At 74.0% G+C, this 115343-nt stretch carries 99 protein-coding genes and 1 pseudogene (1 of these 100 only partly in view); 34 read left to right on the top strand and 66 right to left on the bottom strand.

Annotation, left to right across the window (positions count from 1 at the left end):
* The 17 genes and pseudogenes from RMN57_RS22730 to RMN57_RS22650 all read right to left on the bottom strand — a co-directional run.
* Positions 1-605 carry the 5' portion of a polyprenyl synthetase family protein gene (locus RMN57_RS22730; protein WP_313765172.1) on the bottom strand. The gene continues 406 nt to the left of window position 1, outside the view, so only the first 605 of its 1011 coding nucleotides appear in the window; its start codon is at positions 603-605; its stop codon lies off the left edge, out of view.
* A 323-nt stretch (positions 606-928) separates the two neighbouring features.
* A complete protein-coding gene (gene nuoN / locus RMN57_RS22725; RefSeq protein WP_313765171.1) occupies positions 929-2566 on the bottom strand; it encodes an NADH-quinone oxidoreductase subunit NuoN in 1638 nt (545 codons plus the stop codon).
* Entirely contained in the window at positions 2563-4215 is a 1653-nt protein-coding gene (locus RMN57_RS22720) for an NADH-quinone oxidoreductase subunit M (RefSeq protein WP_313765170.1), read from the bottom strand. Before RMN57_RS22720 ends, nuoN begins: the two co-directional genes overlap by 4 nt.
* Before the next feature lie 34 nt (positions 4216-4249).
* Positions 4250-6163: an NADH-quinone oxidoreductase subunit L gene (gene nuoL / locus RMN57_RS22715; RefSeq protein WP_313765169.1), complete on the bottom strand. Its 1914-nt coding sequence runs from the start codon at positions 6161-6163 to the stop codon at positions 4250-4252.
* Between the two features lie 14 nt (positions 6164-6177).
* Positions 6178-6477, bottom strand: coding sequence for an NADH-quinone oxidoreductase subunit NuoK (gene nuoK, locus RMN57_RS22710; RefSeq protein ID WP_209412994.1), 300 nt, complete (start codon positions 6475-6477; stop codon positions 6178-6180).
* Complete coding sequence (locus tag RMN57_RS22705) at positions 6474-7427, bottom strand: NADH-quinone oxidoreductase subunit J (RefSeq protein ID WP_380235574.1); 954 nt, start codon at positions 7425-7427, stop codon at positions 6474-6476. The genes nuoK and RMN57_RS22705 overlap by 4 nt, the downstream gene beginning before the upstream one ends.
* Positions 7424-8035: an NADH-quinone oxidoreductase subunit NuoI gene (gene nuoI, locus RMN57_RS22700; protein WP_380235576.1), complete on the bottom strand. Its 612-nt coding sequence runs from the start codon at positions 8033-8035 to the stop codon at positions 7424-7426. The genes RMN57_RS22705 and nuoI overlap by 4 nt, the downstream gene beginning before the upstream one ends.
* A 5-nt stretch (positions 8036-8040) precedes the next feature.
* Positions 8041-9369, bottom strand: a complete 1329-nt coding sequence (nuoH, locus tag RMN57_RS22695) for an NADH-quinone oxidoreductase subunit NuoH (RefSeq protein ID WP_313765168.1) — start codon at positions 9367-9369, stop codon at positions 8041-8043.
* A 155-nt stretch (positions 9370-9524) separates the two neighbouring features.
* Positions 9525-12014, bottom strand: a pseudogene (locus RMN57_RS22690) (NADH-quinone oxidoreductase subunit G); the annotation flags it as partial.
* Positions 12011-13372, bottom strand: coding sequence for an NADH-quinone oxidoreductase subunit NuoF (gene nuoF, locus RMN57_RS22685; protein WP_313765167.1), 1362 nt, complete (start codon positions 13370-13372; stop codon positions 12011-12013). The gene nuoF and the pseudogene RMN57_RS22690, both read right to left, overlap by 4 nt.
* The gene (gene nuoE, locus RMN57_RS22680) at positions 13372-14148 is read right to left on the bottom strand and encodes an NADH-quinone oxidoreductase subunit NuoE (RefSeq protein WP_313765166.1); all 777 of its coding nucleotides are present in this window, start codon (positions 14146-14148) and stop codon (positions 13372-13374) included. The genes nuoF and nuoE overlap by 1 nt, the downstream gene beginning before the upstream one ends.
* The gene (locus RMN57_RS22675; RefSeq protein ID WP_313765165.1) at positions 14145-15491 is read right to left on the bottom strand and encodes an NADH-quinone oxidoreductase subunit D; all 1347 of its coding nucleotides are present in this window, start codon (positions 15489-15491) and stop codon (positions 14145-14147) included. The genes nuoE and RMN57_RS22675 overlap by 4 nt, the downstream gene beginning before the upstream one ends.
* Positions 15491-16204: an NADH-quinone oxidoreductase subunit C gene (locus RMN57_RS22670; protein WP_313765164.1), complete on the bottom strand. Its 714-nt coding sequence runs from the start codon at positions 16202-16204 to the stop codon at positions 15491-15493. Before RMN57_RS22670 ends, RMN57_RS22675 begins: the two co-directional genes overlap by 1 nt.
* Positions 16201-16755, bottom strand: a complete 555-nt coding sequence (locus tag RMN57_RS22665) for an NADH-quinone oxidoreductase subunit B family protein (protein WP_238951215.1) — start codon at positions 16753-16755, stop codon at positions 16201-16203. The genes RMN57_RS22670 and RMN57_RS22665 overlap by 4 nt, the downstream gene beginning before the upstream one ends.
* A 111-nt stretch (positions 16756-16866) precedes the next feature.
* On the bottom strand, positions 16867-17226 hold the full coding sequence (locus tag RMN57_RS22660) for an NADH-quinone oxidoreductase subunit A (protein ID WP_014137597.1): 360 nt from the start codon (positions 17224-17226) through the stop codon (positions 16867-16869).
* A gap of 433 nt (positions 17227-17659) precedes the next feature.
* Positions 17660-18463 carry a response regulator transcription factor gene (locus RMN57_RS22655; RefSeq protein ID WP_313765163.1) on the bottom strand — a complete coding sequence of 268 codons (804 nt, stop codon included), beginning with the start codon at positions 18461-18463 and terminating at the stop codon, positions 17660-17662.
* A 17-nt stretch (positions 18464-18480) separates the two neighbouring features.
* Complete coding sequence (locus tag RMN57_RS22650) at positions 18481-19557, bottom strand: histidine kinase (protein WP_313765162.1); 1077 nt, start codon at positions 19555-19557, stop codon at positions 18481-18483.
* A 190-nt stretch (positions 19558-19747) separates the two neighbouring features.
* On the opposite strand from RMN57_RS22650, the gene RMN57_RS22645 reads away from it, so the two are divergent.
* Positions 19748-20305: a hypothetical protein gene (locus RMN57_RS22645; RefSeq protein WP_313765161.1), complete on the top strand. Its 558-nt coding sequence runs from the start codon at positions 19748-19750 to the stop codon at positions 20303-20305.
* A 25-nt stretch (positions 20306-20330) separates the two neighbouring features.
* Here the strand turns inward: RMN57_RS22645 and RMN57_RS22640 are convergent, their stop codons facing one another.
* Positions 20331-21281: a DMT family transporter gene (locus RMN57_RS22640; RefSeq protein ID WP_313765160.1), complete on the bottom strand. Its 951-nt coding sequence runs from the start codon at positions 21279-21281 to the stop codon at positions 20331-20333.
* 211 nt (positions 21282-21492) lie between these two features.
* A complete protein-coding gene (locus RMN57_RS22635; protein WP_313765159.1) occupies positions 21493-22158 on the bottom strand; it encodes a CatB-related O-acetyltransferase in 666 nt (221 codons plus the stop codon).
* A gap of 165 nt (positions 22159-22323) precedes the next feature.
* Here RMN57_RS22635 and RMN57_RS22630 point away from each other — a divergent pair, with 165 nt between their 5' ends.
* The 3 genes from RMN57_RS22630 (at position 22324) to RMN57_RS22620 (ending at position 24288) form a co-directional block, all read left to right on the top strand.
* Complete coding sequence (locus tag RMN57_RS22630; RefSeq protein ID WP_313765158.1) at positions 22324-22887, top strand: TetR/AcrR family transcriptional regulator; 564 nt, start codon at positions 22324-22326, stop codon at positions 22885-22887.
* A gap of 179 nt (positions 22888-23066) precedes the next feature.
* Complete coding sequence (locus RMN57_RS22625) at positions 23067-23786, top strand: peptidylprolyl isomerase (protein ID WP_313765157.1); 720 nt, start codon at positions 23067-23069, stop codon at positions 23784-23786.
* Between the two features lie 61 nt (positions 23787-23847).
* Complete coding sequence (locus RMN57_RS22620; RefSeq protein WP_313765156.1) at positions 23848-24288, top strand: MazG-like family protein; 441 nt, start codon at positions 23848-23850, stop codon at positions 24286-24288.
* Positions 24289-24331: 43 nt separating this feature from the next.
* Here the strand turns inward: RMN57_RS22620 and RMN57_RS22615 are convergent, their stop codons facing one another.
* The 7 genes from RMN57_RS22615 to RMN57_RS22585 form a co-directional block, all read right to left on the bottom strand.
* On the bottom strand, positions 24332-25621 hold the full coding sequence (locus RMN57_RS22615; RefSeq protein WP_313767921.1) for a geranylgeranyl reductase family protein: 1290 nt from the start codon (positions 25619-25621) through the stop codon (positions 24332-24334).
* 268 nt (positions 25622-25889) lie between these two features.
* Positions 25890-26585 (bottom strand): demethylmenaquinone methyltransferase, encoded by a 696-nt coding sequence (locus tag RMN57_RS22610; protein WP_313765155.1) that lies wholly within the window; start codon positions 26583-26585, stop codon positions 25890-25892.
* A gap of 277 nt (positions 26586-26862) precedes the next feature.
* Positions 26863-27450 carry a hypothetical protein gene (locus RMN57_RS22605; protein WP_313765154.1) on the bottom strand — a complete coding sequence of 196 codons (588 nt, stop codon included), beginning with the start codon at positions 27448-27450 and terminating at the stop codon, positions 26863-26865.
* Positions 27451-27704: 254 nt separating this feature from the next.
* Positions 27705-28481 carry an imidazolonepropionase-like domain-containing protein gene (locus tag RMN57_RS22600; RefSeq protein ID WP_313765153.1) on the bottom strand — a complete coding sequence of 259 codons (777 nt, stop codon included), beginning with the start codon at positions 28479-28481 and terminating at the stop codon, positions 27705-27707.
* A gap of 8 nt (positions 28482-28489) precedes the next feature.
* Entirely contained in the window at positions 28490-29713 is a 1224-nt protein-coding gene (mqnC, locus tag RMN57_RS22595; RefSeq protein WP_313765152.1) for a cyclic dehypoxanthinyl futalosine synthase, read from the bottom strand.
* Positions 29714-29820: 107 nt separating this feature from the next.
* Entirely contained in the window at positions 29821-31674 is a 1854-nt protein-coding gene (locus tag RMN57_RS22590; RefSeq protein ID WP_313765151.1) for a serine/threonine-protein kinase, read from the bottom strand.
* A 175-nt stretch (positions 31675-31849) separates the two neighbouring features.
* On the bottom strand, positions 31850-32767 hold the full coding sequence (locus tag RMN57_RS22585; RefSeq protein ID WP_313765150.1) for a menaquinone biosynthesis protein: 918 nt from the start codon (positions 32765-32767) through the stop codon (positions 31850-31852).
* Positions 32768-33112: 345 nt separating this feature from the next.
* Between RMN57_RS22585 and RMN57_RS22580 the strand changes: the two genes are divergently transcribed.
* A complete protein-coding gene (locus tag RMN57_RS22580) occupies positions 33113-33316 on the top strand; it encodes a cold-shock protein (protein ID WP_238951231.1) in 204 nt (67 codons plus the stop codon).
* A gap of 234 nt (positions 33317-33550) precedes the next feature.
* Here the strand turns inward: RMN57_RS22580 and RMN57_RS22575 are convergent, their stop codons facing one another.
* Positions 33551-36271 (bottom strand): glycoside hydrolase family 3 C-terminal domain-containing protein, encoded by a 2721-nt coding sequence (locus RMN57_RS22575; RefSeq protein ID WP_313765149.1) that lies wholly within the window; start codon positions 36269-36271, stop codon positions 33551-33553.
* A gap of 632 nt (positions 36272-36903) precedes the next feature.
* Positions 36904-38250: a dicarboxylate/amino acid:cation symporter gene (locus tag RMN57_RS22570; protein WP_313765148.1), complete on the bottom strand. Its 1347-nt coding sequence runs from the start codon at positions 38248-38250 to the stop codon at positions 36904-36906.
* Positions 38251-38680: 430 nt separating this feature from the next.
* On the opposite strand from RMN57_RS22570, the gene RMN57_RS22565 reads away from it, so the two are divergent.
* Positions 38681-39916: an MFS transporter gene (locus RMN57_RS22565; RefSeq protein WP_313765147.1), complete on the top strand. Its 1236-nt coding sequence runs from the start codon at positions 38681-38683 to the stop codon at positions 39914-39916.
* 177 nt (positions 39917-40093) lie between these two features.
* On the opposite strand, the gene RMN57_RS22560 is transcribed toward RMN57_RS22565, so the two are convergent.
* The 4 genes from RMN57_RS22560 to RMN57_RS22545 form a co-directional block, all read right to left on the bottom strand.
* Positions 40094-41131, bottom strand: coding sequence for a LacI family DNA-binding transcriptional regulator (locus tag RMN57_RS22560; RefSeq protein ID WP_313765146.1), 1038 nt, complete (start codon positions 41129-41131; stop codon positions 40094-40096).
* 188 nt (positions 41132-41319) lie between these two features.
* Positions 41320-41661: a DUF4229 domain-containing protein gene (locus tag RMN57_RS22555; RefSeq protein ID WP_313765145.1), complete on the bottom strand. Its 342-nt coding sequence runs from the start codon at positions 41659-41661 to the stop codon at positions 41320-41322.
* Positions 41662-41831: 170 nt separating this feature from the next.
* Positions 41832-42359: a GNAT family N-acetyltransferase gene (locus tag RMN57_RS22550; RefSeq protein WP_313765144.1), complete on the bottom strand. Its 528-nt coding sequence runs from the start codon at positions 42357-42359 to the stop codon at positions 41832-41834.
* A gap of 74 nt (positions 42360-42433) precedes the next feature.
* Positions 42434-43804, bottom strand: a complete 1371-nt coding sequence (locus tag RMN57_RS22545) for an MFS transporter (protein WP_380235720.1) — start codon at positions 43802-43804, stop codon at positions 42434-42436.
* Positions 43805-43931: 127 nt separating this feature from the next.
* On the opposite strand from RMN57_RS22545, the gene RMN57_RS22540 reads away from it, so the two are divergent.
* A complete protein-coding gene (locus tag RMN57_RS22540; protein WP_313765143.1) occupies positions 43932-44909 on the top strand; it encodes a helix-turn-helix domain-containing protein in 978 nt (325 codons plus the stop codon).
* A 535-nt stretch (positions 44910-45444) separates the two neighbouring features.
* Here the strand turns inward: RMN57_RS22540 and RMN57_RS22535 are convergent.
* Positions 45445-45960, bottom strand: coding sequence for an ATP-binding protein (locus RMN57_RS22535; RefSeq protein ID WP_313765142.1), 516 nt, complete (start codon positions 45958-45960; stop codon positions 45445-45447).
* A gap of 562 nt (positions 45961-46522) precedes the next feature.
* On the opposite strand from RMN57_RS22535, the gene RMN57_RS22530 reads away from it, so the two are divergent.
* The gene (locus RMN57_RS22530) at positions 46523-47299 is read left to right on the top strand and encodes a sigma-70 family RNA polymerase sigma factor (protein WP_313767919.1); all 777 of its coding nucleotides are present in this window, start codon (positions 46523-46525) and stop codon (positions 47297-47299) included.
* On the top strand, positions 47296-48489 hold the full coding sequence (locus RMN57_RS22525; protein ID WP_313765141.1) for a zf-HC2 domain-containing protein: 1194 nt from the start codon (positions 47296-47298) through the stop codon (positions 48487-48489). Before RMN57_RS22530 ends, RMN57_RS22525 begins: the two co-directional genes overlap by 4 nt.
* A gap of 70 nt (positions 48490-48559) precedes the next feature.
* Here the strand turns inward: RMN57_RS22525 and purU are convergent, their stop codons facing one another.
* Positions 48560-49426: a formyltetrahydrofolate deformylase gene (purU, locus tag RMN57_RS22520; RefSeq protein WP_313765140.1), complete on the bottom strand. Its 867-nt coding sequence runs from the start codon at positions 49424-49426 to the stop codon at positions 48560-48562.
* A 124-nt stretch (positions 49427-49550) separates the two neighbouring features.
* Positions 49551-50066, bottom strand: coding sequence for an SCO4402 family protein (locus tag RMN57_RS22515; RefSeq protein WP_313765139.1), 516 nt, complete (start codon positions 50064-50066; stop codon positions 49551-49553).
* Positions 50067-50238: 172 nt separating this feature from the next.
* On the opposite strand from RMN57_RS22515, the gene RMN57_RS22510 reads away from it, so the two are divergent.
* Positions 50239-51540, top strand: coding sequence for an ABC transporter substrate-binding protein (locus RMN57_RS22510; RefSeq protein ID WP_313765138.1), 1302 nt, complete (start codon positions 50239-50241; stop codon positions 51538-51540).
* Between the two features lie 140 nt (positions 51541-51680).
* Here RMN57_RS22510 and RMN57_RS22505 read toward each other — a convergent pair whose 3' ends face one another.
* Together RMN57_RS22505 and RMN57_RS22500 are read right to left on the bottom strand one after the other, a co-directional pair.
* The gene (locus tag RMN57_RS22505; protein WP_313765137.1) at positions 51681-52850 is read right to left on the bottom strand and encodes a hypothetical protein; all 1170 of its coding nucleotides are present in this window, start codon (positions 52848-52850) and stop codon (positions 51681-51683) included.
* Between the two features lie 199 nt (positions 52851-53049).
* The gene (locus RMN57_RS22500) at positions 53050-54426 is read right to left on the bottom strand and encodes a transcriptional regulator (RefSeq protein ID WP_313765136.1); all 1377 of its coding nucleotides are present in this window, start codon (positions 54424-54426) and stop codon (positions 53050-53052) included.
* Positions 54427-54750: 324 nt separating this feature from the next.
* On the opposite strand from RMN57_RS22500, the gene RMN57_RS22495 reads away from it, so the two are divergent.
* Positions 54751-55446 carry a bifunctional DNA primase/polymerase gene (locus tag RMN57_RS22495; protein WP_313767918.1) on the top strand — a complete coding sequence of 232 codons (696 nt, stop codon included), beginning with the start codon at positions 54751-54753 and terminating at the stop codon, positions 55444-55446.
* Positions 55447-56053: 607 nt separating this feature from the next.
* On the opposite strand, the gene RMN57_RS22490 is transcribed toward RMN57_RS22495, so the two are convergent.
* Positions 56054-56746, bottom strand: coding sequence for a metal-dependent transcriptional regulator (locus tag RMN57_RS22490; protein ID WP_238951247.1), 693 nt, complete (start codon positions 56744-56746; stop codon positions 56054-56056).
* A 221-nt stretch (positions 56747-56967) separates the two neighbouring features.
* Here RMN57_RS22490 and RMN57_RS22485 point away from each other — a divergent pair, with 221 nt between their 5' ends.
* From RMN57_RS22485 to RMN57_RS22475, 3 genes are all read left to right on the top strand, one after another.
* The gene (locus RMN57_RS22485) at positions 56968-57732 is read left to right on the top strand and encodes an SIS domain-containing protein (RefSeq protein ID WP_313765135.1); all 765 of its coding nucleotides are present in this window, start codon (positions 56968-56970) and stop codon (positions 57730-57732) included.
* 303 nt (positions 57733-58035) lie between these two features.
* Entirely contained in the window at positions 58036-58953 is a 918-nt protein-coding gene (locus RMN57_RS22480) for a DUF4231 domain-containing protein (RefSeq protein ID WP_313765134.1), read from the top strand.
* A gap of 73 nt (positions 58954-59026) precedes the next feature.
* Positions 59027-59881, top strand: coding sequence for an alpha/beta hydrolase (locus RMN57_RS22475; RefSeq protein WP_313767917.1), 855 nt, complete (start codon positions 59027-59029; stop codon positions 59879-59881).
* Positions 59882-59911: 30 nt separating this feature from the next.
* Here the strand turns inward: RMN57_RS22475 and RMN57_RS22470 are convergent, their stop codons facing one another.
* The 8 genes from RMN57_RS22470 to pdxH all read right to left on the bottom strand — a co-directional run bounded on the left by RMN57_RS22470 (position 59912) and on the right by pdxH (position 71930).
* Positions 59912-60877 carry a D-glycerate dehydrogenase gene (locus tag RMN57_RS22470; protein ID WP_313765133.1) on the bottom strand — a complete coding sequence of 322 codons (966 nt, stop codon included), beginning with the start codon at positions 60875-60877 and terminating at the stop codon, positions 59912-59914.
* Positions 60878-60923: 46 nt separating this feature from the next.
* Positions 60924-64916, bottom strand: a complete 3993-nt coding sequence (gene fxsT, locus RMN57_RS22465; protein ID WP_380235731.1) for an FxSxx-COOH system tetratricopeptide repeat protein — start codon at positions 64914-64916, stop codon at positions 60924-60926.
* Positions 64913-66271, bottom strand: a complete 1359-nt coding sequence (locus RMN57_RS22460) for a TIR-like protein FxsC (protein ID WP_313765132.1) — start codon at positions 66269-66271, stop codon at positions 64913-64915. The genes fxsT and RMN57_RS22460 overlap by 4 nt, the downstream gene beginning before the upstream one ends.
* Before the next feature lie 184 nt (positions 66272-66455).
* On the bottom strand, positions 66456-67172 hold the full coding sequence (locus RMN57_RS22455; RefSeq protein ID WP_313765131.1) for an AAC(3) family N-acetyltransferase: 717 nt from the start codon (positions 67170-67172) through the stop codon (positions 66456-66458).
* A 169-nt stretch (positions 67173-67341) separates the two neighbouring features.
* On the bottom strand, positions 67342-69738 hold the full coding sequence (locus RMN57_RS22450; RefSeq protein ID WP_380235733.1) for an FxsB family cyclophane-forming radical SAM/SPASM peptide maturase: 2397 nt from the start codon (positions 69736-69738) through the stop codon (positions 67342-67344).
* Positions 69739-70228: 490 nt separating this feature from the next.
* Positions 70229-70492, bottom strand: a complete 264-nt coding sequence (locus RMN57_RS22445) for a hypothetical protein (RefSeq protein WP_313765129.1) — start codon at positions 70490-70492, stop codon at positions 70229-70231.
* Between the two features lie 133 nt (positions 70493-70625).
* Complete coding sequence (locus RMN57_RS22440; protein ID WP_313765128.1) at positions 70626-71282, bottom strand: aKG-HExxH-type peptide beta-hydroxylase; 657 nt, start codon at positions 71280-71282, stop codon at positions 70626-70628.
* Between the two features lie 15 nt (positions 71283-71297).
* Positions 71298-71930, bottom strand: a complete 633-nt coding sequence (pdxH, locus tag RMN57_RS22435; RefSeq protein ID WP_313767915.1) for a pyridoxamine 5'-phosphate oxidase — start codon at positions 71928-71930, stop codon at positions 71298-71300.
* Positions 71931-72344: 414 nt separating this feature from the next.
* Here pdxH and RMN57_RS22430 point away from each other — a divergent pair, with 414 nt between their 5' ends.
* Positions 72345-73445, top strand: a complete 1101-nt coding sequence (locus tag RMN57_RS22430) for a citrate synthase 2 (RefSeq protein WP_238861305.1) — start codon at positions 72345-72347, stop codon at positions 73443-73445.
* Positions 73446-73580: 135 nt separating this feature from the next.
* The gene (gene serC / locus RMN57_RS22425) at positions 73581-74699 is read left to right on the top strand and encodes a phosphoserine transaminase (protein WP_313765127.1); all 1119 of its coding nucleotides are present in this window, start codon (positions 73581-73583) and stop codon (positions 74697-74699) included.
* A gap of 235 nt (positions 74700-74934) precedes the next feature.
* On the opposite strand, the gene RMN57_RS22420 is transcribed toward serC, so the two are convergent.
* Positions 74935-75702, bottom strand: coding sequence for an SDR family oxidoreductase (locus tag RMN57_RS22420; protein WP_313765126.1), 768 nt, complete (start codon positions 75700-75702; stop codon positions 74935-74937).
* 84 nt (positions 75703-75786) lie between these two features.
* On the opposite strand from RMN57_RS22420, the gene RMN57_RS22415 reads away from it, so the two are divergent.
* Positions 75787-76509, top strand: a complete 723-nt coding sequence (locus tag RMN57_RS22415; protein ID WP_313765125.1) for a TetR/AcrR family transcriptional regulator — start codon at positions 75787-75789, stop codon at positions 76507-76509.
* 78 nt (positions 76510-76587) lie between these two features.
* Here the strand turns inward: RMN57_RS22415 and thpR are convergent, their stop codons facing one another.
* Entirely contained in the window at positions 76588-77175 is a 588-nt protein-coding gene (gene thpR / locus RMN57_RS22410) for an RNA 2',3'-cyclic phosphodiesterase (protein WP_313765124.1), read from the bottom strand.
* Positions 77176-77257: 82 nt separating this feature from the next.
* Between thpR and RMN57_RS22405 the strand changes: the two genes are divergently transcribed.
* A complete protein-coding gene (locus RMN57_RS22405) occupies positions 77258-77776 on the top strand; it encodes a GNAT family N-acetyltransferase (protein ID WP_313765123.1) in 519 nt (172 codons plus the stop codon).
* 48 nt (positions 77777-77824) lie between these two features.
* On the opposite strand, the gene RMN57_RS22400 is transcribed toward RMN57_RS22405, so the two are convergent.
* The 7 genes from RMN57_RS22400 to RMN57_RS22370 form a co-directional block, all read right to left on the bottom strand.
* Positions 77825-79276: an MFS transporter gene (locus RMN57_RS22400; protein ID WP_380235770.1), complete on the bottom strand. Its 1452-nt coding sequence runs from the start codon at positions 79274-79276 to the stop codon at positions 77825-77827.
* A 236-nt stretch (positions 79277-79512) separates the two neighbouring features.
* On the bottom strand, positions 79513-79947 hold the full coding sequence (locus RMN57_RS22395) for a MarR family transcriptional regulator (RefSeq protein ID WP_313765121.1): 435 nt from the start codon (positions 79945-79947) through the stop codon (positions 79513-79515).
* A 159-nt stretch (positions 79948-80106) separates the two neighbouring features.
* Entirely contained in the window at positions 80107-81903 is a 1797-nt protein-coding gene (locus RMN57_RS22390; RefSeq protein WP_313765120.1) for a hypothetical protein, read from the bottom strand.
* Between the two features lie 119 nt (positions 81904-82022).
* On the bottom strand, positions 82023-82895 hold the full coding sequence (locus tag RMN57_RS22385; protein WP_313765119.1) for a nucleic acid/nucleotide deaminase domain-containing protein: 873 nt from the start codon (positions 82893-82895) through the stop codon (positions 82023-82025).
* Positions 82896-82911: 16 nt separating this feature from the next.
* On the bottom strand, positions 82912-83466 hold the full coding sequence (locus tag RMN57_RS22380) for an SUKH-4 family immunity protein (protein ID WP_313765118.1): 555 nt from the start codon (positions 83464-83466) through the stop codon (positions 82912-82914).
* Positions 83467-83493: 27 nt separating this feature from the next.
* Complete coding sequence (locus RMN57_RS22375) at positions 83494-84486, bottom strand: nucleic acid/nucleotide deaminase domain-containing protein (RefSeq protein ID WP_313765117.1); 993 nt, start codon at positions 84484-84486, stop codon at positions 83494-83496.
* Positions 84483-85205, bottom strand: coding sequence for a WXG100 family type VII secretion target (locus RMN57_RS22370; RefSeq protein ID WP_313765116.1), 723 nt, complete (start codon positions 85203-85205; stop codon positions 84483-84485). The genes RMN57_RS22375 and RMN57_RS22370 overlap by 4 nt, the downstream gene beginning before the upstream one ends.
* A 294-nt stretch (positions 85206-85499) precedes the next feature.
* On the opposite strand from RMN57_RS22370, the gene RMN57_RS22365 reads away from it, so the two are divergent.
* Positions 85500-85904 (top strand): VOC family protein, encoded by a 405-nt coding sequence (locus RMN57_RS22365; protein WP_313765115.1) that lies wholly within the window; start codon positions 85500-85502, stop codon positions 85902-85904.
* 308 nt (positions 85905-86212) lie between these two features.
* Positions 86213-86995, top strand: a complete 783-nt coding sequence (locus RMN57_RS22360; protein WP_313765114.1) for an MHYT domain-containing protein — start codon at positions 86213-86215, stop codon at positions 86993-86995.
* Positions 86996-87113: 118 nt separating this feature from the next.
* Here the strand turns inward: RMN57_RS22360 and RMN57_RS22355 are convergent, their stop codons facing one another.
* Positions 87114-88826 (bottom strand): enoyl-CoA hydratase-related protein, encoded by a 1713-nt coding sequence (locus tag RMN57_RS22355; protein ID WP_313765113.1) that lies wholly within the window; start codon positions 88824-88826, stop codon positions 87114-87116.
* Positions 88827-89134: 308 nt separating this feature from the next.
* Positions 89135-90058, bottom strand: coding sequence for a DUF4231 domain-containing protein (locus RMN57_RS22350; RefSeq protein ID WP_313765112.1), 924 nt, complete (start codon positions 90056-90058; stop codon positions 89135-89137).
* 131 nt (positions 90059-90189) lie between these two features.
* Between RMN57_RS22350 and RMN57_RS22345 the strand changes: the two genes are divergently transcribed.
* A complete protein-coding gene (locus tag RMN57_RS22345; RefSeq protein ID WP_313765111.1) occupies positions 90190-90645 on the top strand; it encodes a VOC family protein in 456 nt (151 codons plus the stop codon).
* A gap of 160 nt (positions 90646-90805) precedes the next feature.
* On the opposite strand, the gene RMN57_RS22340 is transcribed toward RMN57_RS22345, so the two are convergent.
* A complete protein-coding gene (locus RMN57_RS22340; RefSeq protein ID WP_313765110.1) occupies positions 90806-92266 on the bottom strand; it encodes an NCS2 family permease in 1461 nt (486 codons plus the stop codon).
* 247 nt (positions 92267-92513) lie between these two features.
* On the opposite strand from RMN57_RS22340, the gene RMN57_RS22335 reads away from it, so the two are divergent.
* Entirely contained in the window at positions 92514-92837 is a 324-nt protein-coding gene (locus tag RMN57_RS22335; protein ID WP_313765109.1) for a DUF2530 domain-containing protein, read from the top strand.
* 79 nt (positions 92838-92916) lie between these two features.
* Positions 92917-95403 carry an HAD-IC family P-type ATPase gene (locus RMN57_RS22330; RefSeq protein ID WP_313765108.1) on the top strand — a complete coding sequence of 829 codons (2487 nt, stop codon included), beginning with the start codon at positions 92917-92919 and terminating at the stop codon, positions 95401-95403.
* A gap of 72 nt (positions 95404-95475) precedes the next feature.
* Here the strand turns inward: RMN57_RS22330 and RMN57_RS22325 are convergent, their stop codons facing one another.
* A complete protein-coding gene (locus RMN57_RS22325) occupies positions 95476-98817 on the bottom strand; it encodes a sacsin N-terminal ATP-binding-like domain-containing protein (RefSeq protein WP_313765107.1) in 3342 nt (1113 codons plus the stop codon).
* A gap of 213 nt (positions 98818-99030) precedes the next feature.
* The gene (locus RMN57_RS22320; RefSeq protein WP_313767914.1) at positions 99031-99912 is read right to left on the bottom strand and encodes a DUF3027 domain-containing protein; all 882 of its coding nucleotides are present in this window, start codon (positions 99910-99912) and stop codon (positions 99031-99033) included.
* Positions 99913-100555: 643 nt separating this feature from the next.
* On the opposite strand from RMN57_RS22320, the gene RMN57_RS22315 reads away from it, so the two are divergent.
* The 4 genes from RMN57_RS22315 to RMN57_RS22300 all read left to right on the top strand — a co-directional run bounded on the left by RMN57_RS22315 (position 100556) and on the right by RMN57_RS22300 (position 104210).
* Positions 100556-101923, top strand: a complete 1368-nt coding sequence (locus RMN57_RS22315) for an MFS transporter (protein WP_380235772.1) — start codon at positions 100556-100558, stop codon at positions 101921-101923.
* 127 nt (positions 101924-102050) lie between these two features.
* On the top strand, positions 102051-102581 hold the full coding sequence (locus RMN57_RS22310; protein WP_313765106.1) for a hypothetical protein: 531 nt from the start codon (positions 102051-102053) through the stop codon (positions 102579-102581).
* Positions 102582-102592: 11 nt separating this feature from the next.
* Entirely contained in the window at positions 102593-103357 is a 765-nt protein-coding gene (locus RMN57_RS22305; protein ID WP_313765105.1) for a futalosine hydrolase, read from the top strand.
* Complete coding sequence (locus RMN57_RS22300) at positions 103350-104210, top strand: 1,4-dihydroxy-6-naphthoate synthase (RefSeq protein WP_313765104.1); 861 nt, start codon at positions 103350-103352, stop codon at positions 104208-104210. Before RMN57_RS22305 ends, RMN57_RS22300 begins: the two co-directional genes overlap by 8 nt.
* A 105-nt stretch (positions 104211-104315) precedes the next feature.
* Here the strand turns inward: RMN57_RS22300 and RMN57_RS22295 are convergent, their stop codons facing one another.
* A complete protein-coding gene (locus RMN57_RS22295; RefSeq protein WP_305067969.1) occupies positions 104316-104699 on the bottom strand; it encodes a cold-shock protein in 384 nt (127 codons plus the stop codon).
* Positions 104700-105157: 458 nt separating this feature from the next.
* Between RMN57_RS22295 and RMN57_RS22290 the strand changes: the two genes are divergently transcribed.
* On the top strand, positions 105158-105394 hold the full coding sequence (locus RMN57_RS22290) for a hypothetical protein (RefSeq protein ID WP_313765103.1): 237 nt from the start codon (positions 105158-105160) through the stop codon (positions 105392-105394).
* A 60-nt stretch (positions 105395-105454) separates the two neighbouring features.
* On the opposite strand, the gene RMN57_RS22285 is transcribed toward RMN57_RS22290, so the two are convergent.
* Entirely contained in the window at positions 105455-106093 is a 639-nt protein-coding gene (locus RMN57_RS22285) for an HAD family hydrolase (protein WP_313765102.1), read from the bottom strand.
* 112 nt (positions 106094-106205) lie between these two features.
* Here RMN57_RS22285 and RMN57_RS22280 point away from each other — a divergent pair, with 112 nt between their 5' ends.
* From RMN57_RS22280 to RMN57_RS22265, 4 genes are read left to right on the top strand one after another with little or no spacing between them, the layout of a single operon-like run.
* Positions 106206-107258, top strand: a complete 1053-nt coding sequence (locus tag RMN57_RS22280; RefSeq protein ID WP_313765101.1) for an iron ABC transporter permease — start codon at positions 106206-106208, stop codon at positions 107256-107258.
* Entirely contained in the window at positions 107255-108301 is a 1047-nt protein-coding gene (locus RMN57_RS22275) for an iron chelate uptake ABC transporter family permease subunit (protein WP_313765100.1), read from the top strand. Before RMN57_RS22280 ends, RMN57_RS22275 begins: the two co-directional genes overlap by 4 nt.
* Positions 108301-109107, top strand: coding sequence for an ABC transporter ATP-binding protein (locus tag RMN57_RS22270; RefSeq protein ID WP_313765099.1), 807 nt, complete (start codon positions 108301-108303; stop codon positions 109105-109107). The genes RMN57_RS22275 and RMN57_RS22270 overlap by 1 nt, the downstream gene beginning before the upstream one ends.
* A 60-nt stretch (positions 109108-109167) precedes the next feature.
* Positions 109168-110172, top strand: a complete 1005-nt coding sequence (locus RMN57_RS22265) for an iron-siderophore ABC transporter substrate-binding protein (protein ID WP_313765098.1) — start codon at positions 109168-109170, stop codon at positions 110170-110172.
* A gap of 65 nt (positions 110173-110237) precedes the next feature.
* On the opposite strand, the gene RMN57_RS22260 is transcribed toward RMN57_RS22265, so the two are convergent.
* A complete protein-coding gene (locus tag RMN57_RS22260) occupies positions 110238-111092 on the bottom strand; it encodes a helix-turn-helix domain-containing protein (protein ID WP_313765097.1) in 855 nt (284 codons plus the stop codon).
* Between the two features lie 89 nt (positions 111093-111181).
* On the opposite strand from RMN57_RS22260, the gene RMN57_RS22255 reads away from it, so the two are divergent.
* Complete coding sequence (locus tag RMN57_RS22255; protein ID WP_313765096.1) at positions 111182-111808, top strand: TIGR03086 family metal-binding protein; 627 nt, start codon at positions 111182-111184, stop codon at positions 111806-111808.
* Positions 111809-111922: 114 nt separating this feature from the next.
* Here the strand turns inward: RMN57_RS22255 and RMN57_RS22250 are convergent, their stop codons facing one another.
* Together RMN57_RS22250 and RMN57_RS22245 are read right to left on the bottom strand one after the other, a co-directional pair.
* Positions 111923-112522 (bottom strand): TetR/AcrR family transcriptional regulator, encoded by a 600-nt coding sequence (locus RMN57_RS22250; RefSeq protein WP_313765095.1) that lies wholly within the window; start codon positions 112520-112522, stop codon positions 111923-111925.
* 153 nt (positions 112523-112675) lie between these two features.
* Positions 112676-113440, bottom strand: a complete 765-nt coding sequence (locus RMN57_RS22245; protein ID WP_313765094.1) for an SDR family NAD(P)-dependent oxidoreductase — start codon at positions 113438-113440, stop codon at positions 112676-112678.
* Positions 113441-113503: 63 nt separating this feature from the next.
* Between RMN57_RS22245 and RMN57_RS22240 the strand changes: the two genes are divergently transcribed.
* Positions 113504-114175 (top strand): NAD(P)H-binding protein, encoded by a 672-nt coding sequence (locus RMN57_RS22240; RefSeq protein ID WP_313765093.1) that lies wholly within the window; start codon positions 113504-113506, stop codon positions 114173-114175.
* 134 nt (positions 114176-114309) lie between these two features.
* On the opposite strand, the gene RMN57_RS22235 is transcribed toward RMN57_RS22240, so the two are convergent.
* Positions 114310-115041 carry a hypothetical protein gene (locus tag RMN57_RS22235; protein WP_313765092.1) on the bottom strand — a complete coding sequence of 244 codons (732 nt, stop codon included), beginning with the start codon at positions 115039-115041 and terminating at the stop codon, positions 114310-114312.
* Positions 115042-115343 lie beyond the last annotated feature (302 nt).

Below are 115343 nucleotides of genomic sequence, written 5' to 3'. Positions count from 1 at the left end.
ACCACCCAGGGCTCGGCGCCGGCCAGGAGTGCTCCTATCCGGCAGGAGACGGCGATCAGGGAGCCGGTCTTGCCGGCCAGCACGTCGAGGTAGTGGCGCAGCGGGTCGTCGTCCGGGCCGGGGCCGGCGGTCTCCAGGATCTGGCCGGTGACCAGCCGCTCGAAGGCGTCGGCCTGGAGCCGGACGGCGTCCGGGCCGAGGTCGGCGAGCACCTGGGAGGCGCGGGAGAAGAGGAAGTCGCCGGTGAGGATGGCGACCGAGTTGTCCCAGCGCGAATTGGCGCTGGGGGCGCCGCGGCGCACCGGGGCCTCGTCCATGACGTCGTCGTGGTACAGGGTCGCCAGGTGGGTCAGCTCGACCACCACGGCGGCCGGGACCACGCCCGGGGCGTTGGCGTCGCCGAACTGGGCGGAGAGCAGCACCAGCAGCGGGCGGAAGCGCTTGCCGCCGGCCTCCATCAGGTGGCTGGCGGTGAGGGTGATGAACGGGACGTCGCTCTTCACGGCCTCGGTGAGCGCGTTCTCCACCGCGTCCATCCCGTACTGGACATCGCGGGTCAGATCGCGGTCCTGCACGCTGAGCCCAAAGGGTCCCACGACGGTCACGAAGACCACTCCTCTGTCCCTGGTCGATCTAGCGGCCTGGTCCCTGAGTGCCGCCGCTGGCCATACAGGCAGGGTATCCGGTCGCGAGTGGATCACTGCACGGGCGTGCGGGTCCTGTCATGGTCGGGCTGTATCGGCTGGTCAGGCGCGGTGCCGAGACGACTCGTCCGGGCCGCGCGGATAAAGCGCGGCCCGGACGGGAGGGGCCTCCCGGCGAGCCTCCTCCGAGCCTTCCGACGGGGCACCTGACGGGCCCGCGAACCGGCTCCGGACGGGGCCCGGACAGGCCCCTGACGGGCCTGCGACCGGCTCCGGACGGAGCCTCAGCGGACGAAGAGCGAGGCCTTCGACGCGAGGTCCAGGAAGTACTGCGGCAGCAGCCCGAGCCCGAGGGTGACCAGCACGCCCACGCCGATCGCGGTGGCGGTGAAGGCGCTCGGGATGACCACCGTCGGCCCGCCCGGCTGCGGGTCGGAGAAGAACATCAGCACGATGACCCGGATGTAGAAGAACGCGGCCACCGCCGAGCTCAGCACACCCACGATCACCAGCGGGGTCGCGCCACCGGCCGCCGCGGCCTGGAAGACCGCGAACTTCCCGGTGAAGCCCGAGGTGAGCGGGATGCCCGCGAAGGCCAGCAGGAACAGCGCGAAGACCCCGGCGACCAGCGGGGAACGCCGGCCCAGCCCCGCCCAGCTGGACAGGTGGGTGGCCTCGCCCTTGGAGTCGCGGACCAGGGTGACCACGGCGAATGCTCCCAGCGTCACGAAGGAGTACGCCAGCAGGTAGAACAGCACCGAGCTGAGGCCCTGCTTGTTGGTGGCGATCACGCCGGTCAGGATGAACCCGGCGTGCGCGATCGAGGAGTAGGCGAGCAGCCGCTTCACGTCCTGCTGGGTGACGGCGAGGATCGCGCCGACCACCATGGTCAGGATCGCCACGCCCCACATCACCGGTCGCCAGTCCAGCCGGAGGCCGGGGAAGGCGACGTAGAACAGCCGCAGCAGGGCGCCGAAGGCGGCCACCTTGGTCGCGGCCGCCATGAAGCCGGTGACCGGCGTCGGCGCTCCCTGGTAGACGTCCGGGGTCCAGGAGTGGAACGGCACCGCGCCGACCTTGAAGAGCAGGCCGACCGCGAGCATCGCCAGGCCGATCAGCAGCAGCGCGTCGTTCTGGGTGGTGGAGAGCAGCGCCGGGGTGGCCAACGCCTTGCCCGAGATCACGTCGGAGATGTCCCCGAGTCGCACGCTCCCCGCGTACCCGTAGAGCAGGGCGGTGCCGAACAGGAAGAACGCCGAGGCGAAGGCGCCGAGCAGGAAGTACTTGACCGCCGCCTCCTGGGAGAGCAGCCGGCGGCGCCGGGCCAGCGCACAGAGCAGGTAGAGCGGGAGGGAGAGCACCTCCAGCGCCACGAACATGGTCAGCAGGTCGTTGGCGGCGGGGAAGAGCAGCATGCCGCCGACGGCGAACATGGTGAGCGGGAAGACCTCGCTGGTGGTGAGGCCGGCCCGGACGGCCGCCCGCTCCTGCTCGCCGCCGGGGGTGGCGGCGGCCTGCGCGGCGAAGGCGTCGGCCGGCTCGCCGCCGGCCTTGGGCTCCAGCCGCCGCTCGGCGTAGGTCAGCACGGCCACCACGGCGACCAGCAGGATCACGCCCTGGAGGAAGAGCGCGGGGCCGTCCAGCGCGACCGCGCCCATCGCCAGCAGGTCGACCTTGGTCGAGCCGTAGCCCTGGGCGGCGAGCACCACCACGGCGGCGAAGGCGCCGACCAGGCCGATCAGCGCCAGCCAGACCTGCGCCCAGTGCCGGTGCCGGCGGGGCAGGAAGGCCTCCAGCAGGATGCCGGTGACGGCGGCGCCGAACACCACCAGCATCGGGGAGAGCTGGCCGTACTCGACATGCGGCGCCGGGATGCTCGGGCTGTTGCCGCCCGCGGCGGCGAGCCATCCGGTGGTGCTCACTTGTGCTCACCTCCTGAGGGGGCTGCTCCGGGGTGTCCGGCCACCGGGTGGGCCGGTGCCGGGTCGGACTGGTGGACCTGCGTCAGCGTCGCGTCCACCGCCGGGTTGACGATGTCGGTCAGCGGCTTGGGGTAGACGCCGAGCAGGATGGTCAGGGCCACCAGCGGGGCGACGACGGCGAGTTCGCGCGCCTTGAGGTCGGGCATGGCGCTCACCTCGGCCTTGACCGGGCCGGTCATGGTGCGCTGGTAGAGCAGCAACGCGTAGAGCGCGGCGAGCACGATGCCGAAGGTGGCGACGACACCGATCGCCGGGTACCGGGTGAAGGTGCCCACCAGCACCAGGAACTCGCTGACGAACGGCGCGAGGCCGGGCAGCGACAGGGTGGCCAGGCCGCCGATCAGGAACGTCCCGGCGAGCACCGGGGCGACCTTCTGCACGCCGCCGTAGTCGGCGATCAGGCGCGAGCCGCGGCGGGAGATCAGGAAGCCGGCCACCAGCATCCACGCGGCGGTGGAGATGCCGTGGTTGACCATGTAGAGGGTGGCGCCGCTCTGGCCCTGGCTGGTCATCGCGAAGATGCCCATGATGATGAAGCCGAAGTGCGAGATGGAGGCGTACGCCACCAGCCGCTTGATGTCCTTCTGACCGACCGCCAGCAGTGCGCCGTAGATGATCCCGATCAGCGAGAGGACCAGGATCGCCGGGGCGAAGGTCTTCGAGGCGTCCGGGAAGAGGCCCAGGCAGAAGCGGAGCATCGCGAAGGTGCCGACCTTGTCGACCACCGCGGTGATCAGGACGGCCGTCCCGGCGGTGGACTCGCCCATCGCGTTCGGCAGCCAGGTGTGCAGCGGCCAGAGCGGGGCCTTCACCGCGAAGGCGAAGAAGAAGCCGAGGAACAGCGCCTTCTCCGCGGTGCCGCTGAGCACCAGCTTTCCGTCGGCGATCGCCGAGGTGAGGGTGGGCAGGTCGAAGGTGCCGAAGCCCTGGTCCTGCGCGATCACGTAGAAGCCGATCACGGCGGCCAGCATGACCAGGCCGCCGAGCAGGTTGTAGAGCAGGAACTTCACGGCCGCGTACGAGCGCTGGCGCGCCGACTCCGGGCCGCCGGCCCGGTCCCCGAAGCCGCCGATCAGGAAGTACATCGGGATCAGCATGGCTTCGAAGAACACGTAGAAGAGGAAGACGTCGGTGGCGTAGAAGGAGACGATCACCATCGCCTCCACCGCCAGGATCAGGGCGAAGAAGGCCTGGGTCCGCCGCCGGTTCTCGAAGGACCCGTCGGACGGGGCCTGGCCGGGCGGGGCCTGGCCGGGCGGGTCGGCGTCGTGCCAGGAGGCCAGCATCACGATCGGGACCAGGACGGCGGTGAGCAGCGCCAGCACGGTGCCGATGCCGTCCACGCCGAGCGAGAAGCTGATGCCGAAGGAGCGGATCCAGCTGTGGGACTCGGTCAGCTGGTAGCGCGCGCCGTCCGGGTCGAACTGCCCGGCCACGGCGGCCGCCAGGGCCAGGGTGACGGCCGAGGTCCCGAGCGCGACGGCCTTGGTGGTCCGCCGCCGGGCCTCGGTGGACCCGGCGGGCAGCGCCGCGGTGAGCACCGCGCCCGCGGCCGGGACGGCGCAGGTCGCGGTCAGCAGGTGACTCATCGCCGCACCCCCGGAGATGAACTGGGCCTATTCATCAGACGGACCTCATCAGGAGAGTCGTGGCGACCAGCACCAGCGTGCCGCCGAACATGGAGAGCGCGTACGAGCGGACGTAGCCGTTCTGGATCCGGCGCAACCGGCCGGAGATTCCACCGATGGTGGCGGCCAGGCCGTTGACGAAGCCGTCCAGGCCGCGGCTGTCGAAGTAGACCAGCGCGGCGGCCAGCGCCGAGCCGGGGCGGACCAGGACGGCGTGGTTGAAGTCGTCCTGGAGCAGGTCGCGCCGGGCGGCCCGGGTCAGCGGGGAGCCGACCGGCGGCACCACGGGGACGGCCGAGCGCCCGTACATCAGGTACGCGATCCCGACGCCGATCAGCATGCAGACCGTGGCCAGCACGGAGACCGTCAGCGGGGTCAGCGGGGAGTTGCCCTCCTCGTGGCCGGTGACCGGCTCCAGCCAGTTGACGAAGGAGTTGTTCAGGACGAACAGGCCGCCCGCGAAGACCGAGCCGAAGGCGAGCAGGATCATCGGGGTGGTCATGGTCTTCGGCGACTCGTGCGGGTGCGGGTCGTGGCCGTCGGCGTCCGGCTGCCAACGCTTCTCGCCGAAGAAGGTCAGGATCATCACCCGGGTCATGTAGAACGCGGTGATGGCCGCGCCGAGCAGGGTGCAGAGCCCGAGGATCCAGCCCTCGGTCCCGCCCTTGGCGAAGGCCGCGTCGATGATCTTGTCCTTGGAGAAGAAGCCGGACAGACCGGGGAAGCCGATGATGGCCAGGTAGCCGAGGCCGAAGGTGATGAAGGTGATCGGCATGTACTTGCGCAGACCGCCGTAGTGACGCATGTTCACCTCGTCGTTCATGCCGTGCATGACCGACCCGGCGCCGAGGAACAGCCCGGCCTTGAAGAAGCCGTGCGTCACCAGGTGCATGATCGCGAAGGCGTAGCCGATCGGACCGAGGCCGGCGGCCAGGATCATGTAGCCGATCTGCGACATGGTCGAGCCGGCCAGCGCCTTCTTGATGTCGTCCTTGGCGCAACCGACGATCGCACCGAAGAGCAGCGTGACGGCACCGACCACCACCACGGCGGTCTGGGCGTCCGGCGCCAGGTTGAAGACGGGGCCGGAACGGACGATCAGGTAGACGCCGGCGGTCACCATCGTGGCCGCGTGGATCAGGGCCGAGACCGGGGTCGGGCCCTCCATCGCGTCCCCGAGCCAGGACTGCAGCGGCACCTGGGCGGACTTGCCGCAGGCCGCCAGCAGCAGCATCAGTGCGATCGCGGTCAGCTTGCCCTCGCTCGCCTCGCCGGCCACACCGGTCGAGCCCTCCGAACCCAGCAGCGGCCCGAAGTCGAAGGTGCCGAACTCGGCGAACATCAGCATGATCGCGATGGAGAGGCCCATGTCGCCGACCCGGTTGACGATGAACGCCTTCTTGGCGGCCGTCGCGGCGCTCGGCTTGTGCTGCCAGAAGCCGATCAGCAGGTACGAGGCGAGGCCGACGCCCTCCCAACCGAAGTACAGCAGCAGGTAGTTGTCGGCGAGGACCAGCAGCAGCATGGCCGCCAGGAAGAGGTTCAGGTAGGCGAAGAAGCGGCGCCGGCGCTCGTCGTGCGCCATGTAGCCCACCGAGTAGAGGTGGATCAGCGTGCCGACGCCGGTGATCAGTAGGACGAAGGTGATCGAGAGCTGGTCGAGCTGGAACGCGACGTCGGCCTGGAAGCCGTTCACCGGGATCCAGGTGAACAGCCTCTCGGTGACGGCGCGTTCGTCGGCCGACCGACCCAGCATGTCGGAGAAGAGTGCGAGGCCGAAGCCGAAGGAGAGCGCGGCCAGCCCGGTGGCCAGCCAGTGGCCGAACCGGTCGAAGGCGCGGCCCCCGAGCAGGAGCAGGACGGCGCCGGCCAGCGGAGCCGCCACCAGCAGCGGAATGAGAGAGTTCACCGAAGGCCCTCCGCCTACAGCTTCATCAGGTTGCTGTCGTCGACCGAAGCGGAGTGCCTGGTCCTGAAGATGGAGACGATGATGGCGAGGCCCACCACGACCTCGGCCGCCGCGACCACCATGGTGAAGAACGCGATGATCTGCCCGTCCAGGTTGCCGTGCAGCCGGGAGAAGGTGACCAGCGCCAGGTTCGAGGCGTTGAGCATCAGCTCCACGCACATGAACAGGACGATCGCGTTGCGCCGGATCAGCACGCCCGAGGCGCCGATGGTGAACAACAGGGCGGAGAGATAGAGGTAGTTGACCGGATTCACTCCGCGTCCTCCTCGTCCTGGCCGTTCGGCACGGCGTGGTTGTTCGGGGCCACCGGCTCCAGCTCCCGCGGCCCGGGCGCCGCGCCGCCCTCCACCTGCTTGCGCGGGCCCGCCACCGGCGGGCGCTCGGACTGCGGGCGGCCCAGCCAGTCGGCGGTGGTCTCCTCCAGCTCGGCCATCCGCCGCAGCATCTCCTGGCTGACGTCGCGGACCTGGCCGCGCTCGCGCAGGGTCTCCATCACCGAGCTGTCGGCGACGGTGCCGTCCGGCAGCAGGGCGGGGATGTCCACCGCGTTGTGCCGGGCGTAGACGCCGGGCGCGGGCAGCGGCGAGAGCTGGATGTTGTCCTTGACCCGCTGGGCGGCCAGCTCGCGCTGGGTCTTCGGGGCGTTCACGTGCTCGCGGTGGGTCAGGACCATGGCGCCGATCGCGGCCGTGATCAGCAGCGCACCGGTGACCTCGAAGGCCCAGACGTACCTGGTGAAGATCAGCCGGGCCAGGCCCTGCACGTTGCCCTCGGCGTTGGCCTCGGCCAGGCCGGTGAAGGTGTCCAGCTTGGCGTTGGCGATGCCGGCGATCAGCAGGACGCCGAAGCCGAGACCGCAGAGCACCGCGGCGAACCGCTGGCCCTTCAGCTGCTCCTTCAGCGAGTCGGCGGTGGTGACACCGACCAGCATCACCACGAAGAGGAAGAGCATCATGATCGCGCCGGTGTAGACGACGATCTGCACCACGCCCAGGAAGACCGCGCCCTGGGCCATGTAACAGACCGCCAGGGCGAGCATGGTGGCCGCCAGGCAGAGCGCGCTGTGCACGGCCTTCCGCATCAGCAGCATGCCGAGCGCACCGCCGACGGCGATCACCGCGAGCACCCAGAACTGGACGGCCTCGCCGGTGGAGGTCGCGCCGGTGACGGCCGCCTGGGCGGCGGCCAGGTTCAGCGGGGTCACTGCTGCGCCTCCTTCTCCCGCAGGGTGCGCTCCTGCTGGACCGTGCCGGGCGCGGCCGCGGTGATCTCGCCGCGGTAGTACGCGCCCTCGTCCGCACCCGGGAAGATCGCGTGCGGGCTGTCGACCATCCCCTCGGAGAGGCCGACCAGCAGCTGCTCCTTGGTGAAGATGAGGTCCCTGCGCGAGGAGTCGGCCAACTCGTACTCGTTGGTCATGGTGAGCGCGCGGGTCGGACAGGCCTCGATGCAGAGGCCGCAGAGGATGCAGCGGGCGTAGTTGATCTGGTACACCGCGCCGTAGCGCTCGCCCGGCGAGTAACGCTCCTCGTCCCGGTTGTCCGCGCCCTCCACGTAGATCGCGTCGGCCGGGCAGGCCCAGGCGCAGAGCTCGCAGCCGACGCACTTCTCCAGGCCGTCGGGGTGCCGGTTCAGCTGGTGGCGGCCGTGGAAGCGCGGAGCGGTGGGCTTCTTCTCCTCCGGGTACTGCTCGGTCAGCCGCTTCTTGAACATGGCCTTGAAGGTCACGCCGAAACCCGCGGCGGGCCCGAGGATGGAGGGCCTGTCGGGCCGCTCCGGCCGGTCGCCGCTGCCGTTCTGGTCGGACGACATCGCGGTCAGCTCCCTTCGGAATGGTCGGCCCCGTTGAGGGCGTCCTGGAGTTGCTTCGGAGCTCGGCTGCGCCGGCGCGGGACCGGCGGGAGCTCCTGGCCGGGCAGCGGGGGCACCGGGTACCCGCCGGCCATCGGGTCGAACTCGGCGGCCGGCGGCTCGGTCGGCTCCTCGGGCTTGCGCCTGAGGAAGTCGCGCAGCAGGGCGAGCAGCAGGATCGCGCCGACCGGGGCGCCGACGTACAGCACCACCTCGCCGAAGTCGTAGCCCTCGTTGCGCAGCGCCCGGACGGCGGCCACCATGACCAGCCAGACCAGCGAGACCGGGATCAGCACCTTCCAGCCCAGCTTCATGAACTGGTCGTAGCGGAGCCGGGGCAGCGTGCCGCGCAGCCAGATGAAGAAGAAGAGCACCACCTGGATCTTGAGGATGATCCAGAGCATCGGCCACCAGCCGTGGTTCGCGCCCTCCCAGAAGGCCGAGATCGGCCAGGGCGCCCGCCAACCGCCCAGGAAGAGCGTCGAGACGACCGCGGAGACGGTGACCATGTTGACGTACTCGGCCAGCATGAACATCGCGAACTTCAGCGAGGAGTACTCGGTGTTGAAGCCGCCGACCAGCTCGCCCTCGGCCTCCGGGAGGTCGAACGGGGCCCGGTTGGTCTCCCCGACCATCGCGACGACGTAGACGATGAACGACACCGGTAGCAGCACCGCGAACCAGGTCGGCTGTTGCGAGGCGACGATCTCCGAGGTGGACATCGAACCCGAGTAGATGAACACCGCCGCGAAGGACAGGCCCATCGCGATCTCGTAGCTGATCATCTGGGCGGACGAGCGCAGCCCGCCGAGCAGCGGGTAGGTCGAACCGGACGACCAGCCGGCCAGCACGATGCCGTAGATGCCGACCGCGGCGGTGGCCAGGATGTAGAGCAGCGCCACCGGGAAGTCGGTCAGCTGGAGCGGTGTCCGGGTGCCGAAGATCGACACCTCGTTGTCGGCCGGGCCGAACGGGATCACCGCGATGGCCATGAACGCGGGGATCGCGCAGACGATCGGGGCCAGGATGTAGACCGCCTTGTCGGCGCCCTTGACCACCAGGTCTTCCTTGAGCGCCAGCTTCACGCCGTCCGCGAGGGACTGCAGCAGGCCCCAGGGGCCGTGCCGGTTGGGGCCGATCCGCAGCTGCATCCAGGCGACGACCTTGCGCTCCCAGACGATCGCGACCAGGACCGTGCCGACCAGGAAGGCGAAGCAGAAGACGGCCTTGAGCAGCACCAGCCACCAGGGGTCACGGCCGAAGAAGCCCAGGGTCTCGTACGCGGCGAGGTTCACTGCTCCTCCTCCGGGGTGGTGGCGGACTGGTCGGTGGTGCCGGCCGCCTCGGCGGTGGACGCGGTGTCGGCTGCGGCTGTGGTGGCTGCGGCGACGGTGGTCGCCTCGGCGGCGTGGCCGGGTGGCGCGTCGGGTGCGGACCCTGCGGCCTCGCCGGACTCGCCGGGCTCGACGGACCCGGCGGCGACGGCTTCGGGCGCCACGGTGACCAGGTGGCCGACCGTGGTGCCGAGGGTGCGGTGGGCGCCGCCGGGGGTGGAGTTGAGCGGGATCCAGACCGTGCGGTCCGGGAGGTCCTTGGTGATCTCCAGCGGGAGGGTCAGCGAGCCGGCCGGGCCGGTCACCCGGAGCCCCGCCGTGGGCCCCTCGGCCACGCCGATCTCCTCGGCCGTCGCCGGCGAGATCCGGGCGACGGCCCGGTGCCGGGTACCCGCCAGGTGCGGATCGCCCTGCTGGAGCGTGCCGTTGTCCAGCAGCTGGCGCCAGCCGGCGAGCACCGCCTGGCCGGTGGCCGGCCGGGGCAGCAGCCCGGGGTGCGCGGCCGGGTCGGTGACCCGGTCGCCGGCCCACGGGGCGAAGCGGTCCAGCTCCAGTCGGGCCGCCCGGACGTCGGGCAGGCCGAGCCGGTGGCCCATCGCGTCCGCCAGCATGTTCAGCACCCGGACGTCCGGGTGGAGGTGGCGGCTCATCAGCTGGTCCGGCTTGAGCGCGGCCTCGAACATCCGTACCCGACCCTCCCAGTCCAGGAAGGTGCCGGACTTCTCGGCCACCGCGGCGACCGGCAGCACCACGTCGGCGTGCGCGGTGACCGCGGACGGGCGCAGCTCCAGCGAGACCACGAACGGCACGGCGGCCAGGGCCTCGTCGGCGAGCTCCGGGTCCGGGAGGTCGTCCGGGTCGACGCCGCCGACCAGCAGGGCGTCCAGGTCGCCGGAGGCGGCCGCGGCCAGGATCTGGTCGGTGTCCCGGCCCAGCCGCGCCGGGAGCTCGGCCACGCCCCAGGAGGCGGCGGCCTCGGCCCGGGCGGCCGGAGCCGCGACCGGACGGCCGCCCGGCAGCAGCCCCGGGAGCGCGCCGGCCTCGACGGCGCCGCGCTCGCCGGCCCGGCGGGGGATCCAGGCGAGCCGGGCACCGGTCGCGTGCGCCAGGCGCAGCGCCGCGGTGAGCGCGCCGGGGACGGTGGCCAGCCGCTCGCCGGCCAGGATCACGGCGCCGGGGCTGCGCAACAGCTCGGCGGCGCGGCCGGCGTCGTCGTTCAGCGGCTCGTCGGCGGCCAGGGCGGCCAGCCACTCGGGCTCGGTGCCCGGGGCGGCGGGCAGCAGCGCGCCGCGCAGCTTGGTCAGGCCCCGGGAGCCGAACGCGGCGATCGAGAAGACCTTGAGGCCGTGGGCGCGGGCGGCCTTGCGCAGCCGCAGGAAGACGATCGGCGACTCCTCCTCGGGCTCCAGGCCCGCCAGCAGGACGGCCGGCGCCGCTTCGAGGTCCTGGTAGGCGACGCCCGCCCCGTCCAGGTCGACCCCGCGGCCGGCGACGGCGGCGGCCAGGAAGTCCGCCTCCTCGCCGCTGTGCGGGCGGGAGCGGAAGTCCACGTCGTTGGTGCCGAGCACCACCCGGGCGAACTTGGCGTAGGCGTAGGCGTCCTCGACGGTGACCCGGCCGCCGGTCAACACGCCGGTGCGGGAGCCGCGCAGGCCCGCGGCCGCCCTGGCGAGCGCCTCCGGCCAGGAGGCGGTGACGAGTTCACCGGTGCCGGGGTCGCGGACCAGGGGGGTGGTGAGCCGGTCGCGCTGCTGGGCGTAGCGGAAGGCGAACCGCCCCTTGTCGCAGTTCCACTCCTCGTTCACCGCCGGGTCCTCCCCCGCCAGCCGGCGCAGCACCTTGCCGCGGCGGTGGTCGGTGCGCTGGGCGCAGCCGGAGGAGCAGTGCTCGCAGACGCTCGGCGAGGAGACCAGGTCGAACGGCCGGGAGCGGAAACGATAAGCCGCGGAGGTGAGCGCGCCGACCGGGCAGATCTGGATGGTGTTGCCCGAGAAGTAGGACTCGAAGTCGTCGCCCTGCCCGGTGCCGACCTGCTGGAGGGCGCCGCGCTCGACCAGGTCGATGAACGGGTCCCCGGCGATCTGCTGGGAGAAGCGGGTGCAACGGGCGCAGAGCACGCAGCGCTCGCGGTCCAGCAGCACCTGGCTGCTGATCGGGACCGGCTTCTCGTAGGTGCGCTTCATCCCCTCGAACCGGGAGTCGGCGTCGCCGGTGGACATGGCCTGGTTCTGCAGCGGGCACTCGCCGCCCTTGTCGCAGACCGGGCAGTCCAGCGGGTGGTTGATCAGGAGCAGCTCCATCACGCCGCGCTGGGCCTTCTCGGCCACCGGCGAGCTGACCTGGGTGCGCACGACCATGCCCTCGGCGACCGGGATGGTGCAGGAGGCGACCGGCTTGCGCTGACCCTCGATCTCGACGATGCACTGCCGGCAGGCGCCGGCCGGGTCCAGCAGCGGGTGGTCGCAGAAGCGCGGGATCTGGGTGCCGATCTGTTCGGCCGCCCGGATCACCAGCGTCCCCTTGGGGACCTGCACTTCGACGCCGTCGATGGTGAGCGTGACCAGTTCGACCGCCGCCTTGGAGGTGGATGGCTCTGTGATCGTCACGCGTGCACCTCCCTTTCGGTGGCGGACTGGTGGCCGGGGCGGGGGCCGTCGGCCCAGACGGTGGAGGCTGCCGGGTCGAGCGGGCAGCGGCGCTCGGCGATGTGCTGCTCGTACTCGGCCCGGAAGTGCTGGAGCGAGGAGACGATCGGGCTGGCCGCACCGTCGCCGAGGGCGCAGAAGGACTTGCCGTTGATGTTGTCGGCGATGTCGAGCAGCTTCTCCAGGTCGCCGTCGACGCCTTCGCCGGCCTCGATCCGCTTGAGCAGCTGGACCAGCCAGTAGGTGCCCTCACGGCACGGGGTGCACTTGCCGCAGGACTCGTGGGCGTAGAACTCGGTCCAGCGGGTGACGGCCCGGACCACGCAGGTGGTCTCGTCGAAGATCTGGAGGGCCTTGGTCCCGAGCATCGAGCCGGCCGCGCCGACGCCCTCGTAGTCGAGCGGGACGTCGAGGTGCTCGTCGGTGAACATCGGGGTGGACGAGCCGCCCGGGGTCCAGAACTTGAGCCGGTGGCCGGGCCGGATGCCGCCGCTGATGTCCAGCAGCTGGCGCAGCGTGATGCCGAGCGGGGCCTCGTACTGGCCGGGGTTGGTGACGTGGCCGGAGAGCGAGTAGAGCGTGAAGCCGGGCGACTTCTCGGTGCCCAGGCTCTTGAACCACTCCTTGCCGCGGGCCAGGATCGGCGGTACCGAGGCGATCGACTCGACGTTGTTGACCACGGTCGGGCAGGCGTAGAGGCCGGCGATGGCCGGGAACGGCGGGCGCAGCCGGGGCTGGCCGCGGCGCCCCTCCAGCGAGTCCAGCAGGGCCGTCTCCTCGCCGCAGATGTAGGCGCCGGCCCCGGCGTGCACGGTGATGTCGAGGTCGACGCCGGAGCCGAGGATGTCGCGGCCCAGCAGTCCGGCCCCGTACGCCTCGGCCACGGCCGCGTGCAGGCGGCGCAGCACCGGGACTACCTCGCCGCGCAGGTAGATGAAGGCGTGGTCGCAGCGGATCGCGTAGGACGCGATGATCATGCCCTCGATCAGCACGTGCGGGTTGGCGAACAACAGCGGGATGTCTTTGCAGGTGCCCGGCTCGGACTCGTCCGCGTTGACCACCAGGTAGTGCGGCTTGCCGTCGTTCTGCGGGATGAACTGCCACTTCATGCCGGTGGGGAAGCCGGCGCCGCCGCGGCCGCGCAGACCGGCGTCCTTGACCAGGGCGATCACGTCGTCCGGGGGCATGGCCAGGGCCGCTCGGAGGCCCTCGTACCCGGCGTGGCGGCGGTAGGTGTCGAGCGTCCAGGGACGGGTGTCGTCCCAGGGGGCGGAGAGCACGGGGGTGAGCAGCTTCTCGGCCGGCTCGGCGGAGGTCATCACGCTTCGGTCCCTTCGTGGCCGGTTCCGGTGCCCTCGGGGCCGAGCCCCTCGTGGCGGGGGGAGACGACCCTGGTGCCGCCGGTTCCGGGCAGGGCCTCGCCCCGGGCCAGGCGCAGGCCGGCCAGCGAGGGCGCACCGCCGGCGCCGGACTCGTCGACGACGCCCGGGCGCTCGTCGGGGAAGCCGGCCAGGATGCGGGCGGACTCCTTGAAGCTGCAGAGCCGGGCGCCCCGGGTGGGGTGGACCTGCCGGCCCGCCCGCAGGTCGTCGACCAGCCGCTTGGCGCTCTCCGGGGTCTGGTCGTCGAAGAACTCCCAGTTGACCATCACCACGGGGGCGTAGTCGCAGGCCGCGTTGCACTCGATGTGCTCGATCGAGATCTCCCCGTCCTCGGTGGTCTCGTTGTTGCGGATCCCGAGGTGCTGCTGGAGCTCGTCGAAGATCTGGTCGCCGCCGAGCACCGCGCACAGGGTGTTGGTGCAGACCCCGACGTGGTACTTCCCGGCGGGCCGGCGGCGGTACATGGTGTAGAAGGTCGCGACCGCGGTGACCTCGGCGGTGGTGAGGTCCAACTGCTCGGCGCAGAAGCGGATGCCGGACGGGCTGACGAAGCCCTCCTCGGACTGCACCAGGTGCAGCAGCGGCAGCAGCGCGGACCGGGCCTCCGGGTAGCGGCCGATCAGCTCGGCGGCGTCGGCGGCGAGCCGGGCGCGCACCTCCTCGGGGTACGGCTTGGCCGGCAGCGCCGGCATCCCCAACTGGACGTCTGTCACCGGTCCACGCCTCCCATCACCGGGTCGATCCCGGCCACCGCGACGATCACGTCGGCGACCTGGCCGCCCTCGCACATCGCCGACATCGTCTGCAGATTGGTGAACGACGGATCGCGGAAGTGGACCCGGTAGGGGCGCGTGCCGCCGTCGCTGACCACGTGGACGCCCAGCTCGCCCTTGGACGACTCCACCGCCGCGTACGCCTGGCCGACCGGGACCCGGAAGCCCTCGGTGACCAGCTTGAAGTGGTGGATCAGGGCCTCCATCGAGGTGCCCATGATCTTGCGGATGTGGTCGAGCGAGTTGCCCATGCCGTCGGGACCGACGGCGAGTTGCGCGGGCCAGGCGATCTTCTTGTCGGCCACCATGACCGGGCCGGGCCGGAGCCGGTCCAGGCACTGCTCGACGATCCGCAGCGACTGGCGCATCTCCTCCAGGCGGATCATGAACCGGCCGTAGGAGTCGGCGCTGTCCGCGATCGCGACCTCGAAGTCGTAGTCCTCGTAGCCGCAGTACGGGTCGGACTTGCGAAGGTCGTGCGGCAGGCCGGTGGCGCGCAGGACCGGGCCGGTGGCGCCCAGTGCCAGGCAGCCGGACAGGTCGAGGAAGCCGACGTCGACCAGGCGGGCCTTGAACAGCGGGTTGCTTGCGGCCAGCTTGTCGTACTCGTGCATCCGCGAGCGGAGCGTCCTGACCGTCTCGCGGATCCGGTCGACGGCGCCGGGCGGGAGGTCCTGGGCGAGACCACCGGGGCGGATGTACGCGTGGTTCATCCGCAGGCCGGTGACCAGCTCGAAGATGTCCAGGATGAGCTCGCGGTCGCGGAACCCGTAGACCATCAGGGTGGTCGAGCCGATCTCCATCCCGCCGGTGGCCATGCAGACCAGGTGCGAGGAGATCCGGTTGAGCTCCATCATCAGGACCCGGATGACGTTGGCCCGCTCCGGGATGTCGTCGGTGATGCCGAGCAGCTTCTCGACCGCCAGGCAGTAGGCGGCCTCGTTGAACAGTGGAGCCACGTAGTCCATGCGGGTCACGAAGGTGGTGCCCTGGACCCAGTTGCGGAACTCCATGTTCTTCTCGATGCCGGTGTGGAGGTAGCCGATGCCGCAGCGGGCCCCCTTCACCGTCTCGCCGTCGATCTCCAGGATCAGCCGCAGCACGCCGTGGGTGGACGGGTGCTGGGGGCCCATGTTGACGATGATGCGCTCGTCGTCGGCCCGGCCGATGGCCTCGACCACCTCGCCCCAGTCGCCGCCGGTGACGGTGAAGACCCGGCCTTCGGTGGTTTCGCGGGCCTGCGCCTGTTCCGCCGCTGCCTCTTCGAAGTGCTGAGTACTCATCAGCTGTACGACCTCCGCTGGTCGGGCGCCGGGATCTGGGCGCCCTTGTACTCGACGGGGATGCCGCCGAGCGGGTAGTCCTTGCGCTGCGGGTGGCCCACCCAGTCGTCCGGCATCATGATCCGGGTGAGCGCCGGGTGGTCCTCGAAGACCAGGCCGAAGAAGTCGTAGGCCTCGCGCTCGTGCCAGTCGTTGGTCGGGTAGACGCTGACCACGGACGGGATCCGCGGGTCGGCGTCCGGGGCCGTCACCTCCAGCCGGATCAGCCGGCCGTGGGTGATCGAGCGCAGGTGGTAGACCGCGTGCAGCTCGCGCCCCTGGTCGCCCGGGTAGTGCACGCCGCTCACGCCGAGGCAGAGCTCGAAGCGGAGCGCCGGGTCGTCGCGCAGGGTGCGGACGGTCTTCAGCAGGTGCTCGCGGGCGATCTGGAAGGTCAGCTCGGAGCGGTCGACGACGGTCTTCTCGATCACGTCCGCCGGGTCGAGCCCCTGCTCCTCCAGGGCGCCCTCCAGCTCGTCGGCGACCTCGTCGAACCAGCCGCCGTAGGGGCGCGGGCTGGCCGCCGGCAGGACGATCGGGGCGGCGAGGCCGCCGAAGCCGGAGGTGTCGCCGCTGCCCTGGGCGCCGAACATGCCCTGGCGCCGGCCGACCACCTCGACGGGGATCTCGCGGTGCGCCTGCTCGCGGCGGGTCTCGGGTACCTGGTCGTTCATCGCAGCTGCCCCCGCATCTCGCTCACCGGGGTGGCCTTCAGCGCCAGCGCCTCGCCCAGCTCCTCGGCCCGGCGCCGGTTCACGCCCAGCGGCTCGTGCTGGATCTTGTCGTGCAGCTTCAGGATGGCGTCCATCAGCATCTCCGGCCGGGGCGGACAACCGGGCAGGTAGATGTCCACCGGGACGATGTGGTCCACGCCCTGCACGATCGCGTAGTTGTTGAACATCCCGCCCGAAGAGGCGCAGACGCCCATCGAGATGACCCACTTCGGATTGGGCATCTGGTCGTACACCTGGCGCAGCACCGGGGCCATCTTCTGACTGACCCGACCCGCCACGATCATCAGATCGGCCTGCCGGGGGGATCCCCGGAAGACCTCCATGCCGAACCGGGCCAGGTCGTAGCGGCCGGCCCCGGTGGTCATCATCTCGATCGCGCAGCAGGCCAGCCCGAAGGTGGCCGGGAAGACGGACGCCTTGCGCACCCAGCCGGCGGCCGTCTCCACGCTGGTGAGCAGAAAGCCGCTCGGCAGCTTCTCCTCGATTCCCATCAGATCCCTCTCAATGCCCTCAAGTCCTGTGGTTGCTCCGGCCGTTCGGGCTTGTCCACCCGTTCACAAGGTCGGCGGCAGGTCGGCGGCGGGTCGGTGGCCGCGCGGCGCTCAGTCCCACTCCAGGCCGCCGCGGCGCCAGACGTAGGCGTACGCGACGAAGACGGTGGCGATGAACAGGAGCATCTCGACCAGCCCGAAGATCCCCAGGGCGTCGAAGCTCACCGCCCACGGGTAGAGGAAGACGATCTCGATGTCGAAGACGATGAAGAGCATCGCCGTCAGGTAGTACTTGATCGGGAACCGACCGCCGCCCACGGGCTGCGGGGTCGGCTCGATGCCGCACTCGTACGCCTCCAACTTGGCCCGGTTGTAGCGCTTGGGGCCGGTCAGTGAGGCCATCACGACGGAGCCGACCGCGAACGCCGCCGCGATGGCACCGAGTACGAGGATCGGCGCGTAGGCATTCATAGCCCCCGCTCCCTCCGTCCAGTCGTCCTTGACTGCAGATCGGAACCGACGGGTCACTCTGCGGTGAACCCGTGCTCCAGTTCCCGAGATCCACCTCATGTGAGGCAGTTCACAAAGCCTGGAACGAGCGCATCCTATGCCTGTCCGCTTGTGATCTGCGACACGCAGTTCAGGGGGAACTTTGTGATCTACGCCACCTCTTGAATGGTGGCAAAGGTGAACATGCCCAGAGTTGTCAACGCAAAGGAGTCAAATGCTCACAACCAGTCGCATTCATCTGCGAACCGGCTGGTCATGGCCGCACTCCTATATCAACTATGCCTTGCTCCGCGCAAATTTCCGGGCGTCATGTTGACGTGTTATAGCGGCTCACTCGCAGGGGTGGCGGGCCGACGAACGCTCGCTTGACCCTTCGTTCACAAGCCCCCGAGGATCAGGCGCCGGTCTCCCAGACCCAGGCCGCGATGCCGACCCGGTTCCGAGCACCGATCTTGCGCTGGACAGCGGCGAGGTGGTTCTTCACCGTCCCGGCGGTGATGAACAGCTGCGACCCGATCTCAGCGTTGGTCGCACCGTCGGCAACCAGTTGGGCGACCTCCGTCTCGCGGGCGGTGAGCTCCTCGACGAACAACGGTCGCGGCCACCCGATCCGGCTCTGCTCGGCACGCCGACTCCGTCCGGCACGCCCCTCGTCGCCTCCGTCCCTCCTCCGCTCGGCCTGCAACGACCGCTTCTGCTCCTGCCGTCGGTCCTCGTTCTGGTCGCGGCCCTGCTCCGAGCCCGGATTCAGACGCTGCTGCAGCTCCGGGCCCTCGCCCAGCGCCCGCCCGGAGAGCTCCCGCAACAGCCTGACGGTGATCTGCGGGCTGATCAGCGCATCGCCCGCGACCGCCGCCCGAACCGCCTCCGCCAGCAGCGTCGGCCCCGATCGCTTCAGCAGGAAGCCGGCCGCACCGGAACGGATCGCGGTGTGCACGTACTCGTCCAGGTCGAAGGTGGTCACGACAACCACCCGGAACTCCTCACTCAGCTGCCGCGTCAGCTCCAGTCCGTCCATCCTCGGCATGCGGATGTCTGCGAGGATCACGTCCGGCCGGAGCCGGTGGGCCGCCTCCACAGCCGCGACACCGTCCGCGGCCTCACCCACGACCTCGATGTCCGGCTGGGCGTCCAGGATGATCCCGTACGCGCTGCGGATCGCCTCGTCGTCGTCGGCGAGCAGAACCCGGATGCTCATCGCCGCCCCTCCCGTGCTCATCGCGCTTCCAAGGGAATCGTCGCCTTCACCTGCCAGCCGCCGGCCCGCTCCCGTCCCGAGCAGAGGGTCCCGCCCAGCGCCTCGACCCTGGCCCCCAGCCCGGCCAGTCCGCTGCCGCCCCGCAGGGCCTCACCCACGCGTGGGCCGGGCGGCTGCGGCCCGCCTCCGTCGTCCCGCACCACGACCTCCAACCGCCGGCCTTCGCGTCGCACCCGGACATCGATCACGCGTGCCGTGGGTGCATGCCGCCGGACGTTGGTCAGTGCCTCGACCACGATCCGGTACGCCGTCGCCGCCACCTCACGGGGCACCTCCCGGTCCGGCGGGGCGTCCAGCCGCACGGCGGCTCCTCCGGACTCCGCGAACCTCTCCGTCAGGGAGGTGAGCTCGGCCAGGCCCGGCCGCGGGGCGCGCTCGGGCAGGTCCGCCTCGTCGCTGCGCAGCAGGCGGACGGTACGGTCGAGCGAGGTCAGCGCCTGCTGCCCGGCCTCCTCTATCCGCTCGAACAGGGCCGCCGCCCGGACCGGATCGGAGGCGGCGAGGACCATCCCCGCCTGCGCCTGGGCCACCATGCCACTGACGTCGTGCGCCACGAAGTCATGCAGATCGTGGGCGAGTTCGAGTCGCTGAGCGCGACGCGCCGCCGCAACCGAGCGCCGCCGGGCGTCGTCCATCCCCCTCAGGTAGAGCCCGACCAGCACCGCCGGCAGCGCCAGGGTCGAGCCGAAGCCGAAGAGCGTCAGCCAGGACATGGGCCCCGAGATCGCATCGAACCGGGACGGCCAGAGCGCCACCGCAGCGCCGATCGTGTAGGCCACGGCGGCCGAGCGCCGACCGCTTTCGATGCGGAGTGTGAGCACCAGGAGCAGGAGCAGGGAGGCGAGTTCGGCCAGGCCGACCGCGCCCGGCCACCGGTCCTCCTCCGGCCAACGGCCGGCCGCCCAGACGACGACGGTGACCGCCGCCGACACCGATCCGGCCGCCCCGGCCACGGCCACCACCCCGCACCGGGCCCGCACCAGCCACCCGACCAACAGCACCAGCGGGACCGCCAACGCCAACATCTGACTCATCGCCGCCTCCCTTCGTGCGGCAACCATACGAAGGGCCGCTTCGCTCCGCCTCTGCCGATCGGCACATTCCTGCATCCCGTTCCGAGCCCCACAGAACCTGCCGATCGGCACTGCCGAGGGCCACCGTCCCGGCGGCACGCTCGTCCCGTCGGAGCGGCCACCGGGGCCGTCCGGAGAGGAGCAGACCGTGATGACCACGACCGCGCGCCGCGCCACGAGCAGGGCCGAGGCCCGCACCGCCGCCCCCGCACCGCGCTGGGCCGAGCTCGCCGCCAAGGCCACCGTCTGGACGACCGTGCCGTCCGGGCTGTGGCGGATCGTCCTGGGGCTGGGCATCCCGGTCGGCTTCAGCGGCGGGACGGCCGCGGCCTTCGACCGCCACAATCCGGGCTGGGGCACCGTCTACGTCCTGGTGCTGAGCGGTCTGGCCGAGTTCCTCGCCTTCCTCACCCTCGGCCTGGTCCGGCCGTGGGGCGAGGTGGTGCCGCGCCGGATCCCACTGCTGGGCGGCCGGAGGGTCCGCCCGCTCGCCGCGATCGTCCCGGCCGCCGTCGGCTCCGCCGTCCTGACCTGGCTCGGTGCGGCCGCGCTCTTCGGCGGCTGGGCGGCCAACATGAGCAGCCCGGACGCCCCCCACGGCTTCGCAGGGGTGGTCATGACCCTCTGCTACCTCCCGCTGGTCGCCTGGGGCCCCCTGGTCGCCGCAGTGACCTTCTCCTACGCCCGCCGGACCCTGGGACGCCGATGACGGCCGCCCCGACGCCCCCGGCGCCTCACCCGGTCGCGGCGGGCTCCGTGTCCACCGCCCGTTCACCGTCCACCGTCCGCGCCCCACCCGGTCGCGGCAGGGCGGCGGTGCGGCGGCCCCACTCGGTGGCGACCAGCACCAGCGCGCCGCCCAGCAGCCCGACCGGGCCGAGGCGGTTGCCGGCGAGGGTGATGCCGAAGACGGCGGCCCAGAGCGGTTCGGTGCCGAGCAGCAGGCTGACCCGCGAGGGCGAGGTGGTGCGGACGGCCCACATCTGCACGAAGAAGGCGAACAGCGTGCAGAGCAGGGAGAGATGCAGCAGCCAGGCCCACTGGGCCGGCCCGTACGAGGCGGCCACCGTCCACGGAAGCGGCCCGACGAACGGCGCGACCACGGCGAACACCGTGGTCGCGGCGGCGAGTTGGACCCAGGTGAGGGCCAGCGGATCGGTGTCCCCGATCGCCCGCATCCGGGACATCGCCAGCACGTTCACGGTTCGCACGACCGCGGCGCCGAGCACCAGCAGATCCCCTGCCGTCGGGGCCTTCAGCCCGCCGTCCCCGGTGAGCAGGGCCACACCGACCACCGCCAGCCCTGCCGCGGCGAGGAACGCCCGCGGCAACGGCGTCCGCGCGAGGGCGCTCTCCGCGAGAGGAGTGAACACCATGGTGAGGCTGATGATCAGACCCGCGTTGGTGGCGGAGGTGTGCACCGCACCGTACGTCTCCAGGAGGAAGACCCCGCCGAGAATCAGCCCCAGGACCCCACCGCCCAGCCACTCGGCCCGGCCCATCCCGCGCAGTACCGGCCAGGCGACGACCCCCAGCAGCGGCAGCACCAGCCCGAACCGCAGCACCAGCATCGCCACCACCGTCCCCGGCTCGGCCACCTGCTGTACGGCCAGGAAGCTCGACCCCCAGACCACGGCCACCAGCAACACCGGCAGATCACGAAGGAAGGGCGACGAACCGCGCATGAACAGGACCCCTCCGGAGCGAACGGAACCGACGAGGAGACTCCCGTACGACGTCGGACGGATCTCGGGCCACCAGGGGCCGCCCGGCGCGGGGCACCACAACGGCCTTCCAAGGGGCCCGCCATCATTGCGCACCCGCACCGCCGCGATCAACGGCTTTCGGTCGACGGAGCAGGGAGCCGGAGCGCCAGCGGACCGGCGTCCGGCGGGGTCACGGAGCCAACAGCCCGTGGGCCGCGGCGATGGCCTCGATGTCGGCAGGCGTGCCGGACATGATGGCGCGTACGTGTTCGGTGACCAGCTCGACCGGCCAGTCCCACCAGGCCGCGCGCAGCAGCCGGTCGATGTCGGCGTCGTCGAAGCGGCGGCGGATCGGGCGCGCCGGGTTGCCGCCGACGACGGTGTACGGCTCGACGTCGGCCGTGACCACGGCACCGGCCGCGATGATCGCCCCGTCCCCGATCCGCACCCCGGGCAGCACGGTGGCGCCGTACCCGATCCAGACGTCATTGCCGACGACGGTGTCACCCCTGGTGGGGAGGCCGGTGACGATGTCCAGGGTCCGGTCGGTCCAGGTACCGCCGAACATGGTGAACGGGAAGGTGGACACCCCGACGGTCGGGTGGGCGGCGCCGGCCATCAGGAAGCGGGTCCCGGTGGCGAGGGCGCAGTACTTGCCGATCACCAACCGCTCGGGGCCGTAGGCGTAGAGGACGTTGCGCTCCTCGAAGCGGGTGGCACCGTCCGGGTCGTCGAAGTAGGTGTACTCGCCGACCTGGATGCGCGGATCGGTGACCAGCGGACGCAGCAGGACGACGCGGTCGTGGCCGGCGAGGGGGTGGAGGACGGTGGGGTCGGGGATGGCGGCAGCGGTCATGGAACTCCTCGGGCGATCAGGATGAGATGCGAAACGCGACGCGAGTCGCATTAAGATGAGAATGACACGGCGGGGCCGACACGGCAAGCCTTAACGCGACTGGAGTCGACTTTGAGCGAGGAATCCCGAACCCCTTCCCCCCGCCCCGGCGGGCGCAGTGCCCGCGTGCGCACGGAGGTCGTCACCGCCACGCTCGCCGAAGTCACCGAAAAGGGGTACGACGGACTGACGGTCGACGCCGTCGCCGCCCGCTCCGGCGTCCACAAGGCCACCCTGTACCGCCGCTGGGGCGGAGTCGACGGCCTGGTCGCGGAGGCACTGACCGCCTCCGCCGACCAGCCATGGCCACTCCCCGACACCGGCGACCTGGCCGGCGACCTCCGCCTGATCACCCGCGAGGTCTTCGCCGTCTTCACCGATCCCGACCTGGGTCCGACGCCGACCGCACTCATCGCCGCCGCCCAGCGCTCCGACACCGGAGCGACCGCCCTTCGCGCCTTCTTCACCGCCCGCCACCGACAGGCCGCCACCGTCGCCGAGCGCGCGATCGAGCGAGGCGAGCTACCGGCGGGCACCGACGGCGCCGAGGTGGTCCGAGCGGCGACCGCACCGCTCTACTACCGCCTGTTCGTCAGCGGTGAGCCGCTCGACGCCCGCACTGCGGAGCGCGCCGCGGACGCCGCCGCCCTCGCCGCCCGAGCCGGACTGTTCGCCCCCGAGGCCGACTGACCGCCCCGCCGCACCAGCCGCCACCCCCGCCCAGCGCCAGGCGCCCACCGCCCCCCGCCCCCCGCCCACCGTCCACCGCCACCCAGCGACGCACCACTCCGCCCGCATCACGCCACCCGCCCCGCAACGCACGCCACGGACGTCTACCGCATCCACGCCCGGGCATGGATGATGTCGCCATGACAATCCAGCCGTCCACCACCCCACGGAAGGCCCGTCAAGTGAAGCGCAAGCACTGGGCATTGCTCGCCGCTGCCACCACCCTGCCGCTCGTCGCGAGCACCGGCACGGCCGTCGCGGAGACGCCGTCGGCCACCGGCACCGGCGCGGGCACGTCCGCCACCTGCAGCTACACGCCCGCGGTGCCGGCCGACAATTTCAAGGGCATCCCGGTCTTCGACGCGAAGAAGGCGGCCAAGCCGTACAGCGCCACCCTGAAGACCAGCCAGGGTGCGATCACCTTCCAGGCGCTGACCGCCGAGGCGCCCTGCACCACGTTCTCGTTCCGGTTCCTGGCCGAGCACGACTACTTCGACCGCAGCCACTGCCACCGCCTCACCACGCAGCGGATCTTCGTCCTGCAGTGCGGCGACCCGACCGGGACCGGCAGCGGCGGTCCCGGCTACTCCTTCCCGGACGAGAACCTGACCGGCGCCACCTATCCCGCCGGCACCGTGGCCATGGCCAACGCGGGGCCGAACACCAACGGCAGCCAGTTCTTCTTCGTCTGGAAGGACACCAAGCTCTCCCCCGCCTACACCCCGTTCGGGCGGGTCACCGCGGGCCTGGACGTCCTGCAGAAGATCGCTGCCGGTGGCGAGGACGACCAGAACAACCCCGGCGACGGGTTCCCCACGCTCCCGGTGAACATCCGCAACGTGAAGATCAGCTCCCGCTGAGCCCGCACGCCGGCTCCCGTACGGTGGTCTGCGTCAGCGAAGCCGTACGGGAGCCGCACACATGGACAGCAGGATCTGGGAGAGCGTCGACCACGTGGTCGCCTGGCTGGACGACGAGAGCCGGCTCTCGCCCGGGGAGGAGCGCATGCTCCGCATCCTCAAGCTCTCCGAGGAGGTGGGCGAGGTCGGCGCCGCGGTGATCGGAGCCACCGGTCAGAACCCGCGCAAGGGCGTCACCCACACCTGGGAGGACGTCCAGCACGAGCTCTGCGACGTGGTCTTCTCGGCCCTGGTCGCCCTCCGCACGCTGACCCCGGATGCCGCCCGGGTCTTCGCCGACCGTCTCGCCTTCGTCGAACAACGCTCCGCCGCCAGCCGTACCGCGCCGCCGAACCCGGCGGGCCCGGCCGACCACACTAGCCAGACGGGCCCAGCGGGCGCAGCGGCCGACCAGGCCGACCAGGCCGGACCGCCGGAACCTGACGGGCCGGCCGGAACCTGACGGGCCCGGCGGCCCGGGCGCCGCCAGCCCGCTCCGGCTACCGTCAGGCGTTCGGCGCGACCTTCGCGAGGCCGTTGATGATGCGGTCCATGGCGTCGCCGCCCTGCGGGTCCGTCAGGTTGGCGAGCATCTTGAGGACGAACTTCATCAGGATGGGGTGGGTCAGGCCGCGCTGGGTGGCGAGCTGCATGACCTTGGGGTTGCCGATGAGCTTCACGAAGGCGCGGCCGAGCGTGTAGTAGCCGCCGTAGACGTCCTTCAGGATGCGCGGGTAGGCCTGGAGGGCGCGCTCGCGACCGGCCTCCGTCACCCGGGCGTTGGCCTGGACGATGACCCCGGCCGCGATCTGACCGGATTCCATCGCATAGGCGATGCCCTCGCCGTTGAACGGGTTGACCATGCCGCCCGCGTCGCCGACCAGCAGCAGGCCGCGGGTGTAGTGCGGCTGCCGGTTGAAGGCCATCGGCAGGGCGGCGCCGCGGATCGGGTCGGTCATGTTCTCGGGGGTGTAACCCCACTCCTCCGGCATGCTGGCGCACCAGGCCTTGAGGACCTCGCGCCAGTCCAGCTCACCGAAGGCCGGCGAGGAGTTGAGGATGCCGAGGCCCACGTTGGAGGTGCCGTCGCCCATGCCGAAGATCCAGCCGTAACCGGGCAGCAGCTTGCGCTGGCTGCCGCGGGTGTCCCACAGCTCCAGCCAGGACTCCAGGTAGTCGTCGTCGTGGCGCGGCGAGGTGAAGTACGTCCGGTAGGCGACGCCCATCGGGCGGTCCTCGCGGCGGTGCAGGCCCATGGCGAGCGAGAGCCGGGTGGAGTTGCCGTCCGCGGCGACCACCAGCGGGGCGCGGAACGTCACCTCCCGCTTCTCCTCGCCGAGTCGGGCGGTGACGCCGACGATCCGGCCGGTCCGGTCGTCCAGCACCGGGCCGGCGACGTTGCACCGCTCGTAGAGCCGGGCGCCGGCCTTCTCGGCCTGACGGGCGAGCAGCTCGTCGAAGTCGGCCCGCTTGCGCACCAGACCGTAGTCGGGGAAGGCGGACAGCTCCGGCCAGTCCAGCTCCAGCCGAACACCGCCGCCGATGATCCTCAGGCCCTTGTTGTGGAGCCAGCCGTTGTCGGTCGACACGTCGATGCCCATGTCGACCAGCTGCTTGGTGGCGCGCGGCGTCAGACCGTCACCGCAGACCTTCTCCCGCGGGAACGAGGTCTTCTCCAGCAGCAGGACGTCCAGGCCCGCCTGGGCGAGGTAGTACGCCGTGGTGGAGCCGGCCGGGCCCGCGCCGACCACGATGACATCGGCGGTGCTCTCCACGGGGCTGCCCGGCTTCGTCAGATCGGCTGCGGTCTCGGACACGGTGGGCACTCTCCTGGAGCTGCGGCTGGGGGACGGAGGCGTTGACCACGGCAGTCTAGTTGCCACCCCCGGAGCCGGAGCCGAGGGCGGCAGCACCATCTTGCCGCTCACCGGACCGCCGGCAGCCCGAAGCGGGGCCCGACACACGGCCCGCGCACGGCCCCAGGCACAGCCCCGGGCACGGCCCCGCGCACAGCCCCGAACACGGCCCCGGGCAGGGAGTCCGACGGGACCCGAGCGGCGGGCCCTAACCGACCTTGTACGCCCGGTGCATGGCGACGATCCCGCCGGTGAGGTTGCGCCAGGCGACCTTCGACCAGCCGGCCTCCTGCAGCTTCGCGGCCAGCGCGGGCTGGTCGGGCCAGGACCGGATCGACTCGGCGAGGTAGACGTAGGCCTCCGGGTTGCTGCTGACCGCGGTGGCGACCGGCGGCAGCGCCCGCATCAGGTACTCGGTGTAGACGGTCCGGAACGGCGTCCAGGTCGGAGTCGAGAACTCGCAGATCACCAGCTTGCCGCCGGGCTTGGTGACCCGGTACATCTCGCGCAGCGCCGTGTCGGTCTCGTGGACGTTGCGCAGCGCGAAGGAGATCGTCACCGAGTCGAAGGTGCCGTCGGCGAACGGTAGCTTGGTGGCGTCCCCGGCGGTGAGCGCCAGCTCGGGGTGGCGGCTCTTGCCCTCGGCCAGCATGCCGACCGAGAAGTCGCACGGGACGACGTCGGCGCCGGCCTCCACGAAGGGCAGCGAGGAGGTGCCGGTCCCGGCTCCGAGGTCGAGCACCAGGTCGCCCGGCCCGGCGGCCACCGCATCGGCCACCGCCCGGCGCCAGGCGCGGGCCTGGCCGAGGGAGATCACGTCGTTGGTGCGGTCGTACTTTGCCGCGACGTCGTCGAACATGGCGGCGACTTCGTGCGGCTGCTTGTCCAGAGAGGCTCGGGTCACCACCCCATTGTTCACCCTGCCCCGCACCGCCCGGGCAAGGGGGCACACCGGCCGGGCGCGATCGGCCCGGCAGCTCCCCTGCACCTGCGGCCCGACGCCCGTGAACCGCGGCCCGACCCGACCCCACAGGCGCACACCCACAGGCCCGCGCCCACCAGGCCCGCGCCCACCAGGCCCGCGCTCAGCCGGCCCACACCGAGCAGGCCTCAACGGACTCCCAGGCCCAACAGGCCCCAACAGGCCCGCGCCCAGCAGGCCCGCGCCAACAGGCGCGCGCTCAGTGCAGCCCGCGCCGCCCGCCGTTCCGGCGCTTCCGACGGGAGCGCTTGCCCTGCGTTATCGCGGGCATCCCGTCGGGCAGTGCACCCGCCGCGAGCGCGACGGTGCTGGCGAACCTGCCCACGCCCTCCCGCACGGCGACCTCCCTGCGGTGGCGGCGGATCCGCAGCACGCAGGCCAGGAAGAGGATCACGGCCACCGGCACGCTGAACCGGGCCAGACCGACGCCGACCGGCTGCGGGTAGGTGTCACCGCAGATCCGGACCGCGCCCGCATCGTCCGCGGCGTGCTCCAGGCAGACCGCGTCCCCGACCTTGGTACCGTCCGCCAGCGGCAGCGCGGCGGCGGTGTGCGGCTGGCCGGAGGCCCGGTAGCTGACGGTGGAGTACGAACCGCCGCCGGTGTTCAGCTGGGTGACGACGCCCTCCACTCTCACCGGGTGGGCGCCGATCCGGTCGGCCTGATCGGCCTGACGCCAACCGAGCAGGCACATGCCGACGGCCAGCACGGCGCTGAGCACGGCGGTGAGGTACCAGCCACGGCCCAACCGCGGAGCGCGCGGCGGGGGGACGGTCGCGGATCGCATGGTTCCTGTCCTGGCTTGCCTTCGGAGCCTGGGACGAGGCCCCGCCGCCCGCGGTGACGGGCGGAGTGTGGTGAGGGTACGGAGTGAGCTGTCCGGGATCGTATCCGCTGGCGGGCCCTCAGGTCACGGCGAAGGGGGAATCAGACAGGACGGCCGGCAACGGAGTTCGGCGGCACACGAAGGACTTCCCGGGTGCACACGAAGGAAGTCCCAAGCGCAGCACGGGAATGCGGCTACCCACGGGTAGCGGGGCGTCAGCGCCGCCGGTACACCAGCCGTCCGGCCAGTACGGTGGCCAGACAACTCCCGGGACGCACAACCACGGTCCCGACCACGGCGGCCCCACCGGCGACGGGCTCGACCACGACGGCCTCACCTTCAGCGGGCTCGACCACGGCAGCCTCACCGACCGCAGCATCGATCGCGGGCGCCGCGAAGTCCGCGAAGTCCGCGAAGTCCGCGGGCGCCACGTACTCCGCGAACACCGCGAAGTCCGCCCGGCCACCCACCGCCAGCCGCCCGTAAGCCGCCTCGGCGAGCGGCAGCACGGCGAGCGGATCCAACGGGCCCTCGACCTCCGCGGCACCCGGAGGCGCCGCCAGGGTGGTCAACCCCGAGCGGGTCACCGCCGTCCGCACCGAGGCGCGGTCGAACGGCCCGGCCAGCGCCGTCACTCCGCACCCGAGCATCCGCTGCAGCCCGCGCCGGGCGCTCGCACCGCAGCGCGTCTCGTCGGTCGAGCCGGAGAGCGCCCCGGGCAGCGGTGCGTCCCCGACCCCCTCGCGCGGATCCGGGTGGTACGCGTGTTCCAGCAGCCGATGCCCGTACGGGTTGCGCAGGCCCGGTGTGAGCAGCGCCGTGCCCCAGTCGCGCAACCTGGCCCCGGGGTGGGCGGCCGCGAGCTCCTCGCGGGGGCCCAGGGCCGCGATCCGGCCGTCCTGCACCAGCACCGCCCCGTCGGCGACGGACGGGGCGGTGGGGTCGGCCGGGTCGGGCAGCACGAGGGCCGCCCGGTGCAGGGTCAGGACCAAGGAGGCGCTCAGCGGTTGTCGAGGATCTTCAGTTCGGGGTGCGCGGTGCCGCCCTCGATCGCGGTGGAGGCGATGTGCGAGGCGATCCGCGGGTCGACCGGGTCGTTGGCCGGGTCGTCCAGCACCCGCAGGTGCTCGTAGGTGGTCGAGCGCTGGGCCGGGACGCGGTCGGCGGCCCGGATCAGGTGGATCAGCTCGGTGAGGTTCGAGCGGTGCTTCGCGCCGGCCATCGAGACGACGTTCTCCTCCAGCATGACCGAGCCCAGGTCGTCCGCGCCGTAGTGCAGCGACAGCTGGCCGGCCTCCTTGCCGGTGGTCAGCCAGGAGCCCTGGATGTGGGCGACGTTGTCGAGGAAGAGGCGGGCGATCGAGATCATCCGCAGGTACTCGAAGACGGTCGCCTGGGTCGACCCCTTCAGGTGGTTGTTCTGCGGCTGGTAGGTGTACGGGATGAAGGCGCGGAAGCCGCCGGTGCGGTCCTGCACGTCACGGATCATCCGCAGGTGCTCGATGCGCTCGGCGTTGGTCTCCCCGGTGCCCATCAGCATGGTGGAGGTGGACTCCACGCCCAGGCCGTGCGCCGCCTCCATGATCTCCAGCCAGCGCTCGCCGGACTCCTTGAGCGGCGCGATGGCCTTGCGCGGCCGCTCCGGCAGCAGCTCGGCGCCGGCGCCCGCGAAGGAGTCCAGGCCGGCCCGGTGGATCCGGGTGATGGCCTCCTCGATCGACACGCCCGAGATCCGCGACATGTGCTCGACCTCGGAGGCGCCCAACGAGTGGATCACCAGCTGCGGGAACTCCGCCTTGATGGCCGAGAAGGCGCGCTCGTAGTACTCGACGCCGTAGTCCGGGTGGTGGCCGCCCTGGAACATGACCTGGGTACCGCCCAGCTCGACCGTCTCCGCGCAGCGGCGCAGGATCTCGTCGAGGTCGCGGGACCAACCCTTGTCACTCTTCGGCGGCACGTAGAAGGCGCAGAACTTGCACGCCGTCACACACACGTTGGTGTAGTTGATGTTGCGCTCGATGATGTACGTCGCGATGTGCTCGGTACCGGCGTAGCGGCGGCGGCGCACCGCGTCGGCGGCCGAGCCGAGCGCGTGCAGCGGCGCCGAGCGGTACAGCTCCAGCGCCTCCTCCGGGGTGATCCGGCCGCCGGCCGCGGCCCGGTCGAGCACGGCCTGCAGGTCGGTGCTGGGCGCATCGAGGGTGGTCGCTGCGAGCTCGGACACCTGTCGGCCTTCTCTCTCTCGGTACCGCGTTCGCACGGCGGTCTTTGGTGGTTCCTGGTACGGCCGAACCAGCCTACGCCAGCCCCCCGCGCGGCCCGCGCCAGGCCTCACGGCACCTTCCGCATGGTCCCGGAGGGGTTGCCGGCGTCGGGGTCGACGGAGGTGAAACGGATCGTTCCGTCCTTCTGCAGGGTGAGCGTCTCCGAGCTGGATCCGCCGCTGCACGCCCCCGGGAACGAGGAACGGACGAGCCGGGAGGTGAAGACGAGCCTGTCCGGTGACACCGAGTCGAGCCGCCAGGTGCCGTCGCAGCTCACCGAGATCAGGCCGGTGACCTCGTTCCGGCTGGTGACGGCGTCCTGCCCGATCGCGGCCGGGACGATCGCCAGGGTGGTCGTGCCGGCCGGCAGGCCCCTGGCGGTGGTCATCTCGCCGCGCCAGGTGCCGAGGAACGCGGCCGGGACGACGCTCGGGCCCGTGGTCGTCGCGGTGGGGGCGGGCGTCGTCGCCGTGGCGGCGGTGGCGGTGGGCGTCGTCGCCGTCGGCACGTCCGCGCGGGGCGACGGCGGCGGCTGGGTGGTGCCGGCCGGGGAGGTCGACGCGGAGGCGGTCGTGGCGGCCTTCGTGCTCGCCGGATCGGACTTCCCCAGCCACTGGTAGAGGCCGTAGCCACCACCGGCGAGGACCAGCACGGCGGCCACCGCCCCGGCGAGGGCTGCCGCGCCCCGCCGGCCCTGCCGGTCCTGCCCCGGTGTCGGCGCCGGCCCGCTCTCCGGCGACCCACCTCCAGGACCCCCGTTCCCGACCGGCACGCCCTCCCCGAACGTGGGCGTCCGCACCGCCCATCCGTCCGCCGACCCCGGTCTCGCCCCCGACGACGCTCCCAACGACGCCCCCGACGACGCCCCCGCCCCCGACCCCGGCCAGGACCCCGGCCCCGGCACGGGCCCCGGTCCGAACCCCGCACCGCCGCCACCGGCACCGCCAACTCCGCCGACACCGCCGCCGCCGCCGACAGCGGCCGCCCCACGCCCCTCACCGAGCCCCGTGCCCTGCTCCCCCTCCAGGTCCAGCAGCTCGACGGCACTGCGCCCGACCGCCGCCGCCAGCTCGGGCGGCAGCCACCCGCCGCGCCCGAGCCGGAAGGCGGCCGCGCCGTCGGCGTCCAGCCGCTCCCGCAGCTGCTGCGGCGTGGGGCGGGCCGCGGGGTCCTTGGCCAGGCAGGCCAGCACCACCGGGTGGAGCGCCCCGGAGAGCCCGGACAGGTCGGGTTCCTCGTGCAGCACCCGGTAGAGCAGCACCGCGACGCTCACCCCCTCACCGAAGGGGTGCACCCCGGTGGCCGCGAAGGCGAGCACCGCGCCGAGCGAGAACACGTCGCTCGCCGGCCCGGCGGGCATGCCGTTCGCCTGCTCCGGCGACATGAACCCGGGCGAGCCGACCACGTAGCCGGACTGGGTGAGCCCGCTGGTCGCGTCGAGCGCGCGGGCGATCCCGAAGTCGATCAGACGCGGCCCGTCGAGGGTGAGCAGCACGTTGGACGGTTTGACGTCGCGGTGCACCAGCCCGAGCCCGTGCACGTGGCCGAGCGCCTCGGCCAGCCCGACGCCGAGCGTCCGGACGGCGGGCTCGGGCAACGGTCCGAAGTCGCGGACGGCGACGCCGAGTGCGGGGCCGGCGACGTAGCCGGTGGCCACCCAGGGGTGCTCGCCCTCGGTGTCGGCGTCCAGCACCGGCGCGGTCCAGGTGCCGCCGACCCGGCGGGCCGCCTCGACCTCCTGCCGGAACCGGGCCCGGAACTCGGCGTCCTCGGCCAGTTCGCCGCGGACCACCTTGACGGCGACCGTTCGGCCGCCGGCCGTCCGGCCGAGGTAGACCCGGCCCATCCCGCCCGCGCCGAGCCGCCGCAGCAACCGGTAGCCGCCCACCTGGCGCGGGTCGTCCGTCCCCAGTGCCTGCATTCCCGCACGCTCCCCTCGACCGGCCGGCCCGCACCATCCGCGAGCGGACCGCGAGCAGACCGTACCGGGCGGGAAGGCGTCGGAGTGCCACAACCTGCGGCACTCCCCGTGCGGGTCGGCCACCCGGACCAAACCCCGGACCGGACCGGACCCCGGACGGTCCCCGCGCTCCGCCTCAGACCACCACGGACGCCGGCTCCAGCTCCGCCTTCGGCTCCAGCAGCCGGACCCGGACGTCCGGCGCGAAGCCGCTGTCGTGCGCGACCCGGCGGGCGAACTCGGTCATGCCCGCCAGCTGCCGCTCGCCGAGCGAGAAGTCCAGCGCCTCACTGAAGTACCGTTCCAGCACCCCGGCGTCGAACGCCTCCCAGCGGGCGGCCTGTTCGGCCACCTCGCGGGCCTCCACCAGCGAGAGGTCACGGGACTGCAGGAAGGCCCGGTGCACCGCTGCGGTCAGGGCCGGGCGGCGCTCGGCGAAGTCGCGGCGGGCGGCCCAGACGGCGAAGACGAACGGCAGCCCGGTCCACTCCTTCCACATCGCGCCGAGGTCGTGCACCGCGAGGCCCTGCGCGGCCGCCTGCCCGAGGTAGGCGCGCAGCGCCGGGTCCCCGATCAGCACGGCGGCGTCCGCCTCGGCGAGCATCGCGTCCAGGTCGGGCGGGCAGCTGAAGTACTCCGGACGGACGCCCTCGCGCTCCTCCAGCAGCAGGCGCGCCAGCCGGACGGAGGTCCGGCTGGTCGAGCCGAGGGCGACCCGGCGGCCGTCCAGCTCGGACAGCGGAAGCTTGCTGACGATCACGCAGGACATCACCGGGCCGTCGCTGCCGACCGCGATGTCCGGCAGGACGAGCAGTTCGTCCGCGTGCCGCAGGTACTCCACACAGGTGATCGGACCGATGTCGAGAGAACCGCCGACCAGTTGGTCGCTCAGCTTCTCCGGAGTGTCCTTGGTGAGATCAAGATCGAGCAGATTGCCGGTCCTGGCCAGGCCCCAGTAGAGAGGGACGCAGTTCAGGAACTGAATATGCCCTACCCGCGGCCTGACCGGGGTGTTCTCCTCGGGCTCCCGCGTTTCCGCATCCGGTACCGACACTGCGCCGCTCCCTCGCTGTTCGTGCGCGCCTCCCCCGCAGCGTAAGCCCGCTGATCGGGCCGCCCCTCACCGGCCTCACGACACGCCCACGGGCCTTACGACACGCCCTGTCCGCCCCGCAAGCCACCCCTGGTCGTCACAGCGACCGCATGCTAGCGTTGCCCTCAGTTGCAGTTTGATTCCCCTTGCAGTACTTGAAGCCTGCGGAGCATGTAACCGCAGGCTTTTTGTAGTTTTTCAGCAATATCGAAAAACTCCGGACCCGTCCGGAGGCAGGGCGATCAGCGCAGCGGACCGGGCGCCACACGGTGTGGTCCCCAACACGTCCCTCGCAAGGAGAACGGCATGGCTCAGGGAACCGTCAAGTGGTTCAACGCTGAGAAGGGCTTCGGCTTCATCGCCCAGGAGGGCGGCGGCCCCGACGTCTTCGTCCACTACTCCGCCATCAACGCGAACGGTTTCCGCTCGCTGGAGGAGAACCAGGCGGTCACCTTCGACGTCACCCAGGGTCCGAAGGGCCCGCAGGCGGAGAACGTCACCGCTATCTGATCATCCTCTGATGACCTGATCGCTCGGGACCCTCTCGGGTCCGCCGGCGGCCTTGCGGCCGTCACCATGAGCACAAGAGCAGTACCCAAGGGGGCCCGCCGTTCGGTGGGCCCCCTGCCTTTTGCTTCCGCCTTCTGCTTCTGTCGTTTGCTTCCGTCCTCCGCTTCCGTCCTCCGCTTCCGTCCTCCGCTTCCGTCCTCCGCTTCTGCGCGCCCGGGTCGGGGCGCCACCGGGTCAGGCCGGGAGCGTCCAGCGCTGGTTGGCGCCCGCGTGACAGTCCCAGATGATCAGGCGGCTGAAGTCGGCGGTACTCCCGTACTGGACGTCCAGGCAGCGGCCGGAGACCGGGTTGACCAGCGTGCCGTCCGCGCGGGGCTGCCAGCGCTGGGCGCCGGTGCCGTTGCAGGCGTAGAGCTGGACCGGGGTCCCGCCGTCCGTCCAACCGTTCGTCACGTCCAGGCACTTGCCGAAGGCCCGCAGTGTGTCGTCCTGCTGGACGCTCCAGTCCTGGGCCCCGGTGGAGTTGCAGTGGTACAGCTGCACGGCGGTCCCGTCGACCGTCGCCGCCCGGTTGACGTCCACGCACTTCCCGGCCAGTCCGGTGACCGGGCCGCTCGGCCGGGGGGTGTGCCAGCGCTGTTCGGCGGCGCCGCCGCAGTCCCGCAGGCGCAGCCGGCCGGCCGACGGTTGCAGGCAGCGGCCCGAGGCCCGGTGCAGGATCGTGGTGTCCGGCCGGACCGTCCACCCCTGGGCCGCGGTGCCGGTGCAGGGCCGCAGCCGGACGTCGGCGCCGTCGGCCGTGCCGGCTGGCTGCAGGCAGCCGCCCGCCATCCCGATGGAGCCGTCCGAACCGACCGTCGCCTCCTGGACCGCCGTGCCCTCGCAGCCGGCCGTCCGCACCGCCTCGTCGGCGTTCGCCGCGGCGGCGCCGGCGTCCAGGCAGGAGCCGTCGGAGCCGGTGATCCGGCCCGACCAGGTGGAGACGGCGGCCGATGCCGCCACCTCGACGGCGCCGCTCAGCCGTGGTGCCCGGGAGGACGACCCGACCGTGATGCCGTACCGCCCGCCGGGCACCCCCCAGCCGTGCACCTGCGCGTCCCAGGTGGCGAAGGAGGACCGGTCGAGCCGCAGGGTCACGTGCTGGGAGCGGCCGGGGGCGAGGGTGAGCTTGCCGAACGCCTTGAGCTGCTGCGGGGGCTCGCCCGCCGCCGACGGGAAGGCGACGTACAGCTGGGGCACCTCGGTGCCCGTCCGAGTGCCGCGGTTGGCGACGTCGAAGCCGACCTGGACCAGCCCGGCGGCGTCCGGCCCGGTCACGGTGAGGCCGCTGTAGTCGAAGGAGGTGTACGAGAGGCCGTGGCCGAAGGGGAACAGCGGCGCCACCCCGGCCCGGTCGTACCAGCGGTAGCCGACCTCCAGCCGCTCGGTGTAGTGGTAGGCGCCGTCGGTGCCGGGGTACTGGTCGGCACCCTGGATCGGCGTCGCCGCCGCCGAGACCGGGAAGGTCACCGGGAGCCGGCCGCCCGGGTCGGCGTCGCCGAACAGCACGTCGGCGAGCGCGGTGCCGCTCTGTTCGCCGGGGTACCAGGCCTCCAGCACGGCCGGGACGGTGTCCAGCCACGGCATCACCACCGGGCCGCCGGTGTCGAGCACCACCACGGTCCGCGGATTGGCCCGGGCGACGGCCCGGATCAGCGCGTCGTCGGCCGGGGCCAGGTCCAGGGACGGGCGGTCCTCGCCCTCGCGCTCCTCGTCGCCGACCACGACCACCGCGACGTCCGCGGCGGCTGCCACGGCCGCGGCGGCCGCGGGGTCGGCACCGGCGTCGTGGCGGACGGAGACGCCCGACCCGGCCCGCGCGGTGATCCCGCCGAGCGGCGAGACGGTGTACTCGGGGTACGGGGTGACGTGCGAGGAGCCGTAGCCGCCGGTGTAGGCCCGGTCGGCCCAGGGGCCGATGACGGCGATCGACTTCAGCCGGGCCGCGTCCAGCGGCAGCGCGGCCCGGTCGTTCTTCAGCAGCACCGTGCCGGCGACGGCGGCCGCGCGGGCGTCCCGGGCGCCGGCGCCGGGGTCGGCCCCGGCCGTCCCGCCGCCGTCCAGGGCGCCGCTGCGGACCATCAGCCGCAGCACCCGGCGCACCTGGTCGTCTAGGACCGCCGGTGCGAGCCGCCCGTCGGCCACCGCACCGGCCAGCTCCGCGAAGTAGGTGGAGCCGCCGAACTCCTGGTCCAGCCCGGCCGCGGCGGCGTTCACGGCGGAATGGGTGGCGGGGTAGTCGGAGCCCACCGCCCCGTCGAAGCCCCACCGGCCCTTCAGCACGTCCCGCAGCAGTGGGAAGTGCTCGCAGGCCCAGATCCCGTCGACCGGGTTGTAGCCGCACATCGCCGACCAGGCCCGGCCGTCCTGGACGGCCGCCCGGAAGGCCGGCAGCTCGATCTCCTGCAGCGTCCGCTCGTCCACCTCGGAGCTGTACGACTGGCGGTTGGCCTCCTGGTTGTTCGCCGCGTAGTGCTTGACCTGCGCCGCGACGCCCTGCGCCTGGATGCCGCGCACCTCGGCGGCGGCGATCCGCCCGGCGAGGAACGGGTCCTCGCCCAGCGTTTCGAAGTTCCGCCCGCCCTGCGGCACCCGCACGATGTTGACCATCGGCGCGTACAGCACGTGGTAGCCACGGGCCTTGGCCTCGCGGCCCAGCACCGAGCCGTAGCCGGTCGCGAGGTCCGGGTCGAAGGCGGCGGCCAGCGAGACCGGGGCCGGCATCGCGGTGGCCGGCTGCCCGTCCCGGATGCCCGCGGGCCCGTCGGTCAGCAGTAGTGGCGGGATGCCCAGTCGGGGCACGCCCTCGACGTAGCCGACCGAGTGCACGTCCTGCGGGGCCCAGATCCCTTGCAGCAGGGTCGCCTTCTCGTTGGTCGTCAGCTGCCCGAGCAGCGACTCGACCCGTTGTTCCAACGACGCCGCCGATGCCGACCCGGGGCCGGGAACCGCGGCGGACGAGGACGGGGCGGACGCGGAATCGGCGGACGGGGAGGCGATGGACGGGGACGGGGCGGACGGGGATGTGGACGCGCCCGCGGAGGTCACGGCGGGCGTCGGGGTTGCGGTGGGGGCGGAGGAGTCGGCGGACGCAGGGGCGGGGGTCGCGCAGGCGGCCAGCAGGCAACCGCCCAGTCCGGCGACGAGGATTCGCGTACAGGAGGAGATGCGTCGCATGGTGCACCGATCGGCGTGGGGGGCGCGTGGGGGAACGCCGAGATAGCGACCTCACGGTCCGACTATCTGACGGTATGTCATATATAACCGCCCGCCACCTGCCCGAACCGTGCTCCGCCCACTTCGACGGCGTGTCCGCGACGCGTTCCGCCCACCGGCTCCGCGCGTCCGAACCGCCCGCACCACCCGCGCCGGCCGTGCACTCCCGTACCGCACACCCGGGCTCCGCCGCGCCGCCGCGCCGCACTCCCTGCACGCCCGAGCGGCGGGCACGGCGACAACGCGAAAGCCCGCCCCCGCGCCGGACGGCGGCAACGCAGAGGCCCGCCCCCGCGCCGGACGGCGCGGGGGCGGGCCTGCGTGAACCCGGGTCAGGCGGCCGCCGGGGCCGCCTCCTTGCCCGAGGCCTGGGCCGGGATCGAGGCCGAGCCGTCGAGCAGCTCGCCGGTCGGGTTGTTGTACGCGACCAGGTCGAGGGTCTTCTCGCGGGCGGCCACCAGGATCGGCACGACGGCCTGGCCGGCGACGTTGGTCGCGGTGCGCATCATGTCGAGGATCGGGTCGATCGCGAGCAGCAGGCCGACGCCCTCCAGCGGCAGACCGAGCGTCGACAGGGTCAGCGTCAGCATCACGATCGCACCGGTGAGACCGGCCGTGGCGGCCGAGCCGATGACCGAGACGAAGGCGATCAGCAGGTAGTCCTTGATGCCGAGGTCGATGCCGTAGACCTGGGCGACGAAGATCGCGGCCAGCGAGGGGTAGATCGCGGCGCAACCGTCCATCTTGGTCGTCGCGCCGAACGGCACGGCGAACGAGGCGTACTCGCCCGGCACCCCGAGGCGCTCGGTGACGCGGCGGGTGACCGGCAGGGTGCCGACCGAGGAGCGGGATACGAAGGCCAGCTGGATGGCGGGCCAGGCGCCCTTGAAGAAGTTCAGCGGGTTGAGGCCCGCGGCGAACCTCAGCAGCAGGGAGTAGACGCCGAACAGCACCAGCGCGCAGCCGACGTAGATGTCGACGGTCAGGGTCGCGAAGGGCTCCAGCAGGTCCCAGCCGTACTTGGCGACGGACTTGCCGATCAGGCCGAGGGTGCCGAGCGGCGAGAGGCGGATGACCCACCAGAGCGCGGTCTGGATCAGCTCCAGCACGGACTCGCTGAGCTTGAGGACCGGCTCGGCCTTGCTGCCGAGCTTGAGGATCGCCGCGCCGGTCACGATCGCCAGGAAGACGATCTGGAGGACCTCGACCTCGGTGAAGGCCGTCACGATGTTGGTCGGGAAGATGCCGGTCAGGAAGTCGATCCAGCTGCCCGTGGACTTCGGCGCCTTGAGGCCCTCGGTCTTGAGGTCGGTGCCCTCACCCGGGTTGGTCAGCAGGCCCAGGCCCAGACCGATCCCGACCGCGATCAGCGAGGTGATCGCGAACCAGAGCAGGGTGCGGACGGCCAGCCGGGCCGCGTTGGTCACGTTCCGCAGGTTGGCCACGGACACCACGATCGCGGTGAACACCAGCGGCGGGACGGCCAGCTTCAGCAGCTGGACGAAGATCTTGCCGATGGTCTCCAGGGTGGTGGCCAGCCAGGAGATGTCGGCGGTGCGGGCCAGGTAGCCGAGGCCGGCGCCGAGCACGAGGCCGGCGACGATCTGGACCCAGAACGGGGTCTTGCGGATTCGGGCGAGCACGGACGGCGACGTGGTCGCCTCGGGCGCTGTGGGCATGGCAGTGCGGCTCCGGGGGAGGGCGTTGCTGACGGTGGGGTGGGGCGGGGAAGGCGGCACGGCGCGCGGGCCGGGCAGGGAGGAGCCGGGCCCCGGTCAGGGGCGTGCCGCCCGCATACAGCTCATGGCGCGACAACGGCGCGGGCTGTCCACAGCACCGGGCAGGCAGCACGGGCGGGCGGCGGTGGGCGTCGCGCCCAGGCCGTGCATCCGGAGTGCTCCTGAGGTGGTCATGGCCGACACGTTAGCAGTAAAGGTTTGAGATGTTCAAAGTTGTTGTTTGAGATGTGGGTGCACACCGATCAAATCCGGACACGAACGAGGCTGATGCCCCATCAGCTCGACCTCGGCCCTCGATTGACCGGCGCTGGTTATACGTATAACTTGGAGGGCACCCCCGCCCACCCCTGCCCGGAACGGAGAGCCGTCCATGGGCTATCTCGCCCTGCTCCGCGCCCCGCACGTCAGCCGCCTCCTCTTCGGCACCCTGCTCGGCCGCCTCCCGGCCGGCATGACCGCCCTGGTGATCGCGCTGGCCCTGCGCGAGGCCGGTGCGCCGTACAGCCGGATCGGGCTGGCCACCGCGGCCTACGCGATCTCGGCCGCCGTCGGCGGACCGGTGCTGGGGCGGATCGTGGACCGCACCGGGCAGCCGCGGGTGCTGCTCGCCTCCGCCGTGATCGCCGGCGGCGGCTACGCGCTGCTGGCACTCGCACCCGGCTCGGCGGTCGCCGCACCGCTCGGCGCCGCCGTCGCCGGACTGGCCATGCCGCCGCTCGAACCCTGCCTGCGCTCGCTCTGGCCCGACGTCGTCGAGGACGAGCAGCTCGACACCGCGTACGCCTTCGACTCCGCCTCGCAGCAGATCCTCTACGTGGCCGGCCCGCTCGCGGTGGCCGGCATCGCGGGCGCGGTCAGCCCGGTGGCGGCGCTCTGGGTGGCCGCCGCCCTGGGGCTGGCCGGGGCCCTGATCGTGGCCACCGCCGCACCGGCCCGGGCCTGGCAGGCGCCGCCGCGCGCGCACTCCTCCGGTCTGCTCGGACCGCTCCGCTCCCCCGGCCTGGTCCTGCTGCTGATCGGCCTGGCCGGCGCGGGCTGGGCGGTCGGCGCGCAGAACGTGTTGTTCATCGCGTACGCCGAGGCCCACGAGGGCGGCCTGCCCGGCGGTGCCGGGACGCTGCTGGCGCTGGCGGCGCTCGGCGGCCTGCTGGGCGCGCTGGCCTACGGCGCGGTGAAGTGGCGCAGCAGCACCGCCACCCGGACGTGGATCATGGCGCTCGGGATGGCCGTCAGCTACGTCCCGCTGGTGCTGCTGCCCGGTCCGCTCGCGATGGCGGGGCTGGCGTTCCTCTCCGGGATCGGGCTGGCGCCGCTGCTGGCGGCCGCGTTCGTCCTGGTCGCGGAGCTGGCGCCGGTCGGCACGGTGACCGAGGCGTTCGCCTGGCTGGTGACGCTGTTCGCGACCGGCAACTCGCTCGGCTACGCCGTCTCCGGCAACCTCGCCGAGGGGTCGCTGAGCTCGGTGGCGCTCTGCGCGGCCGGCGGCATCGGGCTGGGCGCGCTGCTGCTGTTCGGCGCACGCCGCTGGTTCCGGCCCGCCCCGGCCGACGCCGCGCCCGCCGCGACCGCCGCGACCACGCTGGCCGAACCGGTGCCGGCGGCCTGAGGCCGGAGCACTCCCCGCAGTCGTGACTGCGCCCGTCGGACCGGGTGGTCTGGCCGACGGGCGCAGTCGCTTTCGTGTCGCCCCTGCGGCCGTCCTCCCCGCAGTCCCGGCGATCCCGGCACCCCGACGCTCCCGGCGATCCCGGCACCCCCCGACGCTCCCGGCGGCCCCCCGGGCTCAGGCCGCGGCGGTCGAGGAGCGCAGGACCAGCGAGGTGGCCAGCGGTGGCACCGCCGCGACCGGCTCGCCGCGGAGCAGGTCGGCGAGCGCCGCCACGCCGGCCCGGCCCAGCTCCTCGCCGGGGAGGTCGACGGTGGTGAGCGGCGGGGCGAGCAGCGCGGCGACCGGGACGTTGTCGATGCCGACCACCGAGAGGTCGGCGGGGACGCGCAGCCCGAGTTCGACGGCCGCCTGGTAGACCCCGGAGGCCACCACGTCGTCGTCGCAGATCACCGCGCGCGGGCGGTCCGGGTGCTCCAGCAGCCGGTGGGCGACGCTGTGGGCGGCCGGCTGGCCCTCGTTGAGGCTGACCCCGAACTCGACCACGTCCAGGCCGAGCGCCTCGGCCGCCCGCTCGAACGCGGCCTGACGGACCCGGAAGGTGTACGCGGAGTGGGTGGAGCGCAGCCGGCCGATCCGGCGGTGGCCGAGCGCGGCCAGGTGCTCGACGGCGGCGCGCATGCCGCCGGCCACGTCCAGCTCGATGGTCGGGCGGGCCCGATCCGTCCCGGGATCGGCGTCCAGGAAGACCGCGGGGGTGTCGGCGGGCAACTCGCCGAGCTGGCTGTCGTCCGGGGAGCAGATCAGCAGGCCGTCGAACCGGCTGGTGGTGGCGGCCTCGGCCAGGGTGGCGCTCCCCCAGCCCGAGCTGACCACGACCGCGAGGCCGTGCTTGCCGGCCTCCTCGTGGACGCCCTCCAGCACCCGGCCGAAGAACGGGCCGAGGATGTTCGGCACCGCCAGCAGGATCATGCCGCTGCGGCCGAGGCGCAGCTGCCGGCCGGCGGCCTGCGGGCGGTAGCCGAGGCTGCGGGCAGCCTCCCGGACCCGCTCCCGGGTGGCGTCGGAGACCCGGCGGCCGGCCTCGGAGCCGGAGAACACCAGGGAGACGGTGGCCTGCGAGACCCCGGCGAGCCGGGCGACGTCGCGCCCGGTGGGGCGGCGGACGGGGGCCGGCCAGGTGCCGCTCGCCGGTTCACCCGGCCCCTCGGGCACGCCGGACGCACGCGGCGCGCGCGGGGCGGCTCCGGCGGGAGGCCCGGCGCCCGCGCCATCGGCGTCGAAGCCGTCGGCGCGCGGAGTCCCGGAGCTCGGGGTGTCGGAGCTCGGAGTCCCGGAGCTCGGAGTCCCAGAGCTCGGGGTGTCGGCGGCGGGGTCGGGTGCGGGCACGGCGGCGGCGCGGCTCAGTTCTGCGCGGCGGCCGCACGGGCGGCGTCGTCGGCGGCGTCCTCCTCCGCGTTCTGCGCCGCGATCCGGTCCTTCGTGCGGTTGCGCAGGCCGTCGACCTTGCCGGAGATCTGGGCCGACATCTCGTCGCGCTGCTTGCTCAGCAGGACGTAGCTGAGCGGCGCCGAGACCACCGCGGCCAGCAGGAAGAGGAAGACCACGCCGAGCTCGCCCCGGACCGGGATCAGCTGGAAGTGGCCGAGCAGCAGGGCGACCAGCAGGCAGCCCAGGAAGATGCTGACCCGCAGGGAGGTGTAACGGAGCGTGGCGTGCGACTTGTTGCTCACATTGCTGCTCACCGGGGACACGTCCTTCTCTGCGCGGGGGCTGGGCCGGTCTCCCAGTGAAGCATGCCCGACGCCCCGCGCGGGGAACGGGTGGCCCGTCCCCCGCGACCCACCGTCCTCGGCCCGCCGTGCCCGGGGCCGATCGGCGCGTCCGGCCGTGGCGTCGGCACCGGCCGGGGCGGTCAGCGCAGGTCGAGCCACATGGTGACGTCGTCCCGGTCGTCCCCGGGGGCGACCCGGATGGTGCCGGGCACCCGGCCGACCTCGACGTAGCCGCAGCGCCCGTAGAACCGCTCCAGGCCGAGCCCGCCGCGGACGTAGAGCCGCAGGCCGGCCAGCCCCCAGTCCCGGGCGAGCCGCTCGGCCTCGGCCATCAGCTCCGCGCCGTGGCCCCGCCCCTGCAGCTCGGGGTGGACCATCACCCGGCTGAGCAGCCGCCAGTGGTCCATCGGCGCGAACCGCATCGACTCGAAGAAGAGCATCCCGGCCGCCCGGCCGGTCTCCGCCTCGTGCGCGACCAGCAACCGGTCCGGGCCGGACGGCGCGACCTCCGCAAACTGCTTCTCCGCGGTGACCCAGACCTCGTCCTCCGTCACCGGGGCGACGAAGCCGACGGCGCCGCCCGCGTTGGTGGCGTCGGTCCAGAGCCGGACGAGGTCCTGCCGCAGCTCGGTGTCGAGGTCGGGATCGAGCGTGAAGGTGAGTGCCATGGCCGTCGAGCCTATCCGTGCCCCACGACACCCCACGAGGACCGCCGACCTTCCACGACGCCTTTCGGCGGGTCCTAGGACAGGGCCGGAACGGTGCGGTCGGCCCGGTCCTCGCGGTTCGCCCCCAGGGCCAGGCAGAGCAGGACGGCCACCGCGCAGAGGGCGCCGGCCGCGTACCAGGCGAGGTCGTAGTCGCCGAACGCGTCCCGGGCCAGGCCGGCCAGGCCGGCCACCACCGCGGCGCCGATCTGGTGGCAGGCCAGCACCCAGCCGAAGACGATCGGCGCGTCCTGGCCGAAGTGGCGGCGGCAGAGCGCGACGGTCGGCGGCACGGTGGCCACCCAGTCGAGGCCGTAGAAGATCACGAAGGCCAGGATCGGCGGCTCCAGCGAGCCCGCGAAGAGCTGCGGGAGCAGGAGCAGCGAGAGGCCGCGCAGCGCGTAGTAGACGACCAGCAGCAGCCGGGAGTCGAAGCGGTCGGTGAACCAGCCGCTGGCGATCGTGCCCACCACGTCGAAGACGCCGATCAGCGCGAGCAGGCTCGCCGCGGTGGTGACTGGCAGGCCGTGGTCGTGGGCGGCCGGGATGAAGTGGGTGCCGACCAGGCCGGCCGTGGTCGCGCCGCAGATCGCGAAGGAGCCGGCCAGCAGCCAGAACGCCCTGCTGCGGGCCGCGTCGCGGAGCACCCGCAGCGAACGGGCCAGCGCGCCGCCGCTCGGCACCGGGGCGGGCGGAGCCTCGGTGGCACCGTACGGGAGCAGGCCGAGGTCGGCGGGGCGCTCGCGCATCAGCAGCAGCACCGGGACGGCCACCGCGGTGGCGGCCAGCGAGACGACCACGACCGCGGAGCGCCAGCCGTGCTGCTCCACCAGCCAGGCGCCGACCGGCAGGAAGACCAGGTTGCCGGCGGCACCGGCCGCGGTGAGCACGCCGGTGACCAGGCCCTGCCGGGCCCGGAACCAGCGCCCGGTGACGGTGGTGGCGAAGGCGCCGGCCATCGAGCCGCTGCCGAGGCCGACCAGCACGCCCCAGCAGAGCACCAGTTGCCAGGGTTCGCGCATCAGCATGGTCAGGCCGGCACCGACGGAGATGGTGAGCAGCGCGCAGACCACCACCAGCCGCACGCCGAAGCGGTCCATCAGGGCGGCGGCGAAGGGGGCGGTGAGGCCGTAGAGGGCGAGGTTGACCGAGGTGGCGCTGGAGATCGTCGCCATCGACCAGCCGAACTCGTTGTGCAGCGCGTCCATCATCAGGCCGGGCGTGGAGCGGAAGCCGGCCGAGCCGAGCAGCACCAGCAGGGAGACCGCCGCCACCACCCAGGCGTAGTGCACCCGGGGCCCGCGCGGGCCGGCGGTGGCGGGAGCGGTCGTGGGAGCAGTGGCGGGAGCGGCGGCGTCGTGGAGTGTGGGGGAATCGTCGAGTGCGGGGGCGTTCCGTTCGTTCACGCGGCCGAGTCTCCCGAAGGGGCGGAACCCGGACGAGTGGCCTGACTGCCAGCTTTCGTAAGAATCGGGCCACCGGCCCGGCGTACGCTGGGGCCGACACGACGGCGGTGGACGAAGGGAGAGCGGGGTGGCCCACAAGGTCGCGGTGCTGGCGCTCAACGGGGTGATCGCCTTCGAACTGGGCATCCCGGCAAGGATCTTCGAGTCGGCCAGGGACGCCTCGGGTGCCCCGCTCTACCGGGTGGCCACCTGCACATTGGACGGCCGGCCGGTCGAGACCAGCACCGACTTCCGGGTGGCCGTCGACCACGGGCCCGAACTCCTGGAATGGGCCGACACCGTGGTCGTCCCGGCCTCCAAGGACCCGGGACCGATGCAGGTGGACGCCCGGCTCACCCCCGAGCTCGCCGCCGCACTGGCCCGGATCCGGCCCGGCACCCGGCTGGTGTCGATCTGCACCGGCTCCTTCGTGCTGGCCGCCGCCGGCCTGCTGGACGGCCGCCCGGCCACCACCCACTGGCGCTACACCGAGCGCTTCGCGGCGCTCTTCCCGGCCGTCCGCCTCGACCCGGACGTGCTGTTCACGGACGACGGCGACGTGCTCACCTCCGGCGGGGTGGCGGCCGGCGTCGACCTCTGCCTGCACATCGTCCGCCGCGACCACGGCAGCGCGGTGGCCAACACGGTGGCCCGCCACTGCCTGGTGCCGCCGTGGCGCGAGGGCGGCCAGAAGCAGTACGTCGAGCTTCCCCGCCCCAGTACGGAGCCCGGCAGCGGCACGGCCGCCGTCCGCTCCTGGGCGCTGGAGCACCTCGCGGAGCCACTGTCGCTGCGGCAGCTCGCCGACCGGGCCGGCATGAGCGTGCGGACCTTCACCCGGCGGTTCCGGGAGGAGACGGGCGCCAGCCCCGGCCAGTGGCTCACGGTGCAGCGCACCGAGCGGGCCCGGCAGCTGCTGGAACGCACCGATCTGACGATCGACCAGGTGGCCCGGGAGTCCGGCTTCGGCACCGCCGCCTCGCTCCGACTGCAACTGCGCGGCCGGCTGGACGTGGCGCCGAGCGCGTACCGGCGGACCTTCCGGACGGCCGAACGGGTCGGCTGACGGCCCGGCGGGCGGGGCCGGGGGCGGATCCGCGGGCGGGGCCGGGGCGGGGTCCGTGGCGCGGGGCCGCGGGCGGACCGACCGCGAGCCGCGGACGCGCGCCCTCCGGAAATGGCGCGAAAGTGAGTCCCCGGGCGACGGGAACCACTCCCCGACCGGACGGATTGGATGGCGACAGGCCGCACGCACCCCGAGCACGGCACGGCCGGCCGCCATCCAACCGCAGCGCACGGGCCCTGAACCCGCACGACCGCCCTCCGCACTCGCCAAGGAGCCACCACGCGATCGGCAGCGCACGGCCCCCCTGCTGACATGGTCCCCCTGGACAGCAGCACCGCAGCGGCGTTCGGGTGTTCCCTCGGCGTCCCCTCGCAACGAAGAGCTGCTCCCAAGCGTGATCAGTCGGATACATCACGTCAATGGGTTGTCCGAAATTCGGAATGGTTGCGTCAGGTTTCGGCCCGATGATCGCCGGACGGGCCCGGAGCGGATCGGACGCGCCCGCCGGAGCGGACCGGGTTCGCCTGGCGGACCGTCACTGCGCCAGCGCCGCCCAGTCCACGGCGGCCAGCGGGTCCACCGGGGCGGCGTCCGCGCCGATCTCGCACCAGACCCGCTTGCCCGAGCCGTCCGGGTACCAGCCCCAGCGGTCGCAGAGCAGCTCGACGAGTTCCAGGCCGCGGCCGTTGGTGGCGTCGGTGTCCGGGCCGGCGTGCCGAGGGGCGGGGGCCGCCTGGCTGGCGTCGGCGACCTCGACCCGGAGCGGGCCGACCGTCGCCGACTCGCGCACCCCGTCGGCGGCGCCGACCGGGCCGGGGCCGGCCCCCGGCTCGGCACCGTCCATCGGGAAGCAGAGCCGCAGGACTGCCGGACTACCGGTGTGCACCACGGCGTTGGTCACCAGCTCGGAGACGACCAGCACGACCGTCTCGGCGATCGGGGCGTCCGGGTCCACACCGTGGTTGAGCAGTCGCGAGCGCACCCACCGACGGGCCCGGCCGACCTCGGCGGGGTCCGCCTGCACCGCCAGCTGTACCTGTAGAACCTGCACCGCTCCACCACCCGCACTCGCAGTTCGGCCGCCGTCTCGATCGGGATCGGCCGTCCGACCGGCCCGGGCGCGCGCCGGGCCACCGCCTCCGGGCCTCCGCACGTCGCACCCGGCACGTCCGGCCCGCGCCATCTCGTCCGTCGCTCACCGGCCGCGACACGAATACGCCTCAGGATGAGTCGGCGGGAGGACCGCAGCAAGCGCTTCGGGCATATTCCAGCGATCGGGGGACAGGGCAGGGCATACTGTCCCGTTCACTCTCGCGAGCCTCGCACCGGCGCTCGTCCGACCGGGCCGACCGGCCGGACACGCAGGGCGAACCTACCGTCGGACGCCCCGCGGACCCGGGCCGCCACTCGCGAACCACCCGTGCGACATATGTCCAGGCCCCGTCGAACAGCTGCATCGGCGGCAGATCCCACGATGTGACGGTCCGAAACCCCGGGTCCTCCTCTTTCGCGGAATCCCGCCCACCCGCCGAAGGGCGGAGGATACCGTGGGGCGAGGCCGCGGAACGGCGGCGGTACGCGGCGGAACCCCATGGCAGGAGGGTGGGTTGACGGTGGCCACCCCCGGCGGCGCCCCGCGGTGGGACGAGCAGCTCCAGCGCCGCCTCGCCCGCGGCGAGGAGACGGCCCTCGGCGAGCTCTACGACCAGCTCGCGCCGATGGTGCACGGGCTGGCCGGGCGGATACTGGCCGACCAGGCCGCCGCCGCCCAGCTCACCCGGGAGATATTCGCCCACGTCTGGGAGCACCCCGAGGACTTCGATCCGGCCGAGGGCTCGCTCCGCTCCTGGATCGGCGCCCTGACCCACCGCCGCGCCGTGGACCGGCTCCGGATCCGGCGCGCGGCCGAGGCGGTCCCCGGCCACGGCGGCCTCGACGGCCACGACGGCCGTGACGGCTACGGCAACCGCGGTGACCGCGGCGGCGGTTGGAACGGACGCGCCGCCGGCGACGGCCGCGCCACCGACGACGGCCCCGCCGGCGACGGCGCCCGCCGCGGCGGGCGGCCCGGCGGGGGCGACCGGGTCGAGGAGGAGATCCGCGCCGTCGCCACCGCCGCCCGGATCCAGGTCGCGGTCGACTCCCTGCCGCAGACCCTGCGTGAGACCATCACGGTGACGTACTACGACGGCCGCACCTACCAGGAGACGGCCCGCCGGCTCGGCATCAGCGAACAGACCGCCAAGCAGCGGATGCGGCTCGGCCTGGAGCTGCTGGCCACCGAACTCGCCGCGGAGCGCGCCCGCCAGCGGCGGGCCCGCCCGGACGGCGACGACCGGCGGCAGGGCGGCTGCGGACAGCGGCACGGGAACGAGGACGGGGGCACGTGACGACCACCGAGGAGCAGCACGAGGCCCTGCGCTCGCTGCTCGGCGCCTGGGCCCTGGGCGCCTGCCCGCCGCACGAGGCCGCCGACCTGGAGCGCCACCTGCGGGCCTGTCCCGAGTGCGCCGACGAGGCCGCGCGGCTGCGCGAGGCGGCCGGCTGGCTCGCCGTCGACGAACCGCTCGACCAGCCCGGACCGCTCCGCCAGCAGGTGCTCGACTGGTGCCTGGCCCGGCGCCCCGCCGAGCTGCCCGTCCCGGCCTGGGGCGCACCCTACGCCGCGGAGACGGCGAAGTTGGACGCGCTGCTGCGCGACCTGGGCCCGGAGGAGTGGCAGGAGGTGGCCGAACTCCCGTGGCACGGCGGCACCGAGTACCTGCGCCCGGCCGAGGTGCTCTGCCACCTCGCGGCCGTGGACGGCTTCCTGGCCATCGCGCTCGGCATGCCCGACCCCGTCCCCGGCGGCCCCGCACCGGCCGGCGGGCGCCGGGTGCCGCCGCAGGACCAGGGAACGACCCCGCCGCGGGTGCCCGCCCAGGGCGGGCCGGCGGACGACGGCCTCCCGTGGGCCACGATCACCCGGCGCACCGCCCGGCTCGCCGCCGAGCAGGCCGGGCAGCCGCCGCAGCGGGTCCGTGCCCGGTGGCGCCGGCACTGCCACGAGCTGGTCCGCACCGCCGCGCTGGCCCCGCACGGCAGCACGCCGGTCGACTACGGCTTCGCGACCGTGCCGCTGCGCGACGCCTTCGTCGACCGGGCCTTCGAGACCTTCGTCCACGGCGAGGACGTGGCCCGCGCCGTGGCGTACCCGTACGACCCGCCGGCCCCGCAGCACCTGCGGCAGATGGTCGACCTGGCGGTCCGGATGCTGCCGCTCGCGCTGGCGGGGCTGCGCGCCGCCCGCCCCGAGCACGCCGGGGCGCCCACGGGCGCGCCGGACGGCCGTCGGACCGGGCGGCAGCTCCGGCTGGTGATCGACGGGCCGGCGGCCGGGGAGTGGCTGATACCCCTGGACGGCCCGGACGGCGGGCCGCCCGGCGGCGAGCCGGTGGCCTCGATGGTCCTGGACGGGCTGGAGTTCTGCCAGCTGGCCGCCGCACACCGCGATCCGGACCGGCTGCCGGTGGGCGAGCACGGCGACCGGGCCGCGATCCGCGAGGTGCTGCACGCCGCGCCGCTGCTGTCGCGCCCGTAGCCGCGGAACGCCGCCCCGGGCGCCGGGCATCAGGCCCGAGCGCCGGGCGTCAGGCGTCAGGCGCCGGGCGTCAGGCGAAGACGACCGTGCGGCTGCCGTTGAGCAGCACGCGGTGCTCGCTGTGCCACTTCACCGCGCGGGCCAGCGCCTGGCACTCGACGTCCCGTCCGAGCGCGACCAGCTGGTCCGGGGTGACGTCGTGGGTCACCCGGGCCACCTCCTGCTCGATGATCGGGCCCTCGTCCAGGTCGGCGGTGACGTAGTGCGCCGTGGCACCGATCAGCTTCACGCCGCGGGCGTGCGCCTGGTGGTACGGCTTGGCGCCCTTGAAGCTCGGCAGGAAGGAGTGGTGGATGTTGATCACCCGGCCGGACAGCGCCGTGCAGAGCTCGTCCGAGAGCACCTGCATGTAGCGGGCCAGCACGACCAGCTCGACGTTCTCCTTGGCGACCAGGTCCAGCAGCTGCTGCTCGGCCTCGGCCTTGGTGTCCCGGGTGACCGGGATGTGGTGGAACGGGATCCCGTAGCCCTCGGTGAGGTCCCGGAAGTCGGTGTGGTTGGAGACCACCGCGGCGATCTCCACCGGCAGCGCACCGATCCGGGTGCGGAACAGCAGGTCGTTCAGGCAGTGCCCGAACTTGCTGACCATCAGGACGATCCGCATCCGCTCCTCGGCCGGGTGGATCTGCCAGTCCATCCCGAACGAGGCCCCGATCGCGGCGAAACTGGCCCGCAGCTTGTCGACGGTGACCCCCTCGGCGGCGGAGAAGTGCACCCGCATGAAGAACAGCCCGCTGTCCCCGTCACCGAACTGCTGGCTGTCGATGATGTTGCAGCCGGTCATGAAGAGGTAACTGGAGACCGCGTGGACGATTCCCTGCTTGTCGGGGCAGGACAGCGTGAGGACGTACTGGGCGCTGGCCGTCTGCTGTTCCACGTGGGGGGTATCCCGTCCTGAGGTCGTGCCGTCGGTGAATGGTCCAGCGTGTCACATCCTGGACGGCCGCCGTCCCGCTGCCCGTACTGCGGGACGGCCCGGCCCACCGGGGCCCGGGGGGACCTCAGGACGAGGTCAGGATCCGCAGCACGTCCAGCGAGCGCGGTGGGGCGTCCGGGTCCTCGCCGTCGTTGACCGCGAGCTTGACGTGCGCCTCGCGGGCCGCCCGGACCGCTTCCGGCCAGCCGTGGTGCCCGAGGTAGGCGGAGGCCGGGGCGTCGGCGCCGACCTCGTGCAGGATCCGGACCACCCGGAGCACCGCGACGTCCACCACCGCGGCCTCGGCCGAGTCGCGGAAGATCGTCCCGACGTACTTCTCGGCCGACCAGCGGTCCAGCCAGGTGTCCTCGACCAGGCGGTAGACGGCGTCGGTCACGTCACCGAAGCCCGCACGGCCGGACATCCAGGTCTCCTGCTGGAACCCGGGGTCGGACAGCATGTGGAGCGCCGAGCGGAGTCGGGCTCGCCAGCGCCACCAGGGCAGGTCGTTGAGCGGCATGCCGCCCATCGTGCTGGAGCGGTGGCCCGGACGAGAAGAGTTTCGGGCAGACCGATACGAAGAATCTGTGCTGGCGGACATGGCTGACGATCGTACGTTCCCCCACCGTTCGTACTCCACTCCGCATCTACACGCGTCCGAGCCTGGATTTCTACTTCCGTTGGTGAACCGTTCGCCATCCGGTCCTCTCGGCTTGCGGCACCGGGGCTTGGCTGTTGCCGGTGCGCCGCAGCCGCCTCAGGAGGGAAGACCGATGAGCAGCCGAAGGGGCCCGTCCCAGGATCACAGCACGATCACCGAGCGGCAGCGTCGCCGCCCGATCGCCGCAGTCGCCGCCGCCGCGGCCCTGCTCCCGACCCTCTTCTCGGCCTCCGCGTGCGGCGGACCGGCCGACGCCGCCACCAAGAGCGGCGACCTGACCGTCATGACCTGGGCACCGTCCGGCACGGGCAGCGCCGACCGGCCCGGCATGACCGCCCTCGCCGAGGCGATCGGCAAGGACATCAACACCAAGGGCGGCCTCAACGGCCGCACCATCAGGGTGCTCACCTGCAACGAGCACAACACCGCGGCCGGTGCCACGGCCTGCGCCCAGCAGGCGGTGGACGCCAACGCGGTCGCCGTGATCGGCTCGTACAGCCAGTACGGCGACCGGTTCATGCCGGTCCTGGAGCGGGCCGGCATCCCGCTGATCGGCGGCTACGGGATCTCGCAGCCCGAGTTCAGCAGCCCGCTCTCGTACCCGGTGGCCGGCGGCATGCCGGCGCTGATCGGGGGCAGCGGCCGCCAGCTGGTGGAGGCCGGCTGCAAGAGCGTCTCGCTGGTCCGTCCGGACACCCCGGCCGGGGACAACCTGCTCGGCTACCTGGCCAACGCGCTCAAGCCGGCCGGGATCAAGCTGCTCGACGTCAAGGCGCCGGAGCAGTCCTCCGACTACTCGGCGGTGATCCGCAAGGCGGTCGGCAAGGACGAGGCGGGCAACTGCATGACCTCCGCCCTGGCCGCCGAGCCGACCAGCAACCTGCTGGACTCCTACCGCCGGGTGGGGCCGAAGAACACCAGGATCGCCTCGGTGATCGGCAGCGTGCAGCAGTCGGTGGTCGACTCGACCGGCGGCGACGGCGGCCCGCTCTCCGGCGCCTACGTGACCGGCTGGTTCCCGCCGGAGTCCGCCAGGATCTGGGACTCCCTCCGCGCGGTGGTCCGCAGCGACGCCGCCGGCGGCCGGGCCATCGACGTGGCCGACCCCGGGGTGCAGACCACCTGGGTCGGGTACGAGGTGTTCCGGCAGGTGTCCGACCGGCTGAGCTCGGCCGGCCGGCCGGTCACCGCCAAGACGATCACCGCGCTGCTGGACGGCGGCGAGCAGGTGGACGTGGGCCTCACCCCGCCGCTGAACTGGGGCACCACCAACATGCTGCCGAGCACCGAGTCGCCGCGGCTGGTGAACACCTGGGTCACGTACCAGGTGGTCAAGGGCGGTCGGCTCGCCCTCCAGCAGCCGGGCTTCGTCGACGTGCGCTGGGTGCTCACCGGCGCCCGGCCACCGGCCTGACGCCACCGCCGGAGGGGTCGGCCCGGGTCACCGGTCCGGCCCGTTCGGCGTTCCCGGACCCGGGCGTTCCCGGGCTCTCGACCTTCCCGGCCCCCGGCTTTCCCGGGCCCCCGGCGTTTCCCGGCCTCCCGGGCGGCGACTCAGAGGTCGCCGTCGCCGCGGTTCGGCAGGCCGGTCTGGCCGGCGATCGCGTTCCAGAGGCCGGAGGCCTGCTTCTTCGCGTTGGTGGCCGAACCGCTGGCCTGCACCGCGTTCTTGTAGTGCTGATTGTCGGTCTTCTTGGCGTCGCAGCCGCCCTGCATGTCGCCGGCCCAGGCCGCGTACTCGTCGTCGGCGGTCGCCGAGGCCTGCCAGGCCGCATTGAGCTGCTCGACCAGCTGCGGGCCGCTCGGCAGCTTGTCCGTCTTCAGCGCCGCGAGCTTGGTCTGCAGCTCCCGGCGCTTGCCCGCGGCGTCGGTCAGCGCCTGCTGGGACTCCGGCAGCTTGTCGCACTTCTGCACCGCGCCCACCGCGCCGATCACCGCCTGGCGGCTGTCGTTGGCGGTGCCCAGCAGGTCGGAGAGCGCCTGGGCCTGGGCCTTGACCTCCGGGCTGACGGACGGCGCCGCCGAGCCGGTCGCGGCCGGCGAGCCGGTGGACGTACCGCTGCCGGTGACCGCCGGGCCGGCCTTCTTCTCCGGGCCGGGCGCGTCGTCGCCGCCGCTCATCAGGACGGCGACCAGGACGCCGGCCGCCACGCAGCCCGCCACCACGCCGCCGATGACCAGCTTGTTGGACGAACGGCCGCCGCGCCCGGAGCCGGCCTGGGTCGGGAAGTCCCGGCCCGGGTACTCCGGCGCGGCCGGCTGGCCGTACTGGCCCTGCTGGGCCGGGTGGCCCTGACCGGACTGCTGCGGGAAGCCGGGGACCGGTGCGGCCGGTGCGGCCTGCGGGTAACCGGGCTGGGCCGGGTACCCGCCGGCGGCCGGGTCCCCGGTGGGGTACGGCGGCAGGTACTGGGTGTCCGGGGCCGGCTCGGCCTGCGGGTAACCGGGCTGCGGGGCCCCGCCCCACGGCGCGGCCTGGGCCGGCATGGCCTGGGTCGGCATGGCGTGCGCGCCCTCGCCGAGGTACTCGGGCCGCCCGGACGGCGGTCCGGCCGGGGGCAGGTAGGACTGCCCGACCGACGGCCCGCCCGTCGGCTGCTGCTGGCCGGGCACGGCCTGGCCCTGCGGCTGGCCCGGCTGGCCCTGCGGCTGACCGGGCTCGGGGCGGAACAGGTCGTCCAGGTTGAAGTCACCCGAGTTGGGGTACGAGCGGCGCTGGCTCAACGCGATTCCTCACCTGTGCACGACCGCGCGCTGACGGCGGACCACATCTCGTCGGTTCTTGGGAGCATCACAGTTCCTTGGACGTCACGCCCACGCTACCGGTTCACCGAACCGGGTGACCACGTGGGCGGTCCATCCCTCACCGGCCCCTCACCTGCGCGCCGACGCCCCGCTCGGGCGGACCGCTCGGGCCGCCCGGTCAGGCGGCCTCCGCCTCCGCCCGGGCCTGGAACTCACGGACCACCCGCTGCTCCCGGTAGGGCTCCAGCCGGCGCCGGAACTCGTCGAGGTACTCCACCCCCCGGTTCGACCGCAGCCCGCTGAGCAGCCGGACCGCCTGCGCGCCCGTCTCGCAGGCCCGCTCCAGGTCGCGCTGCTGCAGCTGCGCCGTCGCGAGCAGCACGAGGTCCACCGCGCGGCGGCGCACCCTGGTCGGCGGGTGCAGGTCGAGCGCCCGGCGGGCGTAGTGCTCGGCCGGGCCGGCCTGCTCCAGGTCCCGGTGGCAGTGGGCCAGCTCGTCGGCGAGGTAGGCGTCGTCGAAGTGGACGATCCAGTTCGGATCGTCCTCCGGGCGCCGCCGCTCCATCGCCTCCAGGGCCTTGGCGGCCACCGCCTCGCACGACCGGGCGTCGCCCAGCAGTGCGTGGCCGCGCGCCTCGGCGGCGTAGAACATGGCCATCGCCGTCGGGGTGGCGACCGAGCGGGCGCCCTCCTGGGCGGCCCGGGCGAGTTGGGCGATCTCCCGCGGGTTGCCCAGGGTCGCGGCCAGGTGGCTCATCGAGGCGGCCAGCACGTAGCCGCCGTAGCCGCGGTCGTCGGCGGCCTGGGCGAGCCGCAGCGCCTGGATGTAGTAGCGCTGGGCCAGGCCGGGCTGGCCGGTGTCCACCGCCATGTAGCCCGCCAGCTCGGTCAACCGGGCTACCGCCGCGAAGAGTTGCCGACCGGTCTCCTCCCGGTAGGCGCCGCCGAGCAGTCCGGAGACCACGCTGTTCAGGTAGTGCACCACCACCGGGCGGACGTGGCCACTGCCGAAGCGGTGGTCGAGGTCGACCAGCATGGCCGTGGTCGCCCTGATCGCCGCCACGTCGGTCGGCCCGACCCGCGGACCTCCGGTGCGCGCCACCACCGGGTCGGGCGGGGTGATCAGCCAGTCCCGGCTGGGCTCGACCAGGGCGGAGGCCGCGACCGTCGCCCCGGTGAGGAAGTCCCGCCGGCCGACGTCGCTGCGCCAGAGCTCGCAGACCTGCTCCAGGGCGGCGCTCAGGGTCGGCGCGAACTGCAGCCCGATGCCGGAGCTGAGGTTCTTGCCGTCGGCCATGCCGATCTCCTCGACCGACACGCTCCGGCCGAGCTTGCGGCCCAGCGCCTCCGCGATCACCGCCGGCGCCTGCCCCCGCGGCTGCTGGCCGCGGAGCCAGCGTGCGACGGAGGTCTTGTCGTAGCGCAGGTCCAGACCGTGCTCGGCACCGCAGAGGTTGACTCTCCGCGCCAGGCCGGCGTTGGAGCAGCTGGCCTCCTGGATCAGCTGCTGCAGACGCTCGTTGGGCTGTCGTGCGACAAGTGGTCTCGCGGCCATTGGGCTTCGCCTCCCCACACCCTCCGGTCCGGCCGGCGGGCGACGATTCTGCTGATCTGTTGCCGACTGTCCGACCGTCCAAGGAATCTGACACAAGGTTAGCGATCAGCGACGCCCCCGGGATACCCACGGTGACAATCCCCACCCCCCACGCGCCCTGGGAAATGCTCCCGTGCGCCCCCACTGCGCCCGCCACCGCGCGCCACCCCCCGCACCGGCTCGATCACCTCACCGGTTCGGGTGACATTGCCATCACGCGGCCGACCGGCCCGCACCGGCCCGTAACCAGCCTCACGCACGGTAGTTGAGCAGCGCGTGGAAGACATCCCAGACTCCCCCGACCAGGGCAACGCCGGACCGCCCCCGCTGCTCATCGAAGCCGTCAGCTACGCCGAGAGCCGGCACTGGGAAGTCGCCCCGGGTGCCTGGCTGATCGACGGCGACGGGCCGGCCCGCTGCTCGTGCGGCGACCTGCGCTGCCCGCTGCCCGGCGCGCACCCGATCGACGCGGACTGGGCGCGCAAGGCGAGCGCCGGCCCCGGCGCGGTGCGGCGCTGGTGGACCGAGCGGCCGGAGGCGTCGATCCTGCTGCCCACCGGCCGCTCCTTCGACGTCCTGGACGTCCCTGAGGTGGCCGGCTGCCTGGCGCTGGCGCGGATGGAACGGATGGACCTCCAGCTCGGCCCGGTGGTGGCCGTCCCGGCCGCGCCCGGTCGTCCCGGCCGCCGGCTGCACTTCCTGGTGCTGCCGGGCGTGGCCGCCAAGCTGCCGGAGATGCTGCGCAAGCTCGGCTGGCCGCCCGGCCGGCTGGACCTGGTGGCCCGCGGCGAGGGCGACTGGACGGTGGCCCCGCCGTCCCGGGTCGGCCCGTCCGGCTTCGCCCAGTGGGCCCGCTCGCCGTCGGCGCTGAACCGCTGGCTGCCGGACGCCGCCGAGCTGATCAGCCCGCTCGCCTACGCGTGCGGGCGCGAGGCCCCCTCACCCCGCCCCCAGGCGGCCCAGCCGGCGCCGGTGCACTGACCCGCCCCTGACGGCCCTTCGAGCCTTTCCGGGCCGCCCCCGGGGCCATTCGGGCCCCGCCCCCGGCCGTCCGGCCCCGGGGAGCCGACGGTGATTCACCGTCCCGTGGACAGCCGCCCTGCGCCGATCGGGTGAGGGTGGGCGACGCGCGACACCCCGCGCGCGACTGACGGGCCTTGCCTCCCACCGGAGGCGGGGCCCGTCAGACGCATGTGCGGATAAGGCTTCGGTGTACCCGCTGGTCAACGGCGGAAGCCCCTCGTACGAGTGACAGCGCTCAAGGATTGCCATGATCTGCCGAGGGGAGGAATTCCACCGTGAGGGGACGCCGGAAGGGACGCTCGGACGGGGAAGCCGGGCGGGGCGGTCGGGAGGGAACGGAGGGGACGGGGGAACGGAGGGGCCGTGGCACCGGCCGGGTTCGGGGAGGCCGGTGCCACGGAAGCAGGGAGGGCGGGAGGGACGGGAGGGAACGGGGCGGGAACGGGCAGGGCCCGGTGCGCGGGGACGCACCGGGCCCTGCCCGCTGCCACGGGATCTGCCGCGCGGCCGGTCGGGCGACCGGCGGCCGACTCGACCGCAGGCCGGCTCGACCGGCGCGGGCCGGTCAGGCCTGCGCGACGAAGACGTGCGCGGCGATGTCCTTGCCCAGCTCGGCCGCGTTGTCGCCGGTGCCCACCAGCACCCCGCCGACCCCGGGAGCGACCCGCACCGTCGAACCCGGCCGGACCCCGGCCCGGCGCAGCGTGCGCATCAGCTCGCCGTCGGTCTGGATCGGCTCGCCGATCCGGCGGACCACCACGTCGGCGCCGTCCTCGCCCGGGCTCACCGAGTCCAGCGGGACGAGCGCGGCGTCGAAGCCCTCGCCCTCGGCCTTGGCATCGCCCAGCTCGTCCAGGCCCGGGATCGGGTTGCCGTACGGCGACTGGGTGGGGTGGCCGAGCATGGCGAGCACCTTGCGCTCCACCGTCTCGCTCATCACGTGCTCCCAGCGGCAGGCCTCCTCGTGGACCTGCTCCCACTCCAGGCCGATCACGTCGACCAGCAGGCACTCGGCGATGCGGTGCTTGCGCATCACCCGCACCGCGAGCCGGCGGCCCTCCTCGGTGAGTTCGAGGTGGCGGTCGCCCGCGACCTGGAGCAGCCCGTCGCGCTCCATCCGGCCGACCGTCTGGCTGACCGTGGGGCCGCTCTGTTCCAGGCGCTCGGCGATCCGGGCACGCATCGGAACGATGCCCTCCTCCTCCAGTTCCAGGATGGTGCGAAGGTACATCTCAGTGGTGTCGATCAGCCCAGACATCGCCGCTGGCTCCGTTCTTCGGTGTCCTCACCGCCAATTCTGACCTACCGCACCGACAACCGGGCCCGCCCAGGGGCTTCCGGGAAGGGTTTTCGTTCCTGTTGACAGCGGCACCGGTGAGGCAGCACGGTGCTCGCCGTAGCTTTCTCCATCGGCGGTCTGGACCACCCCGGCCCGCCCCGCGCGGCCGGCTCCCCCACCGGCAGAGAGCGAAGGCACAGATGAGCGACCTGGTCGGCCGGTACTTCGACGCCGCGATCGCCCACCTCCAGCGGGTCCGCGCCGAGGAGGCCGACGCCATCGAGGCCGCGGGCGCGCTGCTGGCCGAGGCGGTCACCCAGGGGCACAGGATCTTCACCTTCGGCTCCGGCCACTCCGCGCTGCCGGCGCAGGACGTGGTCTACCGGGCCGGCGGGCTGGTTCCGGTCAACCTGCTGAACGTCCCGGGGGTGGCCGGGGTGACGGTGATGCCGGCGCCGCTGTCCAGTGCCCTGGAGCGGGTCTCCGGCCTGGCCACCACCACCCTGGACCTCACCCCCGCCACCGCGGGCGACCTGCTCTTCGTCATCTCGCTCTCCGGCCGCCAGGTGATGCCGGTCGAGCTGGCCCGGTACGCCCGCGACCGCGGCCTGAAGGTGATCGGGGTGACCTCACTGGCCTACCCCGGCGAGGTCCCGTCGGCGCACCCGTCGGGCACCTACCTGAAGGACCACTGCGACGTCGTGCTGGACAGCAAGATCGCGGTCGGCGACGGCGAGCTGAGCCACCCGGCGGCCGAGACCTCCTTCGGCCCGGTCTCCACCGTCGTCACCAGCGCCCTGATGCAGGCCGTGGTGGCCTCGGCGGTCGGCCGGCTGGCCGACGCGGCGGCGGCCGGCGACGGCGCCGCCCCGCCGCTGTTCCGCTCCGGCAACGTGCCCGGCGGCACGGAGTGGAACGCCAAGCAGATGACCGACAACGCCGACCGGATCTTCTACACCTACTGATCCGCGCGCGGCCCGGGTGGGGTGCGGCGCCCGCCCGCGCGCCCCGGACCGGCCGCGCCCGCGCCGAGGGCCGCCGCAGGCCCGGCGGGCCCTCCGGCCCGGGGCGTGCGGCGCACGGTCCGCGCCCACCGGTCCGGGCCCGAACGGCCCGAGCACCGCGATATGGGACAACCTGCGGCGGCTTCCCGGCCATTGCGGCCGGTCCGCGGCCGGACCAGGCGTACCGCGGCGGCGGGGCGGGCAGGAGAGCGGTGCGACCGGAGCGACGGGTGGGGGCCGAGGATGGCGTCGGGTGCGGAGCCGATGGGGAGGGTGCGGGAGCGCGAGCTGCTGCCCGCGCTGTTCTGGACGGCCGACTCGGCCTCGCTGCAGGGCCAGCGCCGGTCCGTCCTCCTCTCGGCCTGGGAGCTGGTGCTGCTGGTCGCCGCGGCCGTGTTCGGCTCCGCCGACGGTGAGCCGTGGGCCTGGTCGGCCGCGGTGGCCTACCTCGGCGCGATCGGCCTGGCGGTGGTGATCAGCCGGCAGAACCCGCAGGGCCTCTGGTACGAGGGCCGGGCGGCCGCCGAGTCGGTCAAGACGCTCGCCTGGAAGTTCGCCGTCCGGGCCGACGCCTTCCAGCCGCCGCCGCGCACCCTGCCCGACGCCGAGGGGCTGTACAGCTTCCAGCTCGGCCGGGTGCTGAACGCCTTCCGGGGCAGCCGCGCGGTCGGCGCGGCCGCGGAGCGCCCCGAGGCGCCGATCACCGCGGCGATGCGCGGCCTGCGCGACCAGCCGCTGGCGGTGCGCCGCGAGGTGTACCTGCGGGAGCGGATCCTGGTGCAGCACGACTGGTACCGCGCCAAGGCCCGGTACTGCGCCCGGGCCGGCTTCTGGACCGGCGTGCTCGGCGTGGTGCTGCCGGGGCTCGGCCTGGTGCTCGCGGTGCTGCGGGCGATGGGCGAGTTCGGCTACGACGCGCTCGGCACCGTCTCCGCGGTGGCCGCCTCGGTCACCGCCTGGGCCCAGCTGCGCCAGTACCGCCCGCTGGCCGCCGCCTACGGGCTGGCCGCGGACGAGCTGGAGCTGATCCGCGACCAGCTGGCCCGGCTCGACCTGGGCGCGGCGGACGCCGAGGAGGTCTGGGCCCGGCTGGCCCGGGACGCCGAGGACGCCGTCTCCCGCGAGCACACCACCTGGCAGGCCCGCCGGGAGGTCCGCGGGACCACGGACCGGGACCACTGACGGGGGACCGACCGAACGGGGCCGCCGACCGGAGCACCCCGGAGTACTGAGGAGGCCGCGCGTGACGTTACGGATGGTCAAGGCGGCGGACGGCCGCGCCCTCGCCGTCGAGACGGTGGGCGACCCGCGCGGCCGGCCGGTGTTCCTGCTGCACGGCACGCCCGGCAGCCGGGTCGGCCCGCACCCGCGCACCAGCGTCCTGTACCGCCTGGGCATCCGCCTGGTCTCCTTCGACCGGCCCGGCTACGGCGACTCGGCCCGGCTGCCCGGCCGCCGGGTCAGCGCCGCCGCGGCCGACGTGCGGACCATCGCCGACGAGCTCGGCATCGACCGCTTCGCCGTCCTCGGCCGCTCCGGCGGCGGCCCGCACGCGCTGGCCTGCGCGGCGCTGCTGCCCGAGCGGGTCACCCGGGTCGCCCTGCTGGTCAGCCTGGCCCCCCGGAACGCGGCCGGTCTGGACTGGTACGGCGGGATGACGCCGTCCAACGTCCGGGCCTACCAGGAGGCCGAGCGCGGGCACGACCAGATCGCCGCCTCGATGCGGTTCCGCTCCGAGCAGATCAAGGCCGACCCGGTCCGGCTGCTCAAGGGTCTGCGGCCCGAACTGCCGCCCACCGACCGGGAGGTGGTCGCCGACACCGGGCTGCGCCGGATGCTGCAGAGCAACTACCGCGAGGCGTTCCGGCACGGCGCCGACGGCTGGATCGACGACGTGCTGGCCTTCACCGCCGACTGGGGGTTCAAGGTCCAGGACATCGCCGTGCCGAGCTGGCTCTGGCACGGCGCCGACGACCAGTTCTCACCGGTCGAGCACTCCCGCTGGCTGGCCGACCACATCCCCGGCGCCGCCCTCTACCTGGAGCCCGGCGCCGCGCACTTCGGAGCGTTCCGGATGATGGCCACCGCGCTCAGCTGGGCCGCGGGGTAGGGCCGGCCGCCGTGGACCGGCCCGCGGGTGTCAGGCGCCGACCGGCGTGACCGGATCGCCGCCGGCCAGCACCGCGAGGACGTTGTCCACCGCGAGGCCGCCCATCGCCTGCCGGGTCCGGACGGTGGCGCTGCCCAGGTGCGGGGCCAGCACCGCGCGCTCCTGGGCCAGCAGCGCCGGCGGCACCTCCGGCTCCCGCTCGAAGTTGTCCACGGCCGCGGCGAACAGCGCGCCCGACTCCAGTGCGGCGGCCAGCGCCTCCTCGTCGACCACCCCGGCGGTCATCGCGACCACCACCGCCCCGGGCGGCAGCAGCGCCAGCCGGCGGGCGTCCAGCAGGTGGCGGGTGGCGTCGCTGAGCGGGCAGGTCACCACCAGCACCTCGGAGCGGGCCAGCAGCTCCTCCAGCGGCAGCCACTCGGCCCCCTCGGCCTGCTCGGCCGGCAGTTCGCGGCGGTTGTGGTAGCCGACCGGCATGTCGAAGCCACGGGCCCGGCGGGCCACCGCCCGACCGATCCGGCCCATGCCGAGCACGCCCAGCCGGGTGCCGGCCAGCTCCATGCCGAGCAGGAAGTTCGGCGCCCAGGCCCACGGCCGCCCGGAGCGCAGCCACCGCTCGCCCTCGCCCAGTCGGCGGGTGGCGGCCAGCAGCAGCGCCCAGGCCATGTCGGCGGTGGCGGCGGTCAGCACCCCGGGGGTGTTGCTGACCGCCACACCGCGCTCCGCGCAGGCGGCGAGGTCGACGTTGTGGTGCCCCACCGCGTGGTTGGCGACCAGCCTGAGGCCGGGGCCGGCCGCGTCCAGGAACTCGCCGTCCACCGTGTCGTCCAGTGTGGTGACCACCGCGGACCGGCCGCGGACGGCCGCCAGCAGCTCGGCACGCGGCATCGGCAGGTCCGAGTCGTGCTGCGTCACCGCGTGGTGGGCGGTGAGCCGCTCGATCACCCCGGGCGCGAGGCGGCGGGTGACCAGGACCGGGGGTGGCTGCGGGCTCATGGCCCCGCAGCCTACCCGCCGGCCCCGGCCCCCGGGCGGCCCGCCGTCACACCGGCTGCGGCTCCAGGTCGCGGTTGATCCGCTTCCAGCCGCGGGCCGAGACGGTGTTGGGGTGCTCCTCGCCGAACTGGCGGATCAGCTCGGCGATCGCCCGGGCCCGCAGCTCGGCCGCCTGGGTGTGCCGGCCGGCCGCCCGCAGGGTGACGGCCAGGTTGGCCTCGCAGGCCACCGCGTCCGGGTGCCGCGGCGTGTAGCGCTCGCACAGGCCGGCGTGCGCGGTGCGGCCGAGCTGCTCGGCGAGGTCGATCTGGCCGTCGTCCCCGTACGCGTTGGCCAGGTTGATCAACGCGTTGAGGGTGTACGGGTGCTCCGGCCCCACCGACCGGGTGAGCCCCTCGACGGTGGCCAGTCCGCGCTCGATCGCGCCCCGGACGTCGCCGCTGCCCCGCAGGTAGATGCCGAGGTTGTTGGCGCAGGCCAGGGTGAACGGGTGCTCGTCGCCGAACAGCCGCTTGTGGCCCTCGTAGACCGTCGTGCAGAGGTCGCGGGCGGCCTCCTTGTCGCCGGAGGCGCTGTGGTCGGCGGCCAGGTTGAGCGCGCAGGCCAGCGCGTCCGGCGCGTCGGCGCCGTACCGCTCCAGGTAGCGCTCGTAGGTCTCCTTGGTGATCCGGCGGGCCTCGGCGAGCTGACCGGTCCGGCGCAGCGAGACGGCCAGCGACTTGGCGTTGCGCAGGTTCTCCGGGAGGTCCGGGTCGAGCACGTCGCCGAGGTCTTCGGTGACCTCCTGGAGCAGCTCCACCGAGCCCCGGTAGTCGCCGAGTTCGCGCAGGTCCCGGGCCAGGTTGGACTTGGTGGAGAGGGTGTAGGGGTGCTTGGGGCCGAGCACCGCGGTGCGGCGGTCCAGGGTCTCCTGGTCGAGCTCCCGGGCGGCCTCGCTGTCGCCGACCAGCCGGTAGTCGATCGCCAGGTTGTTGGCCATCGAGAGGGTGCGCGGGTTGTCGTCGCCGAACAGCTCGCGGAACTGGTCCAGGATCTCCCGGTCGAGGTCGAGCGCGGCCTGGAACCGGCCGAGCGCCCGCCGGTCGGCGCCGAGCGAGCCCGCGGTCATCAGGGTGTACGGGTGGTGCTCGCCGAGCAGCGCCCGCTGGCGCTCCAGGGTGGACTCGTCCAGGGCCAGCGCCTCCGCGTAGTTGCCCTGCGAGCGCAGCACGTTGGCGAGCTGGAAGCGGAGCAGCAGGGTCTGCCGGTCGTCCTCGCCGAGCTTGCTGGTCCACTCCGCGTCCAGCGCGTGGCCGAGGTCGCGGGCGCGGTCCAGCTCGCCGCGCTTCCACAGGTAGCGGACGCGGTCGATGAGCAGCTGACGGGTGTCGGCCTCGTCGCAGTTGTGCGCCTTGGACGGCGACAGGTGCGGCCAGATCTCGTCGAACGCGGGCCAGTTGGCCGGGTCGTCGGTGTCGCCGAGGACCGGCCGGGCGCCGGTGAGGATGCGGTGCACCTCGTGGACGGCGACCTCCTGCTCGTCCTCGGTCATCTCGGCCCGGATCACCGCCTGGACCAGCCGGTGCACCTGGAAGCTGTTGGTGCCGGCGTCGACCTTGGCGAGCGCGTACCGGCCGATCGCCTGGATGACCTTGCCGAGCATGAACTTGTCGCTGAGGTCGGCGTCGTACTGCACCAGGGCGCGGATCATCTGGTCGCTGTAGAAGAGGTTCATCGAGATCGGCTCGGGCGCGAAGAACGCGCAGAGCTGGAGCAGCCGCACCGCCGCCGGGGACTGGGTGCGCAGCCGGGCGATCGAGACGTTCCAGGTCGCGCCGACCGGCGTGGGGTAGTCGGCCGGGCGGGCGCCGGCCAGCGCGCGAGCGGCCTCCGCCTGCAGCTGGGCGACGTAGGTGTCGACCGGGGTGCCGGTGGTGTCCAGCCAGGCGGCGGCCACCTCGACCGCCAGCGGCAGGTCGCCGACCGCGTCGGCGACCCGGTCGGCGTCCGCGCGGGAGAGCCCGCGGGCGCGCCGGCACAGGTGCTCCACGCTCTCGCCGCGGGTGAAGACGTCCACCTCCAGCGCCTCCGCGTGCCCGGACCAGGCCTGGTTGCGGGAGGTGACCAGGATGTGGCCGGAGCCGCCGGGGAAGAACCGGCGGATCTCGGCGGGCTCGTCGGCGTTGTCGAAGATCAGCAGCCAGCGCGAGGTGGGCACGCCGCGGCGCAGCGCCTCCCGGGCCGCCTCGGCGGCCTCGGTGACGGAGTCGCCGACCCGCAGGCCGAGCCGGCGGGCCAGGTCGGCCAGTGCTGGGGCGACCAGCTCGGTCTGCTCGGCGTCGATCCACCAGACCAGGTCGTAGTCGGACATGAAGCGGTGCGCGTACTCCAGCGCCACCTGGGTCTTGCCGACGCCGCCGAGTCCGTACAGCGTCTGCGGGGTGGGCAGCACCGCGGCCATGCCGCCGCGCAGCTGGTTGCGCAGCTGCTCCAGCACCGCGGCGCGGCCGGTGAAGGACGGGTTGCGCGGCGGCACGTCCCACACCTGCGGCTTGCTGCCGGGGAAGCGCGGGCCGGTGCCGGTGGTCTCGGCGAGCGGCACGTCGCCGCGGCCGAGGGCGCGCAGCAGGGTCTGCACCGACTGCGCCTCGTCGCGGCCGACCAGGTCGACCGGGTTGCGGTTGCTGAACGGCGCGGTGAGCCGGACGTCGCCGACCCGGACCGGGACCAGCTGGCGGCGGGTGCCGGACGGGTCGGAGCTGACCACCGACTCCCAGAGCGCGCGGGCCTGCGGGGAGCGCTGGTAGGCGGGCGAGAGCACCGCGACGGTCCGGTACGCGGCGTCGATGCCGCGTTCGGTCTCCTGGCGCGGGTCGGAGCCGGCGCTGAGGTCGCGGGGCAGCACCCGGAACCCGGCCCGGGTGAGGACGGACTCGATCCAGTCCGCCCACATCCGGTCCTCGGGGACGTAGGAGAGGTAGAGGTCGGCCGGGACGGACGGGCGGCGCCGGGTGAAGGCGTCCACGTAGCGCAGCCGGAGCTCCTCGTCGACCGGCGGCAGCGAGCCGACCCGGCCCTCGGTGATCACGCCGGTGAGCCGCTCGCAGGCGGCCAGCATCGAGGTCTGGGTGCCGCCCTGGTCGCCGAAGGTCGCCAGGATCTCCTCGTAGGCGTAGAACGGCCGGTACGGGATCTCCACCGAGCCCCAGTAGTGGGCGAGTTCTTCGCCGGCGAGGCCGGCCGGCAGACCGTCGAAGCGGATCCGGGCCAGCGCCCGGCCGGCGTCGGCCTTCTCCTTCTCGCCCTCGTCGATGCGCATCGGCACCGGCAGGATGCGGATGCCGCGCTCCCGGTAGCGGTCGTGGATGTGCTGGGCGATCCGGGAGGCGCCGTCGATCGACTGGTCGCTCAGGGTGAAGCAGACCACCAGGTCGTCGGGCATCTGGACGGTGCAGATCTCGGCGATGTCGGAGAGGCCGGTGCGGGAGTCGATCAGGACGTAGTCGTAGCGCTTGCTCATGTCGGCGCGCAGGGCGTCGAAGAACTGCCCGCCGGCGAAGCGGTCGTAGAAGATGTCCCAGTCCAGGTGGGTGACGGCCTCGGAGTAGTCGCGGTTGAACTGGCCGGCGGAGAGGAAGTCCAGGCTGCCGCCGTCGGGGAACATCGGCCAGGAGAGCGAGAGCGCGTGCGGGTGCACCCGGGCGAAGTCGAGGTGCCAGCCCTCGGCGTGCTCGACCGGCCGCAGCGCCTCCTCGCGGTACTCGGCGATCAGGTCCATCATGCCGGTGGTGCCGGCCAGCACGGTGGGGTCGAGGAACGGGTGGAAGAACTTGGCCAGGCCGGGCGCCTCCAGGTCCCAGTCCACGGTGAGCACCCGGAAGCCGTTGGCCGCGAGGATCCACGCGGTGTTGGCGAGCGCCATGGTGCGCCCGGTACCGCCCTTGTAGGAGTAGAAGGTGATGATCCGGCCCTGCCGGTCCTGCTCCGCCTCCCGCTGGGCCGCCAGCTCGGCGGCGCTCAGGCCGCCGAGGCGGAGGTTCCTGGTGCGGTTCTCACTCATGTGGTTCCTCCCCCAAACGGCGTCCCGTCGTCCGGGCGATCGCCTGCTTCGCGTGGATGGTCGTCGTGGGCGGGGAGGCCGGGCCCGTCCCGGCCGCGGCCGTGCCGGAAGGCGTCCCGCAGGTTGGGCCGGGGCGGAGGCGGTTCCTCCGGCTCGGTCCTGGTCCGGCTCTCGAAGGCGTACTTGGCTTTCATCGCGGCCCGGGGCAGCGCGTCGTCGAACTCCTCCAGGCTGCCCAGCCCTGGCTGCCCCCCGGTGGCGCCGAGGAAGCTGGGCCGGGCCGCCCGGTGGGTGAACCGCAGGGCCTGGTCGCTGAGATCGCCCATCTCGCGGTGCTGCTCGGCGCAGTCCGGGTCGTCCATGTTCCATGGTTCCAGGACGCTCACCCAACCGCAGTCCGCACGGTCGAATCGACGGACGAGTTCACGCCACCGCTCGTCCTTCAGCACCCAGCGGTCGAGCAGCAGGAGGCCGGGGGCGGTGGGCTCGCCGCCCCCGATGATCTCCTCGGCCTCGCCGTCGAACTCGTGCACGGTGGCCTGGAAGCCCAACTGCCTGGCCAGGCGCACCGCGTGCTCGGCGAGCGGGCGGGGGGCGGCCGGCCGGAAGGGGTGCCAGTCGGTGCGCTTCTCGCCGTAGTAGTCGGGGTTGCGCTCCGGCGGCACGTCGCCGCGGTGGTAGGCGAGGACGGAGATCCGCAGCCGCTTGGTGGGCGCGGTGACGTTGAAGGCGCTGGGCTGCGAGTTGAAGTCCAGCCGGCGCCCGACCGGGATGACCGTCTCCTCCGCGACCTCCACGATCCGCCGGGCCAGCCGGTGCACGGCCAGCTCGTAAGCACCGCGGAAGTAGCTCAGCTTCATCAGCGCGTACAGGCCCTCGGTCGCGTAGTCGGGGCCGAAACTGGCGTGGTTGAACTGGAGTTCGCTCGCCACCTCGGGCAGCCGGTAGCGGCTCATCGGCGCCCAGAGCACCGGGACGATGCCGCTGGTCCGCTCCGAGTCGAAGTTGGCCGGGTAGACCGGCCGCCGGGTGAAGGAGTACCACTCCTGGCCGCACGGCACGCTGTTGAAGTACCGGGGCGAGTAGAGCGGCACGAAGACGCGGCAGGTGGCCAGCTCCTCCGCGAGCCGTTCGGCCCACAGCTCCCCCTGGTGCATGGACTCGTCCATGAACCCGACCGGGACGCCCGCCGGAACGGTGGTCAGCTGCAGCACGGCCTCGCAGAGGTCGCGGTACAGCTGCCGCACCCAGTGGTTGGGGTCGCCGGCACCGCGCGCACCGGCCCGCGGGGTGTGCGCGTAGCTGAGGAAGAAGTACGGCCGGGAGGATTCCTCGTCCCCGCCATGGTCGTTCACACGCGCCTCCCCCTGGCCCGCCTGCAACCGCCTTCCCGCGAGTCCCCGCACGCGGGGCTTCAGTGTAGGAACGACTGACGCCCCAATGGAATAGCACATCGGGCCGCACGAATTGACATGACTGAAACGACCGCCCCCGCACGGCCGCCGACGGCGAGATCGACCACCTCGGCCAGCGGGGCGTTCAGGCCCGGGATCTCAGGAGGATCTGCTCTGCCAGGTCCACGGCCTCCCGGACCGGCACGAGGCGGCAGTGGGCGGCGCCGACCCTGCCGGTGGTGACGCCGGTGGCGGCACGCAGGACCTCCTCCCCCAACTCACCGAAGTGGAGGTCGTCCAGGTCCGGGGCCTTGAAGGAGATCCAGCCCTCCGGTCCGACGCAGCGGTACTCGCGCAGCGGCACGTCGGGCATGCGCAGGTCCGCGAGGTGGAAGGCGGTGAACCGGGACATCGGGACGCCGAGCATCAGCACCCTGGCGTCGTGGTGGTAGAGCCGGCCGAGGGGGGACTCCGGGCCCAGGTGCGAGGTGCGCGGGTGGGGTTCCGTGATCTCCCGGGCGAGTCGGCCGACGGCGGCCCACGACGTCTGCGGGTGCGCGCTGCGAAGGGCGCCGCGGTGTGTGCGGATCTGTTCGGAGAGGGCCCCCATGGTCGGGGAGCACCGCGTGGTGGCCGGATCGAAGGGGGGCATCCGGGCGTGGAAGTCGGCCACCTCCGCCGGTGAGAGCCGGGCCGAGGCGGCCGCGTGGATCCGCGAGGTGGCCGAGTTCTCGGGTGTCGCGGTGTAGGCGACCAGCGTGCCCTGCTCGCCCAGGAGGTCGAGCAGCACGTCCGCCACGGCCGCGGCTCCGCCGGCCACGGGGCCGAGGGCCCGCAGCGACGCCTGGACGTGGAGCACCATGCCGGCGCGGACCCCCAGCCGGGTGAAGCTGCGGACCAGGTGGTCCCGGTCGAGGGCGACGACGCTGTCGGCGCGGGGTTCGGTGAGGATGACGGATTCCCGGGGTCGAGGGCTCCGGACGCGGGTGCCCGGGGCGGGGTGGGGTGCGGGGCCAGGATGGGGGGCCGGATCAGCCCCCGATCTCCGCTCTCTGCTGCCGCGCCCGGTCGGCGGCCCGCTCGGCGGCGGCGGGCAGCGGTACGGCGAGCCACGGGGTGACGGTCTCCCGCATGCCGGCGGTGAAGCTCAGGCCGAGGTCGGTCAGCGCGCCGGACTCGGCGAGCCGCTCGACCGCCTCGGCGGTGTACCGGCGCCAGAGCGCGAACTCCGCCCGCGCCCGGTCGGCGGCCTCTCCGGGCAGGCCGTCGTAGGCGAGGCAGCGCGCGCCCCAGTACTCGGTGACGGCCAGGTGGGCGTAGGTGCCCTGGAGCAGGCCTTCGACGGGACGCGGGTCCGGCCGCCAGGGAGCGAAGTAGAGCCCCGCGTCGGCCGGGTCGAACAGGTCCAGCAGGTCCAGCACCGCACCGAGCTTCACGTGCTGGAACTCGTGCGCCAGCAGCAGCGCGAGGGTCGGGGCCGTGGCGGGCCGGGCGATGCCGACCACTCCGAACGCCTGTCGGGCGGCCGAGCTGACCTCCCGGCCGGCCGGGCCGGGACGCAGCGGGGTGACCGCCGCCAGGCCGGCCCCGATTCCTGCCGCGTACCCCGGCAGGTCACGCCCGAGGAGCTCCCAGGCCTCGCGCAACGCGCCCGTCCAGTCGAGCAGTTCGCCGTCGGTCAGCCGTCCGGCCACCGCGTGGTCGTGGCTGTCTCGCAGCGGATCGACGTCCTCCAACGCGACCGTCCAGTCGCTGCCCGGGCGGACCCTCCTCAGCGGCTCCGTCAGGGCGGTGAGCACCGACCCGTCCGCGGCCCGGACGGTGAAGCCGTCCGGCCGTCCCGTCACGACCGCCTCCCCGTCCGGCGCCGCGATCCGCCCCAGCGTCGGCAGGTGCAGCCACCCCCCGCGCACCGGGACCGGGACGGCGTCCCCCCGTCCGGCCCGCACCGCGGCGGCGGCGGCCAGCCCCGCGAGCGGCCCAAGCCCGACGCCGAGGTCGCCCGCCAGCTGCCGGGCCGCCCAGGTGCGGGCGTACGGATGGGCGAGGACGACGTCCACCACGGCCGGCGCGCTGCCGTCCAGCTCGGACAGCAGGGACCACGCCTCCGGGCGACCCTGCCCGGAGGCGTCCCAGGCGGCGGCCAGCATCGCGCGGGTGATGGCGAGTTGCGACCGGGCCAGTGCGCGGACGGTGTCCGCGCCGCCGTACCCGCGGGCGAGTTCGTCGATCTGCGTCGGAGCGAGAGCGGCCGGTACCACCTGCGGCGGGGCGCCTTGGGCGGGTACGGACGTGACCGGACCGTTGCCGGCCGCGGTGATGCCGTTGATGAGCGTCATGAGGTCCCCGCAGTAGACGGAGGGGTTGTCGAAGCCGCCGCCACCATCGTCGCCCCGATAGCGGTGGGCGTACAGGCCGCCTCCGCAGGTGCGGACGACCGGGCAGCTGCGGCAGGTGCTGCTGAGCCCCGCGAGGCCCGACTGCCGGGCGGCCATTCCGGGGTGCCGGGCGACGTCGTCCAGGCTGTGTGCGAACACGTCGAAGCCGGTCGCGGGGGCGCCGTCGAAGGCCGTCTTGAGGCTGTCGACCTGCTCGAACGCACCGTCCGTCTCCAGCACGACCAGGTCGGAGGGTTCCAGGCCCAGCGACTCGGTCAGGCTGGTGAATCCGCGCAGCGTCCGGTGCACCGATTCGAAGGTGCGGACGGCGAACGGCCGGCCGTCCGCCTCCCAGAGGCCGTGGACGGTCAGCAGCCAGTCGGCGTAGGGCGTCGGGCCGTGCCCGGAGGGACGCTTCGGCGGCTCGTCCCAGGTGGCATGGGGGAGCAGGAAGTCCACCGCCGGCGGGTGGAGTTCGGCCACGGCCCGGTAGACGGCCACCGGATCGTTCTCGACGTCGACCGTGCACAGCAGTCCGGCGAAGAGGTGGCGGTACTCCGGTTCCCGCAGCAGCGCGACGGCCCGCAGGACCAGCGGATGGCTGCTGCGTCCGTCGGCGAAGCGGCGGTGGCGGTCGTTGGCGACCTTGTCACCGTCCAGCGAGATTCCGACCTTGATGTCCAACTCGGCGAACAGGTCGCAGAATTCGCGCCCGAGGCGGATGCCGTTGGTATGGATCCGGAGGTCGAGGGCACAGTCGGCCGGGAGCGCCGCCCGGAGCGCCTCGGCGACCCGGCGCAGGCGGTCCGGGCCGGCGAGCAGGGGTTCTCCCCCGTGCAGCACGGCCCGGACGGCGGGCAGCCGGTGCGCGGACGCGTGCTCGCCAATGCGCTCGGCGGTCTTGGCCAGGACGTCGTCGCCGATGACCCTCGGCCGCGCGCGCCAGCTGGTGTCCGCATGCTCGTAGACATAGCAGTGGTCGCAAGCGAGATCACAGCGACTGTGCACCTTGACCACGAATTGCGAGAATGGCAGAGAAATTCGCGTCATCGCAGATCTGAATTCAGTTGGGCTTGGCCTGGTGAATCCCGCCCGGAATTCCCGGGCCGGTCAGATCGATGAGTTGAAGGCCGCGACCGCGACTCGCCCGGCTTCGGCGCCGGGCAGAGCGCGCTGAAGTCGGGCGGCGATTTCCTCTGCACCGAGGGCGGCGAGGTCGGCCAGTGAGGGTCGCTCCGTGACGTCCTGAGGGAGCGTCAGGTTGGCGGCTGGCCTGGTGCTGGTTACCGGTGTCATATTCGTTTCCTTAGGCGCGGTTAGGACCTGCCGGGGGCGGGTAGACCACCCGATTGCGACCAATGTAGTGCCCCCGCGACCCCGGCGCGGCACGTTGCGGTCTCAAGTTGGTCTCCTCCGCCGGTCGATGCCCTGCAGCGGCGCCCGGAACTCCAAGAATTCACCCGTTCAGCGGTCGCGCGCTTTGCCGTGGCGCGCGCCGAACGGGGACGCCGGGCCGAATGCTCGGCCCGGCGGACAGGCTCTACCGCCCGGCGGCGTACCCCCACAGGGCCGCCGTGGCCTGGGCGCTGAGCGCCCCGGCGGTGCCGGCACAGGCCGCGACGACCATCGCGTCGAAGGCCCGCTTCAGCAGCCCGGGGCGGCTCGGCCGGCCCGGGGGCCCGAAGGCGCTGGGGGCGGGTCGTCGTTCTGGGTAGTCTGGTGCATTGGAGTACCCCTCCTTGATCGGGACCGGTGCTCTCGGGGAGTCCCATGACGGCCAGGCGGCCACCTGACCGATCGTCAATGGGGCTCCCCCACTGCGCTTTTGTTTCCATTCCCCAATGTAGTGCCCCGGCGGGCCGTCGACCGCGGAATGCGGGAGTGAATTCCCCGCCGCCCGCCGACCGACCCGGCGCGGGCCGAGGCCCGATCGGACTCTATTCCGGGCCGCCCAATTCGCGGACGGCGCAGACCAGTTCCTCGGTGAACTCGCGGCCGTGCGCCGTGAGCTCCGCGCTGTCCAGCAGCGTACTGCCTGCCGACAGGGCATGGCCTCGCCAGCGGGCGAACTCCCCCTCGGCCCGCCGCCGCTCGCCCCCCGATCCGGTGGCCGGTTCGGCGCGCCAGAAGTCCGCGACGCCCAGGTGTGCGTAGGCGCCCTGGAGCAGGGCGCCGATCGGGCGCAGGTCGGACCGCCAGGGGGCATGGTGGACGGCGGCACCGTTCGGCTGATGCAACGGCACGAGGTCGAGCAGCGCCCCGAGTCGGATGTGCAGGAACTCGTGTACCAGGGCCAGCGCGAGCAGCGTCGTCTCATCTGCCAGGCGGCCGCCAACTCGGACTGCCGGCCGGACAGTTCGCCGCCGGACAGCGGGCCGGCCGGCGGCCGGCCGCAGTCCACCCGGCGCGGCCCGACGTGGTCGATCACCGGCTCCCGGCGCAGCCCGTCGCCCTCCGACCGAAGGGGTTCGCCGCCCCCGGGCCGGACCACGCCGAACAGCCCGGCGAAGAGGTCCCGGTGCTCGGCCGATCCCGGCAGGCGCACCGCCTCGGCGGTCCGCGGGCGCCCGGGCTCCCGCGCTATCCCGCCTCACCGGGCCCGCCCCGCTTCACGGGCAGAGGCGCTCCACCCGCCAGCCGCCCGGCGCCGACGGGTCCGCGAGGTAGCGCAGCCGGTCGTGCAGCCGGTTCTCCCGCCCCTGCCAGAACTCCACGCTCTCCGGGACCACCCGGTAGCCGCCCCAGAACGGCGGCACCGGCACTCCCTCGCCCTCCGGGTACCGGCGTTCCAGCTCCGCGTACCGCTGCTCCAGCACCTCCCGGCCGTCCACCGGGCTGGACTGCTCGCTGGCCCAGGCGCCGAGCTGGGAGCCGTGCGGACGGGTGCGGAAGTAGGCGGCGGTCTCGTCCCGGCCGACCTTCTCCACCCGGCCCTGCACGATCACCTGGCGGGCCAGCGCGATCCACGGGAACAGCAGCCCCGCATACGGGTTCTCGGCCAGCTCGGCGCCCTTGCGCGAGCCGTAGTTGGTGAAGAAGACGAAGCCGCGGCTGTCGAAGCCCTTCAGCAGCACGGTGCGCGAGCTGGGCCGGCCCTCGGCGTCCGCGGTGGAGAGCACCATCGCGTTCGGCTCCACCACCCCGGCGTCGTCGGCCTCGTGGAACCAGCGGGTGAACTGGGCGATCGGCTCGGCGGCGAGCTGCTCCTCGACCAGGCCCTCGTGGGTGTAGTGCTTGCGCATCACGGTGAGGTCCGGCCCGGGCCGGGCCTCCTCGGCCAGGATCCGGGTGGCGGGCTGCGAGGGCGTCGACTGGGCGCGTTCCGGGGTCTGCACATCAACATCATCCCGTACGACAAGCAACCGGCACCGCTACCTGTGGACAAACCCCGGTGGGAGATAAGGTGACTCGCCACCGCTTGACCGCCCGACCTACGGTGAATTGTCCGGAACCTGGCGTTTGGTTCCGGAGATTTCCCGGGCACGACCGGCCATCGAGCGAAAGTCAAGCGGCCCCAGGGGAAACATCACCACGGTGGTGTATGGCGCAATGCACCCCGTGCCTGTCAGGCTGGCACCGAGTGCCAACCACCATCGGTCACTGGTATGCCGCCCCACCATGGCGGCCCGCCGATCGCAGAACTGAAGGAGCCGTCCATGTCCGACTTCGTACCCGGGCTTGAGGGAGTCGTCGCGTTCGAGAGCGAGATCGCCGAACCCGACCGTGAAGGCGGCGCCCTCCGGTACCGCGGTGTCGACATCGACGACCTGGTCGGCCACGTCTCCTTCGGCCACGTCTGGGGCCTGCTGGTGGACGGCAAGTTCAACCCCGGCCTGCCGGCCGCCGAGCCCTTCCCGATCCCGGTCCACTCCGGCGACATCCGCGTCGACGTGCAGTCCGCCCTCGCCATGCTCGCCCCGGTCTGGGGCCTGCGGCCGCTGCTGGACATCTCCGCCGAGCAGGCCCGCGACGACCTCGCCCGCGCCGCCGTGATGGCCCTCTCCTACGTCGCCCAGTCGGCCCGCGGCCAGGGCCTGCCGATGGTCCCGCAGAGCGAGATCGACAAGGCCGAGACCGTCGTCGAGCGCTTCATGATCCGCTGGCGCGGCGAGCCGGACCCGAAGCACGTCAAGGCCATCGACGCCTACTGGACCTCCGCCGCCGAGCACGGCATGAACGCCTCCACCTTCACCGCCCGCGTCATCGCCTCCACCGGCGCCGACGTCGCGGCCGCGCTCTCCGGCGCCGTCGGCGCGATGTCCGGCCCGCTGCACGGCGGTGCGCCGTCCCGCGTGCTCGGCATGATCGAGGAGATCGAGCGCACGGGCGACGCCACCGCCTGGGTCAAGAACGCGCTGGACAAGGGCGAGCGCCTGATGGGCTTCGGCCACCGCGTCTACCGCGCCGAGGACCCGCGCGCCCGCGTGCTGCGCCGCACCGCCAAGGAGCTCGGCGCGCCGCGCTTCGAGGTCGCCGAGGCGCTGGAGAAGGCCGCGCTGGAGGAGCTGCACAACCGCCGCCCCGACCGCGTGCTGGCCACCAACGTCGAGTTCTGGGCCGCCATCATGCTGGACTTCGCCGAGGTCCCGGCGCACATGTTCACCTCGATGTTCACCTGCGCCCGCACCGCCGGCTGGTCGGCCCACATCCTGGAGCAGAAGCGCACCGGCCGCCTGGTCCGCCCGGCCGCCCGCTACATCGGCCCCGGCCCGCGCAGCCCGCGCGACATCGAGGGCTACGACGCGATCGCGCACTGACCCGAAAGAGCTGCGAGCCAGCGGGTCCGGCACCGGCCGGGCCCGCTGTTTCCGCAGCTCGCAGCCGGGTTGGCGACATCTCAGCGATCGGACGGCGGTCACGGCGGACGGCCGGTGACCGGTAGGCTGCGCCCCGTGGCTCAGATCCAGATCCCCGCTGACATCAAGCCCGCCGACGGCCGATTCGGCTGCGGCCCGTCCAAGGTGCGCCCCGAGGCCCTGAGTGCCCTCGCCGCGACCGAGACCTCCCTGCTCGGCACCTCCCACCGCCAGGCCCCGGTGAAGAACCTGGTCAAGCGCGTGCGCGAGGGCGTGAGCAGCCTCTTCTCCCTCCCCGAGGGATACGAGGTCGTACTCGGCAACGGCGGCTCCACCGCCTTCTGGGACATCGCGGCATTCGGCCTGGTGCGGGAGAAGTCCCAGCACCTCGACTTCGGCGAGTTCTCGTCCAAGTTCGCCTCCTCGGTCAAGGCCGCCCCGTGGCTGGCCGAGCCGACCGTGATCAAGACCGCGCCGGGCACCCACCCGCTGCCGGTCGCCGAGGCCGGCGTGGACGCCTACGCGCTCACCCACAACGAGACCTCGACCGGTGTCGCGATGCCGATCGCCCGCCCGGCCGGCGCCGACCAGGGCTCGCTGGTCCTGGTGGACGCCACCTCCGGCGCCGGCGGCCTGCCGGTGGACATCGCCGAGACCGACGTCTACTACTTCGCCCCGCAGAAGTCCTTCGCCGCCGAGGGCGGCCTCTGGCTGGCGACCTTCTCCCCGGCCGCCCTGGAGCGCGCCGCCGAGATCGCCGGCTCCGGCCGCTACATCCCGCCGTTCTTCGACCTGCCGACGGCCATCGACAACTCGTCGAAGGACCAGACGTACAACACCCCGGCGATCTCCACCCTGTTCCTCCTCGCCGACCAGCTCGACTGGCTGAACGGCAACGGCGGGCTCGACTGGGCCGTCGCCCGTACGGCTGATTCCTCGTCCCGGCTGTACGGCTGGGCCGAGAAGTCCGCGTTCGCCAACCCGTTCGTGGCGAACCCGGCCGAGCGCTCGCAGGTGGTCGGCACGATCGACTTCGACGCCTCGGTGGACGCCGCCGCCGTCGCCAAGGCACTGCGTGCCAACGGCATCGTCGACACCGAGCCGTACCGCAAGCTCGGCCGCAACCAGCTGCGCATCGCGATGTTCCCGGCCGTCGACCCGGCGGACGTCGAGGCGCTGACCGCCTGCATCGACTACGTGGTCGAGCAGCTCTGACGCATCGCGGGCAACACGTGAGGGCCACCGCCCGCGGGCGGTGGCCCTTTCACGTCCGCGCCGTCGCGCCGCCGGACGGCCGGCGGGCGGACCGGCCGGAGGGCCCGGAGGGTCTAGCGGTCGACCAGCGAGCTGATCAGCACGACGACGAGCAGCAGCACCAGGGCGCCGGTGACGATACGCATACGAGTCTTGGGATCCACGGTCAACGAGGGTACCTCCGGCCGGTCGGAGCTCAGACGCCGAGGCTGGATCCCCCGCTGGCGTCCACGTTCTGCCCGGTGACCCAGCGGGCGTCGTCCGAGGCCAGGAAGGCCACGATGTCCGCCACGTCGGACGCCTCGCCGACCCGGTCGAAGGCCGAGTAGGCGGCCACCCGGGCCCGCTCCCGCGGATCCGCCAGCCACGGGTTGATGTCGGTGGCGACGACTCCGGGCAGCACGGAGTTGACCGTGATCCCGCGCGGGCCGAGCTCCTCCGCCAGGGTCAGGGTGAGGGTGTTCAGGGCGCCCTTCGTCATCGCGTACGAAACGGCGCCCGGGAAGGCCACCCGGGTGACGCCGGACGACACGTTGACGATGCGGCCGCCGTCCCGCAGCCGGCCCAGCCCGTGCTGGACGACGAAGAACGGCGCCCTGGCGTTCACCGCGAACACCCGGTCGAAGTCGGCCTCGGCCACCTCGTGGATCCGCCCGAACTGGCCGATCCCGGCGTTGTTCACCAGGATGTCGAGGCCCTCGCCGCCGCCGTGCGCCGCCAGCCCCTCGTCGAAGGCCGCCCAGAGCGCCTGCGCGTCGCCGGGCACGCCCAGCTCGGCACCGATCGCGAAGGCCCGCCCGCCGGCCTGCTCGATCGTCTTCACCACCTCGTCGGCGGCCGCCGCGTTGCCGCCGTAGTGCACGGCGACCAGCGCGCCGTCCCGCCCCAGCCGCTCGGCGATGCCCCGCCCGATCCCCCGGCTGCCGCCCGTCACCAGTGCCATCCTGCCCGCAAGCGCGCCCATGGCCACGCCCCCTCATTTATGTAGCGGTCGCTAATGAAAGGAACCGTAGCACGCGTTCTGTAGTGCTCGATATAGAATCTCGGCATGGCGACGACGAAGGGGCCCGGTACGACGGGGGCCGGCACGGAGACCACGACGGCGGGAGCGGCGACGACGGCCGCGCGGGCCACGACGGCCGTGGGGGCCTCAGGAGCCCCGGCCGCCCCGGCCGCCCCGGCGACCGGACACCGGCGCGGGCGACCGCGCTCCTTCGACCGCGACGCCGCCCTGGAGCAGGCCCTGCGGCTGTTCTGGGAGCACGGCTACGAGGCGACCTCGGTCGCCGACCTCACCACCGCCATGGGCATCCGCCCGCCGTCCCTGTACGCAGCCTTCGGCGACAAGCGGGCGCTGTTCGCGGAGGTGGTGGCCCGCTACCGGGAGAGCCACGGCGCGTACGCCACCCGCGCACTGGCCGAGGAGCCCACCGCCCGGGCCGGGGTGGCCCGGATGCTGCGCGAGGCCGCCGCCCAGGCCACCGACCCGGACCACCCCTGGGGCTGCCTGCTGATCACCTCGACGGTGAACTGCACCACCCCGGAGGTCGTCGAGGCCGTCCGGGAGCTGCGCAACGCCAACGTCCGCGCGCTGGAGTCCCGGATCCGCGCCGACGTCGCGGCCGGCCACGAGCCCGCCGGGACCGACCCGGCCGCCCTGGCGCAGTTCACCGCCACGGTGCTGCAGGGCATGTCCCAGCGGGCCCGGGACGGCGCCGGGCGGGCCGCACTGGAGCGCGTCGCCGACGACGCGATGCGGATCTGGCCGTGACGCCGGGCGGGCGCCCCCGGGGCACCCGGACGCCGGGCGGGCGCCCCCGGCCCTCCTGGACGTGGGGCCCCCGGGGCCTCAGCTCCAGTCGGCGAGCGGCCAGGCCCGGACGGTCCGGTAGTGCGGGGCGCCGCCGTCCGACTCGCTCTGCATGAGCCGCAGCTCGGCGGCCTCCCACTCCGGCCCCCGGTAGTCGGCCAGCGCCGCCGCCAGGCCGTCCAGCTCCGCCGCCGCCACCCGCAGCACCGCCCGCCGGTGGCCCCGGTGGGAGCCGGCCCGGGCCAGCGTCAGGTGCGGGTGGAAGTTGTACGCGTCCGTCGCGCCGGCCACCTCCGCGGTGACCTCGCCGACCGCCTCGGCGAGCCGCCGCAGCGCCCAGGTCTGGCCGTCCACGCCGGCCCAGAGCACCCGGTCGCCGAACCGGCCCGCCCCGGAGATCCGCAGCCGGTGCACCGCGTGCACCTCGGCCACCCCGGCCAGGCCGGCCTCCAGCTCGGGCAGCCGCTCGGCCGGCACCTCGCCGAGGAAGGCCAGCGTCAGGTGCCAGCCCTCGACCGTCGTCCAGCGCAGCCGGTCGGCCCCCGGCAGTCCGCGCACCGGCGCGACCGCGTCGGAGAGCCCCTGCAACGCCTCGACCGGCGGGACCACCGCAACGAAGAGCCTCATACAGCCATCCTCCATCCCCGTACGGCCGGCGGGCGGCTCCCCGGACTTCCCGAACCGCGTCGTCCGGGCTAGAACGGTCTCCATGAAGATCCGCAACGGGGGCCCCGAATCCGTCCCCGACATCCTCGCCCTGCTCGACGGCGCCGTCACCTGGCTGGCCTCCCAGGGCCGCACCGGCCAATGGGGTGACCAGTCCTTCAGCGGCACCCCGGCCCGCGTCGAGCTCGTCACGAAGTACGCCTCGGCGCCGTTCCTGATCCGGCTCGCGGTCGACGACGAGGGCCGCACGGTCGGCTCCTGCGTCCTCTCCGAGGAGCGCGGGCAGTACATCCCGGCGGTGGACGAGCGCGAGCTGTACATCCGCAACCTGGTCACCGACCGGTCCCGCAAGGGTGCGGGCATCGGTGCCGCGCTGATCGCCGACGCGCTCGACGAAGCCCGCCGGCGCGGCATCGGCCTGGTCCGGGTGGACTGCTACGCGGGCGCCGACCGCAAGCTGGTCGGCCAGTACCGCGCGCTCGGCTTCACCGAGACCGAGTCCTTCGAGGTCGAGCAGCCGGGCGGGGTCTGGCACGGCCAGGTGCTGGAGATCAGGCTCTGACCGGACGCCCCGGGGGCGGGCGATCCCGCCCCCGGGGCCGGCGGTCCGTCAGCAGGCCGGGGCCAGCTCCGACTTGGCCGGAGCGGTGGCGCGCGGCACGAAGGCCACCACCCGGCCGCCGCGTCCCGGGTGCAGGTCGAACCGCACCCGCAGATCCGCGCTGCGGGCCAGCACCAGGCCGACCACGGCCGCGGCCGCCGCCGACACCAACCCACAGGCCAGCAGGCCGAGTCGGGGGCCGTACGAGGCGGTCACCCAGCCGACGACCGGCGCGCCGATCGGCGTGCCGCCGGTGAAGACCAGCACCAGCAGACCCATCACCCGGCCCCGCATCTCGGGGTCGGTGCCCAGCTGCAGCGCCGAGTTGACCGAGGTGTTGAAGCTCAGCCCGAAGACCCCGATCAGCGTCAGCAGCACCGCGAAGGTCCAGTAGCCGGGCGCGAACGCGGCCACGACCTCCAGCGCGCCGAACGCCAGCGCCGCCCCCACCAGCCGGCGCAGCCGGGGCGCGCCCCGGCGGGCCGCGAGCAGCGCACCGGCCAGCGAGCCGACCGCCATCGCGGTGTTCAGCAGGCCGTACTGCCCGGCGCCCACGTGGAAGGTGTCGTGGGCGAAACCGGAGAGCAGGGTCGGGAAGTTGAAGCCGAAGGTGCCGATGAACCCGGCCAGCACCATCGGCCAGAGCAGCTCGGGCCGCTCTCTCACGTAGCGCAGGCCCTCGCGCAACTGCCCCTTCTGGCGGGCGATCGGCGGGGAAGGCCGCAGCTCGCTCTCCCGCATCGCCAGCAGACCGCCGATCACGGCGGCGAAGGAGAGCGCGTTCACGGCGAACGCCCAGCCGCTGCCGACCGCCGCGATCAGCAGACCCGCCACGGCGGGGCCGACCAGGCGCGCGGTCTGGAAGTTGGCGGCGTTCAGGCTGACCGCGTTCGCGAGGTCCTTCGGCCCGACCATCTCGGAGACGAAGGCCTGGCGGGTCGGGTTGTCCACCACCGTGACCAGGCCCAGCAGCAGCGCGAACGCGTACACGTAGTACGGCGTCACGACGCCGCCGACGGTGAGCACGGCGAGGCCGGCGGCGAGCAGGCCCATGGCGCCCTGGGTGTAGATCAGCAGCCGGCGCTTGGGCATCCGGTCGGCGAGCACCCCGCCGAACAGGCCGAGCAGCAGCATCGGCAGGAACTGCATCGCGGTGGTGATGCCGACGGCGAGCGGGCTGCCGGTGAGGCTGAGCACCAGCCAGTCCTGGGCGATCCGCTGCATCCAGGTACCGGTGTTGGACACCACCTGGCCGGCGAAGTAGTAGCGGTAGTTGCGCACGCGCAGGGAGGAGAACATCCCCCCGGGCCTGGTGAAGCGGTCCCCCGTGGCGGTCGGGAGGGGGCGCGCCGGCGGAGGGCCGTCGACGGGCGACGGGCGGGCCGCGCCGGGGCGGCCTGGAGCGGCGGGGTCGTCCGCCGCGGTGCGTTCGTCGGGGTCGTCGTCGCCGCTGCCGGGCAGCCCCGTCGGGGCGGGTGCCTGGCTCTCGGCGGCCGCGGCGCTCGCCGCGGCGGGGTCGGTGGTCGGGTCGTCGGTACGGAAAGCGGCGGCGCTGGCTGCGGCCGGCGGTGTCACGGTGGTCTCCCCTCGCGGCGCGACGACCCGTCGGGGGGCCGTCGCGCTCCTGGTGTCAGTGGTCGGTCCTGCGGTGATGCGGTTCTCCTTCGTCTTCCGGCGGCTGACCGGAACGGCTGTGCCTAGAGGTGTGCGAGCTTGTAGAGCACCGGCGCGGCCTCCCTCAGGACGGCCCACTCCTCCTCGTCGAGCCCCTCGGCGAGTTCGGCGAGCCAGGCGTTGCGCCGGCGGCGGCTCTCCGTGAGGATCTCCTCCGCCTGCTCGGTACTGCTGACGACCACCTGCCGGCGGTCCTCCGGGTGCGGCTCCCGCCGCACCAGGCCCTTCTCCTCCAGCATCGCGACGATCCTGGTCATCGAGGGCGGCTGTACGTGCTCCTTCCGGGCGAGCTCACCCGGCGTGGCCTTCCCGCAGCGCGCGAGGGTGCCCAGCACCCCCATCTCGGTGGGGCTGAGCGACTCCTCGACCCGCTGGTGACGCAGGCGTCGGGAGAGGCGCATGGTGGACGACCGCAGCTGGTTGACGGCTGCGAGGTCCTGCTCGGACATCTCGGGCATGTTCTTTAGCCTACGTCATTACTCTCGCTAAAGAAAAATTGGTTTCCGGACGCCCGCGGCCCGGCGGTCGGCACCGGGTGCCCTGCGCCTGCGGCAGCCAGTGGCACGGGCGTTCAGCGCTCGGTGGCACGGGTCTGCGGCACCCGGTGGCACGGGCGTTCAGCCCCGGGTGTCCACCGCGGCGAGGCCGTCCGGCATGCCCAGCACCAGCAGCGTCCCGGCCAGGGCGAGCGACCAGACCTCCGAGCCGGTCCGCAGGTCCAGCACCCGGCCGGTCCCGAGGTCGCGGACCCGGACCAGCCCGTCGGACCAGGCCGCGGCCACCACCGGGCCGGCCGCCGTCGTCCCGGCGGCCACCGCCGTCACCGGACAGCCCCGCCGGTCGGACGGCTCGGGCATCGGCCCCGAGCGCGGGCCCCAGAGCCGGACGGCGCCGTCGAAACCGCCGCTCGCCAGCAGCGGGATCTCCGGATCGGACAGCGGCCCGCCGCCCAGCGCGGTACCGGCCAGCGCGGTGACCGGGCCGTGGTGCAGCCGCTCGCTGACCACCTTGCCGTCCTCGTACCAGTGCACGGCGCCGGCCGCGTCGCCGAACGCCGGCGCGGAGTCGGCCAGCCCGCCGATCGCCGCCACCGCGCTCAGGCCACCGCCCGGGCCTTCGGCCGGCGTCGGGCCGCCGGCCGCCGAGCGGACCGCGTCCAGCGCCGTCATCAGCCCGTACGGCTCCAGGCCCGGCCGCGGTTCCGCCGGGGCCACCAGCTCCGCCCGGCCCCAGGCGTCGAGCAGCACGACGGATCCGCCGGCCGTCACCGCCAGCCCCCGCAGCGGGCGCGGGGCCGGCACCACCACGGCTCCGGCGCGGCGGCCGGTGGCGGCGTCGAAGGTCCGGACCGCGCCCGTGGGATCGGCCACCAGCACCTGTGACAGGTACGGTCCCGCCCCGGCGGTGATCGCGACGGCCGGTCCCGGCCAGTCCGGGTCGGCCCCCTCCCACCGCGCCCAGCGCCCGGACCAGGGCGCGGGCAGCTGCGCGAGGACGGCCGCGGCGGCCGCGGCGACGGGGTCCGCACCCAGTAGCCGGGTCCGCAGCACGGCGGCCCGGACGGCCGGGTCGGGCTCGTCGATCACGGCCGGCCCGGCAGCACGCCAGGCCCGGGCCGGCGCGTCGTCCCGTCGCTCGACGGCCGCCGTCACCGGGACGGGGTCGGCCAGCGCGTAGAGCAGCGGGTCGGCGGCCAGCGGGCCGGGGTCGCCACCGGCCGCGGCCGCCGCCCAGAGCGCGGACAGGGCCTCCTCGCCGGCGGCACGCAGGTCGGCACCGGCCGGCGGCAACGGCGCCGGCGGGGCGGCCGGTGCCCCGAGGACCGGGCCGGGCAGCGGGTAGGCGGCCGCGTCGCCGCCCCGGACCGCCGCCCACTGGTCGAACCGCGCCCGGTCCGTCCACTGCGGGTCGCCGAGGTCCAGCACCGCCGGTGCGGGCACCGCGGTGAACGCCCCGGCCGCCGCGCCACCGGTCGCCGCCCCGACCACCAGCCGCACGCCGGGCAACCGGAGCAGCGGGTCGAGCAGCCCGGTCACCAGACCGGCCGGGTCGACGGCCTCGTCCAGCCCGGGTATGCAGATCAGCACCGGCCGGCCGTCGGCCGCGATCGCCTCGACCAGTGGGCCCGGGGCGTGCGCGACCAGGTCGAGCTGGCGCCCCAGCGACCAGACGGCCGTACGGACGGTGGCCCCGGCGGCGGGCAGCACGGCGTGGATCCGCCGGGCGCCCGGCACCGTCTCCGTGGTGCAGCCGCGGACCAGCCAGGCCAGCAGGTGCGACTTGCCGGCCCCGGGCGGCCCCGCCACCCGGCACAGCCGCGGTGCCCGCGGGTCGTCCAGCCAGCCGAGCAGTGCCAGTCCGGCCGGCTTGCGCCCCGCCCCCAGCGGCGGCATCCGTCGCCCGTCCTGCGTCATTCCCTGCTTCCCTCTCCGCGTTCCCGCCGCTGCTCCGGCCCTGCCGTACCCGGCCCCGGCCCTGCCGGCTCACGGCCGTGCCCGGCCCCGGCCCTGCTCGGGCCGAGCCCCGTCCGGGCTCAGCCCTGCCGCTCGGCCAGGCTGATCATCAACGCCTTGATCCCGCTCTCGCGGGACTCGGCCGTCTCCCCGTAGTCGAAGCTGTGGGTGAACTCCGCCTCCGGGAACTCCTGCGCCATCCAGCGGGCGCAGTAGTGCCCGGGCATCATGCACGGCTCCAGCTCGCAGTAGACCCGGACCACCTGCTCGGGCTCGACGCCCTCCGCCCGCAGCCGGTGCCAGAGCGCCTCCTCCGGATGCAGCAGCCCCGGACCGCCCACCTCCGTGACGATCCGCTTCCCGCCCTGCTCGTCGACCACCTCGAAGGCCGCCGACGAATCGACGTTCAACGGGCGCCGCAGGTCGTCCAGCACCCGCGGCCACCAGCCCTCACGGTCCTCGAACGCGGCGGGATCGGCCGCCAGCAGGCCCTGGCGCAGCTCCCGGTAGGCGGCGAACGCCTCCTCCGGCCGGTCCGCCGCGGCGACCGCGGACAGCAGCCGGTCGAACAGCAGCAGTCCGGCCGCGAACTCCGCCACGCCCGAGTTCACCGGCAGGTCCACCGGCTCGGAGCCCAGCAGCACCGCCCGGACCGACCGGTCCGGCGCGAAGTAGAGCTCCGCCCCGCCGTCCGTGCCGATCCGCAGCTGGGCCGCCACCGGTCCCGCGTCCAGCCCGGAGCCGGCCGCGTACTCGCCCAGCGAGAGCGGGTCAGACTCCTCGGCGGCCCGGAAGTACGGCCCCACCTGGAGTGGCAGCCCCGGGTGCCGCAGCGGCCCCGCGGGCGCGACCGGCAGGGCCCGCAGCCCCCGCGGGCCGAAGTGCGCCAGCAGTGCCGCCGTCAGCTCGTCGTCCCCGTCCGCGTTCACATCCGCCTTCACGTCCGCGTTCACGTCCGAACCCGCCCTCTCACAGCATGGGGTAGGAGTCGAGGAACGCCGTCCAGAACTCGCTCTCGAAGGGCCGCGAGTCCCAGCGCTCCATGCCCTCGCGGACGATCTCCTCCACCTCGGCCCAGTCGTACGGGTTCGGGCGCTCGTCCGGCCCCGGCCGCTCCACCTCGAACTTGTAGACCAGGTAACCGAGCGAGGAGACGTCCCCGTGGACCAGCTCGTACTCGATCTCGGAGTCCGGGTCGGAGACCCAGATCGTCCCGTCGCCGAGGTGCACGAAGACGACGGCCTGGTAGAGCATCCCCAGCGGCTGCAGCCTGCCGTGCGGGGTGTCCACCGGCTCCGGGTCCGGCCAGGTCGCGAAGGCCTTCTCCGGGCTCGCCGGATCCCGCTCCGCGAACTCCGCCAGGATCCGGAAGAGCCCGTTGGAGCACGGGATCCCGACCTCCGTCACGAAGCGCGCGCCGTCGCCGTCCGGCCAGATCCGCGCCGCCACGTCGGGCCGGAACCTCAGGAGGTCGCCGGGCTCCGCCTCTTCCATGACCGCGGGCCAGTCAATCCCTACCAGCAACTGTCTTCCATCCTTCGAGCTCGCATGTCAGTGGCCCTTGTGCTTCTTCTTCGCGGCCTGCTTGGCCTCGTGGGCCGCCTTGTCCTGCTGCCCCTGTGCGTCGAAGTCCGTCGGCCCCATCGTGCCACCATGCTGGCCCGCGGCGTGATCCTTCTCCAGCTGGTCCAGATAGGCCCGGTGGCCCCAGTCGCGGTCCGCCGTCTTGACCTTGCTGTCGTAGTCGACGCCGTAGGTGACGTTCAGGTCGGGATTGGCCGGCTCGAAGTGCCGGCCCAGCCAGCGCTCGCAGTTCGGGCCCGCCTGGCAGGGCGCCCGTTCGGTGTAGAGGTCGCTGACGTTGCCTTCCTTGCCCCCCAGCAACGGCTTGCCGATCGACCGCTCCGAGTGGCTCCGGACGTAGTCGCTCCGGCCGACGAGGATGAACTCGCCGTTCTCGTCGCGGTACCTGAGCGAGGCGTAGTTCTTGCCGCCGTAGTCGCCCTGGGCACGCCGGGCCTCCTCCACCGCCTGCGAGAGCGGGGACGGCTCTTTGATCTTGCTGCTGCCGACCTTCTCGTTCTTCTTCTGCTTGCCGTCCGCGTCCTTGTCGGTCTTCTTGTACTGCCGCGCGTGGTACTTGTCCTTCAGGTCCTTCGGGTCCGCGTCCTTGACCTTGTCGGAGTCGCCGTCCAGCAGGGTCTTGAGGGACTTGTCGCTCCCGTCCAGGTCGACGAGCTTGCCGTCCTTGATCTCCTGGACCCGGCCGTCGTCGTGGATGAAGTACTTCCGGGCCGGCTGCTTCGAGCCGCCGCCACCGCCGCCGGCACCCGCGTGCGGCGGCGGGGCGCCGCCGTCCTTGCCCTTGCCGTTGAGGTCCTTGGCGTGGTGCGCATCGTTGTCGCTGTGGTGCTTGGCGGCCTTGTTGAGGTTGTCGCCCGCCTGCTTGTACATCTTCTTGGCGGCCTTGCCCATGTCGTCGGCGAGGGCCTTGCCGAGCTTCTGGGCCCCGTGCTGGAGGGCCTTGACGATCGGGTCGCTCATTCGAAGCTCATCGCTGCGACTCGGCCGCGGAAGACCTGCGCGTGCTGGGCCACCTTCTCCGCCTGCTCGTGCAGGGCCCGGGCGTGCGACTCCACGGCCGCGGGGTTGATCTTGAATCCGCTGCCGGCCGAACCGCCGCCGCCGTTCAGCGCCGCCTCCGCCGCCTCGAACACCAGGCCGGAGACCGCCTCCGAGACGACCTCCACGAGCGGGGTGATCGCGGCCTCGACCACCTGGCCGACGACGTAGTCCTCCAACTGGTGCGCCAGGTAGGACATCAGCTTGCGCGCGGCCTGCTGGGCGGCGACCGCCCCGACCTCCGAGATGCCGGCGGTCGCCACGGCGGCGGCCTGGGCGGCGACGAAGGTGGCGGCCAGGACGACGAGCTCGCCGAGCGCCTCCAGCTTCATGCCGACGATCACGTCGGCGGCGGTGTCCAGGGCCTTCGACACCACGTGGGCCGCCTGGACGACCTCGTTGAAGTGCTTGTCGGACATCAGCGCCCACTTGGCGACCAACGCCTCGTAGGACGCGCCCTCGTAGGCCCCGCCCAGCTGATGGATCGTCGCCGTCGAGTCCGTGTGGAGGTCTTCGAGACCCTTCGCGAACTCCTTCACGTGCTCGCCGAATTCGCGGACCTTGTCCTCGTTGATCGCCGGCCAGCGGATGCCGAGGAACTCAAGAAGCGTCACCACTTCGCCCGGCAGCTCGATCGCCATCGACAAACCCCCCCGCACACAACAATCCCCCGATATGATCAAAAGTCTATACATCTGGCCGACGGCCACCGGCACCGGAGGCGTGCCGATTCTGTGGCGATCCGGCGTGATCCGGCCCGATCCGCAGCCATCCACGCCGATCCGTGCCGAATCCGTGCCGCTCCGCACCCGCCGGCAGCCCCCGCCGCCATCGGCCGTGCCCTCCATGACTCCCGGTGCGATGCTGGTCCTGGGACCCGATCCACGCGGGCCCCGGCGCCGCGCCACCGCTCTCAGGAGAAGGGCCGACCAGAAATGACCGACGTCGCCGCCGAACAGGCCGAGCAGGCCGACACCGGCTTCGCCCGCCTCGCCATGGTCACCATCGACTGCGCCGACCCGGTCGCGCTGGCCGCCTTCTACGGCGAGCTGCTGGGGTGGGAGACCAGGCACGTGGACGAGCACTTCGCGATCCTCGACAACCCGGAGGGCGGCAGCCCGCTCGGCTTCGGGCGGGTCAACGGCTACCGACCCGAGCCGTGGACCGAGCCGGACGGCGGCAAGCACTTCCACCTGGACTTCTACGTCGACGACCTGGAGGAGTCCACCGCCAAGGCGCTCGCGCTCGGCGCCACCGAGCCGCAGTACCAGCACGGCCGCACGCTCAAGGTGCTGATCGACCCGGCCGGCCACCCGTTCGGTCTAGCCCCTTTGGAGTGACCCACAAACGCCCTCGGCAGCAGCGGGCACGCCGTGCGCAGGCGGCGTCAGGGCTTGGTGCCAAGATCTTGCCGATCACGTGAAGACCGCCCCTGACCTGCGGTTTCACGAAAAGCGCGAACATTGAGCGACTCACCGGTAGTGGCTACTGTCCCGGGTTGTCAGGGGCACCACACGCTAGGCTCCCCCGGGCGGCCCCCTGCGCGCCCCCTTTCGCGCGCGCTCCCGCACGCCCGGCCCGCCTCCGGCCACCGCTCCCGCCCGAACCCCTGGCACCACTCCTTCCCCGAACCCGTCAGGAGTTCCTCGTGGGTGAGATCCATCATGCGGACCACGGCTGGGTGACGCCCGCGGTCTCGTACTTCGTCGCCTGTCTGGGCGCCTTCGTCGCCCTGCGCGCCACCCGCTGGGCACTGGTGTCCCCGGGCCGCACCCGGGTCTACTGGCTGCTCTTCGCGTCGACCTCGCTCGGCGCGGGCATCTGGTCGATGCACTTCATCGCCATGCTCGGCTTCTCCGTCACCGGTCTCGACATCGGCTACCGCCCGGCACTGACGGTGGTCAGCCTGCTGGTCGCGATCCTCTTCGTCGGCCTCGGGATGTTCGCCGTCGGCTACAGCCGGCACCGCGTCCCGGCGCTGCTCGCGGCCGGGCTGACCACCGGGCTCGGGGTGGCGGCGATGCACTACCTCGGTATGGCCGCGATGGTCCTGCCCGGCCACGTCGGCTACGACCACGTCATGGTGGGGCTCTCGGTCGGCATCGCGGTGTTCGCCGCGACGGCCGCGCTCTGGGCCGCGCTGAACATCCGGGGGACGCTCGCGGTCACGGCCGCGGCCCCGGTCATGGGCGTCGCGGTGTGCGCGATGCACTACACCGGGATGGCCGCCGTCTCCGTCCGGCCGGACTCCTCGCAGAGCACCCAGGGCGGGGTGATGGCACTGCAGTTCATCTTCCCGCTGGTGGTCGGGCTGGGCTGCTACGTCTTCTTCGGCTCGCTGGCCTTCGCGGTCTCGCCGAGCCGCAGCGCGCTCAACGCGCAGCCGGTCCTGGCGGGCCGGGCGGCCCCGCTGGCCCGGCCCGGACGCTGAGGTCCGCGGCCGGAGGGCCCCGCCGCGGCTGCGTCGCGGTGGGGCCCTCCGGCCGTTCTCCGGCCGTCCCGGCGGCCCGGCGGCCCCGGGCGGCTCTACGCCCCCGGACGGCGCCGGGCTATTCCGGGCGCCCGAGCAGTTCGGTCAGGTGCTCCGGCGTGGCGTCCGGGCAGACCTTGTGCACGAAGGCGCGCCGCAGCCGGTGGTACGGCTCGCCGTCCCGGTAGAAGTTGCGGTGCATCCGCCGCAGCTCCTCGGCCCGGTGGTCGGCCGGCGGCCGGACGTCGTCGTCCTCGGCCAGTCGGCGCTTCTTCTCCACCAGCCGCCCGGTCAGCTCCGGCGACCCGGCCAGCCGGGCCGCCTCCCGGGCCACCCAGCGGCGGAACTCCGCCGCGTCGCCGCCCCGGGTGCGGTCCACCAGGCCCAGCCGCTCCGCCCGGGCCGCCCCCACCGGCAGGGCCTCCGAGGTCAGCCGCTCGGCCTGCTCGGCGCCGACCCGGCGGGGCAGGGTGTACGTCCAGTACTCCGAGCCGTACAGGCCCATCAGCCGGTAGTGCGGGTTGAGCACGGCGGACTCCCGGCACCAGACCTCGTCGGCGGCCAGGGCGAGCATCAGCCCGCCGGCGGCCGCGTTCCCGGCCAACGCCGCGACGGTGACCTTGTCGGTGGTGGTGAGGACCGCCTCGACCAGGTCGTCCATCGCGTTGATGTTCTCCCAGGACTCCAGCGCCGGGAAGGACGCACCCTCGATGACGTTGAGGTGGATGCCGTTGGAGAAGAAGTCGCGGGCCGCGCCGAGCACCAGCACCGAGGTCGGCCGGTCGGCCGCCTCCTGGTAGGCGGCCAGCAGGCGGCGGCACTGATCGGTGCTCATCGCCCCGCCCGTGAAGGCGAATTCGAGGAAACCGACGCCGTCCCGCTCGCGGTAGCGCAGCTCCGACCAGGTCTCCCGGTCCGCTGCCGCGGCCGGGCTCACCGGCACCTCGCGGACCCGGTAGAGGTGCTCGGCGAGCACGGTCGCCGCCGGCTGCTTGAAGGTGGCCGGACCGCCGGGCGTCCGCCGCGGGCGCAGCTGCGGGATCCAGACCGCGCCGTCCACGGTGGCCCGGCAGATCGCGCCGTCCCGGGTGGCGAGCACCGCGCCGGGCACCGGGCCCCGCAGCTCGTCCTCCGGGTGGCCGCCGTGCAGGAAGTACTCGCGCCCGAACAGCTCGTCCAGCACGCCCGGTTGCGAGTCGGCCGCGCGGAGCTTGCGCAGCACGGTCGCGGTGTCGTCGGCCGCCCAGTCGATCCTGCGGTCCTCCTGGCGCAGCAGCGGACGCAGTCGGCCGCGGACGTCCGGCCGGTCGTAGTCCAGCGGTTCGGGGGTGAACAGGCCGCCGCGGAACCGGTCGACCGCCTGCAGCACGGCCGTGACGGCGGCGTCGGCGAGCTCGTTCCGGTACAGCTCGCTCTTGCCGCAGGCCGGCACCGGGAAGTCGGCCGAGGCCCAGATGTCCCCGGCGTCCAGCTCCGCGACCGCCTGGAGGACGGTCACGCCCCAGCGTTCGGCCCCCTCGGTGATCGCCCAGTCGAGCGAGGAGGGGCCGCGGTCGCCCTTCGGCCCCGGGTGGACGATCAGGACGGTCCGGGTGGACCAGACGTCCTCCGGGACCGCCCTGGTGAGCATCGGGCAGATGATCAGCTCGGGGTCGGTCCGGGCCACCGCGGCCCGCACCTGCTCGTCGCCGAGCGCGAGTTGCACGGCCACCTCGTGGCCGCGTTCCCGCAGTTCGGTGTGGACGCGCTGGGTCAGGCTGTTGAACGCGCTGGCGATCAGAAGTACGCGCAAGGGGGGCCTCCGGGCGGTGACGGGCGTCGTGCGCGGAGGTGATGAAACCAGGGCATGGACACGTAACGATTACGGTCGGCGCTCCCCCGCCCGACCCTCACCCACCTCGCACACCTGTGCACCCGGCACCGCGCGCGCTTCGCCCGATCTCCCCAGAACCTCCCGACCCGCCCGGTGACGCGCAGCGCCGCACGGACGCTGCGGTGCCGTGGCGTCCGCGCGGCTCCTGCCGCGTCCGCGCCGGTCGGCGCGGGAACGCGTGCCGGTCGGCGCGGGAACGCGTGCTGGTCAGCGCGGGAACGCGCCGCTCAGCGCGGGAACGCGCGCCGGGCCCGCCAGGTGGTGTGCTCGCGCGAGACCGCGTCCTCCGCCTCGGCGGCCAGCCGGGCCCAGCGCTGCTCGGCGTCCGGGGCCTTGAGGTCCAGGTCGGAGAGCTGGTTGCCGACGTTCTCCAGCTCGCGCGCGGCCAGCTGGTACGCGGCGGCGAGCGGGCGCAGCTGCTTGAGCTGGGTCCAGGCGATCACCGCGGCGGCCGCCGCCGAGCTGGCGCCGAAGATGTGCACCGGCAGCGCCCCGACCGCCTGCGCGATCGCCGCCGCCGCACCGATGATGATCAGCGCCGCGACCCCCAGCCCCCAGGAGACCGCCTGCGTCTCGCAGGCCTCGGCCCGCGAGCGGTACCACGTCCGCTGCCCCTCCACCCGGGTGCGCAGGTAGAGCGTGCGGCGCTCGGTCAGGCTGCCGGCCCGGGCCCGGCGCATCTCCGCGGTGATCTCCGGGACGGTGCCGGGCGGCACGATCTCCGGATCCTCGAAGGCGCGCAGCACGTCCTCCAGCTGGAGCAGGTAGCCGCGGTCCACCTCGGCCGACTCCGCCCCGCCATCGAACGGGCGGGCGCGCACGGCGTACTTCCAGGCCAGCGTCTTCACCGACTCGGCCGCCGCCCGGGCCTCGTACCAGCGCCCCTGCGGGTTGCTGCGCCGCAGCCGGGACCAGAAGTAGCCGGCGACCAGGAACGCCACCACCGAGAAGAGCGGCGTGATGTCGCCGTCGCCGCGGCGCTCGGGCCCGGGCAGCGAGCCCACCACCGCCGCGACCACCAGCATCGAGATCAGGCCCCGGTACCAGCGCAGCGTCTCGCGCTGCCCGTCCAGCGAGGCCTTGTCCGCCGTCCAGAACAGCTCCGGCAGCAGCTTCGCCTCGACCCCTCCGGGCGGATCCTGTTGCACCATCGGTAGAGCCCCCTCCCCGTGTCCGGCCCAGGCAGTATGCCCACCACCAACTGGGCTACACAGTCCCCTTCCTGCCACGCACCGGCGGCATGTGATTGCCCGTCAGGGCGGTAACCGATATAAACGGTTACATGACCTCCCCCGTGCACTGGAAAGTCGTCGTCGACTGCGCCGAGCCGCACCGCCAGGCCGCCTTCTGGGCCGAGGCGCTCGGCTACACCGTCGAGGACCACGGCGTCCTCATCGAGCAGCTGCTCGCCGCCGGCCGGATCACCCCCGCCCTCCTCACCGAGGTCGACGGCCGCCGGGCCTGGCGCACCCTGGCCGCCGTCCGTCACCCCGAGGACCCGCACGACCCCACCTCCGGCACCGGGCTCGGCCGCCGCATCCTCTTCCAGCAGGTCCCCGAGCCGAAGACGGTCAAGAACCGCCTCCACCTCGACCTCCACCCCGGCCCCGACGCCCGCGACGCCACCGTGGCCCGCCTCGGCGGCCTCGGCGCCACCGTCCTGCGCCACGTCCAGGAGCCGGGCACCGACCACGTCGTCATGGCCGACCCCGAGGGCAACGAGTTCTGCGTGCAGTAGCCACGGCGAAGGCCGGGCCACGGACGATCGAGGCAGGGCGCGGTTTCCATCGACGGTTACTTCGCAGTGAGGATTCAAGCGGAAAGGGAGTCGCAGGCGGATCCCCATCCGCCTGCGACTCCCTGCGCCATGTGGTGAAAAGCCCGATAGGCCGACGTGGTCAGAGCAGGCCGAGGGCCGGCATCAGGTAGTAGAAGGCGAAGACCGCGGACACCGCGTACATCGCGGCCGGAACCTCGCGGCCGCGGCCGGCGGCGAGGCGCAGGACGCAGAAGGCGACGAAGCCGAAGCCGATGCCGTTGGTGATGGAGTAGGTGAACGGCATCATCACCATGGTCAGGAAGGCCGGGATCGCGATGGTGTGGTCGGCCCAGTCGATCTCCTTGACCGAGTTGGCCAGGATCAGGAAGCCGACGGCCACCAGCGCGGGGGTGGCGGCCTGGGCCGGGACCATGCCGGCGAGCGGGGCGAAGAAGAGCGCCACCACGAAGAGCAGGCCGGTGACGATCGAGGCGAAGCCGGTCCGGGCACCCTCGCCGACGCCCGCGGTGGACTCGACGTAGCAGGTGTTGGCCGAGCAGGAGGTGGCGCCGCCGGCCGCGGTGGCGATGCCGTCGACCATCAGGATCCGGTTGATGCCGGGCAGGTCGCCCTTCGCGTCCAGCAGGTGAGCCTCGTCGGCGACGCCGAGGATGGTGCCCATCGCGTCGAAGAAGCAGGACATCAGGACGGTGAAGACGAAGAGGGCGCCGGTGAGCGCGCCGACCTTCTCGAAGCCGCCGAACAGGCTGACGTGGCCGACCAGGCCGAAGTCGGGGGCGGCGACCGGGTTGCCGGGCCAGGCCGGGACGGTCAGGCCCCAGCCGGCGGCGGGGACGCCGGCGATCTTGTCGATCACCACGGCGACGACGGTCGTCACGGCGATCGAGACCAGGATCGCGCCGGGCACCTTGCGGATGATCAGCACCAGGGTGAGCAGCAGGCCGAGCACGAAGACCAGGACGGGCCAGCCGAGCAGGTGGCCGTTGCCGCCGAGCTGGAGCGGGACGGTGGTGTGCGCGACGTCCGGGATGCGGCTGACGAAGCCGGCGTCGACCAGGCCGACCAGGGCGATGAAGAGGCCGATGCCGATCGCGATCGCCTTGCGCAGGCCGAGCGGGACGGCGTTCATGACCCGCTCGCGCAGGCCGGTGGCGACCAGGAGCATGATCGCGAAGCCCGCCAGTACGACCATGCCCATGGCGTCCGGCCAGGTCATCTTGGGGGCGAGCTGGAGGGCGACGATGGTGTTGACGCCGAGGCCGGCGGCCAGGCCGATCGGGACGTTGCCGATCACGCCCATCAGCAGGGTGGTGAGCCCGGCGGTGAGGGCGGTCGCGGTGACCAGCTGCGCGTTGTCCAGGTGGGCCCCGGTCATGTCCGTGGCGTTGGCCAGGATGATCGGGTTGAGCACCAGGATGTACGCCATGGTGAAGAAGGTGGCGATGCCGCCGCGGACCTCGCGCGGGAGGGTGGAGCCGCGCTCGGAGATCCGGAAGTAGCGGTCCAGGGCGCCGGCGGGGGGCTTCGGCGCCGTGGCGACGGGCTCGGGCGACTCGGTGGTCGGCTGGGCCACAGGCATGCGTGCGTCCTCTGGTGGGGGCTGAGGAGAGGGTCCGCGCCCGGGGCGACGATGGCCGGGCGGGCCCGGCGGCGCGGCGTCGGCCCAGGTGTCCTGGGGCATGGCGCAGCCAACCGGAAGGCCCCAGTATGGGTGCCCCGATCGCACACGCGCTATCTTCGCGCGTAGAACGATCAACGCGGCCGGAGGCCTGATCAGGAGCCGCCGAAAGTCGGACGCGCGGCCGTCGCCCCGTACTCTAGAGCCCATGCCGAAGACCCCGCTGCACCCCTCGCCCCCGCCGCTGGAGGCCAACGACGTCGCCATCGTCGGCGGCGGCACGGTGCTGTGGTTCGTCGCCTTCCTGGCCCTGCTCCCGTTCCGGGGGACGCTCGCCGACCACGGCCACGGGAACTGGCCGTGGATCTGCCTGGCCGGGGCCGGCCTCGGCCTGATCGGCCTCTGGTACTGCCGCGCCCGCCGGGACGCGATCGCCCGCAGCCGCGCCGCCGAGGCCGCGACGGCCGAGCGGTCGGCCGACGAGCGGTCGAGCGGCGAGAACGGCGCGGACCCGGCCACCCGGTCGGACTGACCGGATCCGGCCACCCGGTCGGACCGAATAGTCCTTTAGTAGCACGCATCGGACATAAGGCACCCGTAGAGTCGGTGCCATGACCCAGCCTGCCCAGCAACCGGAACAGGCGCCCGGCGACGGTCACGACGGCGCCCACCCGCTCGGCCTGCTGCCTGGCCGGCGCGGCGGCCTCACCACCACGGAGGTCGCCGAGCGGGTCGCCCGGGGGGACGTCAACGACGTCCCGGTGCGGTCCAGCCGCTCCACCCGGGAGATCGTCCGGGCCAACGTCTTCACCCGCTTCAACGCGATCATCGGCGTGATGTTCGGGATCATCCTGATCGTCGGCCCGATCCAGGACGGCCTGTTCGGCCTGGTCATCGTCGCCAACACGGCGATCGGCATCGTCCAGGAGCTGCGCGCCAAGAAGACCCTGGACAGCCTGGCGTTGATCGGCGAGGCCAGGCCCCAGGTCCGCCGGGACGGCACCGTCCAGCAGATCGCCACCGGCGAGATCGTCCTCGACGACACCGTGCTGCTCGGCATCGGCGACAAGGTGATCGTCGACGGCGAGGTGACCGAGGCCGACGGGCTGGAGATCGACGAGTCGCTGCTCACCGGCGAGCCCGACCCCGTCCTCAAACAGCCCGGCGACCAGGTGATGTCCGGCAGCTTCGTGGTGGCCGGCGCGGGCGCCTTCACCGCCACCAAGGTCGGCCGCGAGGCGTACGCGGCCCAGCTCGCCGAGGAGGCCAGCCGGTTCACCCTGGTCAGGTCCGAGCTGCGCAGCGGCATCGACAGCATCCTGCGGTTCATCACCTGGCTGCTGGTGCCCACCGCCGTCGGACTGGTGATCAGCCAGCTCGCGGTGGAGGGCCGGGACTGGCAGGAGGCCGTCCGCCGGATGGTGGCCGGCATCGTGCCGATGGTCCCCGAGGGCCTGGTACTGCTGACCTCGGTCGCCTTCGCGATCGGCGTGATCCGGCTCGGCCGCAAGCAGTGCCTGGTGCAGGAGCTGCCCGCGATCGAGGGGCTGGCCCGGGTGGACACCGTCTGCCTGGACAAGACCGGCACGCTCACCGAGGGCGGCATGGACGTGGTCGAGCTGCGCACCCTCCCCGAGGCCGACGGCCACCCGCGCCCGGACGCCCCGCCGGCCCGGCAGGTGCCCGCCGACCCCGAGGTCGTCAAGCAGGCGCTCGGCGTGATGGCCGGCGCGGACGCCCGCCCCAACCCCTCGATGCAGGCGGTGATCGACGCCTACGGACGCAACGGCGGCAACGGCGACGGCGCGAGCGGCGGCTGGCGGGTGATCGAGGCGATGCCGTTCTCCTCCGCCCGCAAGTGGAGCGGGGTGCAGCTGCTGGAGCCGCAGGGCGCCGAGGCCAGCTGGCTGCTCGGCGCGCCGGACGTGCTGCTGCCCGCCGGGCACCCGGCGCTCGCCGACGTGGACGAGCTCGGCACCAAGGGCCTGCGGGTGCTGCTCCTGGGCCGCACGCCCGTCCCGCTCGACGCCCCGGACCCGGCCGCCGACCTGCAGCCGCTCGCCCTGGTCGTGCTCCAGCAGCGGCTGCGCGAGGACGCCGCCGACACGCTGCGCTACTTCGAGGGGCAGCGCGTCCAGGCCAAGGTGATCTCCGGTGACGCGGCCGTCTCGGTCGGCGCCGTCGCCGCGCACCTCGGCCTGCCCGGCGCCGACCGGCCGCTGGACGCCCGCAGCCTGTCCGCCGAGCCCACGGAGTTCGCCGACGCCGCCGAGCGGACCACCGTCTTCGGCCGGGTCACCCCGCAGCAGAAGCGGGAGCTGGTCGGTGCGCTGCAGTCGCGCGGGCACACCGTGGCGATGACCGGCGACGGCGTCAACGACGTGCTGGCGCTCAAGGACGCCGACATCGGCGTGGCGATGGGCACCGGCAGCGACGCGACCAAGGCCGTCGCGCAGATCGTGCTGCTGAACGACTCCTTCGCCACCCTCCCCTCGGTGGTCGCCGAGGGCCGCCGGGTGATCGGCAACATCGAACGGGTGGCCGGGCTCTTCCTGGTGAAGACGGTCTACTCGGTGCTGCTCGCGCTGCTGGTGATCTTCACGCACTCGCCGTACCCGTTCCTGCCCCGGCACTCGACGGTGCTCTCCACCCTCACCATCGGCGTCCCGGCCTTCTTCCTCGCCCTGGCGCCCAACAACGAGCGGGCCCGCACCGGCTTCGTCAGCCGGGTGCTGCGGCTGGCGATCCCCGGCGGCATCATCGCCGGGACGGCCACCTTCACCGCGTACGCGCTGGCCCGGGCCAACCACGCGACCGACCTCGAAGCCGACACCAGCGTGGCCACGCTGACCCTGTTCCTGGTGGCGATCTGGGTGCTGGCGATCGTGGCCCGGCCGTACAACTGGTGGCGGCTGCTGCTGATCGGGACGATGTGCGGGGCGTTCGCGCTGGTGCTGACGGTGCCCTGGCTGTCGGACTTCTTCGAGCTCTCGCTCGCCGGCACCCGCGACCCGTGGCTCGGCGTCGTCATCGCCCTGATCGCCGGGGTGGTGCTGGAGGTGGTCTGGCGGGTCATGCGGCGCGCGTCGGACGACTGAGCCCGTCCGGCCCGGGGGCACCCGCTCGCGTGGTGGAGCGGGTGCCCCCGGCCGGGGTGGCCGGGGTGGCCGTCAGCCTTCGAAGTCGCGGGCGGCGGAGAGCTCGTAGGCGCGGTCCGGTTCGGTGAGCGCGGCCAGCACCTCGAACCGGCGGTGCCACTGGCCGACCGACCAGGCCAGCCCGGCCGCCAGCCCCTCCGGGGTGGCGGCGTGCAGCAGCCCCGGCACCGGCGGCAGCTCGAACTCGTCGTCCTCGTCGGCCGCCTCGGCCGCGTCCGGGTCGTACGGCGCCTCCGGGGTGTCCGCCGCGCTGTCCCAACGCCAGTCCACCGCGGCCTCGTTGCCGTCCGGGCCGACCACCAGCAGCTCCTCGTGCTCCTCGTAGGCCAGCGGGCAGCCGGGCAGCAGCTCCCGCACCACGGCGGGGACCCGGTGCAGCTGCCCCTCGGAGAGCACCCGGCCGCCGGCCACCTCGCTGGCCAGCGAGACGTGCAGCCGCTCGGCGAGGTCGGCCGCCAGCGCCGGGGCGACCGGCAGCAGCGGGTACGGGTGCAGCAGCTGGACGAGGTCCGGCGCGTCGGCGACGACCGCCTCGGTGGCGTCCACGATCACCGTGTGCGCCGGGCGGCGGCCGGTCTCCGGGTCCAGCGGCGGCAGCGCCCGCACCACGTCGAGCGGCTCGATCCGCTCGGCCTCGACCCGGGCCAACGCGCTGTGGATGCCGTGCAGCTGGCGGTGGCCGATCTCGGAGGCCGGGTCGGTGAGCCGGTCCAGCACCTCGTCCGGGCCGTGCGGCTCGGCGAGCAGCGCGGTCAGCGTGGTGCGCACCCCGAGCGCGTGCAGGAACTGCTCGTCCAGCGTGGTCCGGGCCTCGTCGTAGAGGCCGCGCAGCAGCGGGTCGGCGCCGGCCGCGCGCAGGCCGGCCGGCTCGCGGCCGTCCAGCACCGGGTGGTCGCGCAGCCACCAGGCGGTGTACGGCGGCAGGTCGGCGTACGAGCCGTCCGGCAGCAGGGTGCGGACGGGGTTGACCACGGCGTCCCGGTACGGCGGGCGGGCCAGCGCGGCCAGCGCCTCGGGCCAGGCGTCGTCGTCCACCAGGTCGAGGTCGCGCACGGCCAGCAGCTCGGCGGCGACGGGCGGCACGCCCACCGGCTCTCCCCCAGCCTCCGGCCGGGAGGTACCCCCACGGTCGTCGAGGTACAGGGCCTCCAGGGCGTCCTCGGCCCACTCGGCGAGGCCGTCCGGCGCCTCGTCCAGCAGCCCGGTCGGGTGGCCGCCGGCCGCGCGGTCGGCGGGGGCGGTCGGGTCGAGCCGCTCCAGGTCGTCCGGGTCGAGCACCACGTCCTCGGCGCGGACCAGCACGAAGTCGGCCGGCACGCCCGCGGCGGCGAGCACCTCGGGGCCCCAGCGCTCCATCAGCTCGTCGTCCACCCAGCCCGCGTCGTCCTCCCGGGCCACGGCGGCGAGCGCGCTGCCGGGCAGGATCAGCTCGCCCGCGCGGGCCGGCTCGCCCTCGTCGTCCAGCAGCGCCAGCCGGGCCAGCCAGGGGTGCTCGCCGACCGCCGGGGCGGCCGCCTTGACCAGGGCGAGCACCGAGTCGGCGAGGTCGGCGGCGGCGTCCAGGTCCTCCTCGGCCAGCTCGTAGGAGCGGGCGACGGCGGCCCGCACCTCGGGCGTGTCCAGCACCCCGGCCGGGGTGGCGGTTCCCGCGCCGAGCTTGGCCAGCAGCGGGTGCGCGGCCTCCGGGTGGGCGAGGCGCAGGTCGAGCAGGGCGAGCGCGCCGGCCAGCGCCTCGGGGTAGCCGGGGTAGGCCGCCCAGTCGGCGGCGTCGGAGGGCAGCAGCACCCGGCGCGGGCCGGTGACGGTACGGCCGTCGGCCAGCGGGACGGGCAGCGCGCCGAGCGCCTCCGGGTCGGCCGCGCCGAGCGCCGCGTAGAGGTTGCGCCACCAGGCCGGCTCGCGGTCCAGCCCGCCGAGCTGGTCGACCACCTCGGCCAGCGGCACCCGGCGCACCTGCAGCACCCGCAGCTCGGTGCGGCGCTCCAGGCCGGCCGGCAGCAGCCCGGGGAAGATCGGCGCCAGCGCCTCGACCACCGATTCGTCCGCACCCTCCAGCAGCGTGGCGTCCCGGGGCCGCAGCGCCGGCGTGCCCTCCTCGACCGGAGCCGGGTGCGGCAGGAACGGCGTGCCGGGCAGCCGGGAGAGGATCGCGGCGCGCAGCGCGTTGTCCAGCGCGCCCTCGCCGAGCGGACCGGGGACCAGGCCGAGCGAGCCGAGGTCGCCGCCGCGGGCGCGCAGCAGGTCGGCGTAGGCCTCGGCGGCGCGCTCGGTGAGGAAGTCGGCCAGCGGGCCCGGCGCGACGTGCCGGCGGGTGGAGTCCAGCGGGTAGGAGGCGATCAGCAGCGCGGGCAGACCGAGCGGCTCGTCGCTGGGCGTGGGGGCGTGCAGCACGGGCGCGATGCCGGGCACCTGCGGGGCGCCGGCCGGGCCGACCGGGACGGCCCAGGTCACGGTCCAGTACGGGCGGGCGCGCTCCTCGGTGGGCCGGTCGGTGAGCAGCGCGGCGTCCAGGGTGCCGGAGGCCCCGGCGGTCTGCCAGACGGTCCGGCGCAGCCGCCCGCCCGCGTCGTCGGTGACGGTGATCCCGGTGACGCCGTCCGGCCGCGGCGCGGCGGCCGACCGGGTGAGCGTGCGGGTGCCCTCCGGGGTCTCCACCACGACCTCCGCCAGGCCGGGCAGGGTCAGCAGCAGGGCGTCGTCGACACCGGCCAGCAGCCGGCGGGTGAGGTCCTCGGCGGCGGCGTCCCGCAGCGGCAGCACGACCACCGTGTCGTAGCCGTCGGGGGCGGGGCCCTCGGCGGCGAACGGCAGCCGCAGCAGCGGCACATGGCCGTCCCGGCGGCGCAGCTCGTCGGTGAGCGCGGGCTGCGCCTCGGCCAGTGAGCGGGCCTCGCCGAGCGACCAGCGCACGCCGCCGGCCGCGCCGAGCACGGCGGGCTCGTCGGTGACCGCGAGGACGGCGGCGAAGCCGACGCCGAACCGGCCCACGGTGGGGCGGCCGGCGGCCGCGTCCCGCTTGGAGGAGGCACGCAGCGTGGAGAGCGACTCGACGGCGGCCTCGTCCAGCGGTGCGCCGGTGTTGGCGGCGGCCAGGACGCCGTCCGCCAGGGTGAGCCGGAGCCGGCCGGGGGCGCCGCCCGCGCGGACCGCCGCGTCGGCCGCGTTCTGCGCCAACTCGACCACCAGGCGGTCCCGGTAGCCGCCGAGGGCGAGCTCCTCCTCGGCGTTGGCGTCCTCCCGGAACCGGGCCGGGGAGGCGGCCCAGGCGTCCAGCACCCGGCGGCGCAGCGCGGCGCTGCCGAAGGGGTCCGCGCGGTGCTCGTCCGTTCCGCTGCCGATGATCCGAGGTTCCACTGGACCTGCCGCCTTCCGCCGCCCTGTACTTCGTACGGGGGGCATTCTCCCCCGGCCGGGCACCCCCGGCGGACCGGGGTGGGGCCGCGGCGCCGCCGGAACGGCCGCGGCCCGCCCACCCGTGCAGGTGGGCGGGCCGCGCGGGCGTCCGGACCGGCCGGAATCGATCCGCCGTGGCCGGCCGACCGGGGACGGTCGGCCGGGGGCGCGGGATCAGGAGTGGCCGAGCTCCTCGGCGGGGGCGTCGGGCTCGACCGAACCCGCGGTGCGGTCGGGGTGCAGCTGCATCGGCTCGACCACCAGCTCGTCCAGGATCAGCTCGGACGGCGCCGGCGGGGCCGGGATCACGGCCGCCTCGGAGTGGCCGCCGCAGCCGTACGCGAAGGAGACGATCTGGCCGTCGGCCGGGCCGAACTCGTTGCCGCAGACGCCGAAGGCCTGGCCGAGCGAGCCGCCGATCGGGATCAGGAAGCCGCAGCTGACGCAGGAGGCCGGGGCGGACTGCGCCATCGGGGTCTGCGGGCCGTGGGCCTTCTCCCAGCGGTCGGCGGCGAGGTGCAGGCCGAGGCGGGAGAGCACCCGGCTGCGGCCCATGCCGAGCTCCGCGGCGACGGCGCCGATCTCGGCGCGGGCCGGGGCCGGCTGGACGTCCGAGTCGCTGACGACCACGTCCTCCGGGGCGGCCAGCGCCATCGCGGAGTTCGGCGCCGGCTCGTCCTCGCCGGTCCAGCCGGGCTCCAGGCGCAGGTCGTCCGCGTCGGTGGGCAGCAGGTCGCCCGGGCCCATGTCGCCGGGGCGCAGCCGCTCGCTCCACGGCACCCACTGCGGGGCGAGGACGGCGTCGGGGCCGGGCAGCAGCACGACCTCGTCCAGCGTGACGTTCTTGGCGCGCGGCGCGCGCGCCACCGTCACGGCCCAGTGCCAGCCCCGGTAGGCGGCGTCCAGGCACTCGAAGGTGTGGGTGACGACGCGGTCGGCGTCCGCCTGGGCACCGGAGTGGGCACCGACGGCTTCGGCTCCGACGGCCTCGTTCGCTGCCTGTCGGGCGAGTTCGACGGCCTCGGCACAGAGCCGATCGGGGGTACGGCTTCGCATCGCAGCACTCACGGCGTCGATTCTCTCCCAGTTCTTCTGTTGCCTGCGGCGTTTTGCCCGTTCCGTCGCGGCTCGGTGTCCCTCGTCCATTCTGCGCGACCACGGGCCGCCAGGGGTACCGGCCGCGCCGCTCGTCCGGTCGGGCCGGCCGCGGCCGCTGGTGGGTCGGACCTGGGCAGGCTACCCGCCGGTCGGCCACCCGGCACAGTCCGGGGCGGACGCCACCGTCGCGGCGGCCGCGCCGCGCGGACCGGAATCCCGCGTCGCGGTACCGATTCTGGGGCAGGATGGGCATGTGGCGGACGAGAACCCGTCGCAGCACGCACTGCACGCTTCGCAGGCCGGCAGTCCCGACGACGAGGCGGGCGCCGTGCCGCGGCAGCAGCCTCCGGTCCTCGCTGCGGGCGAACCGCAGCCGGCGGACGCCTCGTCGACGCCCACGGATCCCGCCGGGCACCCGGCGCCCCCGGGCGCCGCGGCCGGCCCCCACGCCCCCGCCGGCGCCACCGCGGTGTCCGCCGGGCACATCGGCACGGGCGGGCACCCCGACCCGGGCGATCCGGATGATCCGGACGGCCCCGCGGACTCCGACGGCCACACCGGCCTCGACGACGAGGAGCACGAGGAGCCCCGCCGGCACTTCCTGATCCGCACCGCCTCCGCCGCCGGCTCGCGCACCGGGAAGGTCGTGCACGGCACCGGCCGGCGGATCCGCCGGGCCACCTCCGCCGAGGGCGCCGGCGAGTCCGGCCTCGCCAAGCTGATCGAGCTGCACGCGCTGAACTCCTTCGGCGACATGCTGATCACCGTCGCGCTCGCCTCCACCATCTTCTTCTCCGTCCCCACCGGCGAGGCCCGCGGCCGGGTGGCGCTCTACCTGCTGATCACCATGGCGCCGTTCGCCGTCCTCGCCCCGGTGATCGGCCCGCTGCTCGACCGCCTGCCGCACGGCCGCCGGGCCGCGATGGCGATGTCCATGCTGGCCCGGGCGGTGCTGGCCTGGACGATGGCGAGCACGGTGGCCGGCGGCGGGCTGGCGCTCTATCCGGAGGCGCTCGGCGTCCTCGTGGCGTCCAAGGCCTACGGCGTGGTGCGCAGCGTGGTGGTGCCCCGGCTGCTGCCCAGCCGGCTGTCGCTCGTGAAGGCGAACTCCCGGGTCACCCTGGCCGGGCTGCTGGCCACCATGGTGGCGGCCGGGGTCGGCGGGCTGCTGCACCTGATCGGGCCGGGCTGGCCGCTGCGCGGCGCCTTCCTGGTCTTCGTGGTCGGCACCCTGATGGCCTTCCACCTGCCGCACAAGGTGGACTCGGCCAAGGGCGAGCAGCGCGCCGTCCTGCACGCGGAGGTGCACGGCGAGGCCGCCGGCGCCGTCGGCCCGTCCGGGCAGGCCGCCCGGCCCCCCGTCCCGAAGGCGTCGCTGCGCACCGTCGGCCCCTCGGTGATCCTGGCGCTGCGGGCCATGTCGGCGCTGCGCTGGCTGGTGGGCTTCCTGGTGATGTTCCTGGCCTTCCTGCTGCGCACCGAGCCGATCGGCGGGCTGCAGCCGACCCTGGCGCTCGGGCTGGTGGCGCTGGCCGCCGGCACCGGGAACGCGCTCGGCTCGGTGCTCGGCTCCTGGCTGCGCACCCGCGGCTCGGAGGCGACGGTCACCGCGATGCTGCTGCTGGCCACCTGCGCCACGGCCGCCGCCGCGCTCTGGTACGGCGTGGTGACGGTGATCGCGGTCGCCGGGGCGGCCGGGGTGGCGGCCTCGCTGGGCAAGCTGGCGCTGGACGCGCTGATCCAGCGCGACGTCCCCGAGGCGGTCCGGACCTCGGCCTTCGCCCGGTCGGAGACCCTGCTCCAGCTCTCCTGGGTGGCCGGCGGCGCGGTCGGCATCCTGCTGCCGCTGAACGGCGTGCTGGGCCTCTCCGTGGCGGCCGCGGTGGTCGGCGTGGTGCTGCTCCTGACGGTCCGCTCGCTCTTCAAGATCGGCCTGCGCCACCGCGCCGCCGCGCCCCGGGTCGCCTGACCGGCAGGACCGGCCGGCTGGTCCTGCCGGGCGCCCGACAGCACCGACCGGGCGGGCGACCCGGCCGCAACACGCGGTTGCCGACCCCCGCGTAGCGTGATCGGCAAAGCCCGGTAGCCTCTGACGCATGAGCCTCAACACCCGTGTCATCGCCGCCCTCGGCGCCGTCGTCGTGATCGGCGCCGGCACGGTCGTCGGGTCGATCGCCTACGCCAGCGACCAGGACAAGCCGAGCGACCACCGCGTCACCCTCACCGTCGGCACCTCCTCGATGGAGGAGGACCCCTTCTGCTTCAACGACGGCAAGCCGCTGACCGACCAGCAGCAGGAGGAGTGCCAGGAGAAGGCGGGCAAGGCCCTGGACGAGGGCAAGCTCCCCAAGTCCGACGTGGTCTCCAGTGACGGCATCGGCCTCGGGGTGACCCCGGACGTGGCCGACCGCGGTTGGTGGGCCAACTCCAACGGCGGCCAGGGCCAGGGCGGCCGCTTCGTGCTGGCCTCCGCGGCCAAGGGCTCGACCTACTCGGGCACCGTTCAGGCCTCCAAGGCGCTCAACTCCTCCGGCAAGACCCTGATCACCGTGGTCGAGTCCGACCCGAAGCAGCCGGACGCGATCTACGGCGTCTGGTACTTCCAGCTGAACACCCAGGACAACTGACGGCCGTCCCGGTGACCGTACGGCTTCCCGGCGAGCAGTCGGCCCCCGAGCGGGGCCGGCTGCTCGTCGTCGTCGCGGTGCCCGCCGAGGCGGAGGCGGTCCTGCGCGGCCTGCCCGGCTCCGCCGGGCCGGTGCCGCTGCCCGGCGGCGGACTGCACTGCACCCGCCACCCGGCCGGTCCGGAGGTGGACGTGCTGGCCGCCGGGGTCGGCCCGGCCGCCGCCGCCGCGGGCGCGTCCGCCGCGCTCGCCGCCCACCGGTACGACGCGGTCGTCTCGGCCGGGATCGCCGGCGGCTTCGCCCCGCGGGCGCCGATCGGCGCGACCGTGCTCGCCGGCGCGATCGTCGCCGCCGACCTCGGCGCCGAGACCCCGGAGGGCTTCGCCGACGTCACCGAGCTGGGCTTCGGCACCGTCCGGCACACCCCGCCGCCGACCGCCGTGGCGCTGGCCGCGGAGGCGCTGGCCGCCGGGGCCGCCGGGCCGGTGGTCACCGGCACCGTGCTCACCGTCTCCACGGTCACCGGCAGCGCCGAGCGCGCCGCCGCCCTGACCGCCCGCCACCCCGGCGCGGCGGCGGAGGCCATGGAGGGGTTCGGGGTCGCCGAGGCGGCCGCCCGGCACGGCGTACCGGCCTTCGAGCTGCGCACCGTCTCCAACCCGGTGGGCCCGCGCGACCGGGCGGCCTGGCGGATCGGCGAGGCGCTGGCCGCGCTGGAGCGGGCGTTCGCCGCGCTGCCCTGTCCGGAGTTCCTGAAGGAGGCCCGCCGTGGCTGAACCGCTGAGCATCGCCTACTCGCCCTGCCCGAACGACACCTTCGTCTTCCACGCCTGGGCGCACGGCCTGGTGCCCGGCGCGGACGCCCCCGAGGTCACCTTCGCGGACATCGACGTCACCAACGGGCTGGCCGAGCGCGGCGAGCTGGACGTCCTCAAGGTCAGCTACGCCGCGCTGCCCTGGGTGCTGGACGAGTACGCGCTGCTGCCCTGCGGCGGCGCGCTCGGCCGCGGCTGCGGCCCGCTGGTGCTGACCCGCCCGGAGCTCGCCGCGGGCCCGGGCGCCGGCGACCTGACCGGCCGGACCGTCGCGGTGCCCTCCGAGCGCTCCACCGCCTACCTGCTGTTCCGGCTCTGGGCGGCCAAGGCGGTGCCCGGCGGCTTCGGCGAGATCGTCGTCCTCCCGTTCCACGAGATCATGCCCGCCGTCCGGGACGGCCGGGTCGACGCCGGCCTGGTGATCCACGAGGCCCGCTTCACCTATCAGCAGTACGGGCTGCACCGCCTCGCCGACATGGGCGAGGCCTGGGAGCAGGAGACCGGCCTGCCGATCCCGCTCGGGGCGATCATCGCCAAGCGCTCGCTCGGCGCCGAGCGGCTGCAGGCCCTCGCCGGGACGATCCGCGACTCGGTCCGGCAGGCCTGGGCGGACCCGTCGGCCAGCCGCGCGTACGTGCTGGCGCACGCCCAGGAGATGGACCCGGCCGTCGCCGACCAGCACATCGGGCTGTACGTCAACGAGTTCACCGCGGACCTCGGCGAGGAGGGCTACGGCGCCGTCCGGGCGCTGCTCACCCGGGCCGCCGAGAAGGGCCTGGTGCCCCCGCTCGCCCCGGGCGCGCTGGACCTCTGAGCCCGGTCCCCCGGGCGGGGACCCCGCGGACAGCACGACGCGCCCCGGACGGCGCGGCCGCCCTGTGGCGGTCGCGCCGTCCGGGGCGCGTCGGCCCCGCTGCGGTCAGATGTCGAACTGGTCGGCCACCGCGCGCAGCACCCCGGCCAGCTTCTGGCCGGTCGGCTTGGCCGGGTACCGGCCGTGCTGCAGGCCCGGCAGCACCGCGTCCATCATCGTGATGAGGTCCTGCACCAGCGCCGCCATGTCGTCCGGGCTCTTGCGCTGGGCCGCGGCCACCGACGGCAGCGCGTCCAGCAACTGGACGCCCATCGCCTGGTCGCCGCGGTGGCCCGCCACCACGCCGAACTCGACCCGCTGGCCCGGCTTCAGCGCGGTGACACCGGCGGGCAGCGCCTTGGTGTGGACGAAGACGTCGCCGCCGTCGTCGCGCGACAGGAAGCCGAAGCCCTTCGTCTCGTTGAACCACTTGACCTGGCCGGTGGGCATCTCGAACAGTCCTCGATGTGGGTGTGAGGGATCCCGGACCTGGCCGGGGATCACTGGGTGATGGGGGGTGGCGGGCCGACCTCGGGCGGACGCCCGGCAAGACGCTCATGGTCGGTACGCGCAGGGAGCAGACTAACGGTCCGTTACTGCCTCATCCGCGTTCCGCGAAGGTTCCGTGCGGGGCTCTCGCGGCCACGGGCGACCCGGTACTGGCACGGCCGGGGCGCGACTCGGCGCTTTCCACTGGCTCACACCCCCGGGTCTGAGGAGACGGGGCGCACCTGTCGCACCCCTCGGCACAGCCTGCATACCCCCGCTCAGCAGGGATCAAAACTCCCAGCTCCCGGGAAACTGCGCAACGTGACCGACCGGACCGGCTGCGGAGCGGTCCGGCCCGGGGGCCGCACCGGGCCTCTGCCAGACTGGTCCGGCAGTCCGACCCGCAGAGGAGCACCCCCGTGAGCAGCAAGAGCGCCGACCGCGGCGACCTTTACGTCAAGTCCGGAGCGATCGTCTTCGGACTCGGCGCGCTCGCCACGCTCGCCACCTTCGTGCCGCTGTTCCTGCACCTGACGCCGCTGCCGACGGCCGCGTACTGGCTGAGCATGCTGATGCCGCTGGGGTTCCTGCTGGCCCTGACCGGCATGGTGCTCTCCGCCCGCGCCCAGCGCCGGCGGGTCCACGCCGAAGGCTGAGCCGTCGCGGTCCCCGGCGCCCGGCCGCCCCGGGGCTCGGGTCTCAGGACGCGGCGGCCCTCAGGACGCGGCGGCCAGGTGGCCGGCCAGCCAGGCCGGGAACTCCGTGAGGTCGGCCAGCACCACGTCCGCACCGGCCGCCAGCAGCTCCTCGGCCGGGTACGGGCCGGTGGCCACGCCGACCGCGACGGCCTCCGCGTGCCGGGCGCCCCGGATGTCGCCGAGGTGGTCGCCGACGTAGACGCTCGCGCCGTGCTCGCGCAGCGCGGCGCCCTTGGTCTCCGCCCAGAGGTCGCCGACCAGCGCGTCCGCGCGCAGGCCCGCGTGGTCCAGGTGCAGCCGCGCGTTCGGCTCGTACTTGCCGGTGATCACCGCGACCCGGCCGCCGTGCGCGCGGACCGCCTCGACGGCGGCGTGCGCGCCGGGCAGCGCGACGGTGGGTTCGAAGGCGTACTCGCGGTAGAGCGTGCGGTAGCGGTCGGCGATCTCCGGCAGGTGCTCGGCCGGGAACCAGTTGCGCAGCTCGTCCAGGAGCGGCGGCCCGAGCCGGGAGACCGCCAGGTCCGCGTCGATGAACGTGCCGGTCTCGGCGGAGAGCGCCAGGTAGGTCGCCTTGATGCCGGGCCGGGTGTCCAGCAGGGTCATGTCGAGGTCGAAGCCGACGGTGAGCGGGGGCAGGGCATCCGGGTTCGCGGGCATGCGGCCAGGCTATCCAACGGCGGCCCGGCGGCCCGGGGACGGCCGCCGGAACGATTTGCCCGGGCTTTTCGGGGGAACTTAGGTTTGCCTCAGCTATCTGCGAGAGTGAGCCATGACCGACACCACCGCGCCGCCCGCGGGGCCGACCACCGCGCCCGGCAAGCGGCGGCTGCTGCACCGCCGGCTGCTCTGGTTCGCCGCGGCGCTCGCCGTCCTGGTCGCCTCCGTCCTGCTGAGCCTGGCCGTCGGCAGCCGCACCATCCCGTTCGGCGACACCGTGGACGCCCTGCTGCACGGCGGGGACTCCCCCGACGCCGTGGTGGTCCGGGAGCTGCGGGTGCCGCGGACGGTGGTCGGGCTGGCGGTGGGCGCGGCGCTCGGCCTGGCCGGCGCGGTGATGCAGGGCGTCACCCGCAACCCGATCGCCGACCCGGGCATCCTCGGCGTCAGCCAGGGTGCGGCGGCCGGCGTGGTGCTCGCGATCTCCGCGTTCGGGATCTCCACCCTGACCGGCTACGTCTGGTTCGGCTTCGCCGGCGCGGTGATCGCCGCCGTACTGGTCCACGGCCTGGCCGGCCGGGGCCGCGGCGGCGCGACACCGGTGAAGCTGGCGCTGGCCGGCTCGGCGATGTCCGCGTTCATCGCCTCGCTCAACACCCTGGTGCTGACCACCGACGCCGCCGCGATGGACCGGTTCCGGTTCTGGCACGTCGGCTCGCTCTCCGGGCGCACCGCCGATGTGGCCTGGCAGCTGATCCCGTTCCTGCTGGTCGGCGCGGTGCTGGTGGGCGCGGTGGCGCGCGGCCTGGACGCGCTGGCGCTCGGCGAGGACACCGCCCGGGGCCTCGGCGCGAAGACCGGCGCCGTCCGCGCGGTCGGTGCCCTCGGCGCCACCGTGCTGACCGGCTCGGCGGTCGCGGCGGCCGGTCCGATCGCCTTCGTCGGCCTCGCCGTGCCGCACGCCGCCCGCGCGGTCGCCGGCGCCGACCACCGCTGGGTGCTCGCCTTCTCGGCCGCCCTCGGGCCGGCGCTGCTGCTGCTCGCCGACGCGCTCGGCCGGGTGCTCTTCCCGCCCTCCGAGGTTCCTGCCGGGGTGATGACCGCGCTGGTCGGGGTGCCGGTGCTGGTCACCCTGGTCCGCCGCCGGAAGGTGGTGGCGGCGTGACGTCCGTGGCCCTGCGGGGGTACACCGTGCTGCGCGCCGGGCGGACCTCGTTCCTGCTGCACCGCCGCTCGGCCGCGGCCGCGCTCGGCCTGCTGCTGGCGCTGGCCGCCACCGTGGTCGCCTCGCTCTGCCTGGGCGAGTCCACCGTCGCGCCGGGCGAGGTGCTGAAGGTGCTGCTCGGGCAGCCGAGCCCGCACGAGCTGGTGGTGGGCGAGTTCCGGCGGCCCCGGGTGGTGGTGGGGCTGCTGGCGGGCACCGCGCTCGGCCTGGCCGGCGCACTGGTCCAGACCGTCGCCCGCAACCCGCTGGCCAGCCCGGACGTGGTCGGCGTCTCCTGGGGCGCCACCGCCACCGTGGTCGGCCTGATGGCGTACGGCGTGGTCGACTCGCCCGGGCAGGTGCCGTACGCGGCGGTGGCCGGCGGTCTGGCGGCCGGCCTGCTGGTCTACCTGCTGGCCTGGCGGCGCGGGCTGCACGCGCAGCGCTTCGTACTGGTCGGCATCGGGATCAGCGTCGCGCTCTCCTCGCTCACCTCGGTCTTCCTCACCAAGGGCGACGGCTTCCAGGCCCAGGCCGCGAAGGTCTGGATGACCGGCAGCCTCAACGGCTCCGGCTACGACCAGGCCGGTTGGCTGGCCTGGGTGCTGCCGGCCGCCGTGCCGGTGGCGCTCTGGGCGGCGCGGGCGCAGCGGTCGATCTCCTTCGACGACGCCACCGCCGTCGGGCTCGGCCTGCGGCTGGACCGGATCCGGCTCGGCATGGCGCTGCTTGGCATCGTGCTCGCCGCCTGCGCCGCCGGCGCGGCCGGCCCGGTGGACTTCGTCGCGCTGATGGCCCCGCAGATCGCGCTGCGGCTGGCCCGCTCGGCGCAGATCCCGCTGCTCGGCTCGGCGCTGACCGGCGCGCTGGTGGTCGTGCTCGCCGATCTGCTGGCCCGGCGGCTGCTGGCACCGATCGAGTTGCCGGTCGGCGTGGTGACCGGGCTGGTCGGTGCGCCGTACCTGATGTGGCTGCTGATTCGATCCCGCCGTGGAGGTTCCTGATGCCCGCTCACCGTCTGGAGGCCCGGGGGCTGACCCTCGCCTACGAGGCGCGCACGGTCGTGGAGGGGCTGGACCTCGTCGTCCCGGACGGCCGGGTGACGGTGATCGTCGGCCCGAACGCCTGCGGCAAGTCGACGCTGCTGCGCGCGCTCGGCCGGCTGCTCAGGCCGGTGCGGGGCGCGGTGCTGCTGGACGGTGCGGAGCTTGCCCGGACGCCGACCAGGCGGATCGCCCAGCGGATCGGGCTGCTGCCGCAGTCCCCCACCGCGCCCGAGGGCATCTCGGTGGCCGACCTGGTCTCGCGCGGGCGTCAGCCGCACCAGAGCTGGTGGCGGCAGTGGTCGGCGGAGGACGAGGCGGCGGTCGCGGAGGCGCTGGAGCGCACGTCCACGGCGGAGCTGGCCGAGCGGAGCGTGGACGAGCTCTCCGGCGGCCAGCGCCAGCGGGCCTGGATCGCCATGGCGCTCGCCCAGGGCACCGACATCCTGCTGCTGGACGAGCCGACCACGTTCCTGGACATCGCCCACCAGGTGGAGGTGCTGGACCTGGTCCGGCGGCTCAACGTCGAGCGCGGCCGCACGGTGGTCGCGGTGCTGCACGACCTCAACCAGGCCGCCCGGTACGCGGACCACCTGGTGGCGATGCGGGACGGGCGGATCGTCGCCCAGGGCGCGCCGGGCGAGGTGGTGACCGCGGAGCTGGTGCGCGAGGTGTTCGGCCTGGAGTCGGTGGTCGTGCCGGACCCGGTGACCGGCACGCCGCTGGTCGTCCCGGGCGCGCCGTGGGCGGTGAAGGCGGACGCCTAGCGGGCAATTCGGACATAATCGACGCGCCGCCACCGTGTTCGACCCGTCCGAGGACCGCCGATGCCCCCGATCACCCGCCGCGCACTGCTCGCGGCGCTCGGCGCCGCCGCCCTCACCGGGTGCAGCGCACGGCAGAGCACCCTGCCGCTGGACGGCGCCGCCGCTTCGGCCGCCGCCGCCTCGCCGCCGGGCCCGAGCGCGCTGCCGAGCCCGAGCCCGCTGCCGCCGGTCACCGTGAACACCGCCAACGGGCCGGTGACGGTCCCGGGCGCCCCGATGCGCGTCGTCACGCTGGACACCGCCGAGCTCGACTCGGCGCTCACCCTGGGCATCACCCCGGTCGGTGCGGCCCTCGCGCCGGCCGATGCGGGCTTCCCCGACTACTGGCCGACGTCCCGGCTCAGCGGGATCACCCGGGTCGGGTCGATCGGCGCCCCGGACCTCGCCACGATCCGGGCCCTGCGGCCGGACCTCATCCTCACCAACCAGGCCCGCGACGGCGCCCGGTACGACCAGCTGCGCGAGCTCGCCCCCACGGTGATGACCCAAACCACCGGCGCGCCGTGGAAGGCGGACTTCCAGGTGCACGCCCAGGCGCTGAGCCGGCAGGCCGCGGCGGCCGCGTTCGTCGCCTCCTACCAGCGGCACGTCGCGCAGGTGGTGCAGGCGCTGTCGAACGCGCGGGCCTCGGGGCGGCGGGTCAGCCTGGTGCGGTTCGTCGAGGGCGGCGGGATCCGGATGTACGGGAAGCAGAACTTCCTGGGCACGGTGCTGGCCGACGTCCAGCTGGGCCGGCCGGACGCGCAGAACGTCGACCAGTTCGACGTGGTCGTCCCGGAGGACCAGCTCGCCAGGGCCGACGGCGACCTGCTGCTGTACGCCTCCTACGGCGATCCGGTCCGGTCGGGCGCGACGACGGTCCTGGCGGGCCCGGCCTGGCAGGCGCTCGGCGCCGTGAAGGCCCACCGGGCCTTCGAGGTGGACGACCAGCTCTGGTTCCAGGGCATCGGGTACACCGGGGCCAACTTCGTCCTGGACGAGCTGCAGCGCCTCCTGGGCGCGTGACGGGCGCGGCCCGGCCGGGGCGGCGCCCGGGGTCGGCGCCCGGAGGCCGTGTCGGCCGCGGAGGGTCACGCCGGGCCAGGCGGGCCGCCTCCCGCGTAGCGGGCGGGTGGCATGCCGACGGCCGCCGTGAAGTCCCGGGTGAAATGGGCCTGGTCGGCGTAGCCGAGGTCGGCGGCGAGCGCGGCCCAGTCCACGGTTGCGCCCCGATCGGCCCGTTCGGCGGCCTCGTGGAGCCGGGCCCGGCGCAGCACCCACTTGGGCGGGGCGCCGACGTACTCGGCGAAGAGGCGCTGGAGCTGTCGCACCGTCAGGCCGAACTCGGCGGCGAGCCGGTCGACCCGGTGCAGGTCCGGCCCGTCGGCGATGCGCCGGACCACCGCGGCGGCCGTCCCGGCCTGACGCTCGACCGCCGGGTCCGGCGCGGGCAGCCGGGCCAGGAGGAAGGCGTCCACGGCGGCGGTGAGGGCCGCCGCGTCCGGGCCGGCGCGGCGGACCCGCTCGTTCAGCCGGTCCGCCTCCGGGCCGAAGAAGTCGGCCGCCGGCAGCGACCGGTCGGCGAGCTCGGCAACCGGCCGGCCGGTGAACGCGCGGAATCCGCCGGGCCGGAACCTGACACCGAGCGCGTGCCCGGCCCCCTCCAGCCGGCGGACGAACAGCGACCGGTCGACGCCGTGGACGCGGGCCCCCGGCTCCTCGAAGACCAGGTGGACGTTGGGGTGGGAGAGCACCTTCTGCTCGTACGGGGGCAGGCCCCGGCGGTCCCAGTGCACCAGCCAGTAGTAGTCGACCGAGCGCGCCAGGCCGGGCGCGGGACCGTGCCGCTCCAGACCGAGCACGCCCGCCGCCAGGCCGGGGTGGAGCACCCCGCGGCCGAACGCCGGCGGTTCGGGGCTGCGGGGCCCGGGGCCGAGGGAGCTCATGGCCGCCAGGGTAGCCAGGCCGACCGACACCGGCCGGGGCCGTCGCGTTTCTTCAAGACCCCGCCCGGCCCGGTGCCGAGGATGGGCCCATGAACGGTCACGCACTTCACCCCCTGCTTGCCCGCGCCGCCGCCGAGGCCGCCCGGGTCGCGCGCGGCGTCCGCCGGGAGCGGCTGGACGGCCCCACCCCGTGCCCCGGCTTCGACACCCGGACCCTGGTGAACCACTGGGTGCTCTACACCTCGCACGGCCTGGAGCACCGCGCCCGCCGGACCGAGCTGCCCCCGGAGCTGGTCGAACGTGACTTCACCGCCGACCCCGGCTGGGCCGGGGACTTCGCGCGGCAGCTGGACCGGGCGGTTGCGGCCTGGGCCGATCCGGCCGCCTGGGAGGGGGAGGTCGACCTCGGCGGGGCACCGGTGCCCGCGGTGGACATCGCCCGGATGCTGCTGGCGGAGCTGCTGCTGCACGGGTGGGACGTCGCCCGGGCGACCGGCCAGGGGGTCGAGGTCGGGGACGACCTGGCCGAGCTCCTGCTCGGCGTGGTCGAGGACCTCGCGGAGCTCTACCGGCAGTACGACGGTTTCGCCGCTCCCGTGCCGGTACCGGTCGGTGCCCCGGTGTTCGAGCGCGCGCTGGGGGCCTCCGGCCGGGACCCGCGGTGGGCCCCGGCGGCCGTCCCGACCGCCCCGACCGCCCCGGCCGCGTCCGCCTGAGTCCGGCCGAGTCCGACTGAACGAGCCGGACGCCCGGTCCGGGCGGACCGGGGAGCCCCGGACGGCCGGTCCCCTCCTCCCCCGGGCGAGGGGACCGGCCGTACGCCCGCCGGTTCAGGCCGGCGGGCCGCCCAGGGCCGCCCGGACCAGCCGGGTGACGGCCGGGACCGCCGCCCGGAGGTCGCCGTCGGGGCCGACCTCCTCACCGGCGAGGGCGTCGAAGGTCTCGAAGCCGGTGAGCACGAAGAGCACCGCCGCCGCGTCCCGCGGCCCGCCGTCGATCCGGGCGGCGAGCACCCGGGTGCCCTCGCGCCGCCGGGCGTCGCGCTCGGCGATGACCCGGCCCACCTCCTCGTCGAGCGCGGCCAGTGCCCGCAGCCGCCGGGTGCAGACGCGGTCCACCGCCCAGAAGCCGCCCATCACCTCGACGAAGCCGTCCACCGCCGCCCACGGGTCCGGCCGGGTGAACGCCCCGGCCAGGCGCGCCATCCCGCCCTGCTCTGCGAGGGCGTCGCAGACCGCCTCCAGCAGGCCGGTCTTGGAGCCGAACTGGTAGTAGACCGTGGCCCGGGCGACGTCGGCCCGCTTGGCCACCGCATCGAGCGAGAGCGCGCCCGTCGCGGTCAGCTGGGCCCGCGCGGCCTCGACGATCCGCGCGCGCGTCCCGTCGACGTCCGCCTGCCGCTGTCCCATCCGGTAGGACCGGGGGCTCATCGCGCTCGCCTCCACTCGCTCGTCCCGCCGCCGCTGCCGCGGCCGCCGTGAACAGGCAGTATCCCCGATCACCCGATGCCCGGGCGGAGCGCACAGGCGGACCACCTGGTCGCGGTGCCGATGCAGCCGGGGGCCTCCCGCTCGACCCGGGCGTCAGACGATGACCCGCCCGCCGCTGACGTCCAGCGTCTGACCGGTGATCCACGAGGACGCCGAGGAGGCCAGGAAGAGCGCGGCCGCCGCGATGTCCTCCGGCTCGCCGAGCCGCCCGAGCGGGTGGGCCGCCGCGACCGCCGCCCGGACCGGCGCCGGCATGACGGCGTCGGTCCGCTCGGTCCGGACCGCGCCGGGCGCGATCGCGTTGACCCGCACGCCCTCGCCGGCGAGCTCCAGGGCGAGGTGGCGGGAGTACATCAGGACGCCCGCCTTCGCGGCGGCGTACGCGGCGGACGAGCCGCTCGGCAGCCGCCCGGCGGTGGACGCCATGGTGACCACCGAGCCGCTGCGGCGCTCCGACAGGCCCGGCAGGAAGGCCTGGACGGTGAGGAAGGTGGCCGTGAGGTTGGCGTCCAGGACCGACCGCCAGTGCTCCTCCGTCTCCCGGACGGTCGGTACGGGGTAGCCGTCGCCGCCGGCGAACGCCGCGAGGACGTCCACCGGGCCGAGCTCCGCCTCGATCCGGGTGGCCGCCGGCCCGAGCGCGGCGGCGTCGGTGCAGTCGGCGACCAGGCCGAGCGCCTTGGCACCGAGGTCGCGCAGCTGCTCCGCGACGGTGGCGAGGGCGGCCTCGTCGCGGCCGAGGACGGCGACCGCGGCCCCCTGCCGGGCGAACGCGCGGGCGGTCTCGGCGCCGATGCCACGGCTGCCTCCGGCGATCACGACGACCTTCCCGGCCAGGTCGGGGTAACGAACTCCCATGTGCCAGCGCTCCTTTGGGTCGGATCTGTGGTTCACTTGATTTCAGTCATACAGCCTGTCTGAATGAATCGCAAGGACCGACCCCCCTGGGAGGACCTGATGAAGATCGCCGTCGTCGGCGCCGCCGGACGCACCGGCCGCCTGGTCGTCGACCTCGCCCTGGCCGCCGGGCACACCGTCACCGCGGTGGCCCGCACCCCGGCCCGGCTGCCGGAGTTCGCGCACGGCACCCCGCTCACCGCACAGGCGGACGTCCACGAGCCCGGCTCGCTGCGGGAGCCGCTGGCGGGCCAGGACGCGGTGGTCTCGGCGCTCGGCACGTCCGGGCGGGCCGCCACCACCGTCTTCTCGGACGGCGCGCGGGAGCTGGTGGCCGCCGCGCGGGCGGGCGGCGCCCGGCACGTCGTGGTGATGTCCTCGGCCGGCCTGGAGACCGACCACCTGCCGTTCGCCCAGCGAGTGGTCACCCGGTTGGTGGTCGACCGGCTCTACCGGGAGATCCACCGGGACCTGGCCCGGATGGAGGAGGTGCTGACCGAGTCCGACACGGTCTGGACGGTGGTCCGGGCGCCGATGCTCAAGGACGGGCCGGCCTCCGCGAACCCCCGGGTGTCGTACGGGCTCCCGCTCGCCCGGGCGGGCACCGCGAGCCGCGCGACGATCGCCGCGTGGATCGTCGACCACCTCGGCGCCCCGGAGACCTTCCGCCGCCGGGTCACCATCGCCGACGGGTGAGCCCGGGGTGCACGGGCGGTCCGGCGCACGGGCGGTCCGGCGCGCGGGCGGTCCGGCGAACGGGCGGTCCGGCGGACTCGACACGCAGGGCCGGGGCCGCACCCGATGGCTGCGCCGGCCCCCGGCCCGCCGGCTCACCCCTCCGGCTGCGCCCGCCGCTTCAGCGCCACGGCCAGCAGGAACAGCGCCGACAGCACCGCCGCCAGACGCAGCACGCCCGGAGCCGCCGACCAGGCGACCTGCCCGGCCTGCTGACCCGGCTGGAGCGCCTCGCCCCACCGGCCCTGCGCCCGGCCCCAGTACCAGAGCGTGGTCCCGCTCATCGTCGCCAACGGGATGCCGAGGATGGCGAACTTCCGCGTGAGGTCGGAGAGCTGGCGGGACATCCAGCCGAGGGCCCAGCCCACCAGCATCACCAGGAGCTGGCTGGTCACGGCGCCGCCGACCAGCACCACCGCGGCCAGCAGCAGGAGCGGTGACGGCCGGCGCCCGGCCAGGGCGGAGGGCCTGCCCGGCTTGGCCGCAGCGGCGGGCGGCACGGTGCCGGGGGCCGGCGGCGGGGTCGCCCCGGCCTGTTCCTTCGCCCGCGCCCGCGCCTTCCGGCCCCGGAGCTTGGTCGGGGCCTCCCCGGCGGCCGGCTGCTGCGCCGGCGCCTCCTCGGGCGAGCTGCGCTGCTCGGGGACCGGGGAGACCGGCCGGCCCGACCCGTCCGAGAAGTCGATCTCCACGTAGTCCCAGCCGTCGGCGTGCGCGGCCATGAAGGACGGCGGCAGGGCGTCCTGGTCGGCCCCGGCCCCCAGGTCCGGGGACAGCTGCGCCTCCCACCGCGAGCCCGCGTCGGCCGCGCGCGCCGCCGGGCGCCGCACCGGCCCGGCCGGCCCCGGCTCCGACGGCCCCGTCGCCCCGGACGACTCGGACGGCCCCGACTCCGACCGGCCGGGCTGTTCGGAACTCGACGGCCCGAAACCCGACGCCCCCGACCGCGGCGGCTCGGACGGCAACGGCGGAACCCCCGGCGAGCCGGCCGACGGCTCCACGGCGTACACGCTGTCCTCGTCCGCCGGGGCCGCGCCGCCGCCCGCGCCCGACCCCGCGCCGCCGCCCGCCGGAGCACTCCACGGCCCCCGCTTGCGCCACCACTCGCCGCCGGCCGTCCCGCCGTCCGCCA

The sequence above is a fragment of the Kitasatospora sp. CM 4170 genome (assembly GCF_032110285.1).
Classification (GTDB): Bacteria; Actinomycetota; Actinomycetes; order Streptomycetales; family Streptomycetaceae; genus Kitasatospora; species Kitasatospora aburaviensis.
The sequence above is the reverse complement of the archived record's forward strand: the minus strand, read 5'-3'. Positions and strand labels throughout refer to the sequence as shown.

What these genes read in the sequence shown, in the direction of transcription:
- RMN57_RS22370 (WP_313765116.1), bottom strand. Translation starts at nt 85,205, where the DNA reads ATGGCGATCGAGCTGCCGGGCGAAGTGGTGACGCTTCTTGAGTTCCTC.
- RMN57_RS22635 (WP_313765159.1), bottom strand. Translation starts at nt 22,158, where the DNA reads ATGACCGCTGCCGCCATCCCCGACCCCACCGTCCTCCACCCCCTCGCC.
- RMN57_RS22665 (WP_238951215.1), bottom strand. Translation starts at nt 16,755, where the DNA reads ATGGGAATCGAGGAGAAGCTGCCGAGCGGCTTTCTGCTCACCAGCGTG.
- RMN57_RS22625 (WP_313765157.1), top strand. Translation starts at nt 23,067, where the DNA reads ATGACAATCCAGCCGTCCACCACCCCACGGAAGGCCCGTCAAGTGAAG.
- RMN57_RS22330 (WP_313765108.1), top strand. Translation starts at nt 92,917, where the DNA reads ATGACCCAGCCTGCCCAGCAACCGGAACAGGCGCCCGGCGACGGTCAC.
- RMN57_RS22570 (WP_313765148.1), bottom strand. Translation starts at nt 38,250, where the DNA reads ATGCCCACAGCGCCCGAGGCGACCACGTCGCCGTCCGTGCTCGCCCGA.
- RMN57_RS22590 (WP_313765151.1), bottom strand. Translation starts at nt 31,674, where the DNA reads ATGCAGGCACTGGGGACGGACGACCCGCGCCAGGTGGGCGGCTACCGG.
- RMN57_RS22485 (WP_313765135.1), top strand. Translation starts at nt 56,968, where the DNA reads ATGAGCGACCTGGTCGGCCGGTACTTCGACGCCGCGATCGCCCACCTC.
- RMN57_RS22500 (WP_313765136.1), bottom strand. Translation starts at nt 54,426, where the DNA reads ATGGCCGCGAGACCACTTGTCGCACGACAGCCCAACGAGCGTCTGCAG.
- RMN57_RS22675 (WP_313765165.1), bottom strand. Translation starts at nt 15,491, where the DNA reads ATGAGTACTCAGCACTTCGAAGAGGCAGCGGCGGAACAGGCGCAGGCC.
- RMN57_RS22420 (WP_313765126.1), bottom strand. Translation starts at nt 75,702, where the DNA reads ATGGGCGCGCTTGCGGGCAGGATGGCACTGGTGACGGGCGGCAGCCGG.
- RMN57_RS22320 (WP_313767914.1), bottom strand. Translation starts at nt 99,912, where the DNA reads ATGCGAAGCCGTACCCCCGATCGGCTCTGTGCCGAGGCCGTCGAACTC.
- RMN57_RS22455 (WP_313765131.1), bottom strand. Translation starts at nt 67,172, where the DNA reads ATGGTGCTCCACGTCCAGGCGTCGCTGCGGGCCCTCGGCCCCGTGGCC.
- RMN57_RS22295 (WP_305067969.1), bottom strand. Translation starts at nt 104,699, where the DNA reads ATGCCCACCGGCCAGGTCAAGTGGTTCAACGAGACGAAGGGCTTCGGC.
- RMN57_RS22720 (WP_313765170.1), bottom strand. Translation starts at nt 4,215, where the DNA reads ATGAGTCACCTGCTGACCGCGACCTGCGCCGTCCCGGCCGCGGGCGCG.
- RMN57_RS22515 (WP_313765139.1), bottom strand. Translation starts at nt 50,066, where the DNA reads ATGTCCGCCAGCACAGATTCTTCGTATCGGTCTGCCCGAAACTCTTCT.
- RMN57_RS22345 (WP_313765111.1), top strand. Translation starts at nt 90,190, where the DNA reads ATGACCTCCCCCGTGCACTGGAAAGTCGTCGTCGACTGCGCCGAGCCG.
- RMN57_RS22255 (WP_313765096.1), top strand. Translation starts at nt 111,182, where the DNA reads ATGAACGGTCACGCACTTCACCCCCTGCTTGCCCGCGCCGCCGCCGAG.
- RMN57_RS22580 (WP_238951231.1), top strand. Translation starts at nt 33,113, where the DNA reads ATGGCTCAGGGAACCGTCAAGTGGTTCAACGCTGAGAAGGGCTTCGGC.
- RMN57_RS22340 (WP_313765110.1), bottom strand. Translation starts at nt 92,266, where the DNA reads ATGCCTGTGGCCCAGCCGACCACCGAGTCGCCCGAGCCCGTCGCCACG.
- RMN57_RS22270 (WP_313765099.1), top strand. Translation starts at nt 108,301, where the DNA reads ATGCCCGCTCACCGTCTGGAGGCCCGGGGGCTGACCCTCGCCTACGAG.
- RMN57_RS22670 (WP_313765164.1), bottom strand. Translation starts at nt 16,204, where the DNA reads ATGAACGACCAGGTACCCGAGACCCGCCGCGAGCAGGCGCACCGCGAG.
- RMN57_RS22350 (WP_313765112.1), bottom strand. Translation starts at nt 90,058, where the DNA reads ATGGTGCAACAGGATCCGCCCGGAGGGGTCGAGGCGAAGCTGCTGCCG.
- RMN57_RS22605 (WP_313765154.1), bottom strand. Translation starts at nt 27,450, where the DNA reads ATGCGATCCGCGACCGTCCCCCCGCCGCGCGCTCCGCGGTTGGGCCGT.
- RMN57_RS22310 (WP_313765106.1), top strand. Translation starts at nt 102,051, where the DNA reads ATGAGCCTCAACACCCGTGTCATCGCCGCCCTCGGCGCCGTCGTCGTG.
- RMN57_RS22365 (WP_313765115.1), top strand. Translation starts at nt 85,500, where the DNA reads ATGACCGACGTCGCCGCCGAACAGGCCGAGCAGGCCGACACCGGCTTC.
- RMN57_RS22260 (WP_313765097.1), bottom strand. Translation starts at nt 111,092, where the DNA reads ATGAGCTCCCTCGGCCCCGGGCCCCGCAGCCCCGAACCGCCGGCGTTC.
- RMN57_RS22415 (WP_313765125.1), top strand. Translation starts at nt 75,787, where the DNA reads ATGGCGACGACGAAGGGGCCCGGTACGACGGGGGCCGGCACGGAGACC.
- RMN57_RS22450 (WP_380235733.1), bottom strand. Translation starts at nt 69,738, where the DNA reads ATGACGCGAATTTCTCTGCCATTCTCGCAATTCGTGGTCAAGGTGCAC.
- RMN57_RS22550 (WP_313765144.1), bottom strand. Translation starts at nt 42,359, where the DNA reads ATGGCACTCACCTTCACGCTCGATCCCGACCTCGACACCGAGCTGCGG.
- RMN57_RS22395 (WP_313765121.1), bottom strand. Translation starts at nt 79,947, where the DNA reads ATGCCCGAGATGTCCGAGCAGGACCTCGCAGCCGTCAACCAGCTGCGG.
- RMN57_RS22650 (WP_313765162.1), bottom strand. Translation starts at nt 19,557, where the DNA reads ATGAGTCAGATGTTGGCGTTGGCGGTCCCGCTGGTGCTGTTGGTCGGG.
- pdxH (WP_313767915.1), bottom strand. Translation starts at nt 71,930, where the DNA reads ATGCGCAAGCACTACACCCACGAGGGCCTGGTCGAGGAGCAGCTCGCC.
- fxsT (WP_380235731.1), bottom strand. Translation starts at nt 64,916, where the DNA reads ATGAGTGAGAACCGCACCAGGAACCTCCGCCTCGGCGGCCTGAGCGCC.
- RMN57_RS22250 (WP_313765095.1), bottom strand. Translation starts at nt 112,522, where the DNA reads ATGAGCCCCCGGTCCTACCGGATGGGACAGCGGCAGGCGGACGTCGAC.
- nuoI (WP_380235576.1), bottom strand. Translation starts at nt 8,035, where the DNA reads ATGTCGTCCGACCAGAACGGCAGCGGCGACCGGCCGGAGCGGCCCGAC.
- RMN57_RS22240 (WP_313765093.1), top strand. Translation starts at nt 113,504, where the DNA reads ATGAATCGCAAGGACCGACCCCCCTGGGAGGACCTGATGAAGATCGCC.
- RMN57_RS22565 (WP_313765147.1), top strand. Translation starts at nt 38,681, where the DNA reads ATGGGCTATCTCGCCCTGCTCCGCGCCCCGCACGTCAGCCGCCTCCTC.
- thpR (WP_313765124.1), bottom strand. Translation starts at nt 77,175, where the DNA reads ATGAGGCTCTTCGTTGCGGTGGTCCCGCCGGTCGAGGCGTTGCAGGGG.
- RMN57_RS22470 (WP_313765133.1), bottom strand. Translation starts at nt 60,877, where the DNA reads ATGAGCCCGCAGCCACCCCCGGTCCTGGTCACCCGCCGCCTCGCGCCC.
- RMN57_RS22285 (WP_313765102.1), bottom strand. Translation starts at nt 106,093, where the DNA reads ATGCCCGCGAACCCGGATGCCCTGCCCCCGCTCACCGTCGGCTTCGAC.
- RMN57_RS22480 (WP_313765134.1), top strand. Translation starts at nt 58,036, where the DNA reads ATGGGGAGGGTGCGGGAGCGCGAGCTGCTGCCCGCGCTGTTCTGGACG.
- RMN57_RS22375 (WP_313765117.1), bottom strand. Translation starts at nt 84,486, where the DNA reads ATGAGCGACCCGATCGTCAAGGCCCTCCAGCACGGGGCCCAGAAGCTC.
- RMN57_RS22660 (WP_014137597.1), bottom strand. Translation starts at nt 17,226, where the DNA reads ATGAATGCCTACGCGCCGATCCTCGTACTCGGTGCCATCGCGGCGGCG.
- RMN57_RS22390 (WP_313765120.1), bottom strand. Translation starts at nt 81,903, where the DNA reads ATGACGCAGGACGGGCGACGGATGCCGCCGCTGGGGGCGGGGCGCAAG.
- RMN57_RS22510 (WP_313765138.1), top strand. Translation starts at nt 50,239, where the DNA reads ATGAGCAGCCGAAGGGGCCCGTCCCAGGATCACAGCACGATCACCGAG.
- RMN57_RS22640 (WP_313765160.1), bottom strand. Translation starts at nt 21,281, where the DNA reads ATGCGCGGTTCGTCGCCCTTCCTTCGTGATCTGCCGGTGTTGCTGGTG.
- RMN57_RS22265 (WP_313765098.1), top strand. Translation starts at nt 109,168, where the DNA reads ATGCCCCCGATCACCCGCCGCGCACTGCTCGCGGCGCTCGGCGCCGCC.
- RMN57_RS22245 (WP_313765094.1), bottom strand. Translation starts at nt 113,440, where the DNA reads ATGGGAGTTCGTTACCCCGACCTGGCCGGGAAGGTCGTCGTGATCGCC.
- RMN57_RS22655 (WP_313765163.1), bottom strand. Translation starts at nt 18,463, where the DNA reads ATGAGCATCCGGGTTCTGCTCGCCGACGACGACGAGGCGATCCGCAGC.
- nuoF (WP_313765167.1), bottom strand. Translation starts at nt 13,372, where the DNA reads ATGACCTCCGCCGAGCCGGCCGAGAAGCTGCTCACCCCCGTGCTCTCC.
- RMN57_RS22430 (WP_238861305.1), top strand. Translation starts at nt 72,345, where the DNA reads ATGTCCGACTTCGTACCCGGGCTTGAGGGAGTCGTCGCGTTCGAGAGC.
- RMN57_RS22475 (WP_313767917.1), top strand. Translation starts at nt 59,027, where the DNA reads ATGGTCAAGGCGGCGGACGGCCGCGCCCTCGCCGTCGAGACGGTGGGC.
- RMN57_RS22645 (WP_313765161.1), top strand. Translation starts at nt 19,748, where the DNA reads ATGACCACGACCGCGCGCCGCGCCACGAGCAGGGCCGAGGCCCGCACC.
- RMN57_RS22405 (WP_313765123.1), top strand. Translation starts at nt 77,258, where the DNA reads ATGAAGATCCGCAACGGGGGCCCCGAATCCGTCCCCGACATCCTCGCC.
- RMN57_RS22490 (WP_238951247.1), bottom strand. Translation starts at nt 56,746, where the DNA reads ATGTCTGGGCTGATCGACACCACTGAGATGTACCTTCGCACCATCCTG.
- RMN57_RS22335 (WP_313765109.1), top strand. Translation starts at nt 92,514, where the DNA reads ATGCCGAAGACCCCGCTGCACCCCTCGCCCCCGCCGCTGGAGGCCAAC.
- RMN57_RS22280 (WP_313765101.1), top strand. Translation starts at nt 106,206, where the DNA reads ATGACCGACACCACCGCGCCGCCCGCGGGGCCGACCACCGCGCCCGGC.
- RMN57_RS22620 (WP_313765156.1), top strand. Translation starts at nt 23,848, where the DNA reads ATGGACAGCAGGATCTGGGAGAGCGTCGACCACGTGGTCGCCTGGCTG.